The organism is Methylobacter sp., assembly GCF_004322395.1.
GTDB lineage: Bacteria > Pseudomonadota > Gammaproteobacteria > Methylococcales > Methylomonadaceae > Methylobacter_A.
The window spans coordinates 57,672-148,960 of sequence record NZ_SCTW01000008.1; the positions used below are offsets into that span (position 1 = coordinate 57,672).

Sequence of the window (91,289 nt, forward strand, 5' to 3'; positions counted from 1 at the left end):
CGAACGATTAATGGGCACGCTTTGCCAAATGCATATCTTTTTGTCACTAACACTCCTTGGCATCACCATCTGGAATTAGAGAATTTTCGGTGTTCTTCGGTAGCGGACGGCTTTCAAATTCCTGACTTTAAACATGATTCTACGTTTCCTAGTCTTCGAGAAGCCATTGATGCGCGCGAGCGTCACATTGAAATGTACGAACTGCTTCGCTCTATGAGCGATCACGCTGATATTCCATCGACTTTTGATGGAGAGATTCCAGAGTTTGCTTTTGGCGAAGAAGGCTTGCCCAGGCTGCTGATCGGCCAACGTTATTTGATCAAAGGAAATGACGGTTCTGAGCGTCCAGGTCTTTTGACTACTGCCACCGTGGCTGAATCAGAATGCACCGCTTACTGTGGTTTGTCGTTTGATGACGGCACTTCGAGCATCTATACTTGGCCTCTCTCGGATGTTGAAATGGCGGCATGGCGCAAACATCCAGACACTTTTTTTGGGGAGGTCGGACAGCGCACAACCACGGCAAACACCCCATTAGAGCTTTATGATTTCTTTCTCAACGGCTTTCGGGAAACTCCGCGAGAACGTTTGCTGGAGTTAATGGCAGATGCTCCAGATATCGGCGAAATCAGTAAACTTGATCAGCCCACCTTAGCGAGTATATTTGCTGAACGATGTGTTAATGGTGCTATGTTGGCTCAGTCTGCTGGATAAGTGTGGAGTCTACAAACAAATCTGTACGATCTATTGAACGTTTTGTGAATGGCTGCATTAGGTCGTAAACCGATATTACCACGCCACTCTTCTTCACTTTACTTTCTATACCTGAGTTACTTAATTTAGTAACTCACCCTAAACCCTATCTCAGCCCCACGCCCCGGTTCCGGCGCAAAATTACGCAGGTAGGAGGTAGAGTTACGGATATTCTCATTCAACAGGTTGTTGGCTTTGGCGAACACCATCACATCGGCGCCGTGCAGATCCAGGACTTGATATTGCGTACCTAGGCTAAGCAGCAGGTAGCCGTCCGTAGCGGTATCGTTGTCACCTGAATGCGTCTGGGCTTCGCCGCGCGTCAGGCGCAGGTTGGTATTCCACTCGCCTTTGGTGTGGTCTATCTGAAAACCGAAACGCAACGGCGGCATACGCGGCACATCGCCACCTCTGACAAACTGGCCGCGGGTAAAATCGCTGAACAGCGTTAAATCAACCGATCCGTAGCGGTTTTGCATCATCGGGAAAACCAGTTTGCTTTCATAACCCATGACCGCAGCATCGGCTTGGCGGGTTTCGAGCACAGGCGCACCGTCTATGAATTCGCCATTGCGTTGTTGGTAAATATAATCGCCCGCCCAATTGTGGAACAGGTCCAGCTGGGCTTTGACCCAATCCGACTTAAATTTATAACCCAAATCCAGGTTGTAGGATGTTTCTTCGCGCAAATTCAGGTTGCCGACTTCAAAGCTGCGGGTGGCGTCATGGTAACCATTAGCCAGCAACTCCTGTATTTGCGGCGCTCGCTGCGAGCGGGTTATCGCAAGATTGAGGCTGTTGCTGTCGTTTATCTTCCACAAGCTGGAAGCGGAAGCGCTGACCGGCACATAATTAAGACTGGAAAGTCCTTGCGGCTCCAGCGTCGTGTCTTCAACCCGGATACCGAGCTGGTTAGCAAGCGCACCGATATCGAACGATTCCACCGCAAAAACGCCGTAACTATTGCTTAGCGTTTGCGGGACAATTATTTCATTGGTCGATTTATCAATCGCGGCAAAATCGCCGGCAGTGGCTTGAAAACCGACCATGCCACGAAATATTCTAAGGGGGTTATGGATTAGCTCCAGACGGCTTTCATAGGTTTTATTGGTAAAAAAAGAACCCGGCGTACCATCGGCAATTTCGGTATGTTGGTAATCGGTATAGCCTAGCTTCATGCGCAGCGATTCAGCGAACTTAAACGGATTTTTCAATTCGCTTTTAAAATCGTATTTGCTTTGTTTGAGATCGATACGGGTAGTTTCACCGGTGCCGTCAGGAGCAATGCCGTAATTATTTTCCAAACGGTTGATGGCAATACCGGCAAAGCCCGGATCGCCTACCAGGGAAACGCCGGCCGAACCGCTGATCGCGTGGGCCGAAGTGTTGTTGATAGTACCTTGATTGTTTTGAATAACATCAAGTGTCGGATCGGTGGCTTGGGCGGCAGTAACATCAATAGCTTGACCGCCGATGTCGAGATTATTGCGGTCACGATAAAAGCCGTCCAAGTGGTAGGCCAGGTTACTTTCGCCGCCTTCTATTTTCATTACTGTAGACGTTTCGTCGGATACGGAATCGAAACGCTGCTCAAGCGCCCCTCCGAGCAATTTGTCCGGCAGCTTGCCCGGAATCCGGTTGTCGATCACATTAACCACGCCGCCAATCGCGCCGCTGCCATAGAGCAAAGTGGCCGGACCGCGCAATACTTCGACGCGCTCGGCCAGCAATGGCTCGACGCTGGTTGCATGATCTGGGCTTATCGCCGAAGCGTCATTACTGCCGATGCCATTATTCAAAACTCTTACACGCGGCCCGCTTTGACCGCGAATGACTGGGGTGCCGACACCCGGACCGAAAGATTGACTGGTAATGCCCAGTTCGTTTTTCAGCGTTTCGCCGATGCTGTGGCCGACTTTCAATCGCAATTCCTCATGACTCAAAACGATGACCGGAACGGCAGACTCGGAGGCCTTGTCCTGTAACGGCGCGGTGACGACAACCTCTTCTAATTCTTGTATATCTTCTTTGGCTGCTTCGGCTGCATAGACTGCCGGTGCTGCCGCAGCCGTTGATAGTAAGAAAAAAATGGCGGTTTTTTTGTTCATCAGATGCCCAAGATATTCAATGAAAGATAGGGAAATTTAAGGTAACCACGTTCTTAAACTCATCGACAAATCCTGACGGTAAATAAACGTGAAGCGATATTTTGCATTAAATGTTATGTTATAACATAACATATTGCAATCGTTATTTTCTTTTCAAAAAATATTCAGGCGGCAATGGTGGTGGATAAATTAAGCGCAATGACACAGTAGGAGCGGGCCGCACCCGCGACATTTGCGCGCAATAATACAAAGTTGCAGCACTTCCATCGCGGGCACGGCCCGCTCCTACAATGGTTAATTTAATGGCAGTGATGCTAGGCGAGGAAACGATGACTTCGGGTTTAGGGAAGTTTGCCGACCATATATCCTCAGCGCGTCAATCTTGATCGTCGTAAAGCGCTGCACATTTAATGCAGATGCCGTGAACTTCTATTGCTTTGCTGTGCACGATAAAACCCGCTTGATCGAACTCTTGCGACAGGGCTTGCATAACTTCAGTGGCGGGACGTTCCTCGACTTCATTGCAGTGCTTACAGATTAACAGTAACTGCTCATGTTGATGACCGGAGCTACTGCAACCGACGAAAGCATTAAGGCTTTCCACACGGTGAATCAAGCCTTGCTCCATCAAAAAATCCAGTGCGCGGTAAATTGTCGCGGGTTTTGCGGCATTTTGCAGGGGTTTGATACGGTCTAACAACTCATAAGCCTTAACGGCTTTATGGCTATCCCAGATCAGTTCCAGCACTTGGTGACGGATAGGAGTTAATTGTACGCCGCGAACCACGCACAAATGCTCGGCAGTATCCAAAGCCTCGCTGACACATTTTTTGTGATCGTGTTCTGAAGAATGGGGATGGTTGAGGCTGGCTTCGGCGAGTGTGGTCATTGCAAGAAACGTCTATCTGAAATCAAATGTTATATTATAACATCCGCTAGAGTTTCGCAATTTACCCTTTCAATGATTAATAGACCCAGGAATGCGCCTAGCTACGGTAGACATAGACCTTCCAGGTTTTTAAAACCTGGAAGGTCTGATGCCGGGTAAATTATTAGTACCCAGCAAATCCTAAATCAAATGTCCCCACAAATCATATTCATCCGCTTCTTCGAGTTCGACATCGACAAAATCGCCGACTTTCAAATGCGTCGCGCCATCGATAAATACCTGCCCGTCGATTTCCGGCGCATCGGCCTTACTTCTGGCGACCGCGCCCTCTTCGACCACTTCATCGATCAACACCGTTTCGATTCTGCCAACCCGTTGCTGCAAACGCTCGGCGCTGATTTCAGCCTGGTGCGCCATGAACCGGGCCAAGCGTTCCTGTTTGACTTCTTCAGGTATTTGATCGGGCAAATCATTGGCAACCGCGCCTTTGACCGGCGAATAAGCAAAGCAGCCGACTCTATCCATTTGCGCTTCGCTCAAAAAATCCAGCAGCTGCTCAAACTCCTGCTCGGTCTCGCCGGGAAAGCCGACGATAAACGTGCTGCGCAAGGTAATATCGGGACAGATTTCGCGCCATGCTTTAACGCGTTCCAGATTATTTTCGCTAGCCGCCGGACGTTTCATCAGTTTTAGGATGCGGCTGTTGGCGTGTTGAAACGGTATGTCCAGGTAAGGCAGGATTTTGCCCTCGGCCATTAACGGGATCACTTCATCGACATGCGGATACGGATAAACGTAATGCATCCTGACCCAAATACCCAAGTCGCCCAGCGCCTCGGCTAACTCATAAAAACGGGTTCTAACCGAACGGCCTTTCCAGTCCCTGCTTTGATACTTTAAATCCAGTCCGTAGGCGCTGGTATCTTGCGAAACCACCAGCAATTCCTTTACTCCGGCATTGGCTAGACGTTCGGCTTCCAGCATCACATCATCAATCGGCCTGCTGACCAAGTCGCCGCGCATTGAAGGGATAATGCAAAAAGTACAACGATGATTGCAGCCTTCGGAAATCTTCAAATAAGCATAATGCCGTGGCGTCAGCTTAATGCCTTGCGGCGGCACCAGACTGATAAACGGGTCATGAGGAGGCGGCAGATGTTCATGCACAGCCGCCACGACTTCTTCCAAGGCGTGAGCGCCGGTCACTTTTAAAACTTGCGGATGACGTTCCCTGATTTCGGCTTCCCTGGAACCCAAGCAGCCGGTAACGATGACCTTGCCGTTTTGAGCCAGCGCCTCGCCGATGCTGTCCAGCGATTCTTCCACCGCCGCATCGATAAAACCGCAGGTATTCACCACGACCAGGTCGGCATCCTGGTAAGTCGGCGAAACGGTGTAACCCTCTGAACGAAGCTTGGTTAAAATTCTTTCGCTGTCGACCAGGGCTTTGGGGCAACCCAAACTAATAAAACCAATTTGCGGAGCTGTCATTTAAATCTCGGGTAATGTTAAAGTGCGATAGTTTATAGGACTGGCTAGTCAAATAAAAATTTAAAAGAATTCACCACGAACGACTGCATGGATGCAGGAGGTAGAGCAACGCATGGAGCAGTTACCGAGACACGAAGGACACGAAATTTTGTTTCTTCGTGTCTTCGTGGTGAGTAAAATAACTGCTAAGTCTTTTCCTTAATCGCACTCGGATGACGAATCAGCATCGACAAATGCCCTGCCCTTCTGTTCAGCCAACCGCGCACTTCGATGGTTTTACCCAAATAGCTATTAACATCGGGAAATAAATCCAGCCATTTGCTCTCGATGCGCGCCTCGAATTCATCGGAAAACTCCAGATAAATCGACTTTCGGGTAAGATGAATATTAACCACCTTACCGACCAGGCGCGTCCAGCCCGGATGCCCTGTTTCTGTAAGGCTGCCGACCGGTATTGCAGCATATTCAGGCCGACCCCAAATACCGAGTTTGGCTCGCTCCGCCTGATTCTGCGCCTTAACCAGCTCATCGACATACAGCAACTCGGATGGATAGATATTGACAGAAGCCAGACCGGACTCAACCAATTTCAAGTTGATATGCTCTTTGTTTTCGGTGAATAAATGCGCCAACGTTCTACCATATTTATCGGTTTTTTCAGCCCCGATTTCCAGTCGGACGCGGGTATTTTTCAGCTTATCGGTCAACCAACGTTTGGCCTCATCGCCGCCCACATCGGCTAACTTATCCCGATGCTGAACTTCCGGCGTATTGATGCCCAAAAACCGGATTTTACGTCCGTCCTCCAGCTCCACGGTATCGCCATCGTAAACCGTCTTGACCCTGTAAAAATCATATCCCGGTTTTATGTCGACTATTTTTGCTTCGGCAACCGGATGATCGGAAAAATGCTTGTTGCCATCCGCATCTTGCCACTCATAAATTTCCGCGTTAACCCAGCCGGGCAAGCATAACAATAAAACCAGTAAAATTCTCATGGCCCAGCCTGTGTGTTCATTAAACGATAGTGAAGTGATTTGCGCTTGACGTAAGATAAGTCAAAGTAATTTAGTTGCCGTAACTATTCAGAAATATCGGGCGGTACGGCGACTGTTGCTACATCAATATAGTCGAACGCATCATTAAGCTTTTGCATATCCAATTCATTTTCCCATTTTGCAGCAACCACGGTGGCAACTCCGTTGCCGATAAGATTGGTCAACGCGCGGGCTTCGGACATGAAGCGATCGATACCCAAGATAAGCGCAAGCCCTGCGACAGGAATGGCCGGAATAACTGAGAGTGTTGCCGCAAGAGTAATAAAACCGCTCCCGGTTACGCCGGCAGCGCCTTTCGAGGTGAGCAGCAGCACGCCAAGCAAGGTCAGCTCCTGCGTCATTGTCAGAGCAGTATTGGTCGCCTGAGCGACAAAAACAGCGGCCATCGCAAGATAAATTGAGGTACCGTCAAGGTTAAATGAATAGCCGGTCGGAATAACCAAACCGACAACGGACTTGGAACAACCCATTTTTTCCAGCTTGATCATGATTCGGGGCAGCACCGATTCAGAGGACGAAGTGCCTAACACGATAAGCAGCTCGTCCTTGATATAAACGATAAATTTGATGATGCTGAAACCAGTAAACCTGGCGATCAATCCGAGCACGATAAAAATGAACAGCAGACAGGTCAGATAAAAGCTGCCCATTAAACTTGCCAACGGCACCAGCGACGCAACGCCGTATTTGCCGATGGTAAACGCCATGGAACCGAAGGCTCCAATCGGCGCCAATTTCATAATGGTTTCTATTATGCCGAACAATACGTGCGAAATCTTGCTGATGAACACAGTCACTTCCGCTCCCGTCTCTTTCATCGCGGCCAGCGAAAAGCCAAACAACAACGAAAACAACAATACCTGCAATATATCGCCCTTGGCAAAGGCATCCACTACGCTGACAGGGATGATATTTAGCAAGAAATCGACCGTGTTTTGCGTTTTTGCCGTATCGGTATAAGCCATAAGGCTTTTAGTATCCAGCATGCTTGCATCGACATTCATGCCAGCCCCAGGTTGAATGACATGCACTACAAGCAGTCCGATAACCAGTGCCAGCGTACTCACGACTTCAAAATAGAGCAGCGCCTTAATGCCGACACGGCCGACCTTGTCCAGCTCCCGCATACCTGCAATTCCATTTACCACGGTACAGAAGATGATAGGTGCGATGATCATTTTAATCAGTTTGATGAAGCCGTCACCGAGCGGCTTCATCGCAACACCGGTTTCAGGGTAGAAATAGCCGAGCAAAATGCCGATGCCAATGGCGGTAAGGACTTGGAAATACAGATGTTGATAATGTTTTTTAGCTGCGTAAACGGTTTGCACTGATAACCTTCTGCTTGCTGGAATGATATTTTAGCTTGAGCTTAATATGCATTTTTATAGTATTAAATTGTTATATTGAAAATAACAATAATATAAAACACGCTGGTTGTCAGTTTTAGCTACCGCGAAGGAGGATCAATCACTCATTTACAAAAATCTATCAACGTGACTTTGAGACAGAAAGCCATTTGTGCGGATTTCACAAAGCTGGCGTACTAAATCCTGAGCGGCTTTAAACGCGTTAATGCTAAAAATCTATGATGTGAAATTGAAGACGGTTGAATCTTCCGGTGAGTAGCTGCTTTGCCACCATTTTTATGGCACAAAAACAATATAACTTATTGACTTAAATAATTAAATGGGGTGAACGATGGGGCTCGAACCCACGACAACCGGAATCACAATCCGGGGCTCTACCGACTGAGCTACGCTCACCATAATGTAGCGGTGTTAATGAGATGTACTGCAAATGGCGCGCTTGGCAGGACTCGAACCTGCGACCCCCGGCTTAGAAGGCCGGTGCTCTATCCGGTTGAGCTACAAGCGCTAAACTGGTCGGGGTAGAGAGATTCGAACTCCCGACATCCTGCTCCCAAAGCAGGCGCGCTACCAAACTGCGCTATACCCCGACAATCTCCTTTTAATGGCTTGCTTAACTTCTCAACCACCTGAAGAGCTGCTTATGATAACGATGCTTCTTTATATCGTCAATATTTTTTTTGCGTCACCTATAAAAGTTTATCAAAAAAATACAGCCAGCCCTGCTTATATCCAATCGATGAGTTACGAATCAACCCCTTAAATATAGCAAATTGTTTTTTACTTTTAATGCTTATAGCTTGGATTTAACGATTTGATAAACCTCTTCTGTAGCGACGTCAGCGCCTTTCAAAATTGTCTCCAACTCAACCAGTTTCGCATCTGCAAAAGCTCTGTCTTTAAGCCCACCCGCATTAATGTAAACATTTAACGCAGCGCTTTTTAGAGCACCGTAAGCGGCCATTACTGCAACACCAGCATCACTGATTACGCCTGTATTACCTTTTTCTGCTGCAATTCTGCTCAATGCAATAGTTTCTGCACAAGCGCGAGCACACATTAAAGGAACAATAGTGGCTTCTTTTAATACAGTCTGGATAGCCGCGCTACGCTCAGCCTTTTCTTCATCGGAGTCTTTTGGCAAGCCATACGTCACCATTAGGCAATCAAAAACGTCAACGTCAGCTTTAATCATACCAGTCAACTTTTCACGTAACGCTTCTGATTTTTTCAACAATTCCTGCATTTCAACTTCGACCTCAGCGTATTTAGGTTTGCCTATGGTCAAATTACAAACCATGCTGATTAAAGCGGCAGCCTGTGCACCCATTACCGCTGCCGCGCTACCGCCACCAGGAGTAGGCGCCTTGCTGGCAAGTTCGTCAATAAAGACTTGAATTGATTTATCTTTTATTTCATTCATGGTGTAACGTATCTCATCAATAGTGAAGTCTATAGTAAAGCTTATGAAAAAGAGTGGATATATTGAAAACAGGGACTTTTTGCTGCATTACGCCAATAACAAATTCTTTAACTTTAATTATTGGAGGCGCTTATTCACACTAAAAAATATTATTATCGCACAAAGAAACCCACCAACATTAACCAAACAAAACTTAAGAACTGGAAAACTCCACTTAGATATTGAATAATTAATACATGAGGATGCAAATATAGACACTTAAACTCGTATTACAAAACTTGCATGGCAAAACTAATCGACCACATACTTAAGATATTGAATTTTGTGCGATAACGCACAGATAAACATTGGGCGACTGTTTATTATTTAAACGTTTAAAGCAACTTGTGGCATTAAACAGCCAAACTCAAGATGGTCAGCTTACCTCCTAGTGTCGAACTATAAGCAGTCCCAATAATGATATGCTGCTTATTTAATACCTCCCCTGCTATTAAAAAAGTATTGGGAGGTTTTTTTTGCCGGGCATATCCGCCCGCAACTGCACTCGAATCACATATTGTTATCCGTCAAAATATCAACACCAACCTGCCTTTTTTATCGATATTATTAACATAACTTTATGCTGCTATAGTCAAGCCACTTGCAAAACGAGTCCTTATAACATCCAAATAAAAATGAAAAATACATAAGCAACTGAAACAATTATTAGATTTTATTATGGCAAATTTATTGCTCAATAGTTATACCTAATACATTTCATCAGGCACATACACAATGCTAACATTTCAATCCAATCAAGAGACACGGCACCGCAAATACGCTTCTGAACCCGCAATTATCGACAATACGTGTAATAACTACACTATTGTCAATCAGGAAGAGATAAGGAAAAAGCTAAATCACCTATTTAATAAAAACGCCCTGTTGGCTATTAAAGTTCCTGGAAAATTTGCAACAAGCACACTCTTAACGACGATCACCCATATCGAAAAAAACCATGTTTTTTTGGACGGCTTCCAAAACGAACGATTTAATAAAGATCTGCTTAAGCAAAATGCGCTGGAAGTGTTTACCAATCTTGAAGGCATAGCCGTTAGTTTTATATTAAGCGGATTAAGCGGATATTATACAGATGGCTCATTCACTTTAATGACTCATCTTCCCAAAAGCATGGAATGGATACAACGAAGAAATGCTCGCCGGGTGAAAGTACCCATCAATATTCCCGTTAAAGTACAGTATAAAAATCAAGCCGACTGTTTTAATATAGCTGATATTAGCGTTACCGGCCTATCCTATCTTGATCCAACTGAAGATCAGTATTTTTCAGCTATCGGTGGACTACACACAGACTGCAATATCGTCCTACCCGATAAAAGCGTACATCTTGCCTGCTTCGAAATAGTCAACAATATAACTATTCCCTACAAGCACACTAAACAAATAAACCGCGTTGGCTGCGAAATAAAGCGGGCTTCATATCGGCTTGATACGGCATTGCAACACCTCATTAATCAAATCGATTTCTATTACCAGTAAAGAATTATTTTTTGAACGGTAATTTCCGAGAGATTTTATGAAGAAATTAACCCTAAGGCCAACGCACAAAACCTTTACACCGACATAGCATAGCGCATCAACGGATAATCAAATGTCTTGATCAAGACATTTAAAAACTCTAGTAATAGCGCCTTGATTTTGTCGAACAAACGCCTTGCCCTTTTCAGCTAACAATTGCCTATTTGCAGGGTCTAAATATAAAGCGACAATCGCACTGATTATTTCGTTTTTATTTCGGCATTGTATTGCAGCATCCTGCTGTAGGACGCCTTCAGCTATTTCCTTAAAATTCGCCATATACGGGCCAAACAAAACCGGAGTTCCAACTGCTGCTGCCTCAAGAATATTGTGCCCACCAACAGGTACCATGCTGCCGCCGACAAACGCTGCATCAGAAGCGGCATAAAACTTTTTTAACTCACCCATGGTATCGACCAGATAAATGTCGGTATCCTGCCGGCAAATTTCGCCGGATGTGCGCGTTACCAGAGTCTGCTGATACTGCTCACACAACTTTTTTACTTCGCCAAAACGTTCAGGATGCCTTGGCACAATAACCAGCAATAATTCAGGGATCTTCTGCTTAATTTCTTTGTATATTTCAAGAAATATCATCTCTTCATTTTTATGGGTACTGGCAATTAACCAGACAAACCTGTCGCCAAATAAATCGGCTTTTAACCGCGAGCCTTGCTCAATAATTTCATTTGAAACCTCAACATCAAACTTTATATTACCCAACATTCTGACCTTTTCGTGTTTGGCACCAATAGCGATAAACCGCTTGGCATCATCCTGAGTTTGCGCTGCAATCAGTTTGACGCAGGTTAAAGCCGGGGAAATAAGAAGGGGGATTTTCTGATAACCGTTTGCCGATTTCTCAGATAAGCGGGCATTGATAATGTATAAAGGAACCTTATTTTTGCCGCAATAGGCAAAAAGATTAGGCCAAATTTCGGTTTCCATGATGACGGCTATTCTCGGCTCAAAACACCGCATAAACCGGTTGACCGCATCAGGGATGTCATACGGCAGGTAAACATGCTCCACGCTTTCCTGCATCACTGCTTTAACTCGGGCAGAGCCTGTGGGTGTTGTGGTCGTAATTAATAATTTGGCATCAGGATGATGCTGTAGCATTTGCTTGGCTAGCGGAAATAAAGCCTCAGCTTCGCCCACGGAAACCGCGTGAAACCAAACGACATTCCGAGGAAACTCTTTATTATAAAAAGCAAACCGTTCGTTCCATCTATATCGGTATGCGGGTGCTTTGATACTTCGCCAGATCAGGCGAACCAATATGAAGGGAATTAAGAGATAAAAAAGACAGGAATAAAAGACTCGCATAGAAAAAAAGACTCAAGATTGCAGGAGATACAAAACCCTACAACCTTTTATCTTTTTGTATCGACCTTTAAATATTATGCTTCAGCTGCAATTTTAATAGGCATTTTTACGACAACATCGGTATGACAGACAATGTCGATCTGGTATTCACCGATCTGACGAATAACACCCTGAGGCAAACGGATTTCATGTTTTTCAACCGCCACACCCGCTCCAGTAATCGCATCAGCGATAGTCTGCGTACCGACTGAGCCGAACAATTTACCTTCATCGCCAGCTTTATGAGTGATGACAACCTGAAGCTTGCCCAATGCATTTGCACGTGCTTGAGCCGCACTCAGTTTTTCAGCAGCCGCTTTCTCAAGCTCTGCGCGACGCGCTTCAAATTCAGCAATTTTGCTAGGCGTTGCAGCAACGGCTTTACCGTATGGAACAAGATAGTTTCTGCCATAACCTGATTTGATGACAACTTTGTCACCCAGATTACCCAAGTTTGCTACCTTTTCAAGAAGAATAACTTCCATCTTTTATTACCTCATTATCGGATTTTATCCGGCTATTTTTACGCCATCAAGGCGTCTGTTGATTCGAAATTTTATTTCGTAAGTTCATCCATGTATCACTCAGTCCAATTAAAGCGACAGGCAGCATGGCATGGGGTATCAAAAACAATGTCACATAGAACATCGGGACCATATATCGGCCCAACTTCATTGAGGCGAAGACAGTATGCAACACCGCCGTTCCAATACAGGTATACAGCACAAACAGCAAAATAGCGATATTCCATGAAATCTCAGAAACCACACCAGAACTTAATGATGCAATTATTACCACCACGATACTGCCTACTGCTAACCTTGGGTGCGTATTTAATGACAAAAACTCTTGTCTAAATCCGCCAGGGTTATAGAGTAAAGACTGCCACCACCGCCCCAAAAACAGACCAAATAGCAGGCCAAATACCGATGCGGCCGCAACTATTCCTGTCATGTAATGGGAAAGCACATCCAGTGTATGCTGCATATCTTCAATGGGAGCATTCGCAGGCAACATCTGCGAAAGAATATTCTTCCACATCGTTGCCAACTCGGCATTATAAAGATAACAACCGACAACCCCCAAGACACCAATTAATACTGCAATCTCAACCGCTAGAGATAAATACCGCCCCTCTCTTAAGATGATCGAAATCAGCCAAACCGGAACCCACAGCCCCATCCCATAAAGCAATACAACCTGATAATTGCCTAACAAGAAAAACCCGAGCACTCCCACTATCGCAGTTGAAGCTCCCAAAATGATTAAGCCTTCAACAGCTCCCCGCCTTAAAGTGACAAGAGCAACAGAAGCTGAACTTACTATGCTCACTGGAGGCATAATCAGAGATACCATTGCAAGAGTAGAAGCCACTATCATGGCTTGCATTCTCCCCCGCATAATGTACTCAGCTAAAAAGCCCACCGAAATCGGTCCAGTGTATTATTTATGAGCGTCGCAGAAAGGCAACAGGGCAATAAAACGAGCGCGTTTAATTGCAACACCTAATTGTCTTTGATACTTGGCGCTGGTTCCTGTAATGCGACTAGGAACAATTTTACCGGTTTCGGTAATGTAATCGCTCAACAAGTCCAGATCTTTATAGTCGATCTCTGTTCCACCTTCTGCACTGAATCGGCAGAATTTTTTGCGTCTAATGTTACGTGCCATAATAATTCTCGTAAATCCAAGTGTTAAAAAGTGTTATTCAGAAGCGAGTGCGTCAGCATCAAAGTCTTCGTCGATATCATCTAAATCAAGTTCATCATCAATGTCTGTCACAGCTGCTCTTGCAGCCGCATCTTTGGCTTTTGATTCGGCCGCTTTATTTTCTTCGGCGGTTGATGTAGCAATGATGGACGGTCCTGTGATAGCTGCTTTTTGCAATAAAGTCATGCTACGCAAGATGGCATCGTTAAATCGGAAGCCGCTTTCTAACTCTTCCAAGGTGGCTTGATCGCATTCAACATTCATCAGCACATAATGCGCTTTATGAATCTTATTGATTGGATAAGCTAGGTGTCTTCGACCCCAGTCTTCCAAACGATGGATTTTTCCGGCTGCTGTTTCGATGGTTGATTTATAACGTTCAATCATCGCTGGGACCTGAGAGCTCTGATCAGGATGGACTAAAAAGACAATTTCATAATGTCGCATGGTTTTTCCTTTCGGGTTAAGCCTTCCACCTCTGTCTTATAAAGATGGTAAAGCAAGGAGGAGCCAATAGCCCCTAAGAACCGCGCATTATAAATGTTTATTTAACTATTGAAAAGCTCGGCATTCATGTCTCTTACCATTTATCGTTTTAATTTAGCATTATAGATCAACAAATAAGCAGTACAAAAACGTATAGCTGAAGATATCACAGAACGTCATCTATTGATTCTACGCTTTTTAAATAAGTCGAACCAAGCTATTCCACTGGATATTAGCCTGAATTTATGTAATATGGTGCCAATTTTGATCTTTACACAATCAGACTCTTGAGTATTACTTGATGAATAAAGCAATAGTTTTAACTGGAATTACAACCACAGGCACGCCGCATTTGGGTAATTATGTCGGTGCAATCAGGCCTGCCATTGCGGCGAGTAAGGATGCGAATGTTACGCCCTTTTATTTTCTGGCCGATTATCATGCGCTGATTAAATGCCAGGAACCGGAAAAAGTCAGGCAATCCAGCCTTGAAATTGCCGCAACTTGGCTGGCTTTAGGGCTGGACACGTCGAACGCGGTTTTCTATCGGCAATCGGATGTACCGGAAATCCTGGAACTCTCCTGGATGTTGACTTGTGTCGCAGCAAAAGGCCTGATGAACAGAGCGCACGCCTATAAAGCGGCAGTTGCAGAAAATGAACAGAGCGGCGAAAACGATGCGGATAAAGGCATTACTATGGGCTTGTTCAGCTACCCGATATTAATGGCAGCCGACATGCTGATGTTTAATGCCAATAAAGTCCCTGTAGGCAAGGATCAGATTCAGCATATTGAGATGGCCAGAGATATTGCCGGGCGTTTCAATCACATTTACGGCGAACATTTCGTGCTGCCGGAGGCTGTCGTTGAAGAGCATGCCTCAACATTGGCAGGCCTGGACGGACGCAAGATGAGCAAAAGTTATAACAATACTATCCCGTTATTCGAACCTGAAAAGAAACTAAGAAAACTTATTAACAAGATTAAAACTAATTCGCTGGAACCGGGAGAACCCAAAGACCCAGAAGGTTGCACGTTGTTCAGCATCTATCAGGCCTTTGCCACCCAAGCGGAAGTCGCTGAAATACGGCAACGTTATGCAGACGGCATTGCCTGGGGTGAAATGAAACAGGTGCTTTTTGAGCATATTAATGAACATATAGTTCCGGCAAGGGAACGTTATGAAGCATTGATGCAAGCGCCGGAACATATCGAAGAGCAGTTGCAGGACGGAGCACAAAAAGCACGTTCTGTGAGCATACCGTTTATGAAGGAATTGCGTAAGGCAGTCGGTATTTCACGAATCTCCTTGTGATGCCAGTAATGCTCCAGCATATCCGACTCAAGTAAACTTAATGCTGATCTGCCCTTTAATCTACAGGGATTGTAGATAAGAAGTGGAGGCTTTTGGTCAGTTACAGTAACTGACCCAGCGCAAAGGCGCCAAAATAAGTGGCTATAAAATAGAACAAAGACAATACCAAACTGGCAATAATATTAATGGATAGAACTTGCTTGATAATATGAGTTACCACAGCATAATCCCAAAATAAAAGCAGGCCTAACAAATAATAGCTTAAAGGCTCTTCACTCATAGTTAGCCAAATCAACACTGGTATGACGAACAGGCCGATTATATTGGCGCAGAATATAATCGCTGTCGTCACTTGTACATAAGCGTATAACGTCCTGTTAAAGAACAGCATCACGCCTATAAATATAAGCGTTAACAATGTTTCTATACTGACTTCCGTAAACGATTCCAACGGGTCGTCGGTCATGTTGGCTTGCATAAAATACTCAGCAACAAAATAGAACAGCAGATTTTGTTTAAAAAAATCGACTGACCTCGGCAAATCAAGCGGGTTATTTCTTAACCAGCATAACGGCAAGTATTGTTTTAAAGCATCCATAGTTACCTAAGTTTTTTACAAACTGTTTAAGCCGCCAGGGCGCAAGCTCCCCTCCGTGGACATGTGGATACTATTTAAAATCCGGTGAATCCGAATGACCGGTTAAGGATAGTCCATCATAGGTGCTGAAATTATCATTCAATAACTGAACCAGTTCTTTGGTTTTACTGGATATCTGAGCCAAACGAAGCTTTGTTTTTTTATTCCAGCCAACGGGCTCGGAAATCGGAAGCATCATGCGGCTGAAAGTCAGGCTTTTTTCGAAAATACCGGCTAAATTCTCCATTAAATGGAGTTCTTTTTGCCGGGCATTAAGTTGGCTGATAATTAATTTCGCCTGAAGCTTGCTGAAAAGAATATGTAGCGGCATCATGATCAGTAATAATGCAATGATTATTGCAGGCCCAATAACAGGGTCTATCAAGAACTCCAGAATACCGGTTTGTATTTCCGCAAAGATGGCAATAGTAGCAATAAATCCCAGGACAATCAGACTGGAAAAGGTTGACCGATCTTTCCATTGCACAATAGCTTTTTTAACTTCAGGCATCACCACATTATTAATTTCACGGACATTTTTCTCGAGTGTGTTCAACACGCGATAAGTACGGTCATACCCTACATTGGCTATGCGCTGGTCTACCGCGGCAAAGTCGGCAGGGTTTTGAGGACTAATGCCGTCTTCCTGACTAGACAAAACAATAAACTGACCGGTGTTTAATCCCAATCCTGCAAGCTTTCTTTGCCATGAAGATATGATCTCGCTGTTTGTAGTCGAACTCAACATAGTTGCCGGTCTATCTATCAAATAAACAAATCTATTGGAGTCCTGGTGGAGCTTAATGTTCTCTATTACTTCATCGACCAAGGGCGATGTGGAATCAAAAATATCGGTAAAAATTAAAACCAGATCGGAATTTTCAATGGTATGTTTTACCAACATCGACATGACCGGATTGGACGGTGCTGCACTGATGTTCGGCGCATCGATAAAAAGCTTACTTTTCAGCCGGTCGCTATTAAGCGTTTTCAATTCCAGATAAGAATTAATGCGCTCACCTTCGCCTTCTTGCTGTTGCTCGATTTTGCGGCTAATTTGATAGAATGGAAATCGGTGATCTACGTCCAGCGCAGTGCCGGGCAAAGTTGTCGGGTTGGACTGATTGTTATGCAGCAAAACCGTAAATTTATGACTGGATGTTTGAATGCCGGAAAACAGATTATCGGAACCCAGATAATTATTAATAAATTTGGATTTGGCCGTTGAGTTGCCGCCAATCAAGCTAATTACTGGCCACCATGAATTTTTACTAGCGGTCGTTTCATCCATTTCAATGAGCCCCAGATCGTATTCAATTTGATCGAGTTCCTGAAAGACTTTTGAAGCTTTCAGTAATACAGGATTGTCAGCGGCGAAGTGTTTTTCAAGGTTTAACAGGTATTTGCTTGCTGTCTTTTCAGTCATCAGTTTGACACCGTATTGTTGAATTTTTTATGGATAAGGGATAATGAAGTATACACCTAGAATGGGCGAGTAATACAAAAAAACAAGGGGAATAATAAGGTGTTTTATTGCTGCAAAATGAAAAAACATCAGGTAAAAATTGTTGTTTTCGTACTCAACCAAGATGAATTTATAGTATATTGAGACTAATTGATGAGACTTGTATGTGTGGTTAAAAAATCAAATGACAGATTGTAATAAGGGTTTGGTTATTCTTAGAAGCTTAACAACGCTCGCTATTGCTTCGTTAATATCTGGCTGTGCCGTGCCTTTTTTTGGCGGATATGGCGCAAACAATCAATCACGTGAAGAGTTCGCTCATCACGTAGAAGAAGTGTTCCGTTTGCAAAACCGGATGACCAGCGAAGTGATGATGCTGCTGGAAAACAATGAGGTTGAAAGACCGGATGCCCTAATGCAGGCAGAGCAACATATGCAACAGGTGTGCGCCGATCTTAACGAGTATGCTTCTCGTGATATTGATGGTTTAAGCATCGGACTTTTTTTGAGCCGACGCGTCGAGCAATCAGCTATAGACTGCGAACAAGCGGCCCAGGCTATCAAACCGCTGTTAATCCCTTAGCGTATCAATGGCGGTCAATCGGGCACGGGGTCAGAATAGTATTTTGCGCAAGTTTGCTGTTATCGGTTTCAGGATAGTCGAGCGTATAATGTAGACCACGGCTTTCCTTACGTTGCTGGGCGCAACGGATGATTAGCTCGGAGGCAATAACCAGATTGCGCAGTTCCAGTAAATCGCTGGTAACACGGAAATTACTGTAATATTCAGCGATTTCCTTTTTAAGCAACTCCACACGATTCATTGCCCGGCTTAAGCGCTTGTCGGTTCTGACGATACCGACATAGTCCCACATAAAGCGGCGCAATTCATCCCAGTTATGTGAAACAACCACTTCTTCATCGGAATCACTGACTTGCGATTCATCCCAATCCGGGATTTCCGGTGGCGGTAAAATGCCGGGCAATTTCTGCAAAATATCCTCGCTGGCCCGTTCAGCAAACACCAGACATTCCAATAACGAGTTGCTGGCCATGCGATTGGCGCCGTGCAACCCGGTACAGGCAACCTCGCCTATCGCATAGAGATTGGCGATGTCAGTGCGGGCATAGCTGTCGGTTAACACGCCGCCGCAAGTGTAATGTGCAGCCGGAACGACAGGAATAGGCTGCTTGGTGATGTCTATATCAAACTCAAGACATTGCTGGTAAATCGTCGGAAAGTGCTCGCGTATAAACTGTTCCGGTTTGTGGCTAATATCGAGATAAACACAGTCCATGCCTCGCTTTTTCATTTCATGATCGATAGCGCGGGCCACAATATCCCGAGGCGCCAATTCCTCTCTCGAATCGAAATGATGCATAAAAGGTGAACCGTCCGGCAAGATCAACTTGCCGCCCTCGCCTCTTACCGCTTCACTGATCAAAAATGACTGTGCATGCGGATGATAAAGACATGTCGGATGAAATTGCATGAATTCCATATTACTGACGCGACAACCAGCGCGCCAAGCCAAGGCTATGCCATCGCCGGTTGCGCTTTGCGGGTTGGTGCTGTAAAGATAAGCCTTGCTTGCGCCGCCGGTTGCCAGAACTACGACGCGAGCCGCTATCGTCTTGACCTGCTGCTGTTTTGAGTCCAGAACATAAGCGCCCAAAATCCGTTTTTCCGCGCCCCTGGGGCTGGTAATTAACTCCACCACATTATGGTGTTCGAACAGTTCGATATTGGCGTGTTCCTGAGCCCGTTCGATCAATGACAGAGACACCGCCTTGCCTGTTGCATCGGCGGTATGCACGATGCGGCGATGAGAATGTCCGCCTTCCTTGTTTAAATGCAGCTTTGTTTCCCCGGATTCCGTCTGCTCCTCGGTAAAAACCACACCCTGTTTCCTCAGCCAATCTATCGAGCTTTTGCCGTGCGTCACGGTCAGTCTAACAATTTCGGGATCACAAAGCCCTGCACCAGCATCCAGCGTATCTTCAATATGCGACTCGATAGAATCATCGGCGCCGAAAACAGCTGATATACCGCCTTGCGCATAATAAGTGCTGCCAGCAGTCAAAGCGAATTTCGACAGGACGGCAATACGCATTGAATGATCCGCCAGCTTAAGCGCCAAGCTTAAGCCCGCGCCGCCGCTGCCAATAATGAGGACATCGTAATTTTGGGGACAAGGCATTAGGTAAAGATAGTGAGCAGGACAAATGAAAGAAAGTTTATAGTATTAACACGCTTAGTTGCCGTTAATGGATAATATAGCTTTTTAGTATGATAGCAATTTTTTTTATATAGCTATCCAGATATATTTTGACTCTGTTACTATCAAGACCAACGAGTGTACAGCCTTAGAAATAGGGCGGAACTTTTCTCAAAAGCTATATCTATTATTTGGATTGTTATTTTTACATAAGTTATTTCATAAACAACTTTAAATGGAGGTTTTTATGTTCAAGAAAGTTAAATGGTGCTTTTTTCTGATCGTTTTGTTTAATCAAAACGTATTAGCTCAATTGCCGGATTTTACCGAAATGGTAAAGACCAACGGCGTTGCTGTGGTCAACGTCAGCACCACGCAAAAAGCGCCGCCTGAGGCTGAAAACGCCCCCGAACAACCGCAGCTACCGGAAGGAATGCCTCCGGAATTGGAAGAGTTTTTTAGGCGCTTCTTAGAGGAACAGGGCGGCGGGTATGTTCCAAGAGATACCACATCATTGGGCTCGGGTTTTATTATTTCCCCGGATGGTTACGTGTTAACCAATAGTCATGTGGTAAAAGATGCCGATGAAATCGTAGTCAAATTATCCGATCGCCGAGAACTGATAGCTAAAGTGATCGGCTACGATACGCGTACCGATGTTGCGCTATTAAAGGTCGATGCCAAAAATTTGCCCGCCGTTACCATTGGCGAGCCGAACAAGCTACAGGTCGGCGAGTGGGTATTGGCAATTGGATCGCCTTTTGGGTTCGAGCAATCCGTAACAGCCGGCATAGTCAGCGCCAAAGGGCGCAGCTTGCCCGGTGGGAATTACGTACCGTTTATACAGACAGACGTCGCGATAAACCCCGGCAATTCGGGCGGACCGTTATTTAACATGGAAGGCAAAGTCGTTGGCATAAACTCGCAGATCTACAGCCGTACCGGTGGGTTTATGGGGCTTTCATTCGCCATACCGATGGATGTGGTGATGAATGTCGTCGATCAAATAAAAGCCACCGGTAAAGCGGCGCACGGCTGGCTAGGCGTGCAGATACAGGATGTGACGCGGGAACTGGCGGAATCATTCGGCATGAAAAGACCGCAAGGAGCATTGGTTTCCAAAGTGCTGCCCGACAGTCCTGCCGAAAAAGCCGGATTGCAGATAGGCGACATTGTTACCGAATTTAATGGACAGCCGATTGAAGCTTCGGGTGACTTGCCGCCCATGGTAGGCATAACAGCGATTAATAGCAAAGCCACATTAAAAATCATCAGACAAGGTGAGACCAAAAACATCGACTTTAAAGTAGGACTGTTGCCCGATGAAGTTGATAAGTTGGCGGAAGCTAAAGCGGCGCCACCAAAAACGCCTCATAACCGGCTGGGCATCAATGTCATTGATTTAACGGACTTGCAAAGAGAAACGTTGCAAGTTGCAAAAAATGGCGTGTTAGTACAGGATGTGGGCAAAGGTGCCGCCAAAGATGCCGGTATTCAGCGTGGCGACGTAATTTTACGGATTCAGAACAACGTTATTCGCGATGCGGCCGATTTTGAAAAAACCGTTAAAAACCTCCCGACCGGAAAAACAATCGCTGTATTGATACAACGTCAGGGCAGCCCGGTGTTCCTGGCGATTAAAATAGAAAAATAATCCGCAAATCTTTCAAACTTAAGCCGCGAAATGCATAGCTCCCTGCGGCGCATGGGAGCTATTTTTGTATAGCCGTACCAAAACTGATTTTAGCTGCGTATGTGTTAAGTAACTTCCCTACTGATAGATACTATGAAACACCCTGAATTCCCCCTAACCGACGAATTGATCTATCTTAACCATGCCGCCGTAGGCCCCTGGCCTAAAAGAACCGGTGAGGCGGTAATCAAGTTTGCAGAGCAAAACACCCGCTACGGTTCGCACTTTTATCCGGACTGGCTAAATAAGGAAGCCGAATTGCGCAGCCAATTGCAGGTTTTATTAAATGCTCCTTCCTCTGACGATATTGGGCTGGTTAAAAATACCTCGGAAGCCTTGTCTTTTGTCGCCTACGGTTTAACGTGGCAGCCCGGCGACAACATTGTGTCCAGCAATGAGGAATTCCCTTCCAACAGACTGCCATGGGAATCATTGGCCGATCAGGGTGTGGAATTTCGTCAAGCCGATCTAAACAGCGCCGATACACCCGAGGATGCGTTATTTGCTCTGGTCGATATCAACACGCGTTTATTAACCATTAGCTCCATACAATTCGCCTCGGGTCTGCGTATGGATTTGGAAAGAATCGGCGAATTCTGCACGCAGCGCGGCATATTGTTTTGCATTGATGCGATCCAGAGTCTCGGCGCGGTGCAGTTTGATGTACAGGCCTATCAAGCGGATTTTGTGATGGCCGACGGTCATAAATGGATGTTCGGGCCTGAAGGCTTGGGCGTTTTTTACACTACGCCCGAAGCCAGAGACAAACTAAAGCTGACTCAGTACGGCTGGCACATGATGAAAGACATCCATAATTATGAAAACAAACCGTGGGAAGTTCATCCCACTGCCCGTCGTTTTGAATGCGGCAGCCCTAATATGCTGGGCATCCATGCATTTTCCGCCAGCTTGTCTTTGTTGCTGGAAACAGGCATGGCAACTGTCGAAGCGCAGGTTTTAGGGAAATCCGATTATTTAAACGATGCGATTGATAAAAACGGGCAGTTGGTTTTATTGTCGGGGCAGCATAGTCGACTGAAATCCGGCATTGTGACCTTCAAACACCGGACGGTTGCAAACGAAGCGTTATATCAACATTTGCAGGAAAACGGCGTGGTTTGCGCCTTGCGTGGCGGCGGCATACGGTTTTCTCCGCATTTTTATAATACGTTTGAGGAGATTGACCGGGCGCTTGAATTAATTGCGTTGTTATAGATAAATGATGTAAGTGGATTCATCACCGAATGTAATTATCTTAAAAAATCAGTCGTTATATCTAACCACAGGAATATCGGGCATAAAAAAGCATACTCGACTTACCCGACTGATCGCGCCAATTTGCTCAGCTCGGATGGTTAGAGACGGTAGCCGCAACCCCATACATATCAACTTAGGTGATTTCTATGAAAGAACATCCAAATAGTTACGCATTTTTACTCATCACCAAGAAAAAACTTAAACTTCACGTCTAAAAGGCTTTGCCTACAATCTATAGTACATATTGCCAACGGACAAGCAAAGCGTGTATTTTTGTTATACGACAAACAGTAATGAGTCGTCCAAAAACATATTTTTAGACTCCAGTATTTATGAAAAAACCGTCATGATTAGCTTAAGTTGGTGCACACTAAAACCCGTCCTAATCAATCATCTATGCAATGGATTTCGCGTTGTACTACCCATCAGGGCTGATGCCATAAACAAACTTAATGGCATTGCAAACCGCTTTTGGCTGAGCTGGCAAATAACCGCCACTTGATCGGCAGTACAGTTATCTACATCAATGCGCCATTTGATGGCGGACGAGGATTCGCACTGGTTAACCATATTAACGACCAAATTCTTAAGTTGGTCATAGGTGAAAAAATCGTCTTCAAATTCGGCTAACCCAATCGTGCATAGATCTATAAAACGGCTGCGCTGCTTGGATAAATGATCATTGTTTTTATAAATATAAATTTCAATCGCACCCAATATTTGGGCCATTTTTTTAATTACTCCAGATTGATCCGACATGATTCTATCCTCTATTGACGTTGAATGTGCATCAGCCGAACGACTGATGCATGGTGCTGTGGAGTCTGGCAACGCTTTGCGGGAACAGCGCTATAGTTAACACGATCGCATTGACCAGAGTTATTTCTATAATCCCATTTTGTAGGCTCAACACGATTTCGCTGGAGTCGTGCGCAGTGAGTTTGCGGGAAATATTCTTTATCTCTTCGGTGGCGGTCTTGGGAATCCTGAACAGTCGCCCGGAAATTTCGGCGCAGAAATCCTTCGCACATATACCTGAGATTTGGCCTCTTGATCAGTAAACAGCAACCTAATATTAATTATCTGCATTTTTAGTACTGCCACGTATTTTAACGCATTAAGTTGTTGACGATAATACAAAAAAACTTTTATCAAGGGGCCAGCAATCAGCTAGCGAGACGATTAGTTATTCCTGAACGATTTGATTATTTCGTATATCTAAGTTGTACATGGCTTTAAGCCCAGCATTGAAAATATTGCGGTACATGGTACTTGGTAGCAGGTTGTTTTCAGCAGCTTTTGCATCAACAAAAGCCTTAACTTCAACACTGTGGCGCAAATTCATCACGATCTTTTTATTTCCTGCCGAGATTGATTCTATCTGCATGGTGATTCCTTGTATAATAAAAGAAAACTTATGAGTCAAAAGAAAACTTGTGAATCAAAAGAAACTTTATGAATACAATAACACGTAAAATAGGGAGATCAAAAAATAAAACTCCTGAAATTACGAGACTTCTTCTGGTTATGGATGCACTTGGTTTAAAAGCCGCTGATATTGCAAGTAAAACAAAAATATCAGAACGGACAATTACTAATTTTATTTGGAACGATACGCCGATTGGTGCGCAGTTATTGCGAGAGTTACACGTCAAATATGGAGTTTCAATCGACTGGCTGTTGTCAGGATCGGGATCAATGCTGTTGAGCCAAACGAGTGAACCCCTCGGCGCTTATGATGTCACGCCCAGCAGTGACCTTCGTGTCCAACGCATGTGCGCGCTTGTCCAAGAACTCATGAGTTCGGCCTCGCCTGACGAGCAGGCATTGCTGGAGACGCACTTCAAATTCTCCATGCGTCAATATCAGCAAATGTTATCGACGATAAATCTTGAATAGTGGACTGTTCCGCCGACAAAGTTTCAATGCCGAAATCTTTAAGCGCTGATCGATGATTTCCAGATTGCGTGCGTTTTGCTATCAGCCAAAAATCCAGTTAAATCGTAACCTTCGGTATATTCGATACTCTCCAGTACCGCAGCAATGAAGATAAACCGATGACTATATCGACCTTGCGGCCCAATGCGGTCGACATGCTAATCCGCGTCTCGTAGACAAATCAGAATTTGCCTGCAATCTGCGCCTTAAGTTCTACAGCGGCCATCGCATAGCCGCCATCGTTGCCGTCGACGAAGTGCACGTGTCCCCCGTCTTCAAGTCGCCGCAGAAAACAAGTCATTAGCGCGGTGGGTGAAGCATGCAACCCGAAGTAAATCGTTCCGGCTGCACGCTCGCGTTCGAGTAAAGCGCGTATAGCCGTTTGCATCTCAGGTGAACAGTCAATGACCATACGTAGTGTTTCATCAAATTTCCTGAAATCGGAATGAGCCGGCAACGAATCGATATATCTGGAGGTATCGGTATTCGCAAACTTGAATTTCAGTATACAAAGGATACGTACCAGAATCATTTCAGCAGCGATTTTGCAAATGGCGAGAAAAAAATGATGTTGGCCTTGAATACGCGCCTCAGCCCGTGCCGCACGCCAGATGCGTTCGGCACTAAGCTGGCGTATCTTGATCGGATTGGCCTCGGGCGCTTCGAGATCGACTATCGTCTCAATCTCGGCAAGCAGCCGATGAAGCGTTGCCAGTGCCTGTTCGCCCTTCTCGCACGGACGCACGAGAATCGACAGCATAGCGCCGCGTGCGCTCTTTAGCGGCGCCCAGCGGCATGAAAGCCCTTTGATTGCATCGGTCTCATCGTGGTGCGCATGCTCGGCGATAACGCCGCGCCCGGACTTGACCCACTTTTCTGCAGATGAGAGTCCTTCGCCGCTAAAAAAGGCGATTGAAGGTCCCCCTGGCAAAAGAAATCGGGCAACGCTGATCGGAGTCCCTGCCGCAATGAATTCGCTATGCTCAATCAATCCAGTGACAAGCTTGAGCCCGAACGCCTCGTTGGCATGGGCGCGAGCAGCGCTGAGCACGCGCTCAATCTCGGCTCGTCGTTCACATGGCACCAATGCAGTGGCGCCATCGCCACCGAACACAAACGGAAAATCGGTAGTACCCAAAACATTGGCTAATGCGACTATGGTCGTCGCGCCCGCCATATTGACACATTTGTAATGACCGGCCTTGATGGCGTCAGTCGAACCGCGCACATCGGTGATTACCACTAGCCAATCGCTGGGGGCTTGCCGATAAAGCTCAGGACATGTGAAATCAATAAAATCGGTGAAAGGTTTCAGTTCGGTGTAGAAGTTAAGCATAGATATAACAGTCGTGTAGGTTGGACACCAACAGTAGGCGCTTTAGGCGACAGCTTTTCGTTGCCCGACATTTTAGGATGCGGCAGCGAGCGGTGGAAAAAACCAAAATCCCGCCGTATTAAAGCCACCGCCGGACGGAGCATATTACTCTGTCCGAAATATTTTGCTTTGGTTAAGTGTAGACGCTTAGCTCGGGCATCGCAAAAACATTAAGCAAGCCCATCGTTCGCGGTAAAGGTCTTACTTTGGCTGATTATAGCGATAATAATTCCAGTTGCTTTGCTCTTGCCCTTCCCATCTGTTAAAAGGCGCAACGGTACTTTCCTTCTGGGAATTAGGTGCAACACCCACATACTGACCATCCACGTAAGCATTCCCATTTATTTCAACCACTACTGAGTGAGTGCCCCATCGCCCAGCGCCCGTGGAGCTTCCGTTGGCTTTTGCAGCCCTTAAAGCACGAATACAGGATTCAAGCGTATCATTTGATAACTGCGTCCAAACATTATTTATTTCCGTATAACATGGGTCGGCATTTGCCGGTACAGTCAACAATTCCAATATCGAAAAGCAGGCAATCTGAACAAGGGATAGTTTCTTCATTGCGTATACTCCTAAGTGTTGAGAAGCCTAACGATCTGCTTAGAAGACAGCCACCTGAAATTTAAACAATATAGCGGCTTATGGCGGCGGTTCGCATTGAGCTGATACGGGCAATGTTCTTGTAGTTATTAAGGACTAGGGAATAGCTTTTGCAAGCATACCAACCTCCCCATTAGAATCGAGCATAAAAAAATGCCGTTGAGTGGATTTTAGAGTTGTTATTAATTATGACAATAGGTACAAAAACCTAAAAACGTTGATATGTTGAAAGCGGCAGAAAGCGTAATCCTAAGTTCCGCAAACTTCGTCCAGGCTACTATCTATTATTTTGGTTGTTCCATTATTGTTTTACATAGTTCCCACGCTCCAGCCGTTGCGAAATACCGCCAGCAGAAAACGCCTCGACCCGCGCAAAGTTCCGGGACGCTGGAGCGTCTACTACTGCATTCCCGCGCCGGAGCGTGGGAACTATAAAACCCCGTCAAGGATTTGAGGTATATTGCGATTGCCGGTTTAACCCTATCCTACTTGCTCATGACATTTCGGAAACATGCTTGAACGCAAAGAAAATAACAACTGCCGGCGCAAGCAGTGCCATTGCACTCCATAATCCCATCGTGAGAAAAACAATCTGGTTAAGCGCTACAAGACCTATGTAGGCATAAACAGCCCATTTTCTCATCATCCACAACCCGAGCATACAGACGAGTCCTATGAGGGATGAAAGGCCTATGTATAATTGATAGCCAAAACCGATTTGCTGCGCTAACGGTGAAAAAATCAAAGGCACTGCCATTAGCGCGCCAATAAGTCCAATTGCGCAGATGACTGTTATTGAGGTCGGGCGTTCGGTTGTGTCTGTTGTTTCATTCATGACGTGGGTTTCCTTTTTTGTTGATACCTGACAATCCTATTCAGCATGCGCCCATGCGCATAAGGAATAGCGAGGCATTGGCTGCGGAAGTAACTGCTAGTCATAAATTTCGATAATAAATGCGATTGGGTCTGTCTAATACATTTTTACTCGATTATGGCGGGAGTAATCCACTCTCGTCAATCGTAAAAAATCATTGAAAAACCAGGAAGCCGGACAGAAAAGTTTTGGAGAATATTGGGTCACAGCAGAGAATATTGTTCATATTTGGCTTCAATCTTAGCGAATAGGGTAAGTTGAAGAATGAAACACAACCAGTCTACAGGTAATCTGCCTTACAGCGTTATTATGCTCGAATTGGTTGCAACCATTCGATAACTTTTCCAGTGGCACGTTCATACAAAGTTTCCGGTGATATATCGAACCCGCAATCCCAAGCTAAAGTAGGCCAATCATCGAGTTTAAATGCTTTGAAACATTCAATATCGCGTAGCGGTGCAGCAACCTGATATTTAAAGATCATATCTTGCAAATCCACCTCGCCCGACTCGCCTGTGTTGAATTTCAACCAAAGACGATAACCATCCAGATAACGCGCAGTTTGCACATTCACAATCATTGTTGCCACCTTATACCAATGGTTTAATTTTATGGAAATCTTTGTTTTCCCACATATCAAGTAACTCCGGTTTATTCAATTCTGCCCTGCACAGCCGGACGGGGCATGTTGCCCCGTCCGAAACGTTTTGCGTTGGTTAAATGTAACTTCTTTGCTCAGACATTTTAAAAACGTTAGAGACGGGGTTACAAACCCATATGCATCAAGCTAAGACATAAAACTATGAAGAACATGAAGTTCATGAACGACTTGGATGTAGGAGGTAGAGCACCAACAGTAGGCGCTTTAGGCGGCGTATGGAGCGGTTTCCGAAAAAAAACGAGGGTAAAACTTCGTGTCCTTCATGTTCTTCATGGTTTATTAATCACAAACTTACACCTTACTGATTGGTTATACTGACTTTTTTGCTTAGCTTGATGCATATAGGTTACAAACCCCATCCCGCTTGGATTAGTTTGTTTCAGACTCAAACTCAAACTCAGAATTGAGATTAACTTCTGTATTTTCTTCTATGGTTTGTTTTTGGCTGACTTTAGTCGCTCTAGCCTCATCTCTATAAAACACTCGTTCTCCAGATGCAATTTTAGATGTCAAAGGTGCGTACCAACAACCTTGGCCCGACATCCTCGTACCATCGCCATCTATTTGAAGAAGAAAGGTAACAATTCCAATACGAGTTGTATCGGTATGTTTCAGCCTTAAAGAAACAAATCGCTCAGATACCTCACCAATTACATCGAACGTTCTTATGTCGTCCAAATGTAAACCGTGTCTTTCAGACTCGTGAAAATCATTTTTCATTAAATGCACAGTAGCTTTCCCGCTCAACTTTTCACAAGATTGTTTGATCTCTAAAAGCATTTTCTGTCCATTTACAGCTGAATGCCAGCTACCACTCAAATTCAGCCCCTTAAACATAATCTGTCTATACCAAGGTACAAAACTATTCATAAAAATGCTTTTAAAAATAAGTAAGACGGATGCAGTAATTAAACCTGTTACTACCCCGATGACAATATTCCAAGTAATTGCTTCCAATGAATCTCTCCTTTAGTGCTTAATGCTAATTATAATCAGACACACAAATTAGACGCGTGTTGCCTGTAGTAGAGTAATGCAGGGGCAATTGCCGAGAAGCAAATATCTATTCCTGCATACCCATCATTGCCAAATACTCCTCCTCACTAATCACCTTTACTCCCTTTTCCGTGGCAGCAGCGATTTTGGCAGCACCCACATCGGAACCGGTAACCAGAAAATCGGTCTTCCCGGTGACTGATGCGCCCACTTTTGCACCCAAGCGTTTAGCTTCCTTACTCATGTCATCACGTTTGCCATGAACCATGGTGCCGGTAAAAACGATAGTTTTGCCGAAAATCGGGCTAATGTTTTGCTGCTGTTCAGAAATCAACGGCGTTGGGATTAAATTAAAACCCAACTGATAGATTTGCATAAAATCGGTTTTTATTTTTGCCAGACACTCAACCACGGCGGCGCTGGTTTTATCGGCAAAGCCTTCGATATTCATCACGTCTTCAACGGTCAGGTTGAAGATGTCCAGCAAACGATGATGTTGCAGCAGGCGCTCGCAATTGCCTAGGCCCATCCGGTAGATACCGAAAGCGCCTAAGAATCGCCAGTCTTCTATGGCTTCGGTTCTGCTGCGGTGCAATTGATCCAACAGGTTTTGCGAGGTTTTGTCGCCAAAGCCCATGGCCTGCAATTGCTCTATGCTCAGCTGGTAAACGGCAGAAATCGAGTTGACGCCGAAAGCATGAAGTTTTTCTACTGTCTTTAATCCGAAACCGTCGACATTCGCCAAGGTTCTGAAAAAATGCTCGATGGTGTTTTCAATTTGTGCGGAACATTTTGTGGTGTTTAAGCAATAAAGGTAATCGCTGTCCCAAACCAGCTCACTGCCGCAACTGGGACAATGTTCGGGAATCTGCGGCTCTTTCGGAATAATGACCCGCTCGATCTTAGGTATGACCAAGCCTGAGCGTGTTAATTCAATTAACGTGCCGGCACCGATGCCCAGCTTTTTGACCATGCCGTAGTGATGAGCGGTCGCCCTGGAAATCATCGCACCGCTGAGTTTGGTCGGCGTAAGCTCGGCAACCGGATTGACCCGTCCGGAACGGGAGGTTTGCGGGGTAACTTTCAATACTACAACTTCGGCGGTTTCTACATTGTTTTTGTAGGCAATCTGCCAGCGGTGATGGTGCCGCGTTGCACCCAAATGCTGTTTTATGCGGTCATTACCCACCAGTTCAAAAACGACGCCGTCTACATCGTAATCGACCAGTTTGTAGACGGTTTCGATAACGTGGTCGAAATCGGTCAGCACTTCAACGGCAGTGCCTTGCCACGCAGGCAATTGGGAGAATGGATAAAAAACCGCCGCATGATTTTGTATGGCTTCTAAAGCGTGCTGTTCCAGCTCTTTTTCTTTAATAATGCTGGCCTGAAAATTTCGAGAGTTTTCGAAATATTCAGCCAGATAAGTGTTGAAATAAGTCTGGCTGACTACGATTTCACCTGCGCCCTGCCCCCGCTTGCCATTGCCGCCAACTATCAAACCGCGCTCGAAAACCCGGCTAATATCGGTGCCTTTGCGGCCATCTCCGCGTGTATACAGTATTTTTCCGTCATCGTATGCCGCATAGCCGTCCAGCTTGGGCGTGGCCCGGATTATCAATGTGGAAAAATCCACGTCACATTCATTGGCGGCTTTTTCCAGCCTGGACAGCCATTTTTCAATACTGCTCCGTGTATAAGCTTTTTCTGTTGACAGCATAGGCTCCGGCAACGCGACGGTTTTGCCGACCGCGATAACTTCCGGTTCGACGGTTTCTAAATAAGGGTGATGAGGGTGACGCTTTTGCAGTTCAGCCAGGAAAATAAAGTCATATTCCGCATCGGAAATAAGCGGCTCGCCGCTACGATACAGGGCATTGCATATTTGCAAAAACTCAAGCAGCTGCTCGTCGCTTAGCTGCTGGGGGTTAGCCTGTGTTGCGATTTGAGCGATAAGCTCTGGGGATAAGTGGATCGGTTCAAGGTCGGCTTCTTTAAGAAGCTCTAATTGCGTATTGCTGAGGGATGGCATCGTAAGTAATCTAAACAGAAATTAAGGACTGCGCTGGATGCGCTAGTTCCCAAGCTCTAGCTCTCGTCGCTATACACAAGTGTCTGGGGACACGACGATTTTCGTCATCCCGGCAGGGATTGCCGGGATCCAGAAGCCCATGGATGGCAATATCGAAGCAGGCACAAGCCTTGCAACGCGGGATTGCTTAGTTAAATCAGGCATTCACATCCCTGTACTCTGGATTCCGGCAATCCCTGCCGGAATGACGTGCTTTTAAATACTTGTGTATAACGACGAGAGCTAGAGCTTGGGAACTAGCGCAAGATAAACGGTGAAACTTCGTGTTCTTCGTGGCGGCAACTTTTCAGTCATCGCATAGTCGGCTATTTACAAACTCTGCCGAATGGATTGAATAGTCGCTTCAGTCAACGGCTGTCTTCTATGATCAAGTACCACGCCGTCCAATTTAGCGGCCAGCAAGTTAATTGTTTCTATATAGTCTTCAAAAACGGCCGGTGCATCGTCCAACGCTTCGGGTTGCATAAAAAATACGATGCCGGGGCAGTAAAACTGGTCTAAGTCCTTATCCGGGAAAGTGCCCGGCTCTACAATACAAGCCACACCAAAATCGACAAGCCGGTTATCGTCCAGGCGCTCGAAAATTTTCAAACTGCCGTATTCCAGCCCGACCATTTCAAAGGCTTCAACCAAATCGGCGCCGTTAAAATCATCGTCCGTCCTAGTGATAATGCTGAACTGGATAATCGCCGGTGCGGCTGCGCGTGGCGGCGGATCTACGTCGTCATCATGCTCATAGTAGTCGTCGTCAGCATCTTCATCATAATATCGATCCGATCTGTCATGATTATGCTGAGCACCGGCATTACTTCTAGCCGCTCCTACTGGAATAACATCAAACTCGCCCCTTCTCTCCATGATGGAATCATCGGCATAGTCATTCTCATCGTCACCGTAAAATTCCATATCTTGCTGCGCTTTCTTATCTTTTATATAAGCCCAGACTAACATGCCAATGACTACAACCATGCCGGTTGCAATAATTACAATTCTTAAGATTTCTTTATCCATCACATTTCCGCCAGACTCACTGCTTCTTCAATATCAACTGCGACCATCCGGGACACGCCCGGCTCTTTCATAGTAACACCTGCCAGCTGTTTTGCAATTTCCATCGTCACTTTGTTATGGGATATATACAAAAACTGTACCGATGCCGACATTTCTTCGACCATTTTTGAAAACCGTCCAACGTTTGCATCATCCAACGGAGCATCGACCTCGTCCAGCAAACAAAAAGGCGCCGGATTGAGCTCGAAAATCGAGAATACCAAGGCTACCGCTGTTAATGCTTTCTCTCCACCTGACAATAAATGTATCGAGCTATTCTTCTTACCGGGAGGTCTGGCAATAATATTTACGCCCGATTCCAGCTCGTCTTGCTCGGTCAATTCCAAATAAGCATGACCGCCGCCGAATAACTTGGGAAATTTCTCCTGCAAACCAGAGTTTATTTTATCGAATGTTTCCCTAAAACGCAGCCGACTTTCTTTATCAATCTGACTGATCGCCTGATCCAGGGTCTGCAAGGCCTCGATTAAATCGGCATGTTGTTCGTTAAGAAACTCCATCCGCTCGGACTGCGCCTTGAATTCCTCTATCGCAGTCAGGTTAATAGTACCTAATCTTTCGATTTGAGCCAATAAATCGTCTACCGTTCTTTTCCAGCTGTGTTCCTCGGCCTGTTCCGGCAAGTTTTGCAGCACCGTCTCGACATCGGCGTCGATTTCTTTAAGCTGCTCGTTGACGGTTTGCTGGCGAACCTTGCTTTCCTGTAGCTCAAAACGAATCGTATCCAGCGCTTCTTTTTGCTTTTCCAAAGCCCGTTGAACCCGGATATGTTCTTCGGATAGCTGGGTTATCTCAGCTTCAAGGTCTTCCTGAAGCTGGCGCTGTTTTTTCAGGCGTATTTCCAGTTGTTCCTTATCGAGAAGCATCTGCTCCAGCTGCTTTTTCTCTTGATCCATCGGCGTCAGCGTTTGGTTCAGGTTAAGCTCCAGCTCCGCGATGCGTTCAATCGATTGTTGATGTTGCAGTTGTAACCGCTCCAGCTGTTTGCCGGTTAATGTTTCGGATGACCGTAACGACTCGATCTGCGACTTCAGACTGAACACTTGTTGCCTGGCTTCATTGGCGGATTGATCGATACGCTGTTGCTGCGATTGCAAGTCCTGGTTCGATGCTTCCAGAGTTTGCTTTTTTTGCTCCTGCTCGGCCATGATCTGTTCGGCCTGTTCCTGCAACATTTGCGACTCGGCGATAGTCTCGGCATTTTCAGCGGTTTCTCGGCTTATCTCTTCAATATCGTTACTGACCTGTTCCAGACGGCGCTGCTGATGTTCCAGCTTGGCCGAACGCGCGCTAAATTCAGCGCTTTTTACCGACAGTTCAGCGCCCAGGCTTTTGTCTTGTTGCTGTATCGATTCACGCGTGGCTTCTGCGTCTTTCAAGCCGGTTTCGGCTGTTTCAAGCTGGTCTTCAAATGTTTCAATTTCGACGTGTAGATCTTCCTGCCGCTGTTTTAACAGACGCAATTCTTTTTCGCGCTGCAACACGCCGGTTTTACTGTCTTTGGCACGGATTATTTTTATCCAGCCTGAGCCGAACCAAGTGCCGTCCAGGGTGATGACCGATTCATGGGGCTTTAATTGGGCGGATAAAGTTCTTGCTGTTTCCGCATCCTCGACGCAGTAGACTCCGGCCAGTAAGTTGCTCAAATCCCATGGCGCTTTTACTTTGTCCAGCAGCTTCGGAGCATGTGCTCCTTCTCCCTCAGGGAGAAGACCGGGATGAGGGGATTCAAATAAGTTTTCTTCCTTATTTTGATTTCCCCTCACCCAACCCTCTCCCTCTGGAGAGGGCTTTGCGCTGCTCAAGCCGACGCCAGTCTCAACCAGCATCAACGATTCATCCGTCAAACGCTGCAAGCCCGGAATAATCTGATCGGCGCTTTCTAAACAAATCGCCTCAAGATAACTGCCCAAAACCGTTTCAATTGCAGTGTCCCAACCTGCTTGCACGTCCAGAAACTCGGCAAGCCGCCGATTTTCAACCAAATCCACGGACTCCAACCACGCGCTCAGGTGTTTATTGTCCTTACCCATCGCATGCTGCTGCAATAATTCCAACGAAGTGATTTTTCCTTTGACGCTTTGCATTTCCGAACGGCGGGTATGCAGATCGTCATGGTACTGTTTGACCTGTTGCCGCTGTTCGCGTATCTGCTGATGCAGATCTTCAAGCCGCTGATGAAACTCGGCGCGTTGCATCTCGATGATCTCGATGCCGGCTTCCAACGATTCAATCTCGCTTTGCAAATCGCTGGATTCCAGCTCATCGCGCTCACTGAGCAATTTATCCAGACGGATTTGCAACTGGCGATTCTGGTTTTCCAACTGCGCGGTTTTTACCCGCTGCACTTCGGACTGTTCCTTATAGCTCGAGGTGGTCGTGCGATACGCTTCCCATTGCTCCTGCCAAGAACTTTTTTGCTGCTGCACTTCTTGTTGGTTATATAAAACGTCTTCCTGCCTTTCTTCGGCGACAATTAACGCTTCTTCCGCTTCAAACAAAGACTGTCTGATTTCTTCCAATTGCTGCGTATCGGCTTCGAGTTCTTTTAACGACTCGGCTGCCTGTTGACGCAGACGGTTAATTTCAATGGCGGTTTGTTCGCGGCTGCTTTCGCTGTGTTTGATGGTTTGTTCAAGGCCGCTGACTTCGGCGACAATCTGGTAGTAATCGCCCTGAAAATTGTTGGTTTGTTGCTGCTGGGTTTTATGCTCGGCGCGCTTGGCTTCGATGTTGTTATCGATGTCCCGCAGCTCGACAAACAAGCGGTTATGCTCATGAGCTACTTCCTGCAATTTTTCATCCAGTTGCTTCGCGGCCTGATGATAAGTGTTCCAGCGCATTGCCAGCAGTTCCAGCCGATACTGGCGTTCCTGCTTTTTAAGCTCGGTATATTTTTCGGCTTTTTCGGCTTGTTTTTGCAGATGCCTGATTTGCTTTTCAACTTCGTCGCGCAAATCGTCAAGCCGCTCCAGATTCTCACGGGTATGCTTCATCCGGGTTTCGGTTTCACTACGGCGTTCTTTGTATTTAGATACGCCCGCGGCTTCTTCGATATGAACTCTTAAATCCTCCGGCTTGGCTTCGACCATACGGGAAATCGTGCCCTGCTCGATGATCGCATAACTTCTTGACCCTAAACCGGTGCCCAGAAAAATGTCGGTAATATCTTTACGGCGGCAGCGCGACCCATTCAGCATAAACACCGATGTACCGTCGCGGCTGACCTGCCGCTTAATCGCAATAGTATCGTACTGCGAATATTCGCCGCCCAGCTTACCTTCGCTATTATTGAAAACCAACTCGACGGAAGCCGTGCTGACCGGTTTGCGTCCCGATGAACCGTTAAAGATCACGTCGGCCATACTGCCGCCGCGCAAATGCTTGGCGGAGCTTTCGCCCATCACCCAGCGCACAGCATCGATAATATTGGATTTGCCGCAGCCGTTAGGCCCGACGATGGCAGTCAGATTACCGCTAATCGGTATGACTGTTTGATCAACAAAGGATTTGAAACCCGAAAGCTTGATTTTTTCCAGTTTCATAGTACTGGTATGAATATCCCAACAGTTGAATTAAAATAACGGCCTATTATTAACGATAATTAGCCGAGTATCGACTTTTTTTGCACATCTTCTTTCTATATAAGCCCAAAATGACAACACAACCAAGCAAAGACCTGGAAACTTTCGACAATCCGCAACCAGGCCGTGATTACACGATCCGCATCGATATACCCGAGTTCACCTGCTTGTGTCCAAAAACAGGTCAACCCGACTTCGCCACGATCCAAATCGAATACGTACCGGGAGCGCTGTGCGTAGAACTCAAAGCGCTTAAATTGTACATGTGGGCATTCAGGGAGCAAGGCGCATTCCATGAAGCCGTCACTAACGAAATCCTTAATGACATCGTTAAAGCCATAGCGCCTAACTTCATGCGTATCCGCGCCGAGTTTAATGTGCGCGGCGGCATCTACACTACCGTCGTTGTCGAACACAGAAACCCAAACTGGCAAGCGCCGGAACTGGTTACGCTGCCTTAAATCGTTTAATAATGAATCCACCAAAAAGAATCGTCCACGAAAAACACAAAAAACACGAACATATTGTATTTTTCGTGCCTTTCGTGATTTTCGTGGATACCGTTCTTTTTCGGTAATTACCTTCATTATGCCTAAGACCTACTACACCTCGGACATTGCCGTCGCATTAAAATACGACGGCAAAAACGCGCCCAAGGTTACCGCCAAAGGATCAGGTCTTACCGCAGAACAAATCCTGCAAATCGCCGAACACCACGGAATACCGCTACAAACCGAGCCGGAACTGGCAAGAATCCTGGCTCAAATCCCGTTAGGCGATGAAATCCCCAATGAACTCTATGTCGCCGTCGCGGAAATTATCGCGTTCGCGTATTTCTTAAGCGGCAAAACACCCGACAATTATAAGCCATGAACTTTAAAGAAGCCCTGACCACCCTGCCCCAATACGCTCTGCCTCATCACACCCTGTCCAGCATAATGAGCAAGTTAACCCACTGCGAAAACAAGGCCTGGAAAAACCTGTTTATCAGGCAGATCATCAAGCATTACGGCGTCAACATGGACGAAGCGTTGGAGCAGGACATCAATGCATACCAAAGCTTTAACCACTTTTTCACCCGTAAACTAAAACCCGGCGTTAGATCGTTTAGCACTGAAAGAAATGCTATCGCCTGCCCTGCCGATGGTGCAGTCAGTCAAGCCGGAGACATCACCGACGGGCAAATCTTCCAAGCCAAAGGCAAAAGCTTTACCGCAACCGATTTGCTGGGCGGCGATACAGCACGCGCCGAGCCTTTTAATAACGGCATATTTACCACCATCTATCTGTCACCCAAAGACTATCATCGCCTACACATGCCGTTGACCGGCACCTTAAGGGAAATGGTACATATCCCCGGCCGTTTGTTCAGCGTCAATGCCGCTACCACCAATTCCGTTCCGGGATTATTCGCCAGAAACGAGCGCGTAGCAGCCATTTTTGATACCGAAGTCGGCCCGATGGCTTTGATACTGGTCGGCGCAATCTTCGTGTCCAGCGTGGAAACCGTCTGGCATGGCGTAGTGACGCCGCCGAGCATTACTTCAGTGCAAAATTGGCAGTATGGTGATGATGCCCCTACGCTGAAAATCGGCGAAGAAATGGGACGATTTAATATGGGATCTACGATTATTGTTTTGTTTGGTAAGGATAAGGCGCAGTGGGATGCCGAGTTTAAAACGGGGAAAAAGGTTAAGTTGGGGGAGTTGATTGGTCGGGTTGTTGGTTAATTTTATTCCGGTTAGGCTAAATCAAAGAGTTTTAAAGAGGTATTTTGGTTTGCATAAAAGGTTGTTATCAACGTTTCAATATTCAGAATATCTTGCCTAACGGATCGCAGAGGTTGCGTTATACATCTGTGATTGAAAATTAATATATACCTGAAAAGGTGCCTAATTAACGTTAGGTTTTACGGGAGTTTGCATCATGTTTAAGGTGGACGTAATCAACAAACAGCTTATCGAGTTAAAACTCACGAGCTTCTCGGAGTTGGGTCTGAGAGAGCGTTTCGACATTCAAGAATGGATCGAGAAGTCACCAACCATTCTCGGCGAAGAACTGCTTGTAATTGGCAAGGAGGTTATCTTACCCTCGGGTAAACGGCTAGACCTGCTGTGTGTGGACAAAGCCGCAACGCTGGTGATTGTAGAGCTGAAGCGCGACGACTCCGGATCGTCAGTTGAGTGGCAAGCTATAAAGTATGCATCATATTGTTCCAGCTTCCTTCCCGAAGAGATATTTAAACAATTCGCCACATACTTGGACAAAACAGAAGCTGATGCGTCTAAGGGCATTGAGGAGTTCATTGACGGAGACATAGAATCACTGAATTCTAGACAGCGCATCATCCTCGCATCGAGAGAATTTAACTCTGAAGTGATATCGGCCATTCTGTGGTTGCGAGAATTCGGGATCGATATTCAATGCACAAGACTCGCGCCTTATGTCGATGCTGATGGAGGCTTATTCATCAAGCCAGAAACTATCATTCCGCTCCCAGAAGCCAAGGACTACATTGAACGAAAGGAGATAAAACAGCGGAAAGTCACGTCAGCGCCTGGGGAATGGACAGGGTACTGGTTCGTGAACGTTGGCGAAGGCCCACATCGCACATGGGAAGATAACCTGAAGTTTGGTTTCATCGGTGCCGGTCAAGGTAAACGTTATTCATCCGCACTGCATCGCCTATCGACCGGTGACAAGATCTACGCCTACATGAAGGGGCTTGGCTATGTCGGCTTCGGTGAGGTTACAAGTCCCGCCGTGATGATCCGCGATTTTATCGCACCGGATAGTAACGCACCTCTATTGGACGCAGGTCTAAAGGCTGCGCGGCCCGGCGAGAACTCCGACGACGAAGAATTATCCGAATGGATTGTCGGCGTAAAGTGGATCAAGACTTTGCCTAAGACACAGGCGAAAACATTTGCTGGCGTGTTCGCTAATCAGAACGTCGTTTGCAAACTACGGCACGAACAGACTCTAAAGTTTGTGCAACAGGCATTTGGCAAGTGAACGCTGTAACGCTGTAGTCCCGTAGGCCGGAATAAGCCAGTTCGAGCGGCAGCGAGAACTGGTGTTTCCGGCAAATACTACCCAACTCGCCGGAAACGCCACCTCGCGCTATGCGCTTGGATGGCCTTATTCCGGCCTACTCCTGGCGGAGGCTCGGATGATATGAATGAAAGCCGTCTTCCTGACTACTTAGAGCACATGCTCGAAGCCGCGCAGTCCCGTAGGCCGGAATAAGCCGGTTCGAGCGACAGCGAGAACATGTGTTTCCGGCAAACACCGCCCAAGAGCTGTAACGCTTGTAAGACGGATTATTTTGTAGGGTCTAACGGCTTATTTGGATTATGTTATACATATGAAAAGTGTCTACTTAACGTTCGACAACAAAGATTAAATAGAAGAAAATCCAGGAAATGATTTCTTTGGGCAAAATAGTATTATGAGAGAATCGTTATACCTTGAAGACAATGACCAACTTGTCGAAATATTAAAACAAATTCCAGCTTTTAAACCATTTAAAGATGAAAACCTCAAAAACATGCTGCGTTTAACTAAGTTACGCACATTTTCAACCTCCGAAACGATTATTGAGGAAGGTGCATATGAAAAGAGTATGTATTTATTAATTTCTGGCGGCGTCACAATTTCAAAAAACAATAAAATAATTTTAAATCTAAAAAGAACTGGTGATATTTTTGGCGAGATGAGCTTACTAGGTGAGGAGCCACGGTCTGCGACAGTATCTGCTGTGTCAGAGACATCATGTTTGGTAATTGATGCTGAATATTTAGACAGTATTGACGATGAAGGTAAAAATTCATTTCATGCGGCTATTTACCATATGTTTGCAGAAATATTAGCTTACCGTTTACGAGTGACAACAGAAAAATATACAAACGCAAACCAAGAAATTGAAAGATTGAAAAATGAGCTTGAATTACTTAAGCGGAGCGGTATTGTTAAAATAATATAGCCCTGTAGGCCGGAATAAGCCGGTTCGAGTGATAGGAAGAACAGGTGTTTCCACTCTGGCAAAGCATCTTCTTTAGGAATAAGATCAAATTTTCTGAAACTAAATAGGAGATGATCATATGAATAAGATTCTTCAAGTATTTTTTACACAGAAAGTTGTAGTCCTTACCTCAATGGCTTTTACATTATCAGGCTGCCCGCTCAATGTGAACTTGAATATTGCAACGGATAAACCTATTTCTCTAGCTATCGAAAAACCGCTCGAAGTGAAACTTGATGCCGGTATTGCTGTTACCGAGCTACCGCCAATAAAAGTTACCGAGCTAGCGCCGATAAAAGTCACCACGCTGCCGCCAGTAAAAGTAGGGCTCGCTCCAAAAACTAATAAATGACGTGCGCTAAGCCGATTTTTAAAAGTTGCCCATCGGCAATTATCGGCGGAACGTGTTTTTTACCTTGGCAATTTATCGCCACAAACCGATATTCGCCAGCGGATCAGTAGGGAGTTTCGCTGGCTTTTAACCTGTTGAGCAATTTTGCAGGATCATCTGCATTGCTTGTAGCGCTTACCAAAGCAGCGCGGATTTTCCAGCGGCTGTTAAATGGTGAAGACGAGCTCCTGCGCGAAACTTGGCTCGGCAATCCCGCTTCAAATATTTTGACATCGCCACTCTATGTAATCCTTGCGGGCAGAGCAACAGACTATTGTCCGGCTAATAACGCTTCTACACTGTTATGAAATTCGCCAAGCTCATCCTTACATGCTATGGTTCATTCGTGCATTAAACCAATTAATTTTTGAGAGTGATAATTATGAAACAGACTATCGTTTTTTTTATGTTGTGGTTACCTCTATCTGTGCTTGCAGAGAATATGGGCGGAATGAGCGAAGAACAAATGCAGCAAATGATGCAGCAGGCACAGGGCATGCAGACCTGTATGCAAAATATTGATCAAGCTGAAATGCAAGCTTTTGAACAACGTGCACAACAAATGCAGTCCGAAACTCAAGCCCTTTGCGCCAGCGGCAAACGGGACGAAGCGATGAAAGTGGCGATGGCTTTCGGCAAAGAGGTCTCAAGCAACAAGGCCATGCAGGAAATGAAAAAGTGTGGAGAAGGCATGAAGAACATGATGCCAAAGATAATCGCTCAAACTAGCGACCAACAAAAGCCCGGTCATATCTGCGATAATCAGTAAGAAAGCCGTATTATTTAAGTTAATCGCAACTAACGGCATGAGCCTTTTTTAACAAATCAGGATTCCAGTGCTCAATCGCCCAGCTAAGTTGTTCAGTTACAGGAGCTTGTTGCAACTCAATCGGCGGGGCTTGCCTTAATAACACTAACAATTCAAAAATGACGCGGCGCGGCGAGTTTAAATCAACCGCCGTAGCCCGTGTCTGTTTGCTGAGCTTATTGCCTTGTTCGTCAACAATGACGGGAACGTGCATGTAACCGGGCGTGGAAAGACCCAGCAGTTGTTGCAGGTAAATCTGTTTAGGCGTCTCCTCCAGTAGATCAAAACCGCGGACGATATGATTAACCTGTTGCAGATCATCGTCAATGACCACTGCAAATTGATAGGCAATAATTCCGTCTTTGCGCTTCACGATAAAATCGCCGTCTCGCTCGGCAAGGTTATGGGAAATCAGACCCTGCAGTTCATCCTGAAATTCAATGATGCGGTTATCGGTTTTAATGCGTAGCGCATAAGGGCTGTCAGACGGAGTTTGCCGGTCTCGGCAAATGCCTGGGTATATATCGGGCGACGCGTGTGCTCTATCGCTGGTAGTCAGCGTCTTTCTGCTGCAGGTGCATGGGTAGATAAGCTTATTGCTTTGTAACTTGTTAATAGCATCGTTATAAATGTCGATATGCCGACTTTGATAATAAACACTACCGTCCCAATGCAGGCCAAAAGTGTCCAAAGTTTTTAAGATGACGTCAACAGAGCCTTTTACATTTCTGGGAGTGTCGAGATCATCAATGCGTAGCAACCACAAGCCTTGTTGTGAACGTGCTTGCAGAAAACCGGCAAGAGCCGTGTAAAGGGAACCGAGGTGTAAAGGGCCGGTGGGCGAAGGTGCGAACCGGCCAATAGTGGGGCGTTTATCCAGACTTAACCCATTTGTTTTTCGCGAATTTCATCAAGTGTTTTACAATCGATACACAGACTGGCAGTGGGTCTGGCTTCCAGGCGGCGTATGCCGATTTCAATCCCGCAAGACTCACAAAAGCCGTAATTCCCTGACTCGATTTCTTTAAGAGATTCATCGATTTTCTTGATTAGCCGTCGTTCACGATCACGCGTTCTTAATTCCAGACTGAATTCTGATTCCTGGGACGCTCGATCATTAGGGTCAGGAAAATTAGATGCATCGTCTTGCATATGATGCACGGTTCGATCTACTTCGTGCATTAATTCGCTTTTCCAGTTTTTAAGAATAGCCTCAAAATGATTTAATTGAGCATTATTCATATATTCTTCGCCTTCTTTTTCTTGATAAGGCTTAAAACTGAAAGGTGATGCGCCAGTTTTAGAACTATCGGTCATCCATTAACTCCTAAGACAAGATTAAATAAAACCGCGCATTTTTAGCAGAATAGCAACCGGATAGCAAGGTTTATTGATATGATCTAATGCTTTTGTTATGAGTGTCAAAATTATGAGCGTACAACCGGCAAAACGGACTCAAGGGATTTCGCCCTTTTATGTGATGGAGTTACTACGACGCGCGAAGCAATTGGAGGCGTTGGGCAAGGATATTATTCACATGGAAATAGGTGAGCCTGATTTTGCTACGCCGCAAGCCATTGTTGAAGCCGGTATTAATCAACTTAAAACCGGTAACGTGAAATATACTCCGGCAGCCGGATTGCCTGAGCTGCGTGAAAAAATTTCCGAGTTTTATCGGCAGCGTTATTCGGTAAAAGTGGACAAAGAGCGTATTTTTGTAACGCCGGGAGCCTCAGGGGCATTTTTATTAGCGCTTGGGGGCAGCCTTAATCCAGCAGAAGAACTGCTTATGGCGGATCCCTGTTATCCCTGTAACAGCAATTTTGTTAGATTATTTGACGGCTATGTCAGAACCGTTCCGGTTGATGCCACTAGCAGTTATCAGCTGACAGCAGCACTCATAGAACAGCATTGGACTAAAACCACTAAAGGCGCGCTAATTGCGTCGCCATCAAATCCTACCGGCACTATCATCGCTTCAGATCAATTAAAACAAGCCATTCACACCGTTAATAAGTTAGGTGGCTGCTTTTATTCCGATGAGATTTATCATGGATTGGTTTATAGTGAAAATGCTGAAACGGCACTGGCGTTTAGTGACAATGTGTTTGTGATCAACAGTTTTTCCAAATATTTTGGCATGACCGGCTGGCGCGTCGGCTGGTTGATAGTGCCGGAGGAATTTGTCGAGGTAACCGAGAAGTTGGCGCAGAATATCTTCATCGCCACGGCAACCCATTCGCAATATGCCGCATTAGCCGCATTTGACGAGCTCACGCTGACCGAGCTTGAGCGTAGGCGTGCAGAATTTGAAGCCAGACGTGATTTCCTTTATGACGCATTACTGAATTTGGGCTTTAAAATCCCGATTAAACCGGACGGTGCTTTTTATATTTATGCCGATTGTTCAAAGTTTACCGATGACAGTTATCAATTTGCTTTGGATTTGTTGGAAGCTGAAGGGGTTGCGATAACGCCGGGCAAGGATTTCGGAGTAAATGAAGCTAACCACTACATCCGTTTTGCTTATACAACGTCTATAGATAGAATGGCTACCGCCATGCAACGTTTAGAAAGATTTATTAAAGCTGAGTTGAGCAGCTCGCCTGCTCAAACGAAACTTATGCCCTCTGGGTATAACAAAGGATAATCATGTCCATAAGACAAATATCAGCGACAGAATTAAAAACCAGAATTCAAAATGAACCGCATCTGTTTTTGCTGGATGTCAGGGAACCCAATGAGTTTGAATATGCTCGCATAGAAAACAGCGTTTTAATTCCGCTTAATCAAATTCCGCAAAGACTGGCTGAGCTGAATCCACAACAAGAAATAGTGGTAATTTGCCATCATGGCATACGCAGCCGGCAAGCGTGCATGTATCTTGCTAATTCAGGATTTAAGAATGTTTCAAATTTAACCGGCGGAATTGATGCCTGGTCTTGCGATTGCGATAGTTCGGTACCGCGATATTAAGAAATACCAACGCACCAGACGGCATAACCGCTTGGTGCGTTTAGAATTTATTTAAAAAACCCGTCTTGCTTAAACCTTTCCAGCCGCCTCTTAAAGCCTTTCCTATCAAACAGATAATATAAAAATAACAGTAAAAATGGCCAAAGCATCAAGGCCAGCAATTTAAATCCAGTTCCGATATCCATAATTACCTCCTCGCTTTTTTGTGTATATTTTGGTTATTAAAACTTATCATGCCGATTGAGTTATCGACCGATTAAGACTAACAGAAAAACCTAGCCTATTACTTAGTTTTTTCCACTTTAATATCATCTCAGCATTTCCAACACCAACTGCGCCATATTTTTTGAACCGCCGCCCTGCCCTAACTGCTGCTTAACTTGAGTCAGGTTCTCGCGCATTTGATCGGCATAAGCTTTATCGGTCAGGATTCGCATCACTTCGGCAGACAGGTTTTCGGCTGTCGCATCATGCTGAATCAGTTCTTTTATGATGCTTTTGCCTGACACGATATTCGGCAAGCCTATAAACAGCGTGTTGACCAGCCACCTGCCCAACCAGTAGGTTATCGATGAGAGCTTGTAGGTAATAACCATCGGCACGGTTAACAAGGCGATTTCCAACGTCGCGGTGCCCGATGTGGTCATTACGGCGTCACAGCATTGAATGACATCGTAAGGCTGATTTTTTATGATTGTGATGGTTAGCGGCGATTGGGCGATGTATTCTTCAAGCAACGCATCACTGATTGAATCGGCTTGCGGCAAAATAAACTGACACTCAGGCAAGCCGGCCAGGACTTTTTCGGCGGCAGCCAACATGACCGGCAACATGCGCTTGATTTCATTGGCGCGGCTACCAGGCAATAAGCCGACAACCGGTTTATTTTTGTCCAGTCCGAAACGGGCTAAATCTTCATCTTTGCTGCGCTGAGCATGGACTTTATCTACCGAAGGATGTCCCACGTAGCGTACCGGCACTTTTTCGGCATCGTAATAAGCCGTCTCAAACGGGAATATCACCGCCATCATGTCGATGACTTTACCGTAGGCCTTTACCCGACCCGGACGCCATGCCCATACTTGGGGGCTGACATAAAACAACACCTTTATGCCTTGCTGTTTGGCGTAGCGCGCCAGCTTAAAGTTGAACTCTTTATAGTCGACACAAACCAGCAAGTCCGGGCGCTCGGTTGCTACCAACTGTTGCATCAGCTTTAACGCACGGCGGATTTCGGCATAATGCTTGATGACTTCAACCACGCCAATGACGGCAATATTGGCTGAATCGTAATGAATATCTATACCCGCCTGAGCCATTTTTGCGCCGCCCATACCGATGCCTTTAATGTCCGGCTGCTGTTTTTGCAGCTCGAGAAACATATTGGCGGCGTGTTGGTCGCCGGATGATTCTCCGGCACTGAATAGAATTTTTAAGGGTTTATGATTCAAGACGAAGGATCGTAGGATGTGCTGACGAAGGAAGCGCATCAGTTGCGTGATAACAATGGGCTTCCTTCGTCAACCCATCCTATAATTCTAATACTGAACTATGGAGTGCAAGCTTCGCTTGTGCTGGCGCAGGCGAAGCCTGCACTCCGGCAATCGTAACTACGCTGTCAAAACATCCCGAATAATCCCAACAATCTCCCTGATCGAGTCATCCTCAAGGAACGGGCAAATCGGCAATGACATACAATTGGCCGCAACAAATTCCGTCACAGGCAAGCTGACAGCCGCGTATTCCTGTTTAAACACATTCTGCCGGTGCAAGGGTACGGGATAATATACCGCACAGGCGATTTGTTTATCCTGCAAGGCTTTCATCACGTCATCGCGGCGTTCACATAATATCGTGTACTGATGATAAACGTGCTCGCCCAGACCGTCTTCAGACGGCGTAGTCAACGGCAAATCAGCCATCAATTCCGAATAAAGACGCCCGGCATGGCGGCGGCCTTTATTGTATTGGTCGATGCGTTTCAACTTGGCTCTCAATATCACAGCCTGCATTTCATCAAGGCGGCTGTTGTAGCCGATCACATCATGATAATAACGGACATCCGAGCCGTGGTTATGCAGCATTTTAAGTTTCGCAGCAGTCTCATCGGAATTGGTGACGACTAAGCCGCCGTCGCCAAATGCACCCAAGTTCTTGCTCGGAAAAAAACTAAATCCGGCGGCATGACCGATAGCGCCGGTTTGTTTGCCGTCGATGCTCGCGCCAAACGACTGGCAGCAATCTTCAATCAGTTTCAGGTTATGCTGATCGCATAGCTGCTTAATCGCTGTCATGTCGGCAGGTTGACCGAACAAGTGCACCGGCATCACCGCTTTAGTTTTTGGAGTAATAGCCTTGGCTATCGCGTCTGGTGAAATATTGAAAGTCTTGGGATCTATATCGACGAAAACAGGAATGGCGCCGACATATTTAATGGCTTCTGCGGTAGCGATAAAGGTAAAGGCAGTGGTGATCACCTCATCGCCTGCACCGATGCCTTCGGCAATCAATGCAAGATGCAGCGCATCGGTTCCTGACGCCACTGCAATGGCGTGTTTAACGCCTAAATAATCGGCCGCTTCTTTTTCAAAGGCTTGGACATTAGGGCCTAATATAAACGAACAGTTTTCGATTGTTGCGGCCAGCCCACACTCAACTTCATCTTTAATTTCAACGTATTGAGCCTTCAGGTTTACCATTGGTATCATGTTTTATTGCCTTTGTGTTTATCGATTGTTTGTGTTGCGGCGTTGCGGTCTATTCGCCTAATAACTGGGTAATAGCTATTGCGGTTTCCAGCGCTCTTTTTCCCGCCTCGCCGGAAACTAGTGGATTTTCGCCGGTACGGATGCAATTAACGAAGTGTTTGATTTCTTCCAGCAGCGCATCGCCGCTTTCAAAAACGGATTCTTCGGTTTCTATTTCCGGAATGCCGGGAAACATTTCTTTTTTACCGGTACGATGTTTGGTTAAAACACGATTTTGGAAGTCGACAGAAACATAGGAGGATGGCCTGAACATACGCATTTTACGCTCCATCTTCATACTGATCCGGCTGGCCGTAACATTAGCCACACACCCGTTTTTAAACAGCAGCCGTGCATTGGCAATATCGGTGCCTCGCGTTAAAACGGCTGTACCGCTGGCATCGATTCGTTCCACGTCGGAATCCACCAAGGCTAAAATAATATCGATGTCATGGATCATTAAATCCAACACTACGCTGACATCATTAGCGCGCGGATTAAACGGCGACAACCGGTGAGATTCAATAAACAGCGGCTTTTCTTCTTTGTCCAAACCCAAAACCGCCGGGTTGAATCGTTCCAGATGCCCGACCTGCAAAATCAAATTTCTTGCATCGGCAATTGCGATCAACTCATCGGCTTCGGCAACCGTTACGGTAATCGGCTTTTCAACCAGTACATGAGCGTCGGCATTAAGAAAATCCCTGGATACCATGTGATGCAGTGTCGTAGGTACAACGATACTAACCGCATCAATTTCTCCTAATAAGGCTTGATAGTCTGTCAGCGCTGCTGCACCATATTTTTCGGCGACCTCTTTAGCCGCCTCCTCATTAATATCGACAACGGCAACCAGCTCGCAATCCGGCAGCGACGCATATTTTTCCGCGTGAAATTTGCCCAGATAACCGGTACCGATAACCGCGCATTTTAATTTTTTCATGTGATTATTTTACATTCCGTCTACTTGCAGCCCTGCTGTAGGGGCGAACTTACTCTTCAGTATTGTAAACTATCCAAATGTATTCAGAAAATTTTGTACTTGGTAGTCACAATGACCGACCTTTGATGCTATATTGCAAATAATCGTTAAAATTTTTACCCGATAGTTCTCATAATCTTTTTTAAAAATTTATTAGACTCGATTTACAGCATAAAACTGGAACCCTAGCCCATGAGAATATGTCATGACTGACGAAGACAAGGACCATATTGAACTAATAAAAAAATCCGCTCGATCAGTTCTAAAGGATGATATAAAACATCTTCACCTTATACCTTCTGTCGCTATCAAACTATTAAATGTAACCAATGATGACAACGCCAGGATCGAAGACTTATCTTTGATTATAGAAACAGAACCGGTGCTGGCTGCAAAAATCCTAAATCAGGTTAACTCTGCTGCATACGCCTTACCGAATAGAATAACTTCGATTAAACGCGCAGTTAATATACTAGGTTTTTCTACCGTACGTCAGCTTGCGTTAAACCTGCTGTTTTATAACAAACTGACACAACGAAACTCAAAACAATCGTTTGATTTGTTATTTTTCTGGCAACATTGTCTTTATGTCGCTTCATTAAGCAAGAGAATAGCCGTCGCACTTAAGTATCCAGAACCGGATCTGGTTTATACAGGCGGACTTTTACATGATATAGGCAAAGTAGTTATGGAAAACTATGGGCGCGTGACTTACAGTGATTTTATTAATTCCACAAGCAAAAGCTTGCATTCGACCATTGAAGAGGAACGTCGTTTTTTCGGAATAACTCATGCCGAGATAGGACATGTTTTTTGCCTAGAATGGCAATTACCGGCATCAATCATGGCAATCGTTGCTTATCATCATGATCAGCCAACTGAGACATCTCCTTACGCTAAATTCGGAACGGAAATAGCTATTGTTTCCTTCGCAAATTATATAGCTTGGATACAGGGAATAGGTTCGGCTAGCCATGATGTTCCCCCTCCCACATTACAAAGCGCGGTATTAGAAACTATCGATATTGACCAACTGGATCTTGACACTCTACTGCAACAGGTAGATCAAGATATGCAAAGTACCCGGGAGTTCTACGGCATTCATCTGCCCTGCTTAGCCACGTTAAGGGCCACGTTGATTAAAAAAGCGATTAACCTTAGCCAGATAAGCGCCGGTAAGCTTTTTGCGGCTGACTCTGACTATACATCCAGCAAAAAACCATCATCCAGTTTGACCGCGCCTCATCACAGCCTTAATCCGGAAGATTTCATACCCCGGACACTAGAGGCAATACAAGAAGAATTTTCTTTTGATCGCACTATTATGTTCACTATCGACCCTAAGCGCCGCTGTCTGATAGCATCATATTGGTGGCCGAAATTAACATTACCGGCCAAGCTACAACCCTTTGAGATCGGCATTAACGGCATTTCCGGAGCCTTATTAAAAAGCCTGCGCGAAAAAAAAGCCGTCATTATCAATAGCAAAATAGAGCGCAACAATCCACTCATTCAACGCTTAAAAATTACTGAGTTTATCGCGATACCGGTATTTCACCACAATCATCTGTTCGGTGTACTTTATGCTGATAATTCACTATCAAAAAAACCGATGACCCCACAATTGCTGCGAGAAATAATGCCAATTGCTTATGAATTGGGAGTCGCAATGTTTAATGCCAAACAATACGACCAAGAGAAGAAACACGCACAGGTCGATCATTTAACGCAGCTTTTTAATAAACGCATAGTCAACAACTTTTTGGCTGAGATTTTCCAAGAAGATGAGTCGAAACTGGCAAATATCGCTATTGGCTTTATCGATATAGACAGGTTCAAACTATTTAACGACACTTGCGGGCATCAGGCAGGAGATGATGCATTAAAGATTGTTGCCGATATTTTGCGCGGTTTAACGCGCCCTGGAGACTTGATTGGCCGTTACGGCGGAGAAGAGTTTTTATTTGTCCTTAAAAATACTGATGAAGCCGGCGCCCACGGCTATGCCGAACGTATAAGATCGGAAGTTGAGCGTCGCGGCAAGATTATGAGCCAACGATTTCATGGACATGCGTTGACAGTTAGTATCGGCGTATCCATGTATAGCCGACACTATGTTCATTACAACGATATGATCGAGGCCGCCGATCAAGCCATGTATCGTGCGAAAAACGAAGGCAGAAACCGAATTGTCCTGCTGTCAAGTGCTGTTATGTCCGATAAAAAATAAACATCGCGCAGATTCGGCGTTGTCCATTCCGACAGTCACCGTTTTAGGGTGATAACAATCCCCGCGCCATCCAGCGATTTTTGTTTATCAACTTCCGGTTCTTGCGACATCAACATCTCGCCGTCTAAATGGACAGGTTGTGATTTTTTCTTTTCTTTAATAAATATAGCTGATGGCTCTCTCTGGGCTATTCTGTTTTGTTCAGTTGGCAACCAAGCATTTTCAGAAGCTTTAAAAGGAATAGAAAGATCCAGCGATTTTTGAAGCTCAGCGTATTCACTAGCGCTGTTATTGGCGTCAGCCAATAAATGTTTGTCTTTTTTCTCTTTTTGTTTAACAAGACTCTGTTTACTCTTAAGCCGTACAGTTTTTACGTTAACCGATGCAACTTGTTTTTCTGCCAAAAGAGCATGATTAATACCCGGCTTTTGAAACCCGGTTAGCAAAATGAATGAAGCCATCACAAAATTCAATAGAAACAGGCGATAATTTTTCATGTTAATTTTGCTCCTCTCCAGCTGTAAAACTAAACCTCTGTTATATTCATTCTAGACCAACATACTAAAATTGGAACGTGGTCCACAGAAATTTTATTTTATCAGCCGGAAAACTACCTGCTCAAACGTCGTTCAGTTTCCAACACTAGCTGGGTGGTCTGCAACACAGTATCGGGATTCAAGCTCATCGAATCAATACCGGTTTCCACCAGAAATTCCGCCATTTCCGGATAATCCGACGGCGCTTGACCGCAAAGTCCGCAATGTTTACCGTTACGGCGCGCGCCATCAATGGCAAGACGAATCATTTCTTTAACGCCTGGATCGCGCTCGTCAAAATCTTCGGCGATTATCGCAGAGTCTCGGTCGACACCCAAAGTAAGCTGGGTCAAATCATTGGAACCAATCGAAAAGCCATCGAAATGTTCGGAAAAGGCATCGATTTGAATGACGTTATTAGGAATCTCGCACATCACATAAACTTCCAATCCTTGCTCGCCGCGCTTCAAACCAAGCTGCGCCATGTAGTCGAGCACACGCCGGGCTTCTTCTACGCGGCGGCAAAAGGGAATCATCAGAATAACATTGGTTAAGCCCATCTGGTCGCGCACCCGTTTCATAGCCTTGCATTCCAACGCAAAACCTTCTGCATAAGCAGGATGGATATACCGCGACGCACCGCGAAAACCGATCATCGGATTGGCTTCATCAAACTCAAACCACCTCCCGCCAAGCAAAGTGGCGTATTCATTAGTTTTAAAGTCCGACATCCGCACGACTACGGGTTTGGGGTAAAACGCCGCGGCAATGGTGCCCACGCCCTCGGACAACTTTTGAATAAAATAATCTTCAGCACTTGGATAATTATCTGTCAATTGGTCTAGCTGTTCCCGCTCGTCGGCATCCTGCACTTGCTCCGGATGTATCAGTGCCATAGGGTGCGCTTTGATGTATTCGGTAATGATAAATTCCATCCGCGCCAAGCCCACGCCGTCATTGGGCAGGAAGCTGGTTTTAAAGGCTAGTTCGGGATTGCCTATATTGAGCATGATTTTGGTTTTCGGGCGTTGCAAACCCGACAAGTCGGTGGTTTTAATATCGAAGTCGAGAATACCGGAATATACCTTACCGACATCGCCTTCGGCACACGATACGGTAACAGGGCTATTGTGTTTAATCGCTGTCGTGGCATTTTCGCAACCCACTACAGCCGGCACACCCAATTCACGAGAAATAATTGCCGCATGACAAGTGCGCCCGCCCCGGTTAGTGACTATCGCTGAAGCCATTTTCATAACGGGCTCCCAATCCGGCGTAGTCATATCGGCAACCAGCACATCGCCGGGGCTAAAGCTGTTTAACTGCTCGATATTTTCAATAATCCGCGCATTACCGGTGGCAATTTTACTGCCGACCGCATGACCGGTGACGATCGGTTCGGCTTTCTGTCTAAGACTATATTGCTCCAAGACCATACCGCGCAATTGAGAAACCACGGTTTCCGGGCGCGCCTGAACGATATATAGCGTACCGTCAAGGCCGTCTTTCGCCCATTCAATATCCATTGGCTTGGCTTGCCCGGCTTTGGCGCTGTAATGCTTTTCTATTTTGAGGGCGTAATCGGCGAGGGTTAGAACATCCGCATCGTTAATGCAAAAGCGGTTACGTTCTTCTTCAGAGGTCACAATATTCCGGGTAGGTTCACGAGTGCGCCCTTCGCTGTAAACCATTTTTATTTTCTTCGCGCCCAAGGTGCGCCTTAATACTGCCCTATGACCCTGTTCAAAAGTCGGTTTATGCACATAGAACTCGTCGGGATCGACTGCTCCTTGCACGACATTTTCGCCCAATCCGTAAGCACCGGTAATAAACACCACATCTTTGAATCCGGATTCGGTATCCAACGAGAACATCACGCCGCTGGCATCCAGATCCGAGCGTACCATTTTCATAATGCCTACCGATAAGGCCAGCTTGAAATGATCGAAGCCTTGATCGATGCGGTAATGGATAGCACGATCGGTGAACAGGCTGGCAAAACAGCGTTTGCAAGAATCCAGCAAAGCCTGGTCGCCGCGTATATTCAGGTAAGTATCCTGCTGTCCGGCAAAACTCGCGGTCGGCAAGTCTTCGGCAGTGGCGGAACTGCGTACGGCAACGCTTAAATCATCGCCGTACTGTTCTTTCAATTGAGTAAAAGCCTCGATAATTTGCTGTTCAAGATCTTCAGGAAAAGGCGCTGCATAGATTATTTCTCTTGCTTTGAGCGCACGTTTGGCAAGATCGGCGATATCGTCAGGATTCAAATCATCCAATGCTTGATGGAGTGCCCCCCAAGCATTCGCTTGATCCAATACATAGCGGTAAGCTTCCGCAGTCACGGCAAAACCGTTGGGAATCCGGATACCTTGCGGTATTAGTTCTCTGTACATTTCACCTAACGAAGCATTCTTGCCGCCTACAGAAGGTATGTCTTCAATCGTTAATTCATTAAACCAACGGATATAGTTTGCTTGCTCGGACATCATGGCTCCTTAAACGAATTGTTCACTTATTCAGAATATGGATTATTGATAATTTATCTATATATTCTTTCTTAGATTCAACTGATTAAATATAACCATATTAACTATATGTGACAAAATGCCATATTATCATTTTGCTTTTGCATTGATAGCATACCAATATGCGCTCTGACTTACCTTTCTTGGTAAGGGGGAGCCTAATCATCTATTGGGCTCCCTTTTTTTGAGTTTTTTGTAATTTCAAAACTCAAACTTAACAATCAAGCACCTGCAATCTTTTTCAAAATCCCTGTGGATAACTCTGTGTACAAGATATAAATAACTTGATTCAGGCTTGATAAAGCCAGTCTTTTCGTTAAATTTCAGCTTTTATACAAGACAATAATTTATTATAAATCAATGCATTATACCCACAAGATATGTTTATTTTACTGTCTTCAAGGCTTAAATCATCATCTATTGCAACAAAGTTAATCTGTGCATAAACAACGCCTGCTAAGCCTATGAACTGTTTAAGCTTTAATTGATCTTTGGCGTGATCGATATTTTGAAGTCATTTCCAAAATACTGACAAAAGATAGGGTATAAAAATTTATCGCTGAAGATATCCAACTTCAGCTCTATGGATAATTGCCTGACTAGCGCTACCAATAATAACCCGTTGCTGAAGTTTCTGATTTCAAGATTAACTTTTAAATAGCCGATCATCAAAAAAGGGCGTTACATTAAAACCGCCCTTGAAAACCTAAAAACCTTCGCTTGAATGAATAAAAATTAATTTATATCGCCACATTCAATACAAATTTGAAGCTGCAAGAAAGCAAATTGATGACCGTCGGATAAATATCGCCTCTTTTTCAAATGCACCGGGCTATGTTTTAGAATTGATTAAACAGCAATACCTACCTGTAAAGCATCAAACCAGTCTAAAAACCGTTTGACATCGTCACCTTTAAACATCCGACCATGCTGTGGAGCCAAAATATCAATATCGAGATTTCTTACTCGCTCAATCCAAACTCTTTTTGCCTGATTTGACGGCATCCATCGTTGATGCCAATAACGCATTTTTTCAACATGCGCGGCAAAATTATCAACAAAAACAGGAGAATCCGGTCCTTCAATAGCGGCACCGACATCTCCTGACATCAAGATTTTAGCTTGCGGATCATAAACATGAAAATTCCCTGATGAGTGTAAATAATGGGCAGGAATAAGTTGCAGCTCCACAGACTCTAACTTAATCGTTCCGCCATTATCCGGAATGGGTATGTATTCTATTGATTCGCAACTGTAATGCCGCAAGAAACCTTCCCAAACAGCCGGCGCATGGAGCTTGGCATTTGTTAAAGCTTGATCCCATAAACCCAATGATGAGATCACATCCGGATCCTGATGCGAAGCGAACAAATCCGTTATTTGATCCACAGGCGCATGATGTAATACAGCCGCCATCATCGGAGCAAACAATTCAGCACCGCCTGGATCCAACAACAGACAGCGATTAGGCGTGCGCACCACATATTGGTTAGTATCGATTATATTATTAGGTTTACCTTCATCCCTTCCGAACATAATCCATTGATGCGATCCTTCATATATCTTGGTCATTTTCATAAAAAACAATGCCTTCTGTAATTAGCAGCTATTCAGCTATTGCGATAAATGGATAATGCGATTCTGCAACGCTGCACATTATCATGAATGGTATGTGCGGCTTTATCCACACTTTCGGCAACTGCCTGCAGACTCTGCAAATACTCACCCGCTTGAGATGCTTCAATTCTTGAGTTTGCAGCAATAACTCGTGCGGCGCGCGCATGATGCATCACCGCCTCAAGTTGTCCTAACAGTTGCGAGACATCCCGTTTAAACTGCCTCTGGCAATCTTGCATTGAAAGCTTTGCATGATCCACAGGCCCCTGCATTGTTTTAGCAAAAACGGCATCTTCAGCCATTTTTGCTGCCAACTCAAATTTATTATAAGCGATCGTTTTTTGGAACTCATCGACAGTTAATCGATATAAGACTAAAGCATATATATTTATGTTAGTAACCAGCTCAATTGTTTCTTTAGCCAATTCATTAATAAAGTCAGTAATCGGTTGGAATCCTTTTGCTTTATCTCCAGCCCTGAATGCAATTGCCTTTGCATTGGCCGCAGCTAACGATATTTCCTTAGCTACCACCATGACCGCGCTTAACTCCGAGGTAATGGAAGCTACTGCAATAAATTGTGATTTAGTCTGATTAGTCATATTTGGTTACATAGCGTAAAGTAACATTTTTAAAATTCTGTATCTGACATATGCTTTTAGCTTATTATGGTAATTTCCAATGAAATATATTCACATAAGAAAAAACATCGCCACCTACATCCGAAAAAGCCTGATAAGATAATATCAAAGACCTCAGCAACATATTTTTAGTTAACCTTACCAACACTGCCAAGCTTAACCAAGCTTAAAACTTTATTCGAAACTTCTTCTAACGATACCACATAGTCGGTGCATCCCAACTTGAATGCCGCTCCCGGCATGCCCCAAACGACACTGGATTGCTCATCCTGAATAACAGTTTTGGCTCCCGCATCATGCATTTCTTTCATACCCATTGCTCCGTCAGCCCCCATGCCGGTCAATAGCACACCAATAGCATTAGCGCCTGCACATTGAGAGACTGAACGAAACAAGACATCAACTGCGGGTTTATGGCGATTGACAGGTAATCCATCACTTAAATGAATAATATATTTACCTCCCTCTCTGATCACCAGCATGTGCTTATCTCCAGGTGAAAGATAAATATTCCCCGGCTCAACCGTCTGACCATGTTTTGGGATACAAGCTGACATTTCCGTTGCAAGATCAATATGCCGGACAAATGATTGACTAAATGCAGCGGGTAAATGTTGCGTTATTAAAATAGGTGGGGTATCGGCCGGAAATCCTTTAACTACTGTTTTAATCGCTTCGGTTCCTCCCGTTGAGGCGCCTAAAGCAATTATCTTATTGGTGGGGCCAATATGTGTTTTAACAAGGGCCGCTTTTAAAATAACATCGACTGAATGTTTTTCTGAAATATCGGGAGTTGTCGTTACAGGACTTTTAGGTTTGATAACCCTATTCTGGATGCTTCCTACTTTTGCTTGAGCCGCTACCTTAACCTTGGAAATAATTTCATCAGCATACTCATTCAGAGTATTAACAACATCAACTTTAGGTTTGGCAATAAAATCTACCGCACCTAATGCCAAAGCATTTAAAGTAGCCTCTGCACCATGTTCAGTCAGCGTGGAGATCATTACAACCGGTGTTGGCCTTAATCGCATCAGGTTACTTAAAAAAGTTATCCCGTCCATATGCGGCATTTCAATATCCAGCGTTAATACGTCCGGATTTAATTGCTTAATCATTTCTCTAGCGATAAGAGGGTCTGCTGCCGCCCCCACCACTTCAATATCAGGTGATGAACTTAAAACTTCAGTCAGGATTTTCCTGATTAATGCTGAATCATCAATAACCAATACTCGTATCTTACCCATAAACCCACTCTAAAAGAAGCCCATCATCACCATCAACAGGTGTATTTTTAATGTTGATTGCTACCACTTTAAATTTAGTAGTCACATCGTTTTTAGAATTCCTGAAGCTTGTTCATCCTTATATTCACTCACTCTCCAAACAATCGGAGTCCTTATCAGAGGACCTGATTTTTGGCCTCAATGTCCAAGTCTTCTAATATTAGCTTGCGACGCTACTCTTACCTTAGCAATTATGTCTTCAGCATAGTCATTCAATGCATTTTCAACATCAACTGTAGGTTTAGCTATAAAATCAACTGCGCCTAACTCAAGAGCTGTTAATGTTACTTCGGCATTACTCTCTGTGAGCGCTGAAATCATTACAACGGGCATTGGCCTTAATCTCATCAAATTGCGCAAAAAAGTAATCCCATCCATACGCGGCATTTCAATATCCAATGTCAATACGTCAGGATTTAGTTCCTTAATCATCTCTCTGGCAATATAAGGATCTTCTGCTCCCCCCACCACCTCAATATCGGGTGACGAGCTTAAAATCTCAGTCAGCACTTTTCTGATTAACAATGAATCATCAACAATCAATACACGTATTTTATTCACTATATACTCTTAAAAAAGCTCAACATCACCTTCAACAGGTGCATTTTTAATATTATTAAAATACTGCCGTTCTCTTCTTATAATCGTATCGTTATGCAAATGCTCGATTTTTTTCATTCCGACTTTACCTGTCCTAGGAAAATAGATGATTTTCCTAGGATAAATGTCACCCAAGTCCTGAGATAATAAAGGCAAGCCTTCTGTGTCAATATAATCCAAGATAAAGTCAATATTTTTAAGGCCAACATCAGTCAAAGTCGGAATGATTCTACCGCCGCCAAACGCCTTAACTTCCAAGTTTTTTCTTTTGCCTCCATTCATTAAGATGGTATTAATTAAATGCTCCATGGCATAATTCCCGTAGCGGGTTGCATTGCCGACAACCGCTTCGTTACCTTGTTTCAGCTTATCCGCCGTAGTTTCCGGCAACATAAAGTGATTCATTCCCCCTAAGCCTGAAACCTTATCCCGAATACATGCCGATATACAAGAACCTAATACGGTTGTGATTAATTCATCTTCCTGAGTTACATAGTATTCTCCAGGTAAAATCTTTGCGGCAATTACACCACGCTCTTTATCCACATATCTATTAATATGTTCAAACCCATCTATCGAAGGTGAACCAATATCATTGCTAGCGCTCATTAGTATTATGTATTTTTCCTATAACTGGTACATGCAACCAACTCAAACTCATTTGAAAGCTGATTTAATGATTCCGAATGCCCGATAAATAACCATGATCTGCTAGACAACATTTGCGCATATCTTTGCGCCAACAATGTCTTGGTTTCACGGTCAAAGTAAATTAAAACATTGCGACAAAAAATAAAGTCAAAATGACATTTCATCGGCCAATCCTGCATCAAATTTAACTTTTTAAACTGAATAATTTGTTGCAATTGAGGTCTTACTTTTACTTGACCGGACTGCGATGATTTGCCACGCATAAACCATCGCTTAAGTGTATCTTCCGACAAATCGCTAACGCGATCTTCCGCATAAATTCCCTCAGATGCTGTTTGTAAGACATTGGTATCCAAATCAGTCGCTAAGATCTTAATATCCCAGTCAGCGGGTACATTTTCCAACAATGTGATCGCTATGGAATAAGGCTCTTCACCGGTAGAGCAACCGGCGGACCACACCTTGATTTGTCGTGAAGTTTTATTTCTAACTAATACTTCCGGAATAACGACATCGCGAACATAATCAAAATGATGCATTTCCCGAAAAAAAGCGGTCAGATTAGTTGTTATAGCATTGATAAACTGAGTAAACTCATGATCGGGATAATCTTTAAGATACTGACAATATTCCTTAAAGTCGGCTAATCCCAGTTTTCTAACCCGTTTAGATAATCTGGAATAAAACATATCGAATCTTTCATCAGGAACCTGAATACCCGAATGCTCATTAGACAATTTTCTTAAAAAATTAAAGTCATCAGCAGTGAATTTAAATTCCCGAACCTTCTCAACAATGGCCATCTTTGAACTATTTCCTGTCCGTCAAAAGTCACATGCCATTTACGTCGAGCACGTCCAACAAGCCCAGCAACTGGGCAGATTCAACAAACCGAGGAGATGGATAAATAATGGTTACTTTCTTTTGCAACTTAACTGCATCTTTTTTCAATGAAACAAGCAACTGTAAAGTAGCTGTATCTATTGACGCTACGTCGGATGCATTTATTTCGATTTGATCATTTATAGCCAAGGAATTCTTCAACTTTTCGTGCAATTGAACGACATTCTGAATACTCAGCGTAGCGTCTAAATCAATTTGTGACCCTGCCGTTTCCTCAAAATCCTCGGCAACAGCTTCTGTATCGTCTAAAGTGCCTGCTACCTTATCTCTTTCATCCAAGCCGTTTTCAATCATTTCACCTACCAAAGAACTATCGTTTTCTCTCTCAATTTCATCTATTACTAATCTATCTTCTTCAGTCATATTTAAAATTGCACTTTCTTCGGCATTTTCTATCAAGTCATCAGAATAATCATCGGCGATTCCAATTTCATTATCAGACATTGACTCTACCGGCTTATCGCTATCGCAATGTTTTTTATCGACTGTTTCTTCATTTTTATCGGCGTCGCTCTCCATCCAGGCTAGAGGATCGTATCCGATTAAATCATTTTCTTCACTTGTTGCCATACATCACCTTGTCATCAAGAAAATCATGGGCAAGACTACGAAAATCTCTTGCTGAACGACTTTTTGGGCTATATTCTAAAATTGTTTTACCAAAGCTGGGGCACTCCGCGAGCAATGCTGTTTCTCGAATGACTGTTGCTAATATTTGCTCAGGAAAATGCGTAAGAAGAACATTCAATACCTGACTCGATATTCTCCTATTTGGCGAATACCGTGACATTACTAAGAATATTTTATATTTCCTCTTTAAAGCCTTTTCAAATTTTTTAATCGTGCCCATTAGATGAGATAACCCTTGCAATGCTAAAAAATCACTAGCCATAGGAATTAAAATTTCATCGGCTGCAATCAATGCGTTCGCTACAAGCAAACCTGAAGACGGCGGACAATCGATAAAAATAAAATCCTGATCATTAAGGCTTTCATGCAAGGCATTTTTTAACAAAACGCCGCGAGGTGATTTATTGTCGGCTAGATGTTCAATCTCTTTAAGTTTTGGTCCGGCGGTAATTAAATGCAGATTTTCTCTGACAGGAATAAGCTGCTGACAAATTTTTTTCTCTTTCAGCATAGCTTCGTCAATACCGCCAATGCGCTGCTCAGTAATTCCGAAGGAAACGGTCAAATGACCTTGCGGATCAAGGTCGATAGCTGTCACTTTTGACCCTGTTTCTGCAATGGCATGACATAAGTTTGCTGTGGTAGTCGTTTTTCCAACGCCACCTTTCTGATTGACTATTGCAACAATTCTCACCGTTACACCAAACTTTCTATACCCTCAACCTCATCGGGATTGAGCAATTTATCGACGTCTAAGAGCATAATCATCTTTTTCTTATATACATGCATACCTCGCATGTAACGCGTATCGATTTTTGAACCGAAGTTTGGTGATTTTTTGATGTCTGCCAAGTTAATATCCAGTACATCAGAAACTGCATCAGCGACGATACCCATTACAAACTGGTTTGCACCATTTTCAACACAGAGCACAATGACTACCGTTTTGGGGGAATATTCACAGTGCTCCAGAGAAAACCTTTCCCGTAAGTCTATGATAGGCACAACTGATCCGCGTAAATTTAACACGCCTTTAACAAAAGCCGGTGTATTCGGTATGATACGAACAGCTTCCCAACCACGAATCTCTTGTACTTTCAAAATCTCGACCCCATACGCTTCGCCTGCGAGTTGAAAGGTGAGAAATTGCTCTACCCGACTATTATTTGACTGCACATCTGTTGTCATTGTTATAGTTTCCTGTCGGTTATATAGTTTGTAGCTTTAACAACATTAAAATTCTTCCCACTCGTCACTGCTATCGCTTTTAGAATTATTCGATGATAAAACAGGAGCTACAGTTTTTTTCGCAGTTGTTCTTACCGTTGCTACAGCTGGTGCAATAGGGGATTTATTTTGCACAGCAGGTTTCGTCGTTGCTTTACTCCCTTTTAAATTGACTCTAAAGAAACTAAGCAACTGGGTCATATTGGTAGATTGTTCACTCATCGCAATACTGCCTGCTGCGGCTTGTTCCGCCAAAGCCGCATTTTGCTGAGTAATATCGTCCATTTGAGAAACCGCTTGATTGACTTGCTCTATACCCGAGGATTGCTCCGAGCTGGCACTGGCAATATGCGCTACGATGTCGCCAACTTTTGCAACGCTTTCGACAATTTCAGTTAGTGCTGCACCTGTTTCATTAACGAATGCTGTTCCAGCACGAACTTTCTGCACACTATTCTGGATAAGCTCGTTACTTTGCTGTGCAGCGGTTGCACTCCGTTGAGCTAAATTACGCACTTCTGTTGCAACAACTGAGAATCCACGTCCCTGCTCTCCTGCTCTGGCCGCTTCTACAGAAGCGTTTAGTGCCAACAGATTAGTTTGGAATGCGATTTCATCAATTACGCCAATAATTTCGGCAATTTTATTGCTGCTTTCATTAATTTCCTGCATTGCAGCGATAGCTGATTTAACTATGCCGCCGCCTTTTTGAGCTAATTGACTTGCCGAAGTAACAACCTCAGTCGCTTGAACGGTATTCTGTGCATTATTTTTTACAGTACTGGCTAACTCTTCCATACTTGCAGCCGTTTCTTCCAGACTAGCCGCTTGTTGTTCAGCGCGATGCGACAGGTTGTTATTACCGCTAGCCATCTCTTGTGACGAACTGTCTATAAAATCAGCGGCATCCCTGATTTGGATTATAAATTCGCTAAGCTTTGCCAAAGTACTATTAATATTATTCTTGCATTCAGCGTAAACACCTTGATATTCATTAGTAATGGCCGTGGTTAAATCGCCTTCAGCCATATTTTCCATCACCCTGTTAACATCGCTAAACACGCTTTCAATGACATCCGTTAATTCATTAATGCCAGCAGACAGCGCTTTAGCAAACCCCTGTTTGTCGCTTAATTTTATGCGAGTACTCAAATCACCGTCTTTAACGCTATTTACCAGTTGATCAATTTCTTTCTCAATTAAAACTTCATGGGTTCTATCCTGCCATTCAGCAACATAACCAATACGTTCGCCTCCATCGCCATTAACAGGACTAGCAACAACATTCATATACCGTCCACCAATAATCAGTTCCGATCTGAATGATTCTTGTGATTTTTCCAACATGTCACGTTTAGCAGAAGGGTTCTTGTGATACAGATCAACATTGGAACCCATCAATTTATCGGCAGAAAAATCAGGTAACTGTTTGCGAATATCATTTTCTGCCGCCTTGAATATTTTCTGAACACTCTCATTCATGTAAATAACTTCAAGATTCTTATTGGCTACCATGACACCGTTTTGAACATTGTCCAACGCTTGGGTAATCCGTTTGGATTCTGCCGCACCTTGCTTGTAGTCGGCCAAGTCCACACCCAGTTTAACTTCCATGCAATACAAACCTCGCAAAAAGTCGCCCAGCTGATCTTCCCGCTTCAAGTTCACCTTATTTCCAAAGCTTCCACTGCTCAGCCGATAACAAATAGTGATTGCGGTTTCCAGTGTTTCGGTTATCACCCGAGTCATATTAATACTGAGTGCCGACGCTATCATAGCTAACAATGCAACTCCTGCTAACAGACCATATTCATGCGTCAAAAACAACCGATACATCAAGAAAAAGATAGGTATCAAGAAAGCAATCACTATAAAAGCATTTTTCTTAACTATTGCAATTTCACCAATCGATTTAAACATCGCAGCCAAACCGGTCGGCCTTAATTTAACTTCGCCGTCGCTAATTTTCTTGTATAACTGCTCAGTAGCGGGAATTACATCTCGCTTTGGAGGGTGTCGGACAGAAAGATATTCATAGACTTTTCCATCTTTAAATAACGGCATTGCATTTGCTTCAACCCAGTAATGGTCGCCGTTTTTACATCTGTTTTTCACCAGTCCTTGCCAGGGTCTAAGCTGCTTTAAGGTTTTCCATAAGTCTTCATAAGCCGCAGCAGGCATGTCGGGATGACGCACAATATTATGTTCCGCCCCCATCAATTCATCACGAGTGAAACCGCTGGTTTCAACAAATGCATCGTTGACGTAAGTTATACGTCCCATCAAATCGGTTCTTGAAACCAGGATTGTCCCTTTTTTCAAGATAACCTCATTATTCGTTAACGGCATATTAATCTTCACGCTACGCCACCTCTTAAGATCACACAAACCATGCTAAACACATGAAAATAATTAACTTTCATCCTGATCCAATGCCTCTAGTTTCAATAATTTGTCCACATCAAGCAGCATTACCATGCGTTCATTAACCGATACCAATCCGTTAATAAATTCGTTACTTACTTTAGCCCCAAAGTCTGGAGCATTTTGAATTTCAGTTTTATCTACATTAATTACATCGGAAACCGAGTCCACAACAACTCCCATTATACGTGTCTTGTTGCTATCGCCGGTCTGCAATACCACAACCACCGTTAACGGTGTGTATTCGGCTTTGCTCAAATTAAACCTTTCTCTCAAATCGAGAATCGGCACTATGGAACCACGTAAATTAACGACACCTTTCTCGTAACAGGGAACATTAGGTATTCTCGAAACAGGCTCCCAACTGCGTATTTCCTGTACTCGAAGAATATCAACCCCATATTCTTCTTTTCCTAAAGCAAAACTCAGGTATTGCACAGCATTATCCAGATTTTTACTATAGTGATATTGGTCAATATCTTTATTTTCAGCTTCTTGTGCCATATCTGTTTTTTTATATTTGTATTATCGAATTGAAAAACGCACCAAACCCGGAACATCAAGAATCAGCGCAACAGAACCATCTCCTAATATAGTTGCACCTGAAACACCTTCTACCCGTCGATAATTTGCTTCCAATGATTTAATAACAACTTGTTGTTGACCCAATAGCTCATCTACGAGCAAACAACACAGCTCACCCTGTCCTTCGACGACCACAAGAACGCCCTCTTTTGATTTTGTCGGATTGCCCGAATGAACATTAAAAATACTGCGCATTCTGATGACAGGTAAATATTCATTGCGTAGGCGGAAAGTTTCCCCTTTGCCTGCCACTTTATTCAGCATTCTTTCAGTGATGTTAATTGATTCTATAATAGAAACTAACGGCACAATGTAAGTTTCATCCCCTACCGCAACAGATTGGCCATCAAGGATCGCCAAGGTTAACGGCAAATGGATTGCAATAGTTGTTCCCTTACCCAGCTCAGAAATAATTTCTATGTTACCTCCCAAAGATTGAATGTTCCTTCTAACAACATCCATACCTACACCACGGCCGGAAATGTCGGTAAGCTGCTCAGCTGTAGAAAAACCCGGCATAAAGATTAGTTCAAATATCTGTTTTTCGGTAAGAAGGTTATTTTCTTCAATCAATCCTTTTTCTATGGCCTTTGATAACAGCTTATCTTTATCTAATCCACGACCATCATCAATAATTTCTATAACTATATGACCGCCGCGATGATATGCTTTTAATTCTATGGTTCCTGTTTCCGGCTTGCCTGCTGCAACTCTATCCGCTGGCATCTCTATACCATGGTCGAGACTATTTCTAATTAAATGAACCAACGGATCGTTGATCAGCTCAACGACGGCTTTATCAACTTCGGTATTTTCACCGACAAGTTTCAGTGCAATTTTTTTATCTAATTTACTACTGATATCATGGACTAATCGCGGAAAACGACTAAAAACAAAACTAATAGGCAGCATCCGAATATTCATGACGCTTTGTTGTAAATCCCGAGTATGCCGCTCTAACTGCGCGAGTCCTCTTTTAAGTTGGCCGACCTTATCCATGCTAAAGTTTTCACCGACTAAACCCAACATGGATTGTGTAATCACAACCTCGCCAACCATATTGATTAACGTATCGATTTTATCAGTATCTACCCGAATCGAACTGGCTTTTGCGGTAGTTTTTGAGGCGTCATTGTCAGAATCTTGAGGTTCAGCTTTTTTGGTTTCTGTAACCACTTTAGATTTAACCTCAACGGGTTTTGGAGAGAAATTATTTGATGTGGCTACTGCTACAGGTTCTGGATCCATTTTTTTTGTAACGGGGACTGGTTTTACGGCCTTAACAAGCGGCTGAATTTCCATTTCACAGTCGCCTTCAACCCAATTAAATATTTCCCTGATTTCACCATCGGAAATATCTCCCATCACTTTTAAATCCCAAGAAATATTGCATTCCTCTGGATCTAATTCATAGAAAGCCGGAACATCCTGAATATTAGCAACAGTTGTTAATTCACCCAGCTCATTTAATTCTCGAAATAATCTGACCGGATCATTACCGGTTTTAAGTAAATCCAAATAAGGGCAAAAAGCTATTTTCCAGCCCTGCTCTTCTAATTCAACTGATTTTTCTTCAACAACGTCAGAAACAACATTGACCGCGGCCACTACTTCACTTGTTAACTCCTGTTCAACTGGAGAAACTGCTTCTGCTGTTACCGAACCGCCATTAAGCACAACTTCCAACGCTGCTTTATGCTTTGCTACGCTTGCATTATTAACATCCTGTTCATTCTGTATCGCAGTCAGCATCTCTCTGAGACAGTCAACCGATCCAAGCAAAACGTCTACTGCGGGCTGAGTCACTTTCCTTCGTCCATCCCGCATTTCATCAAGCAGGGTTTCCATAATATGAGTATATTCAGCAACGACGGTGAAACCAAAGGTTCCACTACCTCCTTTTATCGAATGCGCCCCCCTGAAAATAGTATTGATTATTTCCGAATCAATATCCCCCATATCGAGAGTTAACAATCCTGACTCCATTGCCTCCAAGCCTTCGAAACACTCTTCAAAAAAGACCTGATGGAATTGTGACATATCAATAGACATAGACTTACCTGTATGCGCCTAAATTCATTTAAACTAGATTAACATTAACTCAAAAACCTTCTTTATTGATCCCTGTCCGGATAAACACCACATCATTCATCTGAACATTCATAAAGCCCACAAGAACTGGAACAATCAATAGGAGAGGACTTTCCTGCATGCGCAGCACACCTAGGCAAGATAGAATTCCACTAACCCAAAACTTTTAATAATGTTTTTAATAATTGATCAGGATTAAAAGGTTTAACCATCCACCCTGTTGCGCCAGCAGCTTTACCTTCTTGCTTTTTTTCGATCCCTGACTCAGTCGTCAGCATTAGCATGGGAATAAACTTATAGTCAGGGAGTGCTCGTAAATCTCTAATTAAAGTAATTCCGTCCTTGTTTGGCATATTGACATCCGTCACCACGCAATCAAATTTCCTAGCCTGCGCTTTTTCTAAAGCATCAACTCCATCCACCGCTTCTTCAACATCGTATCCAGCAGCTCTCAAAGTAAATGAAACCATTTTTCTCATTGAGGCCGAATCGTCAACTGCAAGAATACTTGCCATTGTTCTCTCCATTAATCTTTAATTTTCAAAGTAAACCCTGTGCGAATATTACAGCGTCCCTAGTTCAATTAAGTATAGTCTAATTATTTTGCTGTATCACACTTCTAATTTAGAAACTTAAAGGGATCTCTAATAATTCAAAGGTTCGACATATTGCTCTATGTAAGTCATCGATTTTACAAGAAAGCGAATTTTCAAAAAGCAATTTTTAGAAGCGCCTTTAATTTCTAAATTTTCACTGCAGCAAACAAAAAAACACCCTACTAGGGAGAACCCCTAGTAGGGTATATTTGGTGCCGATGGCCGGATTTGAACCGGCACAACTTTCGTTACCACCCCCTCAAGATGGCGTGTCTACCAATTTCACCACATCGGCTAAAACTTTATCGTAAAATACTGTTTATTGGACACTGTCTTTAATTATTTTCTACAGCGTATTTATCTGTGTGAAAAACAGCATTTATTACTTCTTTTCAGCTGGCTGGCCAGTTCCGGGGGTCGCAGGAACGGTAACAGGCAGCTCTTCAGATTTAGAGTCGGGTATTTGAGAGGCGCTACCTGCACCTTTTGCGCCACCTACATCAGGGATACCTTGCGTATCCTGATTAGCCTTAGGAGCGCTCATTAAATCGTAAGCTGCACCCTGCTTACTGTTTAACACTGCAAGACCCAAGCTGGTCATAAAAAACAAAGTCGCAAGAATTGCTGTAGATCGAGACAAAAATGATGCTGCACCTTGAGCACCAAAAACAGAACCTGAAGAACCCGTGCCAAAAGCCGCGCCCGCATCAGCTCCTTTGCCTTGCTGCATTAATACTAATCCAACAACCCCTAAACCCAACAACACATGAATAACGATAATTACCTGATACATAATAAAGTTTAAATTACTCTAAATTGAATGATAAATCTTTAAAAAGGATTCCGCATCCAACGAAGCCCCACCAATTAAACCGCCGTCAATATCCGGCATGGCAAACAAGCCTTTTGCATTATCAGGCTTGGCACTGCCGCCGTATAAAATTTGTATTTTATCGGCAATAACCTGATCTTTAGCAGCAATGTACTGTCTTATGTACCTATGAACTTCCTGAGCTTGCTCGTCAGTTGCTGTTTTTCCTGTCCCTATGGCCCAAACCGGCTCATAGGCGATGACTGCTGCACTAAAAGCAGCTATACCGGCCAAATTAATAACAGCATCAAGCTGAGTATCAATCACTGCAAAAGTCTGGTCTTGCTCGCGTTGCTCCAGAGTTTCACCTACACATAGAATGGGAATAATGTTTTGTTCTTGCGCTTGACAAAAACGGGCCGCTACCGATTCATCAGTATCACCGTAATAACTGCGTCTCTCAGAGTGCCCTACCAGAGCATACTTGCAATTGAATTCAGTTAGCATCGCCGCTGAAATTTCTCCGGTAAAAGCGCCTGAAGGTTTATCTGCAACGTTTTGTGCACCCACTGCCAATGCAGTATTTCTTACTAATTCACTTACTTTGGATAAATGCACATACGGGACACATACCGCGATATCCGCATTATTATCCCCTAACCCGGCAATGATGCCTTTTGTAAGCAACTCGGCACTGGCAAGAGTTCCATTCATCTTCCAATTTCCTACAACTAGAGACCGACGCATTACCACTCCTCATATAAAATCAAACTAACTATAATATATATTAATAGCCCCTAATTCAAGCTTCCATTGCTTTCTTAACATCGTCAGCTATTTGCTGCGCGTAATTCTTAACCAAATCTTCCTGTTGCCCTTCAACCATTACACGAATTAACGGCTCTGTTCCTGAAGCTCTGAGTAATACCCGCCCATTATCTCCTAACTTTTTCTCTACAGATTTCACCGACTTTTGTATAACTTCATCCTGATCCGGGTTAATTTTCTTGTTAGTTTTGACGTTTAGCAAAACTTGCGGATATTTTTGCATCCCGGATTTCAATTCATGCAAGTTTTTACCGCTATCTTGCATTTCCGCCATAATCTGCAAGGCGGCAATAATACCATCTCCCGTTGTTGTCCTATCAAGGCAGATAATATGACCCGAATTTTCACCACCTAAAATCCCTTTGTGTTCTGTCAACATTTCCATGACGTACCGATCTCCGACATTCGCCCTAAGCAAACTGAGCCCCAACTTCTTCAAACCATGCTCCATACCCAGGTTTGTCATTAAGGTACCGACAACAGGCCCGGACATCTGTCCTGCCGCCAATCTCGCTTTGGCAATAATATAAATAAGCTCGTCACCATCTACAATTTCACCTTTATGGTCAACCATGACCAATCGGTCGCCATCGCCATCCAAAGCGATGCCAAAATCCGCACGATATGCTAAAACCGTTGCAGCCAGCTTTTCCGGCTTGGTTGCTCCGCATTCGTCATTAATATTAAGTCCGTCCGGCTCCGCTCCTATCGTAACAACTTCCGCACCCACCTCGCTAAACACATGCGAAGCTATATGATAAGTTGCTCCATGAGCACAATCGATTATGATCCTCATACCGCTAAAATCAAGCCGAGTCGGCACGCTGGCTTTACAAAACTCAATATAGCGACCGGCAGCATCTACCAACCGTTTTGCCTTACCCAATTTTGACGACTCTACCGTAGTCATCGGCGAATCAATATACCGTTCAATTTTTTGTTCTATTTCATCCGGTAATTTCGTTCCCTGCACTGAGAAGAACTTAATCCCATTGTCATAATACGGATTATGTGAGGCACTAATAACAATACCGGCTTGCGCTCTTAGAGTTCGTGTTAAGTAAGCTATGCCCGGTGTTGGCATAGGGCCTAACAAGCGGGTATCGACCCCTGCAGCTGTCAATCCTGCTTCCAATGCAGACTCAAACATATATCCTGAAATACGTGTATCTTTACCAACCAGAACAAAACCATGCCCTTCGCTTGCAAACACCCGACCGGCAGCCCAGCCCAGCTTCAAGAAAAAATCCGGTGTTATTGGAGATTCACCCACCCTACCTCTGATGCCATCAGTTCCAAAATATTTTTTTGTCATGATTCCAAAACCTAAACAGGTAAAAAGACTAAACACAAACATCTAAACTACATACAAAAAAAGGAGAGGCGTTACGCCTCTCCTTTTATATCAGCTCAAAAGTTTTCAGCTTTGCTCAGCAGCCCCGCCAATTGACTTTTCATTTTTTATATTATTTTTGCTCTTAGCATCATTCGTTATGACTTCCCCATGAGAAGGCGGCTTGTCATCCCAGCCTTGAGGGGCTCTGACCGGCTTACGATTCATCAAATCATCGATTTGATGCTTGTCGATGGTTTCGTACTTAACCAGCGCATCCGCCATGGCATGCAGAATATCCATATTTTCTTTCAGGATCGTTTCAGCACGTTCATAATTTCGATCAATAAAAGAACGTATTTCTTCATCAATGGTATGGGAAGTTTCTTCGGCAACCGTTTTGTGTTGCGTCACCGAACGCCCCAGAAAGACTTCGCCCTCCTCTTCGCTGTATGACAATGGCCCCAAACGCTGAGAAAAGCCCCATTTAGTCACCATATTTCTAGCCAACTCAGTAGCCCGCTCAATATCGTTCGATGCACCGGTGCTCACCTGTTCCGAACCGAAAACCACTTCTTCGGCGATACGTCCGCCGTACAGACTGGAAATCATGCTGTCCAGCTTTTGCTTACTGGCGCTGTATTGGTCTCGCTCAGGTAAAAACATCGTAATACCCAGCGCACGGCCTCTAGGCATAATGCTAACCTTGTAAACAGGATCATGCTCAGGAACCAGCCTGCCAACAATCGCATGCCCTGCTTCATGATAAGCAGTCATTTTCTTTTCTTTCTCATTCATAACCATAGAGGTTCTTTCAACCCCCATGATCAATTTGTCCTTGGCTTTTTCCAAGTCCGCCATATTAACCACATGCTTATTCATTCTGGCAGCGAATAAAGCGGCTTCATTAATTAAATTAGCCAAATCTGCACCGGAAAAGCCTGGCGTACCTTGCGCTATGTACTTAACTTCAACATCGTCTGCGACCGGCACTTTTTTAACATGCACGGCAAGAATCTGTTCACGCCCCCTGACATCCGGTAGACCTACCGTTACCTGACGATCAAACCGGCCTGGACGCAATAAAGCTTTATCCAATACATCGGGACGATTTGTTGCCGCAATGACGATAATGCCTTCGTTGCCTTCAAAACCATCCATTTCAACCAATAATTGGTTTAGCGTTTGTTCGCGTTCGTCATTGCCACCACCCAAACCGGCACCACGCTGACGGCCAACTGCATCGATTTCATCAATAAAGATAATGCAAGGCGCATGTTTCTTAGCTTGCTCAAACATGTCACGTACACGGGAAGCACCCACGCCAACAAACATTTCAACAAAGTCCGAACCGGAAATGGTAAAGAACGGCACTTTAGCCTCACCGGCAATAGCTCTGGCCAGCAAGGTTTTGCCTGTTCCAGGAGGGCCGATCATTAATGCGCCGCGAGGAATTTTACCTCCCAATTTCTGATATTTCGCCGGATCTTTAAGGAAATCGACCATTTCGACGACTTCTTCCTTAGCTTCATCGCAGCCTGCTACGTCAGCAAAAGTCACTTTAATCTGGTCTTCTTCCAGCATGCGGGCTTTGCTTTTACCAAAATTCATCGCGCCGCGACCGCCACCGGCGCCGCCCTGCATTTGCCGCATGAAGAATACCCACACAGCAATAAGCAATAACATTGGTCCAAAAGAGACCAGTAGCGACATCAACATCGAAGGCTGTTCTGGCGGAACGGCCTTGATTTCAACGCCGTTTGCCAATAGATCATCTACTAGATGGGGATCCGATGGTGCATAAGTTTTAAATATCTGCCCCCCCTGCATCTTGCCTTTGATGATATTGTTTTCAATTATCACCTGCTGAACCTGGCCTGCTTTTACTGACTCGATAAATTGCGAATAAGACATCGACGAATCGGATCGGTCATTTTGCGGGCCAAAATTATTAAAGACGGACATCAATACAACTGCAATGACGACCCATAGGATTATATTTTTTATCATATCGTTCAATTTACACATCCCGGGCCCGATAGGCTCTCGATTTAAAGACTGAGTAATTATATCAGGAGTTAACTTTCCTGACTGTCGTTATTTACTTGAAATTCACCAGCATATGAAACACGACCTCATCATACCCGGACACCTCATTTCTTATTATTAGGGCACCAAAAGACTATTTAAAGCCTTTAGCTAAAATATAAACCTCATTACTTCGTGGCCTTGACGCTTTTGGTTTTCTTATAACTACTTTGGAAAAGTATTGCTGAACCTCTTTTTGAAAGTCCTCAAAACCAGCGCCGTGAAATAATTTAACCAGAAAAACACCGTCTTCTGCCAACACGGTCTTGGCCGTTTCCAAAGCCAACTCCCCCAAATATATAGCGCGCGGCTGATCTACGCCCTTACTGCCGCTCATGTTTGGCGCCATATCCGACATCACCAAATTGACCGGAGCACCGCCAAGCAAAGTATACAGCTGATCCAGAACGGCTTGCTCTCGAAAATCACCCTGTATAAAATCGACGCCTTCCAACGGATCCATCGCTAAAATATCCAAAGCAATAATCTTGTCTTTTTTACCGAGAAGCTGCCGTGCGAATTGCGACCATCCACCGGGAGCGGCCCCCAAATCGATAATATTCATTCCCGGTTTGATAAGCCGGTCCTTATCCTGAATTTCTTTCAACTTAAAAACCGCGCGCGACCGATAACCCTGAGCCTGCGCCATTTTGACGTATTCGTCATCAAAATGCTCCTGCATCCAACGACTGCTACTTTTACTTCGTCCCATAACTATATTTTAGTGTAAAATTAAAGCTTTTAATTTAGGAATAAAGAGTGAACTCTGCAGATAAGAAAAAACTCCGGGCCGAGGCGCACAGCTTAAAGCCCGTTATTATGATTGGTCAATCAGGATTTACAGCAGCCGTGCTGGCAGAGATTGAATCGGCTCTTGATAGCCACGAACTGATTAAAGTGCGAATACGCGCTGAAAGGGAAGACCGTAAGCAGATCAGCGAGAAAATCTGTGCTGACACAGGAGCAGAGCTCATTCAGAGTATTGGACAAATTGCAGTTATTTACAGATTAAACCCAGATAAATAGACTAGACCAAAGACAAAAGGCGAAAGGCACAAAACATCCCCTTTAGCCTTTAGCCTAAATATATTCAATCGAAATAATTTCATATTCAACATTGCCGCCCGGGGCCTTAACCGTCACAACATCTTCAACCTCTTTGCCGATCAGGGCTCTGGCAATCGGCGAACCGATTGAAATACGACCTTCCTTAATATTGGCCTCATCTTCGCCAACAATCTGGTACGTCACCTTTTTCTCGGATTCAATATCTTCTATTTCCACTGTCGCACCAAACACTACTTTTCCATTGGCATCCACCTTGGTAATATCAATAATTTGCGCGTTAGAGAGTTTAGCTTCAATTTCAGAAATACGCCCTTCGGTAAAGCTTTGTTGCTCTTTTGCAGCATGATATTCGGCATTTTCTTTCAAATCACCATGCGCCCTGGCCGTGGCAATCGATGCAATAACACGCGGGCGCACAACTGACTTTAATTCTTCCAATTCGGCGCGTAATTTTTCTGCACCTTTAATGGTGAGGGGTACTTTATTCATTTTTAAAACTCCATTAAATTCTTGCCTGCGAGCGCAAGTTCACCTGCACTCACAGTATTTTTATTAAGTCAGACTCTTATGTAGATCCTGCAAGCAATTCACATCACCTGCATCCAACTCACCCAACGCGTAACAAGCTGCTTTTGCGCCAGCCATTGTCGTGTAATACGTCACGCGGTGTTGCAGTGCTTCCCGGCGCATGGTAAAAGAATCCGAAATTGCTTTTGTGCCTTCCGTCGTATTAATGATTAATTGAACCTGGTCATTTTTAATCATATCCACCGTATTAGGGCGTCCTTCGTTAACCTTATAAACCACTTCGCAAGGAATACCGGCGTCTTTAAGAAACTTTGCGGTACCGCCGGTGGCGACAATCTCGTATTTTTTATCGACCAGCATTCTGGCAATGTCAGGTGCCTTGGCTTTATCCGCATCACGAATACTGATCAGCACTTTGCCGCTGTGATTCAAGTTGACACCGGCAGCGCGTTGAGATTTAGCAAAGGCCTCACCGAAAGTTTTACCTACTCCCATGACTTCACCGGTTGATTTCATTTCAGGCCCCAATAAAGGATCAACCCCTGGAAACTTAACAAACGGAAACACAGCTTCCTTAACCGAATAATAACCCGGAATGCGCTCTTTGGTAATGCCTTGTTGCGCCAAGGTTTGCCCAACCATGCAACGGGCTGCAATTTTAGCCAGTGCATAACCGGTTGCTTTGGATACAAAAGGCGCAGTACGCGAAGCTCTTGGATTAACCTCAAGCACGTAAATATCAGCACCCTGAATAGCAAACTGGGTATTCATCAAACCCACAACACCCAGAGCTTCGGCCATTTTAGTTACTTGTTCGCGCAATTTATTCTGAATGTCCGGCGCTAATTCATAGGGAGGCAGCGAGCACGCGGAGTCTCCAGAATGCACACCGGCCTGTTCGATATGCTCCATCAAACCGCCGATTAACACCTGTTGCCCATCATAAATGGCATCCACATCCATTTCGACAGCATCATCAAGGAAACGATCCAGTAATACTGGCGAATCATTGGAAACACTGACGGCTTCCTTCATATAACGCTGCAAACCCTCTTCGTTAAAGACGATTTCCATAGCCCGACCGCCTAACACATAGGAAGGACGAACGACTAAAGGATAACCCAGCTCTCTTGCCGCATTAATCGCCTGCTCGACAGAACGGGCCGTAGCATTGGGTGGCTGCTTTAAATTCAATCTTTCCAATAACTTTTGGAATCGCTCACGGTCTTCAGCCAAATCAATCGAATCCGGTGAAGTGCCGATAATCGGCACACCCGCTGCTTCCAATGCTCGCGCCAACTTCAACGGCGTCTGACCGCCATACTGCACAATCACACCTTTGGGCTGTTCAAGATGCACAATTTCCAACACATCTTCCAACGTTAACGACTCAAAATACAAACGATCCGAAGTATCGAAATCGGTAGAAACCGTTTCAGGATTGCAATTGATCATGATGGTCTCATAGCCATCTTCGCGCAATGCCAGAGCTGCATGTACACAGCAGTAATCGAACTCAATGCCTTGTCCGATACGGTTTGGCCCGCCGCCGAGAATAATGATTTTTTCTCTATCGGAAACCCGCGCTTCGCATTCTTGTTCGTAAGTCGAATACAGATAAGCAGTATCGGACGAAAACTCGGCAGCACAAGAATCTATACGTTTATAGACCGGACGAATATTCTGTTTATGCCGCACATTACGCACTTCGGACTCAGATGTATCCAGAAGTTTTGCCAGTCTGGAATCGGAAAAGCCTTTGCGCTTTAATCTATAAAGTTCACCTTCTTTCAGAGTAGACAAAGTCTTAGTCGATAATGTTTTTTCAGTCAAAATTAAATCTTCGACCTGCGCTAAAAACCATGGATCGATTTTACTGGCCTCATGCACTTCTTCCAGACTCATGCCGCTACGGAACGCATCACCGACATACAACAAACGATCAGGTCCCGGATGGCGCATTTCACGCTGCATTTTTTCCCGGGCATCTTCCCGATTCAAATCGATGATTTCATCAAGACCGCTGATACCGATTTCCAATCCACGCAAAGCTTTTTGCAACGACTCCTGAAAAGTACGGCCGATAGCCATAACCTCACCGACAGACTTCATCTGCGTGGTTAAGCGGTCATCGGCTTGCGGGAACTTTTCAAAAGTAAACCGCGGAACCTTGGTGACGACATAATCAATCGTCGGCTCAAAAGACGCCGGTGTTGCGCCGCCGGTAATCTCGTTTTTCAATTCATCCAGCGTATAACCTACCGCCAGCTTTGCCGCCACTTTGGCAATCGGGAAACCGGTTGCTTTCGAAGCCAACGCAGATGAGCGCGATACGCGCGGGTTCATCTCGATAACGATCAGCCTGCCGTCTTTCGGATTAATCGCGACCTGTACGTTAGAACCGCCGGTATCGACGCCAATCTCGCGTAATACCGCTAAAGAGACGTTACGCAATATTTGATATTCTTTATCGGTCAATGTTTGCGCCGGCGCCACGGTAATCGAATCGCCGGTATGCACGCCCATCGGGTCGAAGTTTTCAATCGAGCAGACAATGATGCAGTTGTCTTTGGAATCGCGCACCACTTCCATTTCATATTCTTTCCAACCCAGCACCGATTCTTCAATCAATAACTCGTTGGTTGGCGACAAATACAGGCCGCGCTCGCAAATCTCAACAAACTCTTCCTTGTTATAAGCGATACCGCCGCCGCTGCCGCCCATCGTAAACGAAGGGCGAATAACGGTCGGATAACCCACTTCCTGCTGCGCCGCCAGCGCTTCCTCCATAGAATGCGCGGTTTTTGATTTTGCTACTTCATAGCCGATTTTCCGCATCGCCTGATTGAACAATTCGCGGTCCTCGGCTTTGTTAATCGCCTCTTTGGTAGCGCCGATCATTTCAACGCCGTATTTTTCCAAAACGCCGTTAGCATCAAGATCCAGCGCGCAATTCAATGCAGTTTGCCCACCCATCGTCGGCAATATCGCATCGGGGCGTTCTTTTGCAATGATTTTTTCTACTGTCTGCCAATCGATAGGCTCGATATAAGTCGCATCGGCCATCTCCGGATCGGTCATAATCGTGGCCGGATTGGAATTAACCAGAATAACGCGATAGCCTTCTTCTTTTAAGGCCTTACAGGCTTGAGTTCCGGAATAATCAAACTCGCAGGCTTGACCAATAACAATGGGGCCCGCCCCCAGTAATAAAATCGATTTTATGTCGGTTCTTTTTGGCATGTTGTTGATTTGCTCTGCTGATTACTTGTTTACTTGTTCCATCATCTCGATGAAATCATCGAATAAAGACTCCACATCATGAGGTCCCGGACTTGCTTCGGGATGACCTTGGAAACTTATAGCGGAACAATCCGTCCGCTTGATACCCTGCAAGCTGCCGTCAAATAATGAACGATAAGTCGCTACTAAATTATCAGGCAGACTATCTTCATTAACCGCAAAGCCGTGATTTTGACTGCTGATCATGACCCGGCCCGTGGCTATTTCCTGAACCGGATGATTCGCGCCATGATGGCCGAATTTCATTTTCTCGGTTTTCGCGCCGCTGGCTAAAGCCAATAACTGATGTCCCAGACAAATTCCGAATACCGGAATTTTCTTTTCCAGTATGGTTTTAATCGCCTCAATAGCATAAGTACAAGGCTCAGGATCGCCGGGGCCATTAGACAGGAAAACCCCATCGGGACTCATTGCCAATACTGTTTCAGCAGGCGTTATCGCTGGAACAACGGTAACACGGCAACCGCGATTAGCTAATAATCTAAGAATGTTGCGCTTAACACCAAAATCATAAGCCACAACATGTTTAGTCAAATGTTCAACTTGCGTATGTCCGTTTTGCAAATGCCAGATATTTTCAGTCCATTCATAAGGCCGGGTAACAGAGACTTCCTTCGCAAGATCCATCCCTTTCAAGCCAGGAAAGCCTTCAATGGCTTTTTTCGCAACCTCAATATCGACCGACTCTCCCGCCATAATACAACCGCGTTGCGCACCTTTATCGCGCAAAAGCCGGGTTAATTTCCGGGTATCAACATCGGCAATGGCGACGACATTATTATCAACCAGATATTGCTGCAAGGTTTTTTTGCTGCGCCAGTTACTGGCCAGCAATGGCAAATCCCGAATAACCAGACCACTGGCGAAGACATCGGTAGACTCATCATCTTCGTCGGTTGTCCCGACATTGCCGATATGGGGATAAGTTAATGTCACAATTTGCCGGGCGTAAGAAGGATCGCTGAGAATTTCCTGATACCCGGTCATAGCCGTATTAAAAACAACCTCGCCTACGGAACATCCATCTGCACCTATGGCTACACCGTTAAAAACCGTTCCATCTTCCAATAGCAATAAAGCAGACCTAGCCAAACACGTCACCTCAAATGTGCAAAACGGGATGAACCCTTGAGGACTCATCCCGTTGTAAAAAAACAAAACTGGGGTAATTTTACGAGATTATGCGGTTTGGGTCATTAACAATTTTTTAAACTCGAACCATCTGATATGGCGTAATATCTGGAAAAGAACAATGTCCGTATCATTCAGCCTATATCATGCCAACAAAGAACATCGTTTTAGTAACTCTCTGACAGCGAATCCAGCTTTCAGCGAACCGAAACATATCCTCCTTGTACACCGTTTTTAGATAAAACAATCTGCCACAGCTGATTACCGCGCGCACGAAACGCACCGGCACACGATAATAAATAGTATTTCCACATCCGGAAGAATCGGTCGTCATAGTTATCCGCTAAAGATTCCCAATTTTTAGACACATTTTCGAACCAGCACATTAATGTTTTGTCGTAATCGGCACCAAAACTATGCCAGTCTTCCACCACAAACTTTCCTTCAATAGCTTTTGAAATCTGCTTGATAGAAGGAAGCACTCCTCCCGGAAATATGTACTTGTCTATCCATGGATCAACCGTTATGACTGATTTATTCCCTCCAATCGTATGCAACAGGAACAAACCATCATCCTTAAGACATCTTCGCACAACCTGCATATACTGCCTGTAATTCTTATAGCCGACATGCTCAAACATGCCGATTGAAACAATATGATCAAATGTCTCATTAAGCTCCCGATAATCGGCAAAACGTATTTCTATCGGCAAATCGGCGCATAATGACTTGCATAAAGCGAGCTGTTCATTGGACAGGGTCACTCCCACGCAGGAAACCTCATATTTCTCAACTGCGTATTTCATAAAACTACCCCAGCCACAGCCAATATCAAGAACTCGCTGGCCGGGTTGTAGATTCAACTTTCTGCATATCAACTCAAACTTATGCTCTTGCGCTTCATCAAGCGACTTTGCATTTTTCCAATAACCGCAGCTATAGGTCAATCGAGTATCAAGCATTGCATGATACAACTCATTGCCGATGTCATAGTGGTGTTTGATTATATGGGAAGTACGATTTTTGCTTTGTCGGTTTGAAAAATATGCCCAAAGCCCATTCTTTAGCGCATGGGGATGAAGCATCACCCGGCTTTTGATTTGTGCGGAACAGAGTTTATTAAATAACTCATCAAGCTGGACTGAATCCCACCAGCCATCCATGAACGCTTCACCCAAGCCAAGTGATCCTTGAGTAAGAATCCTTTCATACAGGTCCGAATTATAAACATCTATATCCCACGGATTATCTCCATTGAAAACGACATTTGAACCCTCTAATAATCTCTCAAGTTTTGTTCTAAATCTATTTTGTGTATTATCAATTATCTTATTCATTGTTGTTATCCAGTGACTTCCTAAGCACCGGTGTAGAACCACGCAGATTGAGTAATTCTATTTGCCTACTATTAATTGATGCTGCTCAAAACAATCACAGTTAAACCAGAGAACCGATTTTCTGCTCAACGCCGATAATGGCCCGATTTAACATGCCAAGATTTTTCTCTTCAATAATTTGCATACCCATCACATAAAAAATGGGCATCCATAGCGGATTAATTAGAATTCCGCCCAACGCACTTTTCCATGTTCGCTTTAAGTTTTTTAAAGGATTAAACGACTCCGCTAAAGGGCGCATAGGATGCTCGGCAAAAACAGCAGCAATCGGATGCAAGATAATTTTGTCATGCCCCTCAAGCTGTGCCATGGACTCCATGAGCTTTCGCTCCATATTGTGGTAATTCATCCTTGCAAAACCCGAAGAAATAGCGAAAGTAAGCGCCACCAGAGGCAGAAGGACACTCGGTGGCGCTACAGGAGCGAAAGTGGAAGACAACATAACGATGCCAAGCCCCAACATCAGGGCATCTTCGCCTCGCTCCACATCGCGATCGATACCTTTGATAATGGCAGTAACAGCATTGCCAAACTGACCTTTTAAATAATCTTTTTTTTGTGCCATGGTTATTCTCCTTATGGATGATGCTTTAAAAGCATACCTTATGAAAAATATTACATACGCGAACCTGATACACTGAATTAAATATAAAATCCAGAAAAAGTTGCGTGTTCTTTATTCCGGAATTACCGGTCCACGCCTTTTGTTTAATTATTATTCTCCGTACCGGCTAGTTTAATTGAGCTTTTATTCGACGGCAAATTTGAATATATTGGATAAGATAGCTGTGATTAACCCACAGCATTGGCAGCTTTTTAAAGCTCTAGTTTAGAGCCGTCGGCTTTAAGGCCGAAGTGCCTCAGTAATTGATAACACCGCCCTGAGCATCAGTTTCTACAATAAAAAAAGCCCCGGCTGTTTCAAAAACAACCGGGGCTTTCATAGACTTAAAGCAACAGAGCTTTAAGACAGCAAGATTACATCATGCCGCCCATACCACCCATGCCGCCCATGCCCCCCATACCGCCCATATCATGGCCGCCATGACCGCCTTTATCATCGCTAGGCGCATCGGCAATCATTACTTCGGTAGTCAGCATCAAACCTGCAACAGACGCTGCGTTTTGCAGTGCAGTGCGAGTTACTTTAGCAGGATCCAAAATACCCATTTCGATCATGTCGCCGTATTGACTAGTTGCCGCGTTATAACCGAAGTTACCTGTACCTTTTTGCACTTCGTTGAAAACAACTGAAGGCTCATCGCCAGCGTTAGAAACGATTTGACGCAAAGGCTCTTCCATTGCACGACGCAGAATGTTGATGCCAACTGTTTGGTCGTGGTTAACGCCTTCCAATTTATCAAGAGCGGAAATAGCGCGAACCAGAGCAGAACCACCGCCGGCAACAACGCCTTCTTCAACCGCTGCACGTGTTGAATGCAACGCATCTTCTACGCGGGCTTTCTTTTCTTTCATTTCGATTTCAGTTGCCGCGCCGACTTTAATTACAGCAACACCGCCTGCTAATTTAGCCAGACGCTCTTGCAATTTTTCTTTGTCATAGTCGGAAGTTGCTTCGTCAGCTTGTGCGCGAATTTGCGCAACACGAGCTTTGATTTGTTCTTCTGAACCCGCACCATCAATGATAGTGGTATTTTCTTTGGTGATTTGTACTTTTTTAGCTGTACCCAGTTGTGACAATTCAGCTTTTTCTAAGCTCAAACCGACTTCTTCGGAGATAACCACACCACCGGTCAGCACAGCAATATCTTCCAACATGGCTTTACGACGGTCGCCGAAACCAGGTGCTTTAACCGCAGCAACCTTAACGATACCGCGAATAGTGTTAACAACCAAAGTCGCCAGAGCTTCGCCTTCAACATCTTCAGCAACGATCAATAAAGGACGACCGGCTTTAGCAACACCTTCCAAAACAGGAAGCATGTCGCGAATATTGGAGATTTTCTTGTCATAGATAAGAATCATTGGGTCGTCTAATTCGACGCTCATGTTTTCTTGTTTATTGATGAAGTAAGGTGACAAATAACCGCGGTCGAACTGCATACCTTCAACAACGTCTAACTGATTCTCCAAACCGGAACCTTCTTCAACGGTGATGACGCCTTCTTTACCGACTTTTTCCATCGCTTCTGCAATGATTTTACCGACAGACTCATCAGAATTTGCAGAGATGGTGCCGACTTGGGCAATCGCTTTGTTATCGATGCAAGGCGTAGCGGAAGCTACAATCGCATCAACAGCTTTAGATACGGCCAAATCGATACCGCGTTTTAAATCCATCGGATTCATACCCGCTGCAACAGCTTTTAAACCTTCGTTAACGATAGACTGCGCCAAAACAGTTGCTGTAGTTGTACCGTCACCAGCCACATCGGAAGTGTGCGAAGCCACTTCTTTAACCATCTGTGCACCCATGTTTTCGAATTTGTCTTTTAATTCGATTTCTTTTGCAACCGATACACCGTCTTTAGTGATGGTTGGAGCGCCGAAACTTTTGTCCAGAATCGCATTACGGCCTTTAGGACCTAACGTTACTTTCACTGCGTTTGCTAAAATATTAACACCGCGCGCCATACGGACACGAGCATCATCGCCAAATAATACGTCTTTTGCTGCCATTTTTATTCCTTGTCTATTTGTATGTGAATGTGATTAACGCGTTCAGGCTTAACCTAAAACGCCCATGATGTCTTCTTCACGCATAACGATCAGTTCTTCACCGTCAACTTTAACTTCGTTACCGGCGTATTTGCCAAACAGTACTTTGTCGCCAACTTTAACTTCTAGAGCGCGTACTGTGCCATTGTCCAGTTGTTTGCCATTACCTACTGCCAGAACCACACCTTGACTTGGTTTTTCGGCGGCAGAACCAGGCAATACGATACCGCCAGGGGTTGTAGTTTCTTCTTCGACGCGTTTGACTATCACTCTGTCGTGTAACGGACGTATTTTCATCAATATCTCCTAACATTAAAATTAAAGGGTAAATCTTGTTATTAGCACTCGCTAGCAATGAGTGCTAATGATAATGAGCTTTTGCAGTGTGTCAAGTTCTTTGGCATTATCTTGTTTCACAATACAGCAACATGACTTATGAACGACAACCAACTACTACGCTATAGCCGTCAAATCATGCTTCCTCAAATCGATATTGAGGGACAACAAAAGCTCCTTGCCGCTAACGTGCTGATTATAGGCGCAGGGGGGCTCGGCTCCCCAGCATCTATTTATCTTGCTGCGGCTGGTATCGGCAATATCGCTATTTATGATAATGACGTCGTAGACTTATCCAATTTACAAAGACAGATTGCTCATCACAGCCTCGATATTGGGACTGATAAAGTAATTTCAACCCGCCAAACGCTTAATAAGCTAAATCCGGATACAAAGATAAGAGCTGTTAAGCAGAGGCTTGAAGGGCAACAACTTGAATTGGAGGTGATGCAAGCGGACGTGGTGTTGGATTGTAGCGATAATTTTTCAACGCGTTTTGCGATAAATAACGCCTGCGTCAAACAGCAAACGCCGCTGGTTTCTGGAGCGGCGATTCGCTTTGAAGGCCAAGTGTCTGTGTTTACGCCCGGCAAAAATAACAGCCCATGTTACAACTGTCTGTACATCAGTGATGGAGAAGAATTACAAAATTGCGCTACAAATGGAGTTATAGCGCCTATTACCGGCGTAGTCGGCAGCATTCAAGCACTCGAGGCGATGAAGCTGATAATGAATATCGGAGAAACTTTAACCGGACGGTTATTGCTACTGGATGGATTAACAATGGAATGGAATACGATGAAACTGCGGAAAAATCCTAACTGCCCGACCTGTAGCTGTTTATAAGCTTGTTGAAGTTTCCAGGCGAATCACATCACCTGGAAAACTCATCAACCAACATAAATTTACTTTTTGGCAAGCTTCTCTTGAACGAATTTAATTGCTTTTTCTGCAAAATCGTTCACCACAGAAGGGCTATCGCCATGCGGCTCAATATCTCCAAAGGGTCTGTCACTTGCTTTGGTAAACCTATAAATAAAATAGCCTAACGGTGCAAACGCCAGCCCCGCAATAATTAACATAACAACAAACAATACAGTAACTCCACCCATGACCCCTCCTCATAATTTATAATATATTTTATTTTCAAGGTGAAATTAGATAATACTCTCTTCCAATCAAAAAAACATCTTTCACGACTTATCTAAATATCTTGTTATTTTAACCGGTTATCATTGATTTATAATCTAAGCCTTGTCGCCAATCAGCGTATGAACCGTATAAAAAACATGGCGTGTCTATTTTGAACGATGGCGAAAGTTGCGTAAAAAAATAGTTCATCGTATACTTCAATCGAGCTTACTTGATCAAGCTAGCATAATAATTTCAACACACTTCTGGAGGTTCACTATGAAATGGGAAACACCAAGCTACACAGACCTGCGTTTCGGTTTTGAAGTAACAATGTACATCTACAATCGTTAATTCGATTGGGATCAAAAAGGGGCTCTTGATGAGCCCCTTTTTTTTGCCTGATGCTTTTTATTCCCGTATCATTCGGCTCCTATTCCCTATTTCAGGTTACTTTCCAAACTATGAAGATCAGAGTTCTTGGTTCCGGTGCTGGCGGCGGTTTTCCACAATGGAACTGCAACTGCCATAATTGTCACCGCTTGCGGCACAATCAAATGAACGGCAAAGCCCGCACCCAGTCATCCATTGCAGTGAGTACTGACAACAAAAACTGGCTGCTGTTTAACACCTCTCCCGACATTCGCGCGCAACTGGAAGCTTTTCCGGCTATCCAGCCCAAAGAAGGCGTTCGCGACACCGGCATTAAAGCGATCATGCTGATCGACAGCCAGATCGACCATACCACCGGCATGCTGATGCTTAGGGAAGGTAAACCGCTGGACGTTTACTGTACGGAAATGGTTAAGCAAGACCTGACCACCGGCTTTCCTTTATTTAATATGTTGGCAGATTATTGCACCGTCAACCATCACCCGATTCCTTTCGATGGCAGCAGTTTTACCATTCCCGGCATTGATGATTTGCGCTTTTACACACAAGCCTTAAAAAGCAAAGCGCCGCCTTATTCACCGCATCGGCATGATCCGCATGACGGCGACAATATCGGCGTGATCATCGAACAAATTTCTACCGGCAAAAAAGTGTTTTATTCCCCAGGCCTGGGCGAAATAGAACCGCATGTCATGGCTGCGATGCAAGCCGTCGATTGCTTATTGGTAGACGGCACTTTTTGGACCGATGACGAAATGTGCTCGCAAAACATCAGCCATAAAAAAGCCCGTGAAATCGGCCACTTGCCTCAATCCGGCGAAGGCGGCATGATAGAGGTTCTGAACGGTGTTGCCAAAGCGCGTAAAATATTGATCCATATCAACAACACTAACCCGATCTTAGATGAAGATTCCGAACAGCGTAAAATACTCGATGCCGCCGGCATTGAAGTCGCTTACGACGGTTTAGAAATCGACTTATAAAGGATGCAAACATGAGCAGCGATAATAAAGCCTGGACCAAAGAACAGTTTGAAGCCGAACTACGCGGCATGGAAAGTCATTACCACATTCATCATCCTTACCATACGCTGATGAACGAAGGTAAACTCACCAAGGCGCAATTGCAGGGCTGGGTTGCCAACCGTTTCTATTATCAGGTCTGCATTCCGATTAAAGACGCCAACATTTTGGCCAACTGCCCTGATCGTGAAACCCGCGCCAAATGGATACAGCGGATTATGGATCATGACGGCCACCCCGGAGATCCAGGCGGCATTGAAGCATGGATACAGTTGGGCATCGCAGTCGGCTTGACGCGGGAAGACATAACCTCATTAAAATATGTACTGCCGGGTGTGCGTTTTGCGGTCGATGCCTATGTTAATTTTGCCCGTAGAGCCGAATGGCACGAAGCGGCAAGCTCCTCGTTAACCGAACTGTTTGCTCCTAAGATCCACCAGCAACGTTTGGATAACTGGCCGGAACACTACCCTTGGGTGGAACAGGAAGGTTATATCTATTTCCGTAAACGCCTGACCGAAGCGCGTCGTGACGTTGAACACGGCCTTGCTATCACGCTGGATTGGTATAAAACCCGCGAACAGCAAGATCGCATGATTGAAATCCTGAAATTCAAGCTGGATGTGTTATGGACCATGGCGGATGCGATGTATATGGCTTATATTCATGAAATGCCGCCTTATTTTAATATTGAAAAATAAACCGTTAGGAGAGTTGCAGCAAAGTATCTCGCTATTTTTATCGCTAGTCGGGTTACGCTAATACATTACATACCATAACGAAATGCCAACATTGTTGATAATTGATGGATTCAAATTTTTCTTTTATGCGAACGAGCACGAACCGAAGCACATTCATATCATAAAAGGCGGAGATTTTGCTAAAATCGAGCTAGCCTCGCTACGTATAGTACATAATTACATGAAACCAAAAGATTTAAACAAAGCGCTAGCACTTGTGACAATTCATAAAGATGAATTTGAGAGGAAATCGGATGAGTATTTTAGCCAAAGGTAAGTCCGTTCATTTTGATGACCGTTATTTGCATGTAGAACTTGAGGATGACCGCGTCATATTAACGCCTATGTCATGGTACAAGGAACTGCAAGAAGCCTCGTTAAAACAGCTATCCAACTATCAATTTATTTGTCAGGGCAGCGGCATTGAATGGCCCGAGTTAGATTACCATCTGAGCATCGAAAGCATGTTACTGGCTGACATTAAAAAACACGCCGCATAGAAAAAACAAACACACTACAATGAGTATTAACCCAGATCAAACCATCAAATTTTCCCCAATGCATCGTTTGCAATGGGAAGAAGCCCAGCAAAAAGACGTTATCCTCTATCCAGAAGGCATGGTGGAACTTAACCAAAGTTCTGCTGAAATCCTGAAGATGTGTGACGGTACCCGCAAGCTCGATCAAATCATCGATGATCTGGAGCAAAAATTTGCGACGACAGGTCTTGCAAACGACATAACCGCTTTCTTGGAGGTCGCTTTAAAAAATGGCTGGATCCAACAAAACTAAGATTACTCCGCCGCGCTGGTTACTGGCGGAGCTGACTTATGCCTGCCCGTTGCAATGCCCCTATTGCGCCAACCCAATTGATTATGCGAAATATCAATCCGAACTGGATACCGAGGACTGGAAACGTGTACTCAGCCAAGCCCGCAAAATGGGTGCGGTCCAGCTGGGGTTTTCCGGCGGAGAGCCTTTAACGCGCAAAGACCTGCCTGAGCTGGTCAAACACGCTAGAGACCTAGGTTATTATTCCAACCTGATTACCTCCGGCTATGGTCTGACCGAAGAAAAAATCGCCCAACTTAAGGAAGCAGGACTGGATCATATTCAGGTCAGCATCCAGGCCAGTACTCAGGAACTGAACGACCATCTGGCTGGCACCGAATCGTTCCAGCACAAAAAAGAAGTAGCCCACCTAGTCAAAAAACACGGTTACCCGATGGTGCTGTGCGTGGTCATCCATCGCGAAAACATCCATCAGATGCCGCAAATTCTGGAAATGGCGGAAGAACTGGGCGCAGATTATCTGGAACTGGCGAACACCCAATATTACGGCTGGGCACATGCTAACCGTGATTTATTGTTGCCCACCAAAGAGCAGTTTGAACAAGCCGAACAAATCGCCCAGGCTTTTAAAGAAAAAGTCGCCGGTAAGATGAAAATCTATTATGTGGTGCCGGACTTTTATGAAGATAGGCCCAAAGCCTGCATGAACGGCTGGGGAACAACTTTCTTGACTATCGCGCCGGACGGCGTAGCTCTACCATGCCATTCCGCCCGCGAATTGCCGGACATGGATTGCCCCAATGTCAAAGATTACAGCATCGAACAAATCTGGAACGAATCGAAAACTTTCAATTTTTTCCGGGGCTTTGAATGGATGAAAGAACCGTGCAGCAGCTGTGATGAAAAGGAAAAAGATTTCGGCGGCTGCCGCTGCCAAGCTTATTTATTAAGCGGTGATATGTATGCCGCCGACCCGGTGTGCAGCAAATCGCCTAATCATCATGTTATTCAAGACGCGATAGACTCAGCCAAAGCGAGCGCTTTAGCTGATAATGAGAAACCGCTTATTTTCCGTAACAGCAAAAACTCGCGGTTGTTGTCTTAAAAATATCTACAAGCCTTCCCAAGGGGTATATAAACCGTCAACATTAACTCCGAACATATCCAAAACCCGGCCGACGGTCTCATCAACCATAGCCGCAAGCGAGTCCGATTTACTGTAAAAAGCGGGCATCGGTGGGAAGATGATACCGCCCATTTCGGTCACGCTTGCCATGTTGCGAATATGTACCAAATTTAACGGAGTTTCCCTGGGCATGATTACCAAGCGCCGGCGCTCTTTCAGCACCACATCAGCAGAACGAGAAATCAGGTTATCGCCAAAGCCATGCGCAACTGCCGACAAGGTTTTCATCGAGCACGGCGCGATAATCATGCCTTCTGTTTTAAAGCCGCCGCTGGAAATACTCGCGGCAATATCATCGATGCCGTGAGTTACATCGGCCAACCCGGCCAGTTCGGCCCGCTTCATGTCCATTTCGTGCTTTAAATTCACTACGCCAGCGGATGAGATTACCAAATGCGTTTCCCACTGCTCCTGCGCCTGCAAAACTTGCAGCATTCTTACCCCATAAACCGCACCGGTTGCTCCGGTCATAGCTATGATTAATCGTTTTTTTTGATTCATTATTTATGTGGCAAAAGATAATAATTTTATATTGAAAGGGGATAACTCGGACTATGCTGATATACTCAACATGAGCACAGAATTGCAGCGTTTAGCTCTATCTATTCAGAAAAGAACTAAACGGAAAGCTTTCAAAAAGGCAAATTCGCAGTAAACTAATAAACGAGAAAACTATTGACGCTTAAAATCAGTGTAGATTCGTTTAATCCATGTCATCCGTATTTTATTTTTAACTGAAGCTCTACTCCCCTGCCCTGACATCAAACTCAATTTTCCAGCGCCCGCTGTCTTTTTGGGAAACCGCTTGCAGTTCGAGCGTACCGACTTCGGTTACGGCCGCACATAAATGCACCGGCACGACTTCACCGGGCCTGCGGCCTTCTTCCGGCAAAGTGATTTCAATCTCATCCAGTTCATCGAGCTCTTCGTTAGTCCAATAGTCTAGACGGGTTCCTACTTTATCTTCGCGCCGGATATTGGACGCGAAAAAGCGAAACCGTACCGGTTCCCCGATCACCAATCCGAACTCGTCATATGGTAACTCTTGTTGAGTACCTTCTTCCATGCCGAACGGTGCAATACATAATGCCTGAATTTCCGGCGCTAAACCAGGCACTGCGAGCATAGCGCTTTCTATGCCGACATAATAAGAGGCTGCTGTACCTCCTTTAATACGTACACCCTTGCCTTTTCGAACATAGCCATAGTAAGCAGCGCCGCGAGCGACCGCCAAATCAAGATCCGCACCGGTTAATAATCTGGCTTCTGGCGCTTGCTCGGCTATCAACCATGAATTTAACACGTCCATTAATCGTTCAGCCAAAGCACCTGCTTTTAGCACGCCACCGTTAAACAGCACAGCAGTGGGATGCAAGAAACTCGCATGCTCCGGCAAATTGATGTCTTTAAGCTCATCAGTGGCTCCGTGTTGCTTAGCCAGAAACGCTGCCAAATGGCGGGTAATACCTGCATCCTGGGCATAAGGCAATCCGGCCGTTCTCAAGCCGGAACGAGGACGGCTTACCGGTCTGTCGCTGACTGCCACCTTGGGCATAAAACCTTCAACCAATACACGGTTGACTTCTTCACGGGTTAACTCGGTGCGGAGTGTACCGCCAATTAAAGACGAACCTCTGCTCGCAACTACCAGCGGTATATTTTCAAGCTCTAAATTGTTAAAGATTTTTTCTTTGGCATCGCGGCAGCTGTGCGTCAAAGCCTGAAGCTGCCAAGGCTCTATACGTTTACCTTCTTGTTCCATCTTGGCTTTAACGGTATAAGCCAAGGCCAAATCCATATTGTCGCCGCCCAACAAAATATGGTCGCCAACCGCCACGCGGGTCAATTCGAGATTGCCTTCTTGTTGAGTGACCGCTATTAATGATAAGTCGGTGGTTCCGCCGCCGATATCTACTACTAATATAATGTCACCGACTTCGGCATGTTTACGCCAATCGCCGTGACTTTTTTCTATCCAGCTGTATAACGCCGCTTGCGGCTCTTCCAGAAGAATTGCCTGATCAAGTCCTACGGCGCGCGCCGCTTCGACCGTCAATTCCCGTGCCGCCGGGTCAAACGAGGCCGGAACGGTAATCACGACATCCTGCTGATCCAACGGCGCATTCGGATGCTGGCTTTGCCAAGCATCGCACAAGTGTTGCAGATACGCCGTAGTTGCCTGGAACGGCGAAATCCGCTCGATTTCCTCAGGCGATTCGGCTGGTAAAATTGGTGCTTTGCAATCCACGCCGGTATGACATAACCAGCTTTTCGCGCTGGCTACCAAACGTATAGGAGTTTTGCTACCCAAATTACGGGCAATTTCACCTATCAGATAATCCGGTTTTGCTGTCCAAGGTAAAGAAATAGAATCATCTGCAAGTTCAGCTTCGTGAGCCTGATATATAAACGACGGCAACTGTTGCTTTTCCTCAACCGAACCTGGAGAAGTCAGCTGCGGTATTGCCATAACTTGCGGTGAAAAGTCTTCTTCGTCGATATGGTTCAAATCGGCATAAGACAATACGCAGTGCGTCGTGCCCAAATCAATACCGATAGAAAACCGCGTTCCGTTTTGCGGGGGAGCAACTGCAATGTTTTCATTTGCCACAGTTGCTTCTTCATTAATTTCCGGTTGCGGATGACCGGGCAATTCACTCATAGCTCTACCTCCGCCGGCGCTACAATAGCGGCATTATGCCCTGAAGTCAGCTTGGGCAGCCTGATACCGGTAACTTGCCAACCTTTATGCACCAAAGTACCGGTAAAAGGCGCAGTACCGACGATATTGCCGGTTAAACGCACTGTAGCAGCGTCAAAACCTTCCGGCAAAGTAACTCTATTGCCTTCCTGCTCATTACGGACAGGAGCCAGAGTAAAGTGTTCATTAATCGCTTTATTGCATCCTTCATGTACGACACGCGCTGCGACACCAATATCTGCATCGCTAAAAGCCGTAATGTCTTCTTTAATAAAGTCGATAAACCGAGCTTCTTTTTGTAGCAAGCCCAGTAATTGCAAGGCAGCATCCGGAGTTGCTTCTTTTAATACCACTGGTTCCGGTGTAGGCGCATGCACTAACTTTTCAACTTCAACGATCTTCTCGACAACTTTTACTACCGGTTCAGCTTGCTGCACGGCAAATTTCTTCTTGCCACGAACTTGGCTGATCACTATAGACAACAGCAAAACGATTAAAATCAGCAGCAACAGCACCACAGTACCTGCCAAACAAACATGCCATAAATCGAATGTAGTGGGCTTCAATGATAAATCTATTGCATAAGTATTCATTACACGCAGCTCTTTCTAGTTGTTATTGTTGACCGGATTTTCTGGCCGCTTCAGCAAATATCATTCCTTGCAAAACATTACGAGTCGTTTGCATGCGCATCTGTTTTAAATGACGGTCAGCAATGATTTCAGGGACTTTTTCGGCCAGATAAATTTCGCGCATCTGGGATAAAACCGACTCGCATTGCTTCATGATCGCATCCGTGGCTCTGCGGCTGTCCCCTCCTTGATTAGAGGGCTTTTGCATTTCAGCTGAAACGCACTTTTTATATTGATATTGGCTTTCTTGAATTTTCTTGATTGTAGCATCAGAAAGGCTAGTGTTTTGCCATTCATTTTTAGCATCATCAGCAAAAGCGGCAACTGACGATAATAAAACAGTTAAGAAAAGAATCTTTTTCATGGTATTTTCCGGTTTTGTTAAAGATACAAAGAATGCTTGATTTTACGCGAACTGAGCACATTTGTCTGAAGCATAATACTGACCCTTTATTTTAAACTTCAATATTTTAACAATATGCCCAATTTTTTGACTTTCAAGGGTATGAAACCTAATCAGACGAATTTCCCCGACTTCCAGGCAAAAAAAAACCCAAGCGTTTCGGCTTGGGTTTTTGATTTAAGCGCTTGGCAATTCCCTACTTTCGCATGGCAAACTGCCACACTATCATCGGCGCTAAACGGTTTCACTTCCGAGTTCGGGATGGGATCGGGTGGTTCACGTTCGCTATGGTCACCAAGCAAA

The 91,289-nt window shown here is 44.7% G+C and carries 87 protein-coding genes, 4 tRNA genes and 1 rRNA gene (1 of these 92 only partly in view); 26 read left to right on the forward strand and 66 right to left on the reverse strand.

Annotated features, from left to right (window positions below):
* Positions 1-714, forward strand: the 3' end of a protein-coding gene (locus EPO18_RS00885) for a YecA family protein (protein ID WP_292429206.1). 867 nt of this gene lie to the left of the window's left edge; 714 of the gene's 1,581 nt are visible here — the last part of the coding sequence; its start codon lies beyond the left edge, outside the window; the stop codon is at positions 712-714.
* A 125-nt stretch (positions 715-839) separates the two neighbouring features.
* On the opposite strand, the gene EPO18_RS00890 is transcribed toward EPO18_RS00885, so the two are convergent.
* From EPO18_RS00890 to fchA, 9 genes are all read right to left on the reverse strand, one after another.
* Positions 840-2,861, reverse strand: a complete 2,022-nt coding sequence (locus tag EPO18_RS00890; protein ID WP_292429208.1) for a TonB-dependent receptor — start codon at positions 2,859-2,861, stop codon at positions 840-842.
* A gap of 376 nt (positions 2,862-3,237) precedes the next feature.
* Complete coding sequence (locus EPO18_RS00895) at positions 3,238-3,750, reverse strand: transcriptional repressor (RefSeq protein ID WP_292429211.1); 513 nt, start codon at positions 3,748-3,750, stop codon at positions 3,238-3,240.
* Positions 3,751-3,930: 180 nt separating this feature from the next.
* Positions 3,931-5,241, reverse strand: a complete 1,311-nt coding sequence (gene rimO / locus EPO18_RS00900) for a 30S ribosomal protein S12 methylthiotransferase RimO (RefSeq protein WP_292429214.1) — start codon at positions 5,239-5,241, stop codon at positions 3,931-3,933.
* 185 nt (positions 5,242-5,426) lie between these two features.
* The gene (locus EPO18_RS00905) at positions 5,427-6,239 is read right to left on the reverse strand and encodes a thermonuclease family protein (RefSeq protein ID WP_292429217.1); all 813 of its coding nucleotides are present in this window, start codon (positions 6,237-6,239) and stop codon (positions 5,427-5,429) included.
* Positions 6,240-6,322: 83 nt separating this feature from the next.
* Complete coding sequence (locus EPO18_RS00910; RefSeq protein ID WP_292429220.1) at positions 6,323-7,630, reverse strand: dicarboxylate/amino acid:cation symporter; 1,308 nt, start codon at positions 7,628-7,630, stop codon at positions 6,323-6,325.
* Between the two features lie 359 nt (positions 7,631-7,989).
* Positions 7,990-8,065 (reverse strand) — tRNA-His (locus tag EPO18_RS00915).
* A 35-nt stretch (positions 8,066-8,100) separates the two neighbouring features.
* Positions 8,101-8,177 (reverse strand) — tRNA-Arg (locus EPO18_RS00920).
* 5 nt (positions 8,178-8,182) lie between these two features.
* Positions 8,183-8,259, reverse strand: a tRNA-Pro gene (locus EPO18_RS00925).
* A gap of 203 nt (positions 8,260-8,462) precedes the next feature.
* A complete protein-coding gene (gene fchA, locus EPO18_RS00930; protein WP_292429223.1) occupies positions 8,463-9,092 on the reverse strand; it encodes a methenyltetrahydrofolate cyclohydrolase in 630 nt (209 codons plus the stop codon).
* Positions 9,093-9,866: 774 nt separating this feature from the next.
* Between fchA and EPO18_RS00935 the strand changes: the two genes are divergently transcribed.
* Entirely contained in the window at positions 9,867-10,631 is a 765-nt protein-coding gene (locus EPO18_RS00935) for a flagellar brake protein (RefSeq protein ID WP_292429226.1), read from the forward strand.
* 108 nt (positions 10,632-10,739) lie between these two features.
* Here EPO18_RS00935 and waaA read toward each other — a convergent pair whose 3' ends face one another.
* The 5 genes from waaA to rpsF all read right to left on the reverse strand — a co-directional run bounded on the left by waaA (position 10,740) and on the right by rpsF (position 14,195).
* Entirely contained in the window at positions 10,740-11,999 is a 1,260-nt protein-coding gene (gene waaA / locus EPO18_RS00940; RefSeq protein WP_292429228.1) for a lipid IV(A) 3-deoxy-D-manno-octulosonic acid transferase, read from the reverse strand.
* 74 nt (positions 12,000-12,073) lie between these two features.
* A complete protein-coding gene (rplI, locus tag EPO18_RS00945; RefSeq protein ID WP_292429231.1) occupies positions 12,074-12,523 on the reverse strand; it encodes a 50S ribosomal protein L9 in 450 nt (149 codons plus the stop codon).
* Between the two features lie 46 nt (positions 12,524-12,569).
* Positions 12,570-13,418 (reverse strand): YybS family protein, encoded by an 849-nt coding sequence (locus EPO18_RS00950; RefSeq protein ID WP_292429434.1) that lies wholly within the window; start codon positions 13,416-13,418, stop codon positions 12,570-12,572.
* A gap of 63 nt (positions 13,419-13,481) precedes the next feature.
* The gene (gene rpsR / locus EPO18_RS00955) at positions 13,482-13,709 is read right to left on the reverse strand and encodes a 30S ribosomal protein S18 (RefSeq protein WP_104424167.1); all 228 of its coding nucleotides are present in this window, start codon (positions 13,707-13,709) and stop codon (positions 13,482-13,484) included.
* Positions 13,710-13,742: 33 nt separating this feature from the next.
* On the reverse strand, positions 13,743-14,195 hold the full coding sequence (gene rpsF, locus EPO18_RS00960; RefSeq protein ID WP_292429238.1) for a 30S ribosomal protein S6: 453 nt from the start codon (positions 14,193-14,195) through the stop codon (positions 13,743-13,745).
* 340 nt (positions 14,196-14,535) lie between these two features.
* On the opposite strand from rpsF, the gene EPO18_RS00965 reads away from it, so the two are divergent.
* The gene (locus EPO18_RS00965; protein ID WP_292429241.1) at positions 14,536-15,549 is read left to right on the forward strand and encodes a tryptophan--tRNA ligase; all 1,014 of its coding nucleotides are present in this window, start codon (positions 14,536-14,538) and stop codon (positions 15,547-15,549) included.
* A 100-nt stretch (positions 15,550-15,649) separates the two neighbouring features.
* Here EPO18_RS00965 and EPO18_RS00970 read toward each other — a convergent pair whose 3' ends face one another.
* Positions 15,650-16,147 carry a hypothetical protein gene (locus EPO18_RS00970; RefSeq protein WP_292429244.1) on the reverse strand — a complete coding sequence of 166 codons (498 nt, stop codon included), beginning with the start codon at positions 16,145-16,147 and terminating at the stop codon, positions 15,650-15,652.
* A 70-nt stretch (positions 16,148-16,217) separates the two neighbouring features.
* Positions 16,218-17,612 (reverse strand): P-loop NTPase family protein, encoded by a 1,395-nt coding sequence (locus EPO18_RS00975; RefSeq protein ID WP_292429247.1) that lies wholly within the window; start codon positions 17,610-17,612, stop codon positions 16,218-16,220.
* A 223-nt stretch (positions 17,613-17,835) separates the two neighbouring features.
* Here EPO18_RS00975 and EPO18_RS00980 point away from each other — a divergent pair, with 223 nt between their 5' ends.
* Entirely contained in the window at positions 17,836-18,234 is a 399-nt protein-coding gene (locus EPO18_RS00980) for a hypothetical protein (RefSeq protein WP_292429251.1), read from the forward strand.
* A 4-nt stretch (positions 18,235-18,238) separates the two neighbouring features.
* Here the strand turns inward: EPO18_RS00980 and nadB are convergent, their stop codons facing one another.
* On the reverse strand, positions 18,239-19,852 hold the full coding sequence (gene nadB / locus EPO18_RS00985) for an L-aspartate oxidase (RefSeq protein ID WP_292429254.1): 1,614 nt from the start codon (positions 19,850-19,852) through the stop codon (positions 18,239-18,241).
* Between the two features lie 265 nt (positions 19,853-20,117).
* On the opposite strand from nadB, the gene EPO18_RS00990 reads away from it, so the two are divergent.
* Together EPO18_RS00990 and EPO18_RS00995 are read left to right on the forward strand one after the other, a co-directional pair.
* Positions 20,118-21,524 (forward strand): DegQ family serine endoprotease, encoded by a 1,407-nt coding sequence (locus EPO18_RS00990; RefSeq protein ID WP_292429257.1) that lies wholly within the window; start codon positions 20,118-20,120, stop codon positions 21,522-21,524.
* Between the two features lie 132 nt (positions 21,525-21,656).
* A complete protein-coding gene (locus EPO18_RS00995) occupies positions 21,657-22,778 on the forward strand; it encodes an aminotransferase class V-fold PLP-dependent enzyme (protein ID WP_292429260.1) in 1,122 nt (373 codons plus the stop codon).
* A 432-nt stretch (positions 22,779-23,210) separates the two neighbouring features.
* Here the strand turns inward: EPO18_RS00995 and EPO18_RS01000 are convergent, their stop codons facing one another.
* Together EPO18_RS01000 and EPO18_RS01005 are read right to left on the reverse strand one after the other, a co-directional pair.
* Positions 23,211-23,579, reverse strand: coding sequence for a hypothetical protein (locus EPO18_RS01000; RefSeq protein WP_292429262.1), 369 nt, complete (start codon positions 23,577-23,579; stop codon positions 23,211-23,213).
* 427 nt (positions 23,580-24,006) lie between these two features.
* A complete protein-coding gene (locus tag EPO18_RS01005; protein ID WP_292429265.1) occupies positions 24,007-24,207 on the reverse strand; it encodes a hypothetical protein in 201 nt (66 codons plus the stop codon).
* 68 nt (positions 24,208-24,275) lie between these two features.
* Between EPO18_RS01005 and EPO18_RS01010 the strand changes: the two genes are divergently transcribed.
* Complete coding sequence (locus EPO18_RS01010; RefSeq protein ID WP_292429267.1) at positions 24,276-24,719, forward strand: hypothetical protein; 444 nt, start codon at positions 24,276-24,278, stop codon at positions 24,717-24,719.
* A gap of 220 nt (positions 24,720-24,939) precedes the next feature.
* On the opposite strand, the gene EPO18_RS01015 is transcribed toward EPO18_RS01010, so the two are convergent.
* From EPO18_RS01015 to smc, 8 genes are all read right to left on the reverse strand, one after another.
* The gene (locus EPO18_RS01015; protein ID WP_292429270.1) at positions 24,940-26,094 is read right to left on the reverse strand and encodes a DUF3095 family protein; all 1,155 of its coding nucleotides are present in this window, start codon (positions 26,092-26,094) and stop codon (positions 24,940-24,942) included.
* Between the two features lie 240 nt (positions 26,095-26,334).
* Positions 26,335-26,697: a hypothetical protein gene (locus EPO18_RS01020; RefSeq protein WP_292429272.1), complete on the reverse strand. Its 363-nt coding sequence runs from the start codon at positions 26,695-26,697 to the stop codon at positions 26,335-26,337.
* 532 nt (positions 26,698-27,229) lie between these two features.
* Entirely contained in the window at positions 27,230-27,571 is a 342-nt protein-coding gene (locus tag EPO18_RS01025) for a hypothetical protein (RefSeq protein ID WP_292429274.1), read from the reverse strand.
* Between the two features lie 346 nt (positions 27,572-27,917).
* Positions 27,918-28,190, reverse strand: coding sequence for a DUF2442 domain-containing protein (locus EPO18_RS01030; RefSeq protein WP_292429277.1), 273 nt, complete (start codon positions 28,188-28,190; stop codon positions 27,918-27,920).
* A gap of 450 nt (positions 28,191-28,640) precedes the next feature.
* Positions 28,641-29,228: a hypothetical protein gene (locus EPO18_RS01035; protein WP_292429280.1), complete on the reverse strand. Its 588-nt coding sequence runs from the start codon at positions 29,226-29,228 to the stop codon at positions 28,641-28,643.
* A gap of 106 nt (positions 29,229-29,334) precedes the next feature.
* A complete protein-coding gene (locus tag EPO18_RS01040; RefSeq protein WP_292429282.1) occupies positions 29,335-31,299 on the reverse strand; it encodes a helix-hairpin-helix domain-containing protein in 1,965 nt (654 codons plus the stop codon).
* Between the two features lie 369 nt (positions 31,300-31,668).
* A complete protein-coding gene (locus EPO18_RS01045; RefSeq protein WP_292429287.1) occupies positions 31,669-32,370 on the reverse strand; it encodes a cell division protein ZipA C-terminal FtsZ-binding domain-containing protein in 702 nt (233 codons plus the stop codon).
* On the reverse strand, positions 32,370-35,975 hold the full coding sequence (gene smc / locus EPO18_RS01050; protein WP_292429290.1) for a chromosome segregation protein SMC: 3,606 nt from the start codon (positions 35,973-35,975) through the stop codon (positions 32,370-32,372). The genes EPO18_RS01045 and smc overlap by 1 nt, the downstream gene beginning before the upstream one ends.
* A gap of 110 nt (positions 35,976-36,085) precedes the next feature.
* On the opposite strand from smc, the gene queF reads away from it, so the two are divergent.
* From queF to EPO18_RS01085, 7 genes are all read left to right on the forward strand, one after another.
* Positions 36,086-36,475, forward strand: a complete 390-nt coding sequence (gene queF / locus EPO18_RS01055; RefSeq protein WP_292429293.1) for a preQ(1) synthase — start codon at positions 36,086-36,088, stop codon at positions 36,473-36,475.
* A 127-nt stretch (positions 36,476-36,602) separates the two neighbouring features.
* Complete coding sequence (locus tag EPO18_RS01060) at positions 36,603-36,887, forward strand: EscU/YscU/HrcU family type III secretion system export apparatus switch protein (protein WP_292429295.1); 285 nt, start codon at positions 36,603-36,605, stop codon at positions 36,885-36,887.
* Complete coding sequence (gene asd / locus EPO18_RS01065; protein ID WP_292429297.1) at positions 36,884-37,744, forward strand: archaetidylserine decarboxylase; 861 nt, start codon at positions 36,884-36,886, stop codon at positions 37,742-37,744. Before EPO18_RS01060 ends, asd begins: the two co-directional genes overlap by 4 nt.
* A gap of 196 nt (positions 37,745-37,940) precedes the next feature.
* Positions 37,941-39,029, forward strand: coding sequence for a PDDEXK family nuclease (locus EPO18_RS01070; protein WP_292429300.1), 1,089 nt, complete (start codon positions 37,941-37,943; stop codon positions 39,027-39,029).
* 436 nt (positions 39,030-39,465) lie between these two features.
* Entirely contained in the window at positions 39,466-39,999 is a 534-nt protein-coding gene (locus EPO18_RS01075; RefSeq protein ID WP_292429302.1) for a Crp/Fnr family transcriptional regulator, read from the forward strand.
* A gap of 118 nt (positions 40,000-40,117) precedes the next feature.
* Positions 40,118-40,390, forward strand: coding sequence for a hypothetical protein (locus tag EPO18_RS01080; RefSeq protein WP_292429304.1), 273 nt, complete (start codon positions 40,118-40,120; stop codon positions 40,388-40,390).
* A gap of 421 nt (positions 40,391-40,811) precedes the next feature.
* The gene (locus EPO18_RS01085; RefSeq protein WP_292429306.1) at positions 40,812-41,198 is read left to right on the forward strand and encodes a hypothetical protein; all 387 of its coding nucleotides are present in this window, start codon (positions 40,812-40,814) and stop codon (positions 41,196-41,198) included.
* Between the two features lie 19 nt (positions 41,199-41,217).
* Here EPO18_RS01085 and gluQRS read toward each other — a convergent pair whose 3' ends face one another.
* Entirely contained in the window at positions 41,218-42,117 is a 900-nt protein-coding gene (gene gluQRS, locus EPO18_RS01090) for a tRNA glutamyl-Q(34) synthetase GluQRS (protein ID WP_292429437.1), read from the reverse strand.
* A 2-nt stretch (positions 42,118-42,119) separates the two neighbouring features.
* Entirely contained in the window at positions 42,120-42,554 is a 435-nt protein-coding gene (dksA, locus tag EPO18_RS01095; RefSeq protein ID WP_292429309.1) for an RNA polymerase-binding protein DksA, read from the reverse strand.
* Between the two features lie 97 nt (positions 42,555-42,651).
* On the opposite strand from dksA, the gene EPO18_RS01100 reads away from it, so the two are divergent.
* Positions 42,652-43,887 (forward strand): pyridoxal phosphate-dependent aminotransferase, encoded by a 1,236-nt coding sequence (locus EPO18_RS01100; protein WP_472850868.1) that lies wholly within the window; start codon positions 42,652-42,654, stop codon positions 43,885-43,887.
* Positions 43,888-43,889: 2 nt separating this feature from the next.
* A complete protein-coding gene (locus tag EPO18_RS01105) occupies positions 43,890-44,213 on the forward strand; it encodes a rhodanese-like domain-containing protein (protein WP_292429312.1) in 324 nt (107 codons plus the stop codon).
* Between the two features lie 308 nt (positions 44,214-44,521).
* Here the strand turns inward: EPO18_RS01105 and lpxB are convergent, their stop codons facing one another.
* The 3 genes from lpxB to EPO18_RS01120 all read right to left on the reverse strand — a co-directional run bounded on the left by lpxB (position 44,522) and on the right by EPO18_RS01120 (position 47,903).
* A complete protein-coding gene (gene lpxB / locus EPO18_RS01110) occupies positions 44,522-45,664 on the reverse strand; it encodes a lipid-A-disaccharide synthase (RefSeq protein ID WP_292429314.1) in 1,143 nt (380 codons plus the stop codon).
* A gap of 159 nt (positions 45,665-45,823) precedes the next feature.
* Positions 45,824-46,921: a DegT/DnrJ/EryC1/StrS family aminotransferase gene (locus EPO18_RS01115; RefSeq protein WP_292429316.1), complete on the reverse strand. Its 1,098-nt coding sequence runs from the start codon at positions 46,919-46,921 to the stop codon at positions 45,824-45,826.
* A gap of 49 nt (positions 46,922-46,970) precedes the next feature.
* A complete protein-coding gene (locus EPO18_RS01120) occupies positions 46,971-47,903 on the reverse strand; it encodes a Gfo/Idh/MocA family protein (RefSeq protein ID WP_292429319.1) in 933 nt (310 codons plus the stop codon).
* Between the two features lie 244 nt (positions 47,904-48,147).
* Between EPO18_RS01120 and EPO18_RS01125 the strand changes: the two genes are divergently transcribed.
* Positions 48,148-50,172: an HDOD domain-containing protein gene (locus EPO18_RS01125; RefSeq protein ID WP_292429321.1), complete on the forward strand. Its 2,025-nt coding sequence runs from the start codon at positions 48,148-48,150 to the stop codon at positions 50,170-50,172.
* A gap of 35 nt (positions 50,173-50,207) precedes the next feature.
* Here the strand turns inward: EPO18_RS01125 and EPO18_RS01130 are convergent, their stop codons facing one another.
* From EPO18_RS01130 to rlmE, 21 genes are all read right to left on the reverse strand, one after another.
* Positions 50,208-50,669, reverse strand: a complete 462-nt coding sequence (locus EPO18_RS01130) for a hypothetical protein (RefSeq protein ID WP_292429324.1) — start codon at positions 50,667-50,669, stop codon at positions 50,208-50,210.
* A gap of 113 nt (positions 50,670-50,782) precedes the next feature.
* Positions 50,783-53,194 carry a phosphoenolpyruvate synthase gene (ppsA, locus tag EPO18_RS01135; protein ID WP_292429327.1) on the reverse strand — a complete coding sequence of 804 codons (2,412 nt, stop codon included), beginning with the start codon at positions 53,192-53,194 and terminating at the stop codon, positions 50,783-50,785.
* A gap of 888 nt (positions 53,195-54,082) precedes the next feature.
* A complete protein-coding gene (locus EPO18_RS01140; protein ID WP_292429332.1) occupies positions 54,083-54,811 on the reverse strand; it encodes an oxygen-binding di-iron domain-containing protein in 729 nt (242 codons plus the stop codon).
* Between the two features lie 32 nt (positions 54,812-54,843).
* Complete coding sequence (locus EPO18_RS01145; protein ID WP_292429335.1) at positions 54,844-55,452, reverse strand: chemotaxis protein; 609 nt, start codon at positions 55,450-55,452, stop codon at positions 54,844-54,846.
* Between the two features lie 167 nt (positions 55,453-55,619).
* Entirely contained in the window at positions 55,620-56,738 is a 1,119-nt protein-coding gene (locus tag EPO18_RS01150) for a protein-glutamate methylesterase/protein-glutamine glutaminase (protein WP_292429337.1), read from the reverse strand.
* Positions 56,739-56,915: 177 nt separating this feature from the next.
* A complete protein-coding gene (locus tag EPO18_RS01155) occupies positions 56,916-57,338 on the reverse strand; it encodes a response regulator (protein WP_363331464.1) in 423 nt (140 codons plus the stop codon).
* A gap of 9 nt (positions 57,339-57,347) precedes the next feature.
* Positions 57,348-57,986 (reverse strand): chemoreceptor glutamine deamidase CheD, encoded by a 639-nt coding sequence (cheD, locus tag EPO18_RS01160; protein ID WP_292429340.1) that lies wholly within the window; start codon positions 57,984-57,986, stop codon positions 57,348-57,350.
* A gap of 5 nt (positions 57,987-57,991) precedes the next feature.
* On the reverse strand, positions 57,992-58,831 hold the full coding sequence (locus EPO18_RS01165; protein WP_292429342.1) for a CheR family methyltransferase: 840 nt from the start codon (positions 58,829-58,831) through the stop codon (positions 57,992-57,994).
* 28 nt (positions 58,832-58,859) lie between these two features.
* On the reverse strand, positions 58,860-59,501 hold the full coding sequence (locus EPO18_RS01170; RefSeq protein ID WP_292429344.1) for an STAS domain-containing protein: 642 nt from the start codon (positions 59,499-59,501) through the stop codon (positions 58,860-58,862).
* On the reverse strand, positions 59,488-60,255 hold the full coding sequence (locus EPO18_RS01175) for a ParA family protein (protein ID WP_292429346.1): 768 nt from the start codon (positions 60,253-60,255) through the stop codon (positions 59,488-59,490). Before EPO18_RS01175 ends, EPO18_RS01170 begins: the two co-directional genes overlap by 14 nt.
* A 2-nt stretch (positions 60,256-60,257) precedes the next feature.
* Entirely contained in the window at positions 60,258-60,749 is a 492-nt protein-coding gene (locus EPO18_RS01180) for a chemotaxis protein CheW (RefSeq protein ID WP_292429348.1), read from the reverse strand.
* 45 nt (positions 60,750-60,794) lie between these two features.
* A complete protein-coding gene (locus EPO18_RS01185; protein ID WP_292429351.1) occupies positions 60,795-63,149 on the reverse strand; it encodes a methyl-accepting chemotaxis protein in 2,355 nt (784 codons plus the stop codon).
* A 51-nt stretch (positions 63,150-63,200) separates the two neighbouring features.
* Complete coding sequence (locus EPO18_RS01190; RefSeq protein WP_292429354.1) at positions 63,201-63,716, reverse strand: chemotaxis protein CheW; 516 nt, start codon at positions 63,714-63,716, stop codon at positions 63,201-63,203.
* Positions 63,717-63,737: 21 nt separating this feature from the next.
* Positions 63,738-65,849 (reverse strand): chemotaxis protein CheA, encoded by a 2,112-nt coding sequence (locus EPO18_RS01195; RefSeq protein WP_292429358.1) that lies wholly within the window; start codon positions 65,847-65,849, stop codon positions 63,738-63,740.
* A 191-nt stretch (positions 65,850-66,040) separates the two neighbouring features.
* Positions 66,041-66,403, reverse strand: a complete 363-nt coding sequence (locus EPO18_RS01200) for a response regulator (RefSeq protein WP_006892323.1) — start codon at positions 66,401-66,403, stop codon at positions 66,041-66,043.
* A gap of 291 nt (positions 66,404-66,694) precedes the next feature.
* Positions 66,695-66,779: transfer RNA gene (locus tag EPO18_RS01205), tRNA-Leu, on the reverse strand.
* Positions 66,780-66,866: 87 nt separating this feature from the next.
* A complete protein-coding gene (secG, locus tag EPO18_RS01210; RefSeq protein ID WP_292429364.1) occupies positions 66,867-67,277 on the reverse strand; it encodes a preprotein translocase subunit SecG in 411 nt (136 codons plus the stop codon).
* An 18-nt stretch (positions 67,278-67,295) separates the two neighbouring features.
* Positions 67,296-68,042, reverse strand: a complete 747-nt coding sequence (gene tpiA, locus EPO18_RS01215; protein WP_292429367.1) for a triose-phosphate isomerase — start codon at positions 68,040-68,042, stop codon at positions 67,296-67,298.
* Between the two features lie 55 nt (positions 68,043-68,097).
* Positions 68,098-69,438: a phosphoglucosamine mutase gene (glmM, locus tag EPO18_RS01220; RefSeq protein ID WP_292429370.1), complete on the reverse strand. Its 1,341-nt coding sequence runs from the start codon at positions 69,436-69,438 to the stop codon at positions 68,098-68,100.
* A 105-nt stretch (positions 69,439-69,543) separates the two neighbouring features.
* A complete protein-coding gene (gene ftsH, locus EPO18_RS01225) occupies positions 69,544-71,466 on the reverse strand; it encodes an ATP-dependent zinc metalloprotease FtsH (protein ID WP_292429372.1) in 1,923 nt (640 codons plus the stop codon).
* A gap of 172 nt (positions 71,467-71,638) precedes the next feature.
* Positions 71,639-72,256 carry a 23S rRNA (uridine(2552)-2'-O)-methyltransferase RlmE gene (rlmE, locus tag EPO18_RS01230; RefSeq protein ID WP_292429375.1) on the reverse strand — a complete coding sequence of 206 codons (618 nt, stop codon included), beginning with the start codon at positions 72,254-72,256 and terminating at the stop codon, positions 71,639-71,641.
* Positions 72,257-72,303: 47 nt separating this feature from the next.
* On the opposite strand from rlmE, the gene yhbY reads away from it, so the two are divergent.
* Positions 72,304-72,570 (forward strand): ribosome assembly RNA-binding protein YhbY, encoded by a 267-nt coding sequence (yhbY, locus tag EPO18_RS01235; RefSeq protein ID WP_292429378.1) that lies wholly within the window; start codon positions 72,304-72,306, stop codon positions 72,568-72,570.
* A gap of 54 nt (positions 72,571-72,624) precedes the next feature.
* Here yhbY and greA read toward each other — a convergent pair whose 3' ends face one another.
* The 7 genes from greA to EPO18_RS01270 all read right to left on the reverse strand — a co-directional run bounded on the left by greA (position 72,625) and on the right by EPO18_RS01270 (position 81,947).
* A complete protein-coding gene (gene greA, locus EPO18_RS01240) occupies positions 72,625-73,101 on the reverse strand; it encodes a transcription elongation factor GreA (RefSeq protein ID WP_292429380.1) in 477 nt (158 codons plus the stop codon).
* 63 nt (positions 73,102-73,164) lie between these two features.
* Positions 73,165-76,383 (reverse strand): carbamoyl-phosphate synthase large subunit, encoded by a 3,219-nt coding sequence (gene carB / locus EPO18_RS01245; protein ID WP_292429383.1) that lies wholly within the window; start codon positions 76,381-76,383, stop codon positions 73,165-73,167.
* Between the two features lie 21 nt (positions 76,384-76,404).
* Positions 76,405-77,535 (reverse strand): glutamine-hydrolyzing carbamoyl-phosphate synthase small subunit, encoded by a 1,131-nt coding sequence (carA, locus tag EPO18_RS01250; RefSeq protein WP_292429385.1) that lies wholly within the window; start codon positions 77,533-77,535, stop codon positions 76,405-76,407.
* Positions 77,536-77,771: 236 nt separating this feature from the next.
* Entirely contained in the window at positions 77,772-78,911 is a 1,140-nt protein-coding gene (cfa, locus tag EPO18_RS01255; RefSeq protein WP_292429387.1) for a cyclopropane fatty acyl phospholipid synthase, read from the reverse strand.
* Positions 78,912-79,011: 100 nt separating this feature from the next.
* Positions 79,012-79,536, reverse strand: coding sequence for a hypothetical protein (locus EPO18_RS01260; RefSeq protein WP_292429389.1), 525 nt, complete (start codon positions 79,534-79,536; stop codon positions 79,012-79,014).
* Between the two features lie 413 nt (positions 79,537-79,949).
* Positions 79,950-81,611 (reverse strand): chaperonin GroEL, encoded by a 1,662-nt coding sequence (groL, locus tag EPO18_RS01265; RefSeq protein WP_292429392.1) that lies wholly within the window; start codon positions 81,609-81,611, stop codon positions 79,950-79,952.
* A gap of 48 nt (positions 81,612-81,659) precedes the next feature.
* A complete protein-coding gene (locus EPO18_RS01270; RefSeq protein WP_292429395.1) occupies positions 81,660-81,947 on the reverse strand; it encodes a co-chaperone GroES in 288 nt (95 codons plus the stop codon).
* Positions 81,948-82,085: 138 nt separating this feature from the next.
* Between EPO18_RS01270 and EPO18_RS01275 the strand changes: the two genes are divergently transcribed.
* Positions 82,086-82,832 carry a HesA/MoeB/ThiF family protein gene (locus EPO18_RS01275; RefSeq protein ID WP_292429398.1) on the forward strand — a complete coding sequence of 249 codons (747 nt, stop codon included), beginning with the start codon at positions 82,086-82,088 and terminating at the stop codon, positions 82,830-82,832.
* Positions 82,833-82,891: 59 nt separating this feature from the next.
* Here the strand turns inward: EPO18_RS01275 and EPO18_RS01280 are convergent, their stop codons facing one another.
* Positions 82,892-83,098 carry a hypothetical protein gene (locus EPO18_RS01280; protein ID WP_292429401.1) on the reverse strand — a complete coding sequence of 69 codons (207 nt, stop codon included), beginning with the start codon at positions 83,096-83,098 and terminating at the stop codon, positions 82,892-82,894.
* A gap of 298 nt (positions 83,099-83,396) precedes the next feature.
* Between EPO18_RS01280 and pqqA the strand changes: the two genes are divergently transcribed.
* The 7 genes from pqqA (at position 83,397) to pqqE (ending at position 87,169) form a co-directional block, all read left to right on the forward strand.
* Entirely contained in the window at positions 83,397-83,471 is a 75-nt protein-coding gene (gene pqqA, locus EPO18_RS01285; RefSeq protein WP_006892363.1) for a pyrroloquinoline quinone precursor peptide PqqA, read from the forward strand.
* 110 nt (positions 83,472-83,581) lie between these two features.
* Entirely contained in the window at positions 83,582-84,493 is a 912-nt protein-coding gene (pqqB, locus tag EPO18_RS01290) for a pyrroloquinoline quinone biosynthesis protein PqqB (protein ID WP_292429404.1), read from the forward strand.
* Between the two features lie 11 nt (positions 84,494-84,504).
* Entirely contained in the window at positions 84,505-85,233 is a 729-nt protein-coding gene (gene pqqC, locus EPO18_RS01295; protein ID WP_292429407.1) for a pyrroloquinoline-quinone synthase PqqC, read from the forward strand.
* Positions 85,234-85,315: 82 nt separating this feature from the next.
* Entirely contained in the window at positions 85,316-85,549 is a 234-nt protein-coding gene (locus tag EPO18_RS20645) for a DUF4160 domain-containing protein (protein WP_363331465.1), read from the forward strand.
* Positions 85,527-85,772 carry a DUF2442 domain-containing protein gene (locus tag EPO18_RS01300; RefSeq protein ID WP_292429409.1) on the forward strand — a complete coding sequence of 82 codons (246 nt, stop codon included), beginning with the start codon at positions 85,527-85,529 and terminating at the stop codon, positions 85,770-85,772. Before EPO18_RS20645 ends, EPO18_RS01300 begins: the two co-directional genes overlap by 23 nt.
* A 19-nt stretch (positions 85,773-85,791) precedes the next feature.
* Complete coding sequence (gene pqqD, locus EPO18_RS01305; protein WP_292429411.1) at positions 85,792-86,064, forward strand: pyrroloquinoline quinone biosynthesis peptide chaperone PqqD; 273 nt, start codon at positions 85,792-85,794, stop codon at positions 86,062-86,064.
* Positions 86,042-87,169, forward strand: a complete 1,128-nt coding sequence (pqqE, locus tag EPO18_RS01310) for a pyrroloquinoline quinone biosynthesis protein PqqE (RefSeq protein ID WP_292429413.1) — start codon at positions 86,042-86,044, stop codon at positions 87,167-87,169. The genes pqqD and pqqE overlap by 23 nt, the downstream gene beginning before the upstream one ends.
* Before the next feature lie 6 nt (positions 87,170-87,175).
* On the opposite strand, the gene EPO18_RS01315 is transcribed toward pqqE, so the two are convergent.
* The 5 genes from EPO18_RS01315 to rrf form a co-directional block, all read right to left on the reverse strand.
* Entirely contained in the window at positions 87,176-87,751 is a 576-nt protein-coding gene (locus EPO18_RS01315; RefSeq protein WP_292429415.1) for a UbiX family flavin prenyltransferase, read from the reverse strand.
* A 241-nt stretch (positions 87,752-87,992) separates the two neighbouring features.
* Positions 87,993-89,912: an Hsp70 family protein gene (locus EPO18_RS01320; protein WP_292429418.1), complete on the reverse strand. Its 1,920-nt coding sequence runs from the start codon at positions 89,910-89,912 to the stop codon at positions 87,993-87,995.
* Complete coding sequence (locus EPO18_RS01325; protein ID WP_292429421.1) at positions 89,909-90,544, reverse strand: DUF2760 domain-containing protein; 636 nt, start codon at positions 90,542-90,544, stop codon at positions 89,909-89,911. Before EPO18_RS01325 ends, EPO18_RS01320 begins: the two co-directional genes overlap by 4 nt.
* A gap of 22 nt (positions 90,545-90,566) precedes the next feature.
* Positions 90,567-90,947, reverse strand: a complete 381-nt coding sequence (locus EPO18_RS01330) for a hypothetical protein (protein ID WP_292429425.1) — start codon at positions 90,945-90,947, stop codon at positions 90,567-90,569.
* 222 nt (positions 90,948-91,169) lie between these two features.
* Positions 91,170-91,285 (reverse strand): 5S ribosomal RNA (rrf, locus tag EPO18_RS01335).
* Positions 91,286-91,289: the final 4 nt, after the last annotated feature.

Excerpts from the sequence above, each read along its gene's own strand:
- EPO18_RS01140 (WP_292429332.1), bottom strand. The coding sequence starts at position 54,811 with ATGAAAATGACCAAGATATATGAAGGATCGCATCAATGGATTATGTTC.
- EPO18_RS20645 (WP_363331465.1), top strand. The coding sequence starts at position 85,316 with ATGCCAACATTGTTGATAATTGATGGATTCAAATTTTTCTTTTATGCG.
- EPO18_RS00905 (WP_292429217.1), bottom strand. The coding sequence starts at position 6,239 with ATGAGAATTTTACTGGTTTTATTGTTATGCTTGCCCGGCTGGGTTAAC.
- EPO18_RS01000 (WP_292429262.1), bottom strand. The coding sequence starts at position 23,579 with ATGTCGGATCAATCTGGAGTAATTAAAAAAATGGCCCAAATATTGGGT.
- EPO18_RS01075 (WP_292429302.1), top strand. The coding sequence starts at position 39,466 with ATGAGAGAATCGTTATACCTTGAAGACAATGACCAACTTGTCGAAATA.
- EPO18_RS01130 (WP_292429324.1), bottom strand. The coding sequence starts at position 50,669 with ATGAAAAATTATCGCCTGTTTCTATTGAATTTTGTGATGGCTTCATTC.
- EPO18_RS01180 (WP_292429348.1), bottom strand. The coding sequence starts at position 60,749 with ATGACAACAGATGTGCAGTCAAATAATAGTCGGGTAGAGCAATTTCTC.
- EPO18_RS00995 (WP_292429260.1), top strand. The coding sequence starts at position 21,657 with ATGAAACACCCTGAATTCCCCCTAACCGACGAATTGATCTATCTTAAC.
- EPO18_RS01030 (WP_292429277.1), bottom strand. The coding sequence starts at position 28,190 with ATGATTGTGAATGTGCAAACTGCGCGTTATCTGGATGGTTATCGTCTT.
- EPO18_RS01020 (WP_292429272.1), bottom strand. The coding sequence starts at position 26,697 with ATGAAGAAACTATCCCTTGTTCAGATTGCCTGCTTTTCGATATTGGAA.
- EPO18_RS01100 (WP_472850868.1), top strand. The coding sequence starts at position 42,652 with ATGAGTGTCAAAATTATGAGCGTACAACCGGCAAAACGGACTCAAGGG.
- EPO18_RS01320 (WP_292429418.1), bottom strand. The coding sequence starts at position 89,912 with ATGAGTGAATTGCCCGGTCATCCGCAACCGGAAATTAATGAAGAAGCA.
- ppsA (WP_292429327.1), bottom strand. The coding sequence starts at position 53,194 with ATGTCCGAGCAAGCAAACTATATCCGTTGGTTTAATGAATTAACGATT.
- rimO (WP_292429214.1), bottom strand. The coding sequence starts at position 5,241 with ATGACAGCTCCGCAAATTGGTTTTATTAGTTTGGGTTGCCCCAAAGCC.
- EPO18_RS01325 (WP_292429421.1), bottom strand. The coding sequence starts at position 90,544 with ATGAATACTTATGCAATAGATTTATCATTGAAGCCCACTACATTCGAT.
- EPO18_RS01145 (WP_292429335.1), bottom strand. The coding sequence starts at position 55,452 with ATGACTAATCAGACTAAATCACAATTTATTGCAGTAGCTTCCATTACC.
- EPO18_RS01080 (WP_292429304.1), top strand. The coding sequence starts at position 40,118 with ATGAATAAGATTCTTCAAGTATTTTTTACACAGAAAGTTGTAGTCCTT.
- EPO18_RS01170 (WP_292429344.1), bottom strand. The coding sequence starts at position 59,501 with ATGGCAACAAGTGAAGAAAATGATTTAATCGGATACGATCCTCTAGCC.
- tpiA (WP_292429367.1), bottom strand. The coding sequence starts at position 68,042 with ATGCGTCGGTCTCTAGTTGTAGGAAATTGGAAGATGAATGGAACTCTT.
- EPO18_RS01200 (WP_006892323.1), bottom strand. The coding sequence starts at position 66,403 with ATGGCAAGTATTCTTGCAGTTGACGATTCGGCCTCAATGAGAAAAATG.
- EPO18_RS00965 (WP_292429241.1), top strand. The coding sequence starts at position 14,536 with ATGAATAAAGCAATAGTTTTAACTGGAATTACAACCACAGGCACGCCG.
- EPO18_RS00950 (WP_292429434.1), bottom strand. The coding sequence starts at position 13,418 with ATGATAGTGGCTTCTACTCTTGCAATGGTATCTCTGATTATGCCTCCA.
- EPO18_RS01045 (WP_292429287.1), bottom strand. The coding sequence starts at position 32,370 with ATGGATAAAGAAATCTTAAGAATTGTAATTATTGCAACCGGCATGGTT.
- EPO18_RS00890 (WP_292429208.1), bottom strand. The coding sequence starts at position 2,861 with ATGAACAAAAAAACCGCCATTTTTTTCTTACTATCAACGGCTGCGGCA.
- EPO18_RS01280 (WP_292429401.1), bottom strand. The coding sequence starts at position 83,098 with ATGGGTGGAGTTACTGTATTGTTTGTTGTTATGTTAATTATTGCGGGG.
- pqqE (WP_292429413.1), top strand. The coding sequence starts at position 86,042 with ATGGCTGGATCCAACAAAACTAAGATTACTCCGCCGCGCTGGTTACTG.
- secG (WP_292429364.1), bottom strand. The coding sequence starts at position 67,277 with ATGTATCAGGTAATTATCGTTATTCATGTGTTGTTGGGTTTAGGGGTT.
- asd (WP_292429297.1), top strand. The coding sequence starts at position 36,884 with ATGAACTTTAAAGAAGCCCTGACCACCCTGCCCCAATACGCTCTGCCT.
- greA (WP_292429380.1), bottom strand. The coding sequence starts at position 73,101 with ATGAATAAAGTACCCCTCACCATTAAAGGTGCAGAAAAATTACGCGCC.
- groL (WP_292429392.1), bottom strand. The coding sequence starts at position 81,611 with ATGGCAGCAAAAGACGTATTATTTGGCGATGATGCTCGTGTCCGTATG.
- EPO18_RS01040 (WP_292429282.1), bottom strand. The coding sequence starts at position 31,299 with ATGCCATCCCTCAGCAATACGCAATTAGAGCTTCTTAAAGAAGCCGAC.
- dksA (WP_292429309.1), bottom strand. The coding sequence starts at position 42,554 with ATGACCGATAGTTCTAAAACTGGCGCATCACCTTTCAGTTTTAAGCCT.
- EPO18_RS01315 (WP_292429415.1), bottom strand. The coding sequence starts at position 87,751 with ATGAATCAAAAAAAACGATTAATCATAGCTATGACCGGAGCAACCGGT.
- EPO18_RS01005 (WP_292429265.1), bottom strand. The coding sequence starts at position 24,207 with ATGCAGATAGAATCAATCTCGGCAGGAAATAAAAAGATCGTGATGAAT.
- EPO18_RS01125 (WP_292429321.1), top strand. The coding sequence starts at position 48,148 with ATGACTGACGAAGACAAGGACCATATTGAACTAATAAAAAAATCCGCT.
- rplI (WP_292429231.1), bottom strand. The coding sequence starts at position 12,523 with ATGGAAGTTATTCTTCTTGAAAAGGTAGCAAACTTGGGTAATCTGGGT.
- EPO18_RS01165 (WP_292429342.1), bottom strand. The coding sequence starts at position 58,831 with ATGGCCATTGTTGAGAAGGTTCGGGAATTTAAATTCACTGCTGATGAC.
- EPO18_RS01150 (WP_292429337.1), bottom strand. The coding sequence starts at position 56,738 with ATGGGTAAGATACGAGTATTGGTTATTGATGATTCAGCATTAATCAGG.
- EPO18_RS01025 (WP_292429274.1), bottom strand. The coding sequence starts at position 27,571 with ATGAATGAAACAACAGACACAACCGAACGCCCGACCTCAATAACAGTC.
- EPO18_RS00935 (WP_292429226.1), top strand. The coding sequence starts at position 9,867 with ATGCTAACATTTCAATCCAATCAAGAGACACGGCACCGCAAATACGCT.
- EPO18_RS01260 (WP_292429389.1), bottom strand. The coding sequence starts at position 79,536 with ATGGCACAAAAAAAAGATTATTTAAAAGGTCAGTTTGGCAATGCTGTT.
- EPO18_RS01190 (WP_292429354.1), bottom strand. The coding sequence starts at position 63,716 with ATGGCACAAGAAGCTGAAAATAAAGATATTGACCAATATCACTATAGT.
- rpsF (WP_292429238.1), bottom strand. The coding sequence starts at position 14,195 with ATGCGACATTATGAAATTGTCTTTTTAGTCCATCCTGATCAGAGCTCT.
- EPO18_RS00975 (WP_292429247.1), bottom strand. The coding sequence starts at position 17,612 with ATGACTGAAAAGACAGCAAGCAAATACCTGTTAAACCTTGAAAAACAC.
- EPO18_RS00980 (WP_292429251.1), top strand. The coding sequence starts at position 17,836 with ATGACAGATTGTAATAAGGGTTTGGTTATTCTTAGAAGCTTAACAACG.
- EPO18_RS01060 (WP_292429295.1), top strand. The coding sequence starts at position 36,603 with ATGCCTAAGACCTACTACACCTCGGACATTGCCGTCGCATTAAAATAC.
- EPO18_RS01070 (WP_292429300.1), top strand. The coding sequence starts at position 37,941 with ATGTTTAAGGTGGACGTAATCAACAAACAGCTTATCGAGTTAAAACTC.
- cheD (WP_292429340.1), bottom strand. The coding sequence starts at position 57,986 with ATGAGCGCTAGCAATGATATTGGTTCACCTTCGATAGATGGGTTTGAA.
- queF (WP_292429293.1), top strand. The coding sequence starts at position 36,086 with ATGACAACACAACCAAGCAAAGACCTGGAAACTTTCGACAATCCGCAA.
- EPO18_RS01115 (WP_292429316.1), bottom strand. The coding sequence starts at position 46,921 with ATGATACCAATGGTAAACCTGAAGGCTCAATACGTTGAAATTAAAGAT.
- rpsR (WP_104424167.1), bottom strand. The coding sequence starts at position 13,709 with ATGGCACGTAACATTAGACGCAAAAAATTCTGCCGATTCAGTGCAGAA.
- EPO18_RS01085 (WP_292429306.1), top strand. The coding sequence starts at position 40,812 with ATGAAACAGACTATCGTTTTTTTTATGTTGTGGTTACCTCTATCTGTG.
- glmM (WP_292429370.1), bottom strand. The coding sequence starts at position 69,438 with ATGACAAAAAAATATTTTGGAACTGATGGCATCAGAGGTAGGGTGGGT.
- EPO18_RS01015 (WP_292429270.1), bottom strand. The coding sequence starts at position 26,094 with ATGCTTAACTTCTACACCGAACTGAAACCTTTCACCGATTTTATTGAT.
- EPO18_RS01010 (WP_292429267.1), top strand. The coding sequence starts at position 24,276 with ATGAATACAATAACACGTAAAATAGGGAGATCAAAAAATAAAACTCCT.
- EPO18_RS01105 (WP_292429312.1), top strand. The coding sequence starts at position 43,890 with ATGTCCATAAGACAAATATCAGCGACAGAATTAAAAACCAGAATTCAA.
- EPO18_RS00895 (WP_292429211.1), bottom strand. The coding sequence starts at position 3,750 with ATGACCACACTCGCCGAAGCCAGCCTCAACCATCCCCATTCTTCAGAA.
- EPO18_RS01300 (WP_292429409.1), top strand. The coding sequence starts at position 85,527 with ATGAGTATTTTAGCCAAAGGTAAGTCCGTTCATTTTGATGACCGTTAT.
- EPO18_RS00990 (WP_292429257.1), top strand. The coding sequence starts at position 20,118 with ATGTTCAAGAAAGTTAAATGGTGCTTTTTTCTGATCGTTTTGTTTAAT.
- rlmE (WP_292429375.1), bottom strand. The coding sequence starts at position 72,256 with ATGGGACGAAGTAAAAGTAGCAGTCGTTGGATGCAGGAGCATTTTGAT.
- cfa (WP_292429387.1), bottom strand. The coding sequence starts at position 78,911 with ATGAATAAGATAATTGATAATACACAAAATAGATTTAGAACAAAACTT.
- EPO18_RS01330 (WP_292429425.1), bottom strand. The coding sequence starts at position 90,947 with ATGAAAAAGATTCTTTTCTTAACTGTTTTATTATCGTCAGTTGCCGCT.
- fchA (WP_292429223.1), bottom strand. The coding sequence starts at position 9,092 with ATGAATGAAATAAAAGATAAATCAATTCAAGTCTTTATTGACGAACTT.
- EPO18_RS01275 (WP_292429398.1), top strand. The coding sequence starts at position 82,086 with ATGAACGACAACCAACTACTACGCTATAGCCGTCAAATCATGCTTCCT.
- waaA (WP_292429228.1), bottom strand. The coding sequence starts at position 11,999 with ATGCGAGTCTTTTATTCCTGTCTTTTTTATCTCTTAATTCCCTTCATA.
- EPO18_RS01195 (WP_292429358.1), bottom strand. The coding sequence starts at position 65,849 with ATGTCTATTGATATGTCACAATTCCATCAGGTCTTTTTTGAAGAGTGT.
- pqqC (WP_292429407.1), top strand. The coding sequence starts at position 84,505 with ATGAGCAGCGATAATAAAGCCTGGACCAAAGAACAGTTTGAAGCCGAA.
- pqqD (WP_292429411.1), top strand. The coding sequence starts at position 85,792 with ATGAGTATTAACCCAGATCAAACCATCAAATTTTCCCCAATGCATCGT.
- EPO18_RS00970 (WP_292429244.1), bottom strand. The coding sequence starts at position 16,147 with ATGGATGCTTTAAAACAATACTTGCCGTTATGCTGGTTAAGAAATAAC.
- nadB (WP_292429254.1), bottom strand. The coding sequence starts at position 19,852 with ATGCCTTGTCCCCAAAATTACGATGTCCTCATTATTGGCAGCGGCGGC.
- ftsH (WP_292429372.1), bottom strand. The coding sequence starts at position 71,466 with ATGATAAAAAATATAATCCTATGGGTCGTCATTGCAGTTGTATTGATG.
- carB (WP_292429383.1), bottom strand. The coding sequence starts at position 76,383 with ATGCCAAAAAGAACCGACATAAAATCGATTTTATTACTGGGGGCGGGC.
- EPO18_RS01270 (WP_292429395.1), bottom strand. The coding sequence starts at position 81,947 with ATGAAAATACGTCCGTTACACGACAGAGTGATAGTCAAACGCGTCGAA.
- pqqB (WP_292429404.1), top strand. The coding sequence starts at position 83,582 with ATGAAGATCAGAGTTCTTGGTTCCGGTGCTGGCGGCGGTTTTCCACAA.
- EPO18_RS01120 (WP_292429319.1), bottom strand. The coding sequence starts at position 47,903 with ATGAAAAAATTAAAATGCGCGGTTATCGGTACCGGTTATCTGGGCAAA.
- smc (WP_292429290.1), bottom strand. The coding sequence starts at position 35,975 with ATGAAACTGGAAAAAATCAAGCTTTCGGGTTTCAAATCCTTTGTTGAT.